This is a genomic window from Rhodopirellula sp. MGV (genome assembly GCF_002251265.1).
Lineage (GTDB): Bacteria > Planctomycetota > Planctomycetia > Pirellulales > Pirellulaceae > Stieleria > Stieleria baltica_A.
Window position 1 is genome coordinate 115,343 of record NZ_NPDI01000020.1, and the last position, 88,141, is coordinate 203,483.

General features: G+C 56.1%; 68 protein-coding genes, 1 tRNA gene and 1 pseudogene (1 of these 70 only partly in view). 39 read left to right on the forward strand and 31 right to left on the reverse strand.

The genetic code is table 11. From position 1 onward, the window contains the following. Positions 1–7,908, reverse strand: partial view of a tandem-95 repeat protein gene (locus CGZ80_RS06560; protein ID WP_094412570.1) — the 5' portion only. Its footprint begins 16,179 nt before the window's first position; only the first 7,908 of its 24,087 coding nucleotides appear in the window; it begins with the start codon at positions 7,906–7,908; its stop codon lies beyond the left edge, outside the window. Positions 7,909–8,657: 749 nt separating this feature from the next. Next, positions 8,658–9,365 carry a class I SAM-dependent methyltransferase gene (locus CGZ80_RS06565; RefSeq protein WP_094412572.1) on the reverse strand — a complete coding sequence of 236 codons (708 nt, stop codon included), beginning with the start codon at positions 9,363–9,365 and terminating at the stop codon, positions 8,658–8,660. A gap of 436 nt (positions 9,366–9,801) precedes the next feature. Between CGZ80_RS06565 and CGZ80_RS06570 the strand changes: the two genes are divergently transcribed. From CGZ80_RS06570 to CGZ80_RS06595, 6 genes are all read left to right on the forward strand, one after another. Continuing rightward, on the forward strand, positions 9,802–11,370 hold the full coding sequence (locus tag CGZ80_RS06570; protein WP_158222586.1) for a GumC family protein: 1,569 nt from the start codon (positions 9,802–9,804) through the stop codon (positions 11,368–11,370). Between the two features lie 159 nt (positions 11,371–11,529). Continuing rightward, positions 11,530–12,834 carry a sugar transferase gene (locus CGZ80_RS06575; RefSeq protein ID WP_233148266.1) on the forward strand — a complete coding sequence of 435 codons (1,305 nt, stop codon included), beginning with the start codon at positions 11,530–11,532 and terminating at the stop codon, positions 12,832–12,834. Beyond that, positions 12,834–14,105, forward strand: a complete 1,272-nt coding sequence (locus tag CGZ80_RS06580) for a glycosyltransferase family 4 protein (protein WP_233148267.1) — start codon at positions 12,834–12,836, stop codon at positions 14,103–14,105. Before CGZ80_RS06575 ends, CGZ80_RS06580 begins: the two co-directional genes overlap by 1 nt. Beyond that, entirely contained in the window at positions 14,098–15,096 is a 999-nt protein-coding gene (locus CGZ80_RS06585; protein WP_094412726.1) for a polysaccharide deacetylase family protein, read from the forward strand. The genes CGZ80_RS06580 and CGZ80_RS06585 overlap by 8 nt, the downstream gene beginning before the upstream one ends. Continuing rightward, complete coding sequence (locus CGZ80_RS06590) at positions 15,093–15,899, forward strand: WecB/TagA/CpsF family glycosyltransferase (RefSeq protein ID WP_094412576.1); 807 nt, start codon at positions 15,093–15,095, stop codon at positions 15,897–15,899. The genes CGZ80_RS06585 and CGZ80_RS06590 overlap by 4 nt, the downstream gene beginning before the upstream one ends. A gap of 104 nt (positions 15,900–16,003) precedes the next feature. After that, entirely contained in the window at positions 16,004–16,870 is an 867-nt protein-coding gene (locus tag CGZ80_RS06595; protein ID WP_158222587.1) for a GGDEF domain-containing protein, read from the forward strand. A 23-nt stretch (positions 16,871–16,893) separates the two neighbouring features. On the opposite strand, the gene CGZ80_RS06600 is transcribed toward CGZ80_RS06595, so the two are convergent. The 4 genes from CGZ80_RS06600 to CGZ80_RS06615 all read right to left on the reverse strand — a co-directional run bounded on the left by CGZ80_RS06600 (position 16,894) and on the right by CGZ80_RS06615 (position 23,210). After that, on the reverse strand, positions 16,894–17,808 hold the full coding sequence (locus CGZ80_RS06600) for a lactate/malate dehydrogenase family protein (RefSeq protein WP_094412580.1): 915 nt from the start codon (positions 17,806–17,808) through the stop codon (positions 16,894–16,896). A gap of 70 nt (positions 17,809–17,878) precedes the next feature. Then, a complete protein-coding gene (locus CGZ80_RS06605) occupies positions 17,879–19,201 on the reverse strand; it encodes an amidohydrolase family protein (RefSeq protein ID WP_094412582.1) in 1,323 nt (440 codons plus the stop codon). After that, a complete protein-coding gene (locus CGZ80_RS06610; RefSeq protein ID WP_143543776.1) occupies positions 19,201–22,437 on the reverse strand; it encodes an amidohydrolase family protein in 3,237 nt (1,078 codons plus the stop codon). Before CGZ80_RS06610 ends, CGZ80_RS06605 begins: the two co-directional genes overlap by 1 nt. 227 nt (positions 22,438–22,664) lie before the next feature. After that, positions 22,665–23,210 carry a rhodanese-like domain-containing protein gene (locus CGZ80_RS06615; protein ID WP_198953640.1) on the reverse strand — a complete coding sequence of 182 codons (546 nt, stop codon included), beginning with the start codon at positions 23,208–23,210 and terminating at the stop codon, positions 22,665–22,667. Positions 23,211–23,477: 267 nt separating this feature from the next. Here CGZ80_RS06615 and CGZ80_RS06620 point away from each other — a divergent pair, with 267 nt between their 5' ends. From CGZ80_RS06620 to CGZ80_RS06630, 3 genes are all read left to right on the forward strand, one after another. After that, positions 23,478–23,939 carry a hypothetical protein gene (locus CGZ80_RS06620; protein WP_143543777.1) on the forward strand — a complete coding sequence of 154 codons (462 nt, stop codon included), beginning with the start codon at positions 23,478–23,480 and terminating at the stop codon, positions 23,937–23,939. Between the two features lie 230 nt (positions 23,940–24,169). Continuing rightward, positions 24,170–24,487: a hypothetical protein gene (locus tag CGZ80_RS06625; RefSeq protein WP_094412588.1), complete on the forward strand. Its 318-nt coding sequence runs from the start codon at positions 24,170–24,172 to the stop codon at positions 24,485–24,487. A 141-nt stretch (positions 24,488–24,628) separates the two neighbouring features. Then, entirely contained in the window at positions 24,629–25,978 is a 1,350-nt protein-coding gene (locus CGZ80_RS06630; protein WP_094412590.1) for a dihydroorotase, read from the forward strand. Positions 25,979–26,111: 133 nt separating this feature from the next. Here the strand turns inward: CGZ80_RS06630 and CGZ80_RS06635 are convergent, their stop codons facing one another. From CGZ80_RS06635 to rho, 6 genes are all read right to left on the reverse strand, one after another. Continuing rightward, positions 26,112–27,344, reverse strand: coding sequence for a DUF1559 domain-containing protein (locus tag CGZ80_RS06635; protein WP_094412592.1), 1,233 nt, complete (start codon positions 27,342–27,344; stop codon positions 26,112–26,114). Positions 27,345–27,425: 81 nt separating this feature from the next. Further along, complete coding sequence (locus CGZ80_RS27865) at positions 27,426–27,587, reverse strand: hypothetical protein (protein WP_158222589.1); 162 nt, start codon at positions 27,585–27,587, stop codon at positions 27,426–27,428. Positions 27,588–27,820: 233 nt separating this feature from the next. Next, positions 27,821–28,756 carry a LysR family transcriptional regulator gene (locus CGZ80_RS06645; protein ID WP_094412596.1) on the reverse strand — a complete coding sequence of 312 codons (936 nt, stop codon included), beginning with the start codon at positions 28,754–28,756 and terminating at the stop codon, positions 27,821–27,823. A 209-nt stretch (positions 28,757–28,965) separates the two neighbouring features. After that, positions 28,966–29,379 (reverse strand): thioredoxin, encoded by a 414-nt coding sequence (trxA, locus tag CGZ80_RS06650; protein WP_094412598.1) that lies wholly within the window; start codon positions 29,377–29,379, stop codon positions 28,966–28,968. 30 nt (positions 29,380–29,409) lie between these two features. Further along, positions 29,410–29,492: transfer RNA gene (locus CGZ80_RS06655), tRNA-Ser, on the reverse strand. A 108-nt stretch (positions 29,493–29,600) separates the two neighbouring features. Further along, a complete protein-coding gene (gene rho / locus CGZ80_RS06660) occupies positions 29,601–30,884 on the reverse strand; it encodes a transcription termination factor Rho (protein WP_094412600.1) in 1,284 nt (427 codons plus the stop codon). A 435-nt stretch (positions 30,885–31,319) separates the two neighbouring features. On the opposite strand from rho, the gene CGZ80_RS06665 reads away from it, so the two are divergent. Together CGZ80_RS06665 and CGZ80_RS06670 are read left to right on the forward strand one after the other, a co-directional pair. Continuing rightward, a complete protein-coding gene (locus CGZ80_RS06665) occupies positions 31,320–31,730 on the forward strand; it encodes a hypothetical protein (protein ID WP_094412602.1) in 411 nt (136 codons plus the stop codon). Between the two features lie 126 nt (positions 31,731–31,856). Further along, the gene (locus CGZ80_RS06670) at positions 31,857–33,065 is read left to right on the forward strand and encodes a thioredoxin family protein (protein ID WP_233148268.1); all 1,209 of its coding nucleotides are present in this window, start codon (positions 31,857–31,859) and stop codon (positions 33,063–33,065) included. Between the two features lie 82 nt (positions 33,066–33,147). On the opposite strand, the gene CGZ80_RS06675 is transcribed toward CGZ80_RS06670, so the two are convergent. Further along, complete coding sequence (locus CGZ80_RS06675; RefSeq protein ID WP_094412606.1) at positions 33,148–33,411, reverse strand: hypothetical protein; 264 nt, start codon at positions 33,409–33,411, stop codon at positions 33,148–33,150. Between the two features lie 28 nt (positions 33,412–33,439). Continuing rightward, positions 33,440–34,093 carry a HEAT repeat domain-containing protein gene (locus tag CGZ80_RS06680; RefSeq protein ID WP_143543778.1) on the reverse strand — a complete coding sequence of 218 codons (654 nt, stop codon included), beginning with the start codon at positions 34,091–34,093 and terminating at the stop codon, positions 33,440–33,442. A 428-nt stretch (positions 34,094–34,521) separates the two neighbouring features. On the opposite strand from CGZ80_RS06680, the gene CGZ80_RS06685 reads away from it, so the two are divergent. Then, entirely contained in the window at positions 34,522–35,685 is a 1,164-nt protein-coding gene (locus CGZ80_RS06685) for a hypothetical protein (RefSeq protein WP_143543779.1), read from the forward strand. A gap of 82 nt (positions 35,686–35,767) precedes the next feature. Then, positions 35,768–36,607 (forward strand): MBL fold metallo-hydrolase, encoded by an 840-nt coding sequence (locus tag CGZ80_RS06690; protein WP_094412612.1) that lies wholly within the window; start codon positions 35,768–35,770, stop codon positions 36,605–36,607. Here CGZ80_RS06690 and CGZ80_RS06695 read toward each other — a convergent pair. From CGZ80_RS06695 to CGZ80_RS06705, 3 genes are read right to left on the reverse strand one after another with little or no spacing between them, the layout of a single operon-like run. Beyond that, positions 36,596–37,300 carry a prolipoprotein diacylglyceryl transferase gene (locus CGZ80_RS06695; RefSeq protein WP_094412614.1) on the reverse strand — a complete coding sequence of 235 codons (705 nt, stop codon included), beginning with the start codon at positions 37,298–37,300 and terminating at the stop codon, positions 36,596–36,598. The two genes, CGZ80_RS06690 and CGZ80_RS06695, sit on opposite strands and share 12 nt — an antisense overlap. Before the next feature lie 3 nt (positions 37,301–37,303). Continuing rightward, entirely contained in the window at positions 37,304–38,791 is a 1,488-nt protein-coding gene (locus CGZ80_RS06700; protein WP_233148269.1) for a radical SAM protein, read from the reverse strand. Beyond that, positions 38,788–39,309, reverse strand: a complete 522-nt coding sequence (locus CGZ80_RS06705; protein ID WP_094412616.1) for a hypothetical protein — start codon at positions 39,307–39,309, stop codon at positions 38,788–38,790. The genes CGZ80_RS06700 and CGZ80_RS06705 overlap by 4 nt, the downstream gene beginning before the upstream one ends. 236 nt (positions 39,310–39,545) lie before the next feature. On the opposite strand from CGZ80_RS06705, the gene CGZ80_RS06710 reads away from it, so the two are divergent. Then, positions 39,546–40,388 (forward strand): hypothetical protein, encoded by an 843-nt coding sequence (locus tag CGZ80_RS06710; protein ID WP_094412618.1) that lies wholly within the window; start codon positions 39,546–39,548, stop codon positions 40,386–40,388. 1 nt (position 40,389) lies between these two features. Here the strand turns inward: CGZ80_RS06710 and CGZ80_RS06715 are convergent, their stop codons facing one another. Then, positions 40,390–41,229 (reverse strand): hypothetical protein, encoded by an 840-nt coding sequence (locus CGZ80_RS06715; RefSeq protein ID WP_094412620.1) that lies wholly within the window; start codon positions 41,227–41,229, stop codon positions 40,390–40,392. Positions 41,230–41,499: 270 nt separating this feature from the next. On the opposite strand from CGZ80_RS06715, the gene CGZ80_RS06720 reads away from it, so the two are divergent. The 4 genes from CGZ80_RS06720 to rplL all read left to right on the forward strand — a co-directional run bounded on the left by CGZ80_RS06720 (position 41,500) and on the right by rplL (position 43,971). Beyond that, the gene (locus tag CGZ80_RS06720) at positions 41,500–41,973 is read left to right on the forward strand and encodes a CinA family protein (RefSeq protein ID WP_094412622.1); all 474 of its coding nucleotides are present in this window, start codon (positions 41,500–41,502) and stop codon (positions 41,971–41,973) included. A 269-nt stretch (positions 41,974–42,242) separates the two neighbouring features. After that, a complete protein-coding gene (gene rplA, locus CGZ80_RS06725) occupies positions 42,243–42,920 on the forward strand; it encodes a 50S ribosomal protein L1 (RefSeq protein WP_094412624.1) in 678 nt (225 codons plus the stop codon). A 41-nt stretch (positions 42,921–42,961) separates the two neighbouring features. After that, positions 42,962–43,492, forward strand: a complete 531-nt coding sequence (rplJ, locus tag CGZ80_RS06730) for a 50S ribosomal protein L10 (RefSeq protein WP_094412626.1) — start codon at positions 42,962–42,964, stop codon at positions 43,490–43,492. Positions 43,493–43,557: 65 nt separating this feature from the next. After that, positions 43,558–43,971 carry a 50S ribosomal protein L7/L12 gene (gene rplL, locus CGZ80_RS06735; protein ID WP_094412628.1) on the forward strand — a complete coding sequence of 138 codons (414 nt, stop codon included), beginning with the start codon at positions 43,558–43,560 and terminating at the stop codon, positions 43,969–43,971. A 166-nt stretch (positions 43,972–44,137) separates the two neighbouring features. Here rplL and CGZ80_RS06740 read toward each other — a convergent pair whose 3' ends face one another. After that, entirely contained in the window at positions 44,138–44,995 is an 858-nt protein-coding gene (locus tag CGZ80_RS06740; RefSeq protein WP_094412630.1) for a metallophosphoesterase family protein, read from the reverse strand. 264 nt (positions 44,996–45,259) lie between these two features. Further along, positions 45,260–46,426, reverse strand: coding sequence for a methionine adenosyltransferase (gene metK / locus CGZ80_RS06750; protein ID WP_198953641.1), 1,167 nt, complete (start codon positions 46,424–46,426; stop codon positions 45,260–45,262). A 342-nt stretch (positions 46,427–46,768) separates the two neighbouring features. Between metK and CGZ80_RS06755 the strand changes: the two genes are divergently transcribed. From CGZ80_RS06755 to CGZ80_RS06785, 7 genes are all read left to right on the forward strand, one after another. Further along, the gene (locus tag CGZ80_RS06755; RefSeq protein ID WP_094412635.1) at positions 46,769–47,782 is read left to right on the forward strand and encodes a VWA domain-containing protein; all 1,014 of its coding nucleotides are present in this window, start codon (positions 46,769–46,771) and stop codon (positions 47,780–47,782) included. A gap of 41 nt (positions 47,783–47,823) precedes the next feature. After that, a complete protein-coding gene (locus CGZ80_RS06760; RefSeq protein WP_143543781.1) occupies positions 47,824–48,813 on the forward strand; it encodes a hypothetical protein in 990 nt (329 codons plus the stop codon). 126 nt (positions 48,814–48,939) lie between these two features. Beyond that, a complete protein-coding gene (locus CGZ80_RS06765; protein ID WP_094412639.1) occupies positions 48,940–49,440 on the forward strand; it encodes a hypothetical protein in 501 nt (166 codons plus the stop codon). A 92-nt stretch (positions 49,441–49,532) separates the two neighbouring features. Further along, positions 49,533–50,129, forward strand: a complete 597-nt coding sequence (locus tag CGZ80_RS06770; RefSeq protein ID WP_233148270.1) for a hypothetical protein — start codon at positions 49,533–49,535, stop codon at positions 50,127–50,129. A 113-nt stretch (positions 50,130–50,242) separates the two neighbouring features. Next, complete coding sequence (locus CGZ80_RS06775) at positions 50,243–50,848, forward strand: hypothetical protein (protein WP_094412641.1); 606 nt, start codon at positions 50,243–50,245, stop codon at positions 50,846–50,848. A gap of 4 nt (positions 50,849–50,852) precedes the next feature. After that, positions 50,853–51,728 carry a RimK family alpha-L-glutamate ligase gene (locus CGZ80_RS06780; RefSeq protein ID WP_094412643.1) on the forward strand — a complete coding sequence of 292 codons (876 nt, stop codon included), beginning with the start codon at positions 50,853–50,855 and terminating at the stop codon, positions 51,726–51,728. Between the two features lie 101 nt (positions 51,729–51,829). Further along, a complete protein-coding gene (locus tag CGZ80_RS06785; protein WP_094412644.1) occupies positions 51,830–52,399 on the forward strand; it encodes a sigma-70 family RNA polymerase sigma factor in 570 nt (189 codons plus the stop codon). Positions 52,400–52,402: 3 nt separating this feature from the next. On the opposite strand, the gene CGZ80_RS06790 is transcribed toward CGZ80_RS06785, so the two are convergent. The 4 genes from CGZ80_RS06790 to CGZ80_RS06805 all read right to left on the reverse strand — a co-directional run bounded on the left by CGZ80_RS06790 (position 52,403) and on the right by CGZ80_RS06805 (position 58,189). After that, positions 52,403–54,580: a hypothetical protein gene (locus CGZ80_RS06790; protein WP_233148271.1), complete on the reverse strand. Its 2,178-nt coding sequence runs from the start codon at positions 54,578–54,580 to the stop codon at positions 52,403–52,405. Beyond that, positions 54,577–55,206, reverse strand: a complete 630-nt coding sequence (locus CGZ80_RS06795) for an RNA polymerase sigma factor (RefSeq protein WP_233148272.1) — start codon at positions 55,204–55,206, stop codon at positions 54,577–54,579. The genes CGZ80_RS06790 and CGZ80_RS06795 overlap by 4 nt, the downstream gene beginning before the upstream one ends. A gap of 67 nt (positions 55,207–55,273) precedes the next feature. Then, positions 55,274–56,548, reverse strand: a complete 1,275-nt coding sequence (locus CGZ80_RS06800) for a DUF1501 domain-containing protein (RefSeq protein WP_233148273.1) — start codon at positions 56,546–56,548, stop codon at positions 55,274–55,276. An 84-nt stretch (positions 56,549–56,632) separates the two neighbouring features. Next, the gene (locus CGZ80_RS06805) at positions 56,633–58,189 is read right to left on the reverse strand and encodes a DUF1549 domain-containing protein (protein WP_233148277.1); all 1,557 of its coding nucleotides are present in this window, start codon (positions 58,187–58,189) and stop codon (positions 56,633–56,635) included. 1,094 nt (positions 58,190–59,283) lie between these two features. On the opposite strand from CGZ80_RS06805, the gene CGZ80_RS06820 reads away from it, so the two are divergent. The 3 genes from CGZ80_RS06820 to rnc all read left to right on the forward strand — a co-directional run bounded on the left by CGZ80_RS06820 (position 59,284) and on the right by rnc (position 61,603). After that, complete coding sequence (locus CGZ80_RS06820) at positions 59,284–60,168, forward strand: hypothetical protein (RefSeq protein WP_094412652.1); 885 nt, start codon at positions 59,284–59,286, stop codon at positions 60,166–60,168. A gap of 443 nt (positions 60,169–60,611) precedes the next feature. Then, entirely contained in the window at positions 60,612–60,845 is a 234-nt protein-coding gene (locus tag CGZ80_RS06830) for a hypothetical protein (RefSeq protein WP_094412656.1), read from the forward strand. Beyond that, on the forward strand, positions 60,842–61,603 hold the full coding sequence (rnc, locus tag CGZ80_RS06835) for a ribonuclease III (protein WP_094412658.1): 762 nt from the start codon (positions 60,842–60,844) through the stop codon (positions 61,601–61,603). Before CGZ80_RS06830 ends, rnc begins: the two co-directional genes overlap by 4 nt. 142 nt (positions 61,604–61,745) lie before the next feature. On the opposite strand, the gene CGZ80_RS06840 is transcribed toward rnc, so the two are convergent. Then, positions 61,746–62,168 (reverse strand): acyl-CoA thioesterase, encoded by a 423-nt coding sequence (locus tag CGZ80_RS06840; RefSeq protein WP_094412660.1) that lies wholly within the window; start codon positions 62,166–62,168, stop codon positions 61,746–61,748. A gap of 143 nt (positions 62,169–62,311) precedes the next feature. Here CGZ80_RS06840 and CGZ80_RS06845 point away from each other — a divergent pair, with 143 nt between their 5' ends. Then, positions 62,312–63,319, forward strand: coding sequence for a 6-bladed beta-propeller (locus tag CGZ80_RS06845; RefSeq protein WP_094412662.1), 1,008 nt, complete (start codon positions 62,312–62,314; stop codon positions 63,317–63,319). A gap of 181 nt (positions 63,320–63,500) precedes the next feature. Continuing rightward, the gene (locus CGZ80_RS06850) at positions 63,501–63,965 is read left to right on the forward strand and encodes an acetolactate synthase (protein ID WP_198953643.1); all 465 of its coding nucleotides are present in this window, start codon (positions 63,501–63,503) and stop codon (positions 63,963–63,965) included. 123 nt (positions 63,966–64,088) lie between these two features. On the opposite strand, the gene csrA is transcribed toward CGZ80_RS06850, so the two are convergent. Next, positions 64,089–64,313 carry a carbon storage regulator CsrA gene (gene csrA, locus CGZ80_RS06855; RefSeq protein ID WP_094412666.1) on the reverse strand — a complete coding sequence of 75 codons (225 nt, stop codon included), beginning with the start codon at positions 64,311–64,313 and terminating at the stop codon, positions 64,089–64,091. Positions 64,314–64,941: 628 nt separating this feature from the next. Continuing rightward, positions 64,942–65,367 (reverse strand): annotated as a pseudogene (gene fliW, locus CGZ80_RS06865) (flagellar assembly protein FliW); the annotation flags it as partial. Between the two features lie 134 nt (positions 65,368–65,501). Between fliW and CGZ80_RS06870 the strand changes: the two are divergent. The 6 genes from CGZ80_RS06870 to CGZ80_RS06895 all read left to right on the forward strand — a co-directional run bounded on the left by CGZ80_RS06870 (position 65,502) and on the right by CGZ80_RS06895 (position 73,352). After that, positions 65,502–66,113, forward strand: a complete 612-nt coding sequence (locus tag CGZ80_RS06870; protein ID WP_233216091.1) for a TerB family tellurite resistance protein — start codon at positions 65,502–65,504, stop codon at positions 66,111–66,113. Next, positions 66,113–66,886 (forward strand): methyltransferase, encoded by a 774-nt coding sequence (locus CGZ80_RS06875; protein ID WP_158222590.1) that lies wholly within the window; start codon positions 66,113–66,115, stop codon positions 66,884–66,886. Before CGZ80_RS06870 ends, CGZ80_RS06875 begins: the two co-directional genes overlap by 1 nt. Before the next feature lie 197 nt (positions 66,887–67,083). After that, positions 67,084–67,425: a hypothetical protein gene (locus CGZ80_RS06880; RefSeq protein WP_094412676.1), complete on the forward strand. Its 342-nt coding sequence runs from the start codon at positions 67,084–67,086 to the stop codon at positions 67,423–67,425. Between the two features lie 241 nt (positions 67,426–67,666). Then, entirely contained in the window at positions 67,667–69,004 is a 1,338-nt protein-coding gene (locus tag CGZ80_RS06885; RefSeq protein WP_094412678.1) for an efflux RND transporter periplasmic adaptor subunit, read from the forward strand. A 5-nt stretch (positions 69,005–69,009) separates the two neighbouring features. Next, complete coding sequence (locus CGZ80_RS06890; protein ID WP_094412680.1) at positions 69,010–72,528, forward strand: efflux RND transporter permease subunit; 3,519 nt, start codon at positions 69,010–69,012, stop codon at positions 72,526–72,528. Then, positions 72,528–73,352 carry a putative RNA methyltransferase gene (locus CGZ80_RS06895; protein WP_094412682.1) on the forward strand — a complete coding sequence of 275 codons (825 nt, stop codon included), beginning with the start codon at positions 72,528–72,530 and terminating at the stop codon, positions 73,350–73,352. The genes CGZ80_RS06890 and CGZ80_RS06895 overlap by 1 nt, the downstream gene beginning before the upstream one ends. Positions 73,353–73,459: 107 nt before the next feature. On the opposite strand, the gene CGZ80_RS06900 is transcribed toward CGZ80_RS06895, so the two are convergent. From CGZ80_RS06900 to CGZ80_RS06910, 4 genes are all read right to left on the reverse strand, one after another. Beyond that, entirely contained in the window at positions 73,460–74,632 is a 1,173-nt protein-coding gene (locus tag CGZ80_RS06900) for a DUF1559 domain-containing protein (RefSeq protein WP_094412684.1), read from the reverse strand. Between the two features lie 470 nt (positions 74,633–75,102). After that, the gene (locus CGZ80_RS27870) at positions 75,103–75,273 is read right to left on the reverse strand and encodes a hypothetical protein (protein WP_158222591.1); all 171 of its coding nucleotides are present in this window, start codon (positions 75,271–75,273) and stop codon (positions 75,103–75,105) included. Between the two features lie 186 nt (positions 75,274–75,459). Continuing rightward, the gene (locus CGZ80_RS06905; RefSeq protein ID WP_158222592.1) at positions 75,460–78,435 is read right to left on the reverse strand and encodes an FG-GAP-like repeat-containing protein; all 2,976 of its coding nucleotides are present in this window, start codon (positions 78,433–78,435) and stop codon (positions 75,460–75,462) included. Between the two features lie 142 nt (positions 78,436–78,577). Then, positions 78,578–79,756, reverse strand: a complete 1,179-nt coding sequence (locus CGZ80_RS06910) for a xylose operon transcription regulator XylR (protein WP_094412688.1) — start codon at positions 79,754–79,756, stop codon at positions 78,578–78,580. A gap of 299 nt (positions 79,757–80,055) precedes the next feature. Between CGZ80_RS06910 and CGZ80_RS06915 the strand changes: the two genes are divergently transcribed. The 3 genes from CGZ80_RS06915 to CGZ80_RS06925 all read left to right on the forward strand — a co-directional run bounded on the left by CGZ80_RS06915 (position 80,056) and on the right by CGZ80_RS06925 (position 87,748). Continuing rightward, positions 80,056–81,195 (forward strand): Gfo/Idh/MocA family protein, encoded by a 1,140-nt coding sequence (locus CGZ80_RS06915; protein ID WP_094412690.1) that lies wholly within the window; start codon positions 80,056–80,058, stop codon positions 81,193–81,195. A gap of 101 nt (positions 81,196–81,296) precedes the next feature. Next, positions 81,297–85,670 carry a PVC-type heme-binding CxxCH protein gene (locus tag CGZ80_RS06920; protein ID WP_094412692.1) on the forward strand — a complete coding sequence of 1,458 codons (4,374 nt, stop codon included), beginning with the start codon at positions 81,297–81,299 and terminating at the stop codon, positions 85,668–85,670. Positions 85,671–86,983: 1,313 nt separating this feature from the next. Beyond that, on the forward strand, positions 86,984–87,748 hold the full coding sequence (locus CGZ80_RS06925) for a hypothetical protein (RefSeq protein WP_143543782.1): 765 nt from the start codon (positions 86,984–86,986) through the stop codon (positions 87,746–87,748). The last annotated feature ends 393 nt before the right edge of the window (positions 87,749–88,141 follow it).

An 88,141-nucleotide genomic window follows, 5' to 3' on the forward strand; every position in this document is an offset into this window, starting at 1 on the left:
CTCGGGGATGTTCGCAGGCCCCGTCGTCAGACTCGAAAACCGCAGCGGGTTTCCTCCTGCTGTGGTGAATGTGTTGACCAGCGTGCCAACGATATCTCGGGCCGGCAGGTAAGGGAGATTTGGCGGCTGCGCCAATTCGGCAGCGCCGAAACTGATCAAATGGCCTTGGTCACTCACCGCGTAAAACGTGTTTCCAAGTTGCGTCAAACCGGTCACGTTCCAATCGGGATAATCGGACGGCTGTGCGAACCGAGAAAATGCGTTGCGACCGTCGGCACCTTCAAAGGTTAGACGTGCGATTTCACGGCGATCGGTCCCCGCACCCTCCGTCGCATCGTTTCCGCCACGTGTTGTATTGTTGGCATCAATGATATCCCCGGTGGCCGGATCAAGTCGGTAGATGAAGTTTTTGGCTGGTCGCCACTGCATCCCAATGGCGTTGCCATTGTTTGGGTTTCCAGGCAATGGGTCGTCATAAAAAACGTCTCGGAACGCGCTATTTCCGCCGCCTCGGCTGGCAACGCCATACAGATTTGGTGTGTCACCAGCGGTAAAGGTCAGGGCGTTGAATTCCAAGCCGCTGAAGCCTGCCGCATTTGCGGTGATGCCAATGTTGCCATTGTTTACTTCGCCATGCGATGTGGTGTAGTTGGTCTGGCCAATCTGGACGATTGTATTCGTCGCAAGGTCATACGAATAGAAAAGACCATCGACCCCATCGCCATCCGCTGATCCGCTCAGCCCAGGTTCATTGACGGAGATACCAACCAACAGTCCGGTGTCGCTGACGTCGATCGCACCGAGTGTCTCTGTTGCCGAATTGATTAATGCTTCGGCATCACCAATTTGCGCGTTGTGAACCGTCACGCCCGGTTGAGCACCGCCACCGGTGTTCAAGCTGAAGTGTGACGAAACGAAGAGATTCAAATCCCCAAGGGTGAATGGGACACGGTTTTCTTCGCCTTGAATGATGGCGTTGTCTGACGAGCCGATTTCAAAGTTTTGTGATGCAAAGCGTGTCGTGCTATCGACTGGGTACAACCGAATGTTTTGGTTGCTACTGCCTGGGTTGTAGTACTGGTCCAGATCCGTCGGGGCTTCCATGTTCGTCGTGACGACCAGGTCGTATTGGCCCAGCGGAAGTTCGACGGTTCCCAAAAAGGCGTCTTTGAATCCGGCCGACCCGCGACTGAGATCATCTTGGTCAACGCCCTGATTGGGGCCCGATTGATCCGAGGAAATGTTCGAGTCATTCGCCACCATGTACAGCGTTGGCGGGCCAGCATCTTGGTGTTGGTAGATGTACAAGGCCGTGTTCGGGCGACCAACGACATCGGCGTAGTCGATATCAAACGTGACCGCGATGGTTCGGCCATCATTGTCCGTCACACCGGCGATTTGCTGGATCGAATCACGCTCGACGGTAAACGTGAACATGTTCTGCCGATCGGTATCGGTCAAGTTTCCGCTCAAGCTGATTGACGCACGTTCGGTGTTGCCGAGGTTGCCAAGATCAACCACTTGCCCCGGAACCGCCGAACCTTCGCCGACCAACGGCGAGTGCAACGGAACACCGCTTGCCGTGATCCCAGTCGTCGCATAGCGGATGTCCGCGTAACGAACCGTTGAGCCGCCAAATTCTTGAAGCTCTTTCAAGCGAACTTGCGACTGGTAAACACCAGTCGAACCGTTCTTGCCGCTGATGCGGATGTAGTATTCTTGTTCGACGCCGTTCACACCCGGCAATTGGATCCGCAGACCTGCATCGAGCGGATTAAGCGTGTAGAGGTCTTTCGAATTGCCATCCGGGTTTCCGAACGTGTTGTCGAGCGCGAACGACGACTGTTCCATCGGCAGTGCGACCACACCGGGCGCCACAAACTCGATCGCGTCCGCTTGGCTTTCGGCAAACGAATTATCACTCGACGCGACGACGTTGCCCAAGCCATCGATGATGTCGATTCGGCTGTCCAGCGAAGACTCGGTTTGATCGATGTCAACCCAAACGGTCGTACCCGCGACGCCTCGGAACGAATACGTATCGATGTCCCCGGCGCTAGCGATATTGCCATGGATGGTCATCCCCAATCGCAAATTCTCATCCGCCGATTTCTCGTTGGCGGCCAATTCGCCGATCGCTTGAGCGCTCGCTTCGGTACCGTTGACGTCGCCATCGCCGCCGATTTCGCCTTCGCGTTCGATGACGGTTTCAACGTTGCGGTCGTGGCTGAATTCCAACAACTGGATACCATCCCAGTTGCCGGGGCTGCCGGTCGATGGCCCATTGCCATTGGTATCGACCAAGGGATTGCCAAGCGGATCCAAACCTGCGCCAACACTGTCGTCAGCCAAACTGGTCAAGACGACTGGGAATCCAGGGCTTCCGATGACGTGCACGATGCCACCGATTCGATCGTTGATGTCCAGCGGGCGACCGTCTGCGATCAAGCCGCTGCCGTTGGTGAACTTCACAACCAAGCTTTCATCCACTCGGCTTTGAAGTCGTAGCCCGCCGTAGGTATGCAAATCGGGCACAACGATGTCGCCGCTAACGACATGCACGATGTCGGTGTCATCAAATGCGACCGCAGTGGTCAGAATTTCGGCACGGATGCGCATTCCCGCGATACCACTTGAATCGATCAAGTTGCCGTGGACGACTGGGCCCAGGTTATTCGACGGAGCATCGGCAACATCGATGCGTCCGGTTTGCCGGCCGTAGTCGTCGAGCGGACGGTCCTTCAACGAATTACTGTTGATGCTGATCGCGGCGTTGTTGGCGCCAAAGTTATTGACGAAGGTGTTGTCGACAATGATCGGCTGAGCACCGACGACATGAATAATCGACTGGTCATTGGGGCCACGTCCCACACGCGTTGGCGAGTTACCACCGACGCCGCTGGCGTTTGATTCGAACCTTGTGTTGGAGATCCGGCCATCCGCTTGCAACAAACCTATCGCATTGAATCCGGCGCTCGTACCACCGACGCTGGACAGACCGCCGGCGTGCGCAATCACGGCTTGGTCGATACTCACGCGGCTGTAGGGGTTGGCAAAAATACCGGCCCAGTCGCCAGCGTTCCCCGTAGATTCGCCGTTGTTGGTCGTGTCAAAGGTTCCGCTACCGCCGTATCGATCGTCGCTTCGGCTGGTAAAGACAACCGGTCGCCCCTCGTCACCTTCGGCAATCAGGTTCGCACCAAAGCCAAGCTCGATGCGGACCCCGTCGCTTTTAACCGTCAATCCCGGATCGATGATCAATCGTGAATCCGGCCGTGCCCGAATACTGTTGCCAAACAGCGGCACCGGGTTGACGTTATCGGCAACCAGGCCGGTATCCGAAAAGACAGTCGTGCTGCGATTCAGATCGGCGATCAGTTGTAGCGGTCCGCCATTGAATGAACGGTATAGACGGCGAGAAACGAAGTCCCCGGTCGCGATCGGCAAGTCGACCAGCCGAACCGACTGGTTGTTCGCGACCAAAGTCGGATTGGTGGGATTGGTCGATGGCGTTTCAAAGCCGAACCGGTCAACAAAACTGACTGCGTAGGAGTAGTTGCCGCTGGTAAACGTCGAAGATGCGTCGGCGGTCACGTTCACTTGCGTCAGCGTCAAATCATCCGGACGCGTCATCTGTGGCGTGCCACCGGCGTTGCCTTCGATCTGCAAGTTGTCGCCCAGGACGTGCACGACTTCTTTGTCATCGAAGCGGGCCGGAACGTTTAGCTTTTCTTGCACACCGCCCGCTTTCGTATCGATTCGAACCAGGACACCGTTGATCGAGTTGTTGATCAGGGTGTTGCCGTAGATCACCGGCCCGACGCGGTCGTAATCCGGAACGAAAGCTTCGTCACGTTGGTAGCGTACCGAAGTGAATTTGGTTTCCTCGAAACTGGCCGGGTCAGCTGAGATCGCCGCGTCCGCATTCATCGTGATGCGGTTGTTGATCAAGGTCGGGCGGGCGTCATCCAAACGGATGGGCGCGATCGGATTGATCTGGCCGTTGATCAGGACGCCACCACCGCCGTAGCGAATGTCGGCGCCACCGACATAGTTCAGGAAGATGCCTTCTCGCTCAAGCTCACGCCGCCCCTCGGCACGGTCGGTTTCATTGCGGAAATCGATCCCGCCCCAGTCCCCCGCCGCCGGTGCGACCAACAATGGGTTTCGTTGCAAACCCGCGCCCGGATCGTTGAAGCTTGTAAAGAACACCGGCAAGTGCGGCACGCCTAGAACTTGCAACGCACCATCGCTGGCGTCGACACCGGAATTACCGCTTCCGATGGCGATTCGGCTGCCATGCATTTTAAATACAGCCCCCGCGTCGATCATCACCGTGACACCACGTGGGACGATCAAGTCACGGCCGTCATCAAGCGTTTGGTTTAACGCGCCGACCCGACCGATTTCATACGCCAAGTTGTCATCATTGGCGATGTAGTTGTCGTTGGGCAAACCGATGTTTCCGTCGTCGCCCTTGTTGCCGACGATCCGCACGATGTCACCGGGTTGTGCCGCGGCGAGTGCCGTGTCGACTTCGCGGAACGGGTTCGCTTCGGATCCATCACCGGCGTTCGGGTTGGCAGCGTTGACGAACAGTGTGCCATCGGTGTCCGCCGTTCGGAACCAGAAATCAAAGGTGCCGCCAGCGATACCGTCTGCATCGCCATCGATCGGCGTTCCCGCGGCATCAAGGATCGAATTCGCGGCGGCCTTCGTAAAGTTGACCATCAACTCATACGCACCCTGGCTGGTACCACCACTGCCTGTGCCTGCGTTGTTGGGATCAAAATCTTCGTTGCCCTTAGCCGTGACACCGATGAAGTAGATCTCGCCGTCCTTGACGTTCCACTGTAACCCCGAATCGGAACCTGTCAGGTCATCGTTGGCTGACACCTCAACTGGTCCGTTGACCGTTTGCTTGTAAAGCGAAAGGTGAGTGTCGAGCAAGCTTCCGCCGGTACGTCGCTCGGCAAACGTCTCGACCTTTAGCACGCCGTCATTGGGCGCGTCGAAGCGGTACAGGTCAACGTCTTTGTTATCGGGGCGATAGAGGTACTGGCCATGCACGATGTCATGGTCACCGGCGAACCGCCATTCGCCAGCGTTCCCGTAATACTCGCCTTCGGAACCCATCACCGTTCCCGGCGGCAAGTCATAGGTGTGGCCAAGGCCGATGGAGTGACCGATCTCGTGTAGGGCGACGTTAAAGAACCCGCCGCCGTAAACGTTGTCCCAGGTCTCGGCGCTATCCATCACGACCAAACCGGCACCGCCAAGTCCCGCGACGCCACCGGGACCGCTCACACCGCCGGCACCGGCTAAGTCGCCGACGACGACTTTCGTTCCCGCGTTCTCTGTCTCGACAAAGTCAATCCCGAGTTGCTCGCCCCACAGATCATAGATCTCGCGCACGCGTTGCATTTGCGCTGGGTTGATCGTCGTGAAGAGCGGGTTGCCGAAGGAGTCGACACCAAACGGTTCATTCAGCGAAAAGTTGTACGCCCTTGTTTCGATGCCGCCAGCACCGTCCGACCCGCCCAAATGCGCCTCGTCCAAAACGTCGCGACCGCCTGGTTCCAGATTCGCACCGGGGTAGTCGAATGGCAAACCGCCGTCTTGGATCGTTTGTGAAATCATCAACGTCGACGCGGTGCCCAAACTTGGCAACGTGTACGCCAAATCGAACGTCGACCCCGGGTCGGCGACAGAGAATGGCTGCACTTGAGGCTGCGTCGTTGATGTCGCGACCGGTTCACTCGCACCAACCTTCAATCGGAACGCACCGCTGCCAGGAAGGTCATCCAGGTCTTGGGCGAATTCCAACACCACGCGGTTGACTTTGACCGTGACATCGGTGGTCGACGTGGGGTTTTGTGGATTCGGAACCGCTACCGTCTCGGTCGCTTCGATGCGAACCGCTGACGGGATGTATCGCGAGTCGTCTCGATTGGAAACCGAATCTTCCGTACGGATCAGTTGATAGAACGCCGGGTTCTTCAGCGACTCGGTGCCGCCACCGGCGAACAAGTCATCGTCATCGAAATAAACGTGAATGATATTTCGATTGCTGGACTGGTCGACCGTGCCATCGTCTCTAACGGTCACGGGCTGCGGTACGACTGCCAAGACCTTGGCGCCAAGTTCCAATTCAAAATCAACGGTATCGCGATCCGTTCCGTTGACGTAGGGCTCAAACGCATCGCCGTTCAAATCGCGGAGCGCCGAAACGCCCAAGTTGGGCAGGTCGCGACCAAAAACTTCGACGCGATAGCGACTGTCGGCAAGTGGTTCGGAGAAACGAATCTTGACGATCCGCTCTGACTCTCCAAACCCAACCCATCCAGGTGTGATCACGACGTCATCAAGCGTACCTGGGACATCGTCATTGCCCGCACCGCTAACACGGATGCCTTGCATCAGCGTGTCAGGGTCAATCGCGGCGTCACCACTGAAGCGGAGTGTCAGCTCAGTCGGCGAGACGTTTAGAACGTTGTAACCATCGCGACTGAAGATGTCTTCTGAGTTCGGGTTGACGCTGACGAGACGCAAGTCGCCATCGTTGCGCGCAAAATCAAAGCTTCGTCCGACTTGCAAGTTCAGGTCGTACAGCTGCGCTGACGAGCCACCGGCGCCATAGACTTCGACGAAGTACACCCCTGGTTCGGCCAGGTCAAGTTCGCTGTTGCTCTCGTTCAGGCCCACGCCGTTCGCATTGACGTCCAGTAGTACCGCACCGGTATCGGATTTAATTCGGTAACCCAAGTCGACTTGAGTTCGGCGATTGACTTGCGTGGCTGTTCCGCCTTGCGGACCGGCTTGGTAGCTGGTTCCCGCCGGTGTGAGGTCAACCGAGATGCCAGTACCGGTGGAGACTTCGAATCGGTAAACGTCGATGTCAGATGTCGCATCGTCGATTGAAACGTCATCAATGAAGACGGATTCGTTTCGTAGCAGACCGAGGTCATGAGCTTCGGGAAGCGAATCGTTACTTTCATACGCATCGCCATAGAGGATGTTTCCATTCCAAACATCGTCTTCTTGTGGGCCGTAGAAATTGAAGCTGATGATTGGTTCCATCAGTTTGGTTTGGTTGATCGGTTCGACATGCGCGATTCCGATGCCGTGGCCAACTTCGTGAGCCAAGACGTTGACCAAGCCACGGTTTTCGCCCGAAGGTCCGTTGGAGTTCAACAGGAACCAGGCGTCGGCGGTGTCAATCACCATGTCGCCGTCCGAACCAACAGTCCCACCGCTATTGGGGTAGTAGTTGAACGCGAGCGTGTTGTAGTCGCCGTCGATAAAGGTACCGCCGATCCGCATGTCAGCGCGCACGCCCGCGACGCCTGCCGTGTTCGCATCCGAAGACGCTACTGGCGCCCCGTCGTCGTTTGATTCATAGACGAAATTCAGGCCGGTCTTCTCGGACCACAGATCATAGATCCGCTCGAAGATTGGAAACCAAGGCTTGCTTTCAATGACCGGGTTTCCGCCGCCGCCATAGATGCCATCCATGAAGGCAACCAGATCGCTGGATCCAAGGTTTCCGGTGCCGCCATCGTTGATCGGCGTGCCGTCGTTGACGATCCCCCAGGTCAAGGTCATCCCGTCGCCTTGATTCGGCGAGGCATCGATCGCCCCGGTACGCCAGCGCGAACCAGCCAGTATCGGGTCTGCCCCGCCGTTGTTTCCCTGGCCTGTTGATTGATGGTGCTCCCACTGTTCGATGACTTCATCCGGAGTACCGGGTGCGAAAACCGCGTGTGCCAATTCGGCGGCAAGTAGCTCGCGTTTTTCAAGCGTCTCTAGGTGAACACTCTTCCGCGAGGGACGCGACGCAACCTTGCGTTTTGCCGGGGTCGAATGAGTGACGTTACGCGAACGGCGGGGGAACGATCGATGAATCATTTATCAGACTTTCAGATTGGAATTTCGCGTGTTTCGCTCAAATCTTTTGAGGGATTCCAGTCACACGCAGATGGGAAAGAATGAAGTCAAAAAGCGGTCAAGAAAAGTTGCTGACCCTTCACCATAAACACAGGCGGAAGGGAATTTCAATCGCCATTAATGCGGCTAAATCAGCAAATATAAGTCGCTAGTCTAAGTTCGAGCTTTGCGAATAGCCACAAACAATTGGTGATTCGCTCGAAGTTTGTCCAGGTCCGCAATCAGAGGAGCCCTTTCGGTCAATCCCCGGGACGTGGGGAGCGGGTGGTCTCTCAAACTGGCTAAGACAAACGGAATAGGCGGAACATTCGGAACCGCTTGCCGGTGGGGATGTTTGTTGTTTGGCGCAAAAATTGCAGTAATTCCGTTTGTCTCGTTTTTTACCGAGTGAGACATCCAAACGGGCTAACCGAAAAGAGGTGTGCCGATCGCCGTGGCGGTAGGTGTACGGCGTAGCTCCGACAGGTCGCCGCAAGATGCTCTCTCGCAGTGCGCCAGAGGCTAAAACCAAGCTGTTGGGTGGTTCGCGGCAAATCATCGCAATCGCCCCGCGGTGGGAGTGCGGGCGTTCGATTTTCGCCGTCAAAGAGTGCCGTCGCGGGCGCCCTGTGCAACAGCAGCCCGCTTTGGTTTGGTCCGCTTTCCGGTGGGATGAGTTGCCGCGCGATTTTAGATGGCGGCACTGCGATTGCGCGGTAAACCGGAGGTTGCTAGGCAGGCTTGGTCCAGTGCATCGTCCAGTGGCGATCGCTGGTCATCGAGATCTCCGCGTTGTCGAGGCCGCAGGTTTCAGCGATTGCGGCGATCTCGTCAATGGTCAGTGCCGCGTGCAGCGACTGGCGAAGTAGCTGTTGTGCAAACGGCGTCTCGGTGGAGGCGTGCAGTTGCACCAGTTCCTCCACCCGACTTTCTGTCAGTGGACGCGCGAGATCGCGAATGAACAGTCTTCCTCCACGAGCAAGCACGTGTTTTGCGCAGCGAAGCACCTCGGTCGGATCTGGGACGTGGTGCACCAGCGTATTGGAGATGACGGTGTCGGTCGAGTTTGCTTCAAAGTGGTCGAGTGCTTTGCAGTCGGCGTGTTCCAGGAAGACGCGTCCCTGTACGCCTCCCAGTTCCACTTCAAGACGGGCGACGTCCAGCATTTCGATCGCGATGTCAACGCCCATCACTTGGACGTCGGACAGGCGTTGGCAGAGCAGCACTGGGATTTCGCCCGTGCCACATCCAAGGTCCATCACCTTGGTGCCGACCGGTCCGCTGGCGATCAAGTCATCAACGAAGGCGTTGTTGACGGTCGCATGGTCCATCTTCAGGTACTCGCGCGCTTCGTCCTCGCTGTCCATCGCTTCGGGTTCAAGGGTGCGTGGGAGAGGGTGTGGGGGTTCGCCGTTGGGAGTGTGGGCGGTTGGGGGCATGGCTTTAATTCATAAGAGTTAGTGTTTGGCAAGGAAGCCTAGTCGTCTTTGCCTGAGCTTTGGGGGGCGGAAGGTGACATAGGTGTTAAAATCGTCTCAACTATTACCACATTCTGTCATTCGTTAACTACAAATAGTGAACACGATTCGCCGACTGGAACCGTTCGCTTTGATGACTAGTCTTGGGCGCGAGGACGGGTCAGAACAATCCGACGGTTTGTACGCCCAGAGGGTGAAGACAATTGTCGGATTCGCAAAAGTTTTGCCCGCATTTGGCAAAACACAATTCTTTCAATAGCGACGCACTAGGAACATGAATTCAAATGTTGTCGATCCAAATGAAGGCCGCAATGGTCGTCATGTTGGCCAGCGCAACGGTAGTCGAATTCGGGCGGCGGCTTCTCCAGTGCGCGATCGCGAAAGCGGGTGGACTGTCATGACGCCAGCGGATCTTTTGTGCTCGGCGCGAAAGCACTGGTTCTCTGTCATCGTTGTTGCTTTCGTCGTGACGGCGATGTCGTGCGCGGCGTTGCTTGTTCTACCGAACCGCTACGGCAGCGAGGGCATGTTGTATGTCCGATTAGGTCGTGCAGCAGTTACCGTTGACCCCACCGCCCAGAACGCGGGTGGCGCAGTTTCGATTCAAGAAACGCGTTCTGCCGAAGTGCTCAGTGTTGCCGAGATGATTACCAGTCGCGAGATTGCCGAGCGGGCGGTCAAGGACGTGGGAGCGGAGGAAATCTTGCAGCCTCGGTCTTGGATCGATCGGGCAAAGCAATCTTTGGCTGATCTGTTTGCCCGACCGTCCGAGTTTCAAAGCGAACAATACGCCAATCAACTTCGCCATGAAGAAGCGGTCGAACGCGTGCGTAGTTGGCTGAAGGTCAATGTTCCCAAAAACGGCTACACAATCGCCATCGACTGTGCCGGCCCCGACCCCTTCTTGGTTCAACAGATCACTCAGTCGATCCTCGATCAGTACAAGAGCTATCACGTCGAGGCACACCGAAGCGACGGATCATTGCAATTTTTTGAGGGTCAAGTAGCCGAAAGCCGCGAGGTCGCGACGACAGCTCGCGAGTCCTTGCAGCAGGCTCGCAGCGAAGCCGGTTGGACGAGTATCGAATCTGCCGAAACAACACTTCGCGAACGTATCGTCGCGATTCAGGTTTCGTTAGATGCAACACTAAGCGACTTGGCCGAGGCGCAGCAGCGACGTGATTCACTTGGTACACAGTTGGCTGGCACGGAGGAGTGGATTCCCATGGAAGTCACCCGTGGTGTAGCGAACGCGGCTAGCGATTCGATGAAGACGCAACTGTTTGACCAGCAAGTCGTCGAGAGTGAGCAGCTCGCAACGATCAAGCCTGACCACCCACGTTATCGATTGTTGCAACAGAAAATGTCGCGTAGCCAAGACATCGTCGATGACCAGTCGATCGATCGAGAGCTTCGCCGCGAAGCATTGAATCCGCTTTGGCAGCAGATCCAATCCGAGCTCGCACTGGCAACTGCCAAGGCCGACGGACTGAAACAGAAAAGCGAATCGTTGAATGGACGATTGGAGCTAGCGAAGAACGATTTGCTAACGCTCAACAAAGACGCCGTTCGCATTGCTCGCTTGAAGTGGGAAGCAGACATTGCCGAAGAGTCGTTGCTACGACATGCGAGAAGCCTCGAAGAGGCACGCATCATCAATGAACTCGATCAAAACAAGCTGTCCGATGTGACGATCATTCAGGACGCTTCGTTGAATCTCAAGAAGACGGGCCCACCACGAAGTTTGCTGGCAGTTGTCGGTGCCTGTCTTGGGGCGGCTCTCGGGCTGTTTCAAGCGATGCTTCGCCATCCGCTGGCCAGCGATTCGGACGCTCGTGTGCACGAGGTCGTCGAACGAAAGGCGGTGGAGGATTCGTGGAATCGGATTCACGCGGGCCACGGCGAGGATGCCCCCGAAGCAAACGGCCAAGTGGCTGATTCGGCAACGCCGGTATTGCCACGTTAACTCATGCAAGTTGCATGCGTTGTCTGGCGATCGAACATGACAAAACAACTGGACGAAGAAACGAACGCTGCTGAGCGGCATGCGTTCGCTGAAAAAGGGAGACCTCGACACCGCCAACGACTGCCGTTGTCGAGGAATTAGAGAGCATTGGATTGCCCTGTGATTGGCAAGTTATTAACCCGACTATCGATCTCCGCGAGAGTTCGCGATGGCAACTCGTTTCTGCTGACGCAGACGGAGTTCAATCGTGAAGTCACGCGTGAGCGTATTCGCGCCGTTCGGCGGGCGATTCCGTTTTGTGTTATCAGGATTCAGCTGAATGGACGGGAACAACTGCGACGCCGTCGCCGTCTGCTGATCCAGCTTCTGCATCGCCATCTGCGACTGACCGATCACAAGGCTGATTTTGGCGGAACACGTTTTGCCGTTCTGTTGGTGGATACTCCGGAAATGGGTGGCCGTGCGGCACTCGACCGAATCGAGGATCTCTGCGAAGTTCAAGGCCTCAACGCAAGTCTGACGCTCGAGGTGTATGATCCAGAAGGCTTCGATTCCGATGATCCCTCTGCGGCGTCTTCTGCGGATGGACGGCGAGCTGCTGACCGTAGTGTCGAGACCGAAGAAACGAATTGGACTCGGTTTGATTATCCCACACAGTCGCTCAGCCAAGCATCGCTCGATCAGGCGTCGAGTGTCGCTGTCGTGACTGATGTCAGTTCAACGGCGGCGATGCCTCGTTCATTTACGAAACGCACGTCGCTTACTTCTCCAACGCAGACAGCCACAGACAGACAGCCTTTGGTGCGGACGAGCGGTTCGGTGCCGGATTGGTATGCGGCAGACATCTTACGAGGGCCGTCGCCGGTGCGGCGGTTTGCAAAGCGATTGGTTGATATCGTCGGCGCTGCGGTTGGCTTGATTGTATTTGCCCCGGTGTTGTTGCTTTGTGCGGTCGCGATCAAGGTCACCAGTGTTGGACCTGTGTTCTTTTGCCAGGTGCGTGAAGGCCGTGGCGGTGTGCCATTTGTTATTTTTAAGCTCCGTACGATGACCGTGGATGCAGAGATTCGTCAAAGCGAATTGATTGCTTCGAGTCATCGCGACGGACCCGCATTCAAGATCAAGTACGATCCGCGCGTCACGCTGGTTGGGCAGTTTCTGCGTAAGACATGCCTGGACGAATTGCCTCAATTGATCAACGTGCTTCGCGGCGAGATGTCGTTGGTCGGTCCACGTCCGTTGCCCTGGAAAGAAAGCCGGGCATGCAGCGGGTGGCACCGAAGACGACTCGATGTCAAGCCTGGCATGACCTGCCACTGGCAAGTCAATAAGGCCGCCGCACCAACATTTGATGACTGGATGCGGCTGGATCTTCAGTACGTCGACCACGCCACCACATGGCAGGACTTGCAACTGCTTGCCCGGACCACCGTCGTTCCCTTGATGGGCCGAGGGAGTGATTAGTGTCTTCGGAATCCGTGACACCGATGCCAAGTGCAGGGGCGAATGATCGTGTAACGCGGCATCATGCCCCGCTTCCGGCACGCGTCGTTTTCTTGACGCACTATATTCCGCTCTACCAAGTCCGGGTTCTGGAAGAAATCGCCCGAAGTGTTCGTGACTTTCATGTGCTGATCAGTACCCCAATCGAACCCAATCGGCATTTCAAGCCGGATTGGGGAACATTGGATGTCACGGTCCAGAAAACGTTGACTTTACGCCGGCGCTGGAAACATCCCGCTAGCGCAAAATCAGGCGACGCGATTGGCGGTTTTGTCGATCCGTTGTACGTCCACCTTCCCTATGACACCTCAGCCCAGCTTTCGCGGTTGCGGCCTGACGTGGTGATGTCGTTGGAATTGGGGGCACGCTCGCTAGGTGCGATCCGCTATTGCAAACGCAACGCGGATTGCAAAAGCATCTTGTGCACTTACATGAGCGAGCATACCGAACAAAACCGCGGTGCGCTGCGATCGAAGCTGCGGGGATATCTGGTTCGAAACGCTGACGCGATGACGTTCAATGGTCCCTCCTGCGAACGCTATCTGCACAGTGTCGGTGCCGATCCAAAAAAGCTCTATCGTTTGTCCTATGCGGCCGACGATCGCACCGCCTACCAAGGTTCTGTCAGTCGGCGTGAATCTGATGTGCGATCAAAATTGCTGTATGTGGGGCAGCTTAGCGATCGCAAAGGCGTGATGCCGATGCTTGATCAGCTTGCCGGATACTGTCAGCGGAATCCGACGCGACTGGTTGAGCTGCGATTGGCTGGCAGCGGGCCCAATCGCGAGCAAGTCGATTCGTTTTCTGCCCCTGACAACCTACGTGTTTGTTCCCTCGGGAATCTGTCCGCAGGAGAGCTGGCTGGCGAGATGTCCAGCGTTGGCGCGACGATCGCACCGACTCTGGCCGACGAATGGTTGCTCGTTGTCAACGAAGCGTTGCAAGCTGGCTTGCCCGTTATCGGCAGCGTCTATGCCCAGGCGACTACCACGCTGGTTCGGGACGGGGTGAACGGTTGGCAGTATGACCCTTGCCAAGTCGACCCTGAGAAAACACAGTCACTTTCCAACGCACTCGATCAATACTTTGAGCTGTCGGACACAGCGATGGCTGATATGCGATCACGTTGCCGACAGTCGATCGCCCATTGCACGCCAAGGTGGGCAGCGGCAGGGGCGATTCAAGCAATCGCGGACTTTGTCGAGCAATGCGGCGGGGGCCGAGATGTCTGAACCGCAAACACGGTCACGGCGACCGCTGGCCAGCCTGTCGATCGATGTCGACAACAAATGGGCTTACTTGCGTGCCGCCGGGCGTGAAAATTGGGAGTCGTGCGACAGTTATCTGCCGATGGCATTGCGGCGAGTGACCGATATTTTGGGTGAACTTCGTCTGCCACTGACGGCGTTTGTTGTCGGTCGTGATCTGGAAAGCGAGGAGGACGTCGAGGCGATCGATTCGCTGCGGCAACTTGGCGACTGCGAATTGGCGAACCATTCGCTGAACCATCTGCCTTGGATGCACACAATGGATCCGGCAGAGATCGAATGCGAAATTGTTACGACGCACGACCGCTTGTTGTCCGCCTTGGATGCCGAAGCGGTCGGGTTCCGAGGGCCAGGATTTTCTTGCCCGCCCGAAGTCTTGGACGTTTTGTTGCGTCATGGGTACCGCTATGACGCATCCATCTTTCCGACTTCGATCGCGCCTATCGCACGGGCTGTTTTCTTGGCCCGGGCGAAGCTGAAAGGGGAGCAAAAAGAGAAGGCGAAAAAGCTCTATGGCGGTTTTGCTTCGATGCGAAATCCCAATCGACCTTTTGTCCGTTCGGTCGCTAGCGAATCGATCTGGGAAATTCCTGTCACAGTGATGCCTTGGTTGCGAACGCCGATTCACTTCAGCTACTTCACATTTCTGGCAAGCTTTTCGACAGCTGTTGCGAAATCGTATTTGCGAACGGCATTCCGACTGTGTCGTTCGACGGGAACGCCGCCGTCGCTTCTGTTGCATCCACCCGACTTTATGGGACGCGAAGATGATCAGGACATGGCGTATTTCCCAGGGATGAAAACCGCACGCGCCGACAAACTGGAGCTGGTCCGGTGGGCGCTCGCCTTGTATGCAGAAACCTTTGAGGTTTGCACGATGCGAAACCAGATCGAACGCTTGGATGAATCTTCAGCCAACCCATCGCCACACTTTTCGAATCGACGCGAACGATGATTGACCAGGGGAAACGCAACATACTTGGCATCGGTGTCAACGCGATTGACTATCAAGCCGCAGTCGCCAACGTCATTGAGGCTGCAAAGCAGCGACGCCCGTTTACGGTGACTGCATTGGCGGTTCATGGCGTGATGACTGGCGTCGGCGATAACGAACACCGACATCGGTTAAGCGACTTTGATTTGGTCTGCCCCGACGGACAGCCCGTCCGATGGGCGCTGAACTGGTTGCATCGATGTGAGCTATCCGATCGCGTCTATGGTCCGGAGCTGACGCTGCGATTATGCGCTGCCGCCGCTGACGAAGGCGTTTCCGTGTTTCTGTTCGGGGCAACGGACGAAATGCTGAATCGTTTTGCAGAGACACTGCAACGCAAGTTCCCCGGTCTGAAGATTGCCGGGATGAAAGCCAGCCAATTCCGGACGTTGTCCGAGTCGGAAACCGACGCTTTGGCGGACGAAATCAATTCCAGCGGCGCGGGGATTTGCTTTGTCGGACTCGGTTGCCCAAGACAAGAAGTCTTCGCCTTTGAGATGAAGGATAAGATTCAAATGCCGCAAATCGCGGTGGGTGCGGCCTTTGCCTTTCATGCCGGTTTGCTCTCACAGGCTCCTCCCTGGATGCAACGGCGTGGCTTGGAATGGCTGTATCGGCTGGTTTGCGAGCCACGACGTTTGTGGAAACGCTACCTGACAACCAACCCAGCCTTCGTTTGTCATCTGGGGTTACAAAAGCTTGGGATCCTGCATCGAATGCAAGAACGCGGTGTTCAGCCAAGCCAAAGCGTTCGCTACGGATAGTGCCCCCACCATGGCATCGAAACAAGATTGCCGACAAAATGTCATCGCGGGGCGCGGTGGCCGCCCCAAAATCGTGTCGCAGTAGGCAATTGAGATCCCGCTTGATGAATGACGAGTCTGATTTGGCAACACCACGTCGCGCCTGCCTGGTACAGATTTACCCGGCTGATGTGGTCGACGGAATGATGCTGATTCGGGACGAAGCGTTGTTGATCGGCAGTGACGACTGCTGTGATTTGGTGCTGCAAGACCCGAGCGTTTCTCCACAGCATGCGAGGATCCGTCGCGTCGAAAGCGGATTTGAAATCGAGGATCTCTCCAGCGACAGTGGGACCTTTGTTGCTGACCAGTCAGTGCAACGTCATCGCTTGATTTCCGGCGACACCATTCGCCTGGGGATGTATTTGTTTAAATACCTTTCCGCCGGAAGTGTCGAATCAAAGTATCACGAGACACTGTATTCTGCGCTGACCCGCGATGCTTTGACCGGCGCGATGAATCAACGGTACCTTCTGGAGACTCTCGATCGGTCGATCGCGGCGGCCCGTCGGCAAGGCGTCCCGCTTTCGGTGGTGATGATCGATATCGATGACTTTAAAGGCATCAATGATCAATACGGCCACTTGGTGGGTGACGCGGTGCTGCGTGAATTCGGGCAACGGTTGATCGAAACCTGCCGCCCGGACGACCTCGTTGCCCGCTACGGTGGTGAGGAGTTTAGCTTGTTACTTGTCGGCACCGACGCGAGTGATGCGTTGGCGTTAACCCAGCAATGTTGGGAAGCAATTCGCAGGGATCCATTCCGTTCGAATCATGATCCGATTCCGGTTACCGCGAGCTTTGGGGTTGCCTGTTTACAACCGGACGCGGAAGAAACCGGCAACGCATTGTTGCGCCGCGCTGACGAACGGATGTACGACGCCAAGCGAGCGGGCCGCGATCAAGTCATGGGCCCTGTCGATGTCAAATAACTTCACCGCCTAGCAGGCCAGTATTAGGTCAGCCCGACTTGTCGGATCGTTTGCCGTACCGCATCAGCCGAGGCAAGAAACAATTGCTGTTCATCGTCGCTTAGCGGTGGATGCAGAATCCGTGTTACGCCTTCTCGGCCGATCACCGTTGGCAACGACAGGCAAACGTCGTTGACCCCACAGAACCCATCGACCAAAACGCTTAAGGGCATCGTGTGCCGCAGGTCGTAGGCGATCGAATCAAGAATCATGACGGTCGCCATCGCAACGCCATAGTTGGTGAAGCCTTTTAGCTGGGCCACCTTGTATCCCATGCCGACGGTTCGTTGGAAAATCTGTTCGGTGACATCATCACTGAAGAATCGCTCGCCTCCGGTCATGGCGACCGACTTCGCAGCGAATTGCGTGTCGCCGTGTTCGCCAAGGATATACGCCCGAATGTCGTCCGAATGGATTTGAAGTTTTTCGGATAACATCGCGCGATAGCGAACACTGTCGAGCAGCGTTCCCGTGCCGATCACACGCTCTGGCGGAAATCCAGACAGTTTGATCGCCGCATAGGTCAGCATGTCGACGGGGTTCGTCACAATGATCAAGATGGCATTGGGACTGGCTTTGGCGAGTCCCGGAAGCCACTCTCCGAGCAACTTGTAGTTATCCGCCGCGAGTTCGGTTCGCGTCTTCAGTGTCGCGCCGCCATAGGGAATCGATGCGGTAAAGACGATGACGTCGGATTCCTCGGATTCTTCGATGTCACCAGAGCGAATCTGCATGTTGGTGTTGCGAAGGGCGCTGGCGTGCAGCAGGTCCAAGGCATCGCCTTCTGCCTTGTCCGGGGTCCGGTTGATCAGCAACAGTTCCTTGGCAATTGGATTCATGACGCATGCGAAGGCGATTGCCGATCCCACGCGTCCTGTTCCAACGATCGTGATTTTCATCCTTGCTTGATACTTCCTAAAATCTTTCGAGGGAGCTCTTGCGGAGCGAGATAAGTTGCGTGACTTCGCATCAAGGCGTGGGCAGTTTGCCCTGGCGGCGATACTTGATGCGGTACTTCTCGGCCAATGTTTTATGTTTACTGCCCAAGTCGACTTCGGCACCCGCAACGAACGCGCGAGTGACGTTGGATTCGGTTTGCAAAATATCGCCGTTGCTAACGAACAAGGTCGCGTCTTTGCCGGGCGTGATGGAACCGACGCGGTCCGCAATCCCCATGATCTCACAGGGGGAAAGTGTGATTGCGCGAACCGCCTCATCGGCCGGCAAACCGTAGGCCACCGCGACTGCCGCGTGATAAGGCAGGTTTCCGGCTGCGGATCCGCCACCGGGGCTGCCAGATCCGGGGCCGCCAATCGCGAACGTCACGCCGGCTTCGTACAACCGCAGGGGCAGTGTGTACGGAGCGTCATAGGCATCGTCACGGCGGGCGGGAAGACGGTAAGTGCTATGGATGATCACCGGCACCGAACAGCGTTTCAGCATTTCAGCGCATTGTGGCGCGTCGTACCCACCGTAGATGATCGGTCGAATATTCTGCCCAACGCAAAAAGCAACCGCGGCTTCGATTTCACGACGATCATCGGCATCAACGATCATCGGGCATTTGCCTTCGATGACCTTGATCAGTGATTCCAAGCGAAGGTCCGTCGGCGTGGTTTCTGGCGACGCAGTTCGAGCGGCCGCATAGCGTCTAGCTTCATCCAGTCGGTCGGCAAGTTGTTGCAATCGTTCGTCGCGTTGCTTTGCGCGGTCGCCGTCGTTGCGGTTACCCGAGTCAAAGGCTCGCCAGGAAACAACCAGACCTGTATCGGCAGCCAGCAACATGTCTTGGTTGGTCCAGCCATCGAGTTGGATCACCGAGCTTTGGCCACGGATTTCGCCACGACGCGGTGCGATCGAAGCGAGCAGCACTCCGTTGGAGCGGGCCACCGGAATCAACTCGCTGTCCGGATTGACTGCGACATGCGGATTCAAGTTTCCGTTTTCGCTGCCGACTTCGTCGGTGTCGATCGTCGATCGCGTACTGCCGATCTCGCTCAAGCCCAGGTTTGACATCGACTCCATCAGCCCGGGATAGACGTGCTGGCCTTCGATTGAAATCGATTCGCAGTTTTCCGGCAGTTCGACATCGCTGCCGACAGCCGTGATTTTTCCATCGGCAAACACAACGATCCCGTTCTCAATCGTCTCGCCGTCGATGGTGTGAACGGTGCCGTCGACCAAAGCGATCGGGTGGGATTGCGGGGCGCCGGGGATTTGGTCATGGGCGGCGGCGGACAGACTCGCGAACATCATCGCGACTGCCGCAACGTTTGAAAGAACCGTTTTCATTAGAATGCCTCCGCGTGATCGCTTTCGTGTTGGTGCTCGGCATGGTCGTGATCGTGGTCATGACCGTGGCAGAATTCGTCGAATCGCAACCAGCGATCTTCTTCTTCAACTTCGTGTTCTTCGCCAGCGTCTGTTTCGGTGTCACCAGCCAAGATGTAATTGATCAGCGACGTTTTCCAGCTTTGGTCGCGTTCGCGTAGCTGCTGATCTTTTTGCAGCGAGAACATCTCGCGGCCATCGACCCATGTCTGTTCACAGCGGGACAGCGTCGAAAGTGGCGGTCCGCTCCAAACGACAAGGTCCGCGTCTTTGCCCGTTTCGATCGAGCCGACGCGATTGTCGATTCGCAATTGTTTCGCCGGGTTCAGCGTGACAAACTTTAACGCTTCTTCCGCTGACACGCCGCCGTACTTCATCGCCTTGGCGGCTTCAGTGTTTAGGTGACGGGCGAGTTCCTGGTCGTCGCTATTGAAAGACACGACCAAGCCGATGTCATGCATGATCGCACCGTTGTCCGGGATCGCGTCATAGACTTCGAACTTGTACGCCCACCAATCAGAAAACGAGGACGCCATCGCACCATGTTCCAGCATGCGATCGGCAACTTTGTAGCCTTCAAGGATGTGTTGCAGCGAACCAATCGTGATCTCGAATTCATCGAGCAAATCCAGCAACGTGATGATTTCGTCTTGGCGATAGCTATGGCAGTGGATCCAGCGTTCGCCGCGAAGGATCTCGGCGATCGCTTCGAGCTCCAGGTCGAAACGCGGCGGCAACGCATCACGTTTGCCTTCGCGGTAACGCTGCTGCGCGTCCATGTATTCCTTTGCCGCCAAGAATCGATCCTTCATGATTTCGGGAACGCCCATGCGGCTGCCGGGATAGCGTGTCGAGCGGTCGCCGCCGTTGCTGCGTTTGACGTTTTCACCCAACGCAAACTTGATCCCCGCTGGTGCCGATTCGAACTTCATCGCTTCCATCGAATCGCCCCAGCGAAGTTTGATGACCTGGTTCTGGCCACCGATCGGGTTTGCCGATCCGTGCAGGATATTTGAACTCGTTAAGCCGCCGGCGAGTTGGCGATAGATACTGATATCGGTGTTGTCGATGAAGTCGCTGATGCGGACCTCGGCGGTGATCGCTTGCCCTGCTTCGTTGATTCCGCCATCCGTTCCCATGTGCGAGTGGCAATCGATCAGTCCAGGACTGATGTGTTTGCCGCTGGCATCAACGACCTGGCAATCCTGTGGTGCGTTCAGTTCTTGCCCGATCGTTTGGATCTTGCCATCGACGACCAGAACGTCAGCCGATTCCAGAACGCCTTCTGGGCCACAGGTCCACACGGTCGCGCCGCGGAACAGAACGGACTTCGGTGAAGCCACCGCCGATTCGACGCCGTATCCTCCGAGCGGATAGTTGATCGCGATTTCCTTTAGCGAATGAAACGTTGGTGCTTTGTCCGCTTCTTTTTCGCTCTTTTCCTTCTCGTCAGCTTGATCGTCTTCTGGTTCGGAACGTTCCCATGTCGGATGAAGTTGTGTGCCGTCGGGCAATCGCAAGCTGGCAAACAGTGATGGGGCTTCGTCGCCCGGCTTCTGTGCAGTGACAATCGTCAATCGAGTCGGACCCTTGGGCAATCGTTCGTCAGCCTTTGAGAGGTCCGCCCAAGCGGTGATTCGATCCGTAGCGTGCGTCAAGCCTTTGAGGTCGACGCGTTTCGGTTCCGGCGTTTTGTCCGCTGATTCGTCCTTCGCGTCAGTCTCTTCGTTTTCTGATTCATCACTGTCCGATTCATCCGATTCTGGTTGTGACTCTGGCAGGTCGACTTGGATGAATTTGCCTGTCCATTTCTTTTTGTCTTGGACAAGTTCCATGATCAGCGGCACATCTTGGTCAGCGACAGAGAGGGTCGCCTCCCATTTGCCCGCCAATGCTTCGGCTTTTGTTTCTGGAGCATGCTCGTACCGGTTGCCGTTGACCCACGTTTCCAGCAGTTTGGATTGCTTGGCGAAGAGATCGCCATCGAAGATCAATAGGTTGGCTGCAAATCCGGGTTGGATCTGTCCGACAACGTGATCGATCGCAAGCAGTGACGCTGGCGTTGTCGTCATCGCGGCGAGGGCGTCATCGGGGGCGAGTCCACGTTCAACCGCTTTGCGAACGTTTTCAAGATAGGACTTGGCGTTGTCCAGCCCGTCGGTTGTCAAACAAATCGTGACGCCTGCGTCTGCGAGGCGTTTTGGGTTTTCGGGAGCAAAGTGCCAGTGCATCAACTCACGAAGTTCGACGTCATCGGCTGCTGCTTCGCTGGTCACATCAGGTGGCTTGGGGAAATCGACAGGGATCAGCAACGGCAATCCATACTTGGCGATCGCATCCGCATCGCGGTATTCACGTCCGCTGCCATGCAAGATCGCTTGCAGAGAAAACTCGCGAGCGATGGAGCCAGCTCGGATCGCCATACGTTCGTTTTGTGCGTCCAAGATAAAGACGCCTTCGGTGAGACTCTTGGCCAAGCACGCCAAATCATCGTTCCGAACCGGAGGCGACAGTTTTGGGTTTGCTTCCCATGCCTTTTGGGCGCTGACATACCAATTCGCATCGTGCAAGGTCTGTCGCAGCAACGCGACCGCTCCCATCGGCGAATTCGGATAGCCGTCGCGGCGACGATCACGCGGGATCGTCAACTGTGCGTGTTGTGCGACGTCTTCTTTCAGCAAGCTGCCGCCGTTGTCTCGGTCAAGCGTTACGACGCAGCTGGAACCTTTGATGATGCCGCCACGCGGGGCGACCATCCGAACCGCAATTCCTTGTTTGCGAAAGGCGTCTGATTGCGAGACACTGCTTGCCGCCGCGACAGCAGACCGACGTGGCAAGATGTAGCCGTTCCAATGTTTGACGCCATCGTCGGGGATTTCGTCGACGTCGATTTCACTGTAAGCGTCGATGAATGCAGGGTAGATCATTTTGCCGCTGCAGTCGATAACGAGGGCACCCGCCGGCGGCGTCAAATCCTTGCCGACCGCTATGATCGATTGGCCATCGACCAAGATCGAAGTTTCAGTTGCGACGCTGCCCGGCCGCCGAACGACCGTCGCGTTTTGAAGCAGCGTGATTTGCACCGGGTTGGTGCGTAGCCCGACCGTCGGACGGGCCTCTCGAGTCGTTTGGGCCTGAGTGGTCGGTGTGAAAACACACACGATCAAACATCCCAGTAAACAGCCAAAGCGTCGCATTGAATCCTCGCGGCAGTCGAAACGGCGATAGTCGTCAGTCAACCAGCCGCCAGGATAGTCAATGCAGAAACGGGATGTGGCGTCTCAATTGCAAAGGTCGACCAAGCGCCGAACGCTTGGCGATTGCGTGAATGCCTGCTCCGATGGCAAGCCTTTTTTGCGAGGATCAGCGATCGCACTAACGCCGTCGGTGCGGCTGATCACAGAAGTATTCCCCGCCCGGCTAGCTAGTCCGTAATCGCTTCGTAGCGACTTGGGATTTTGTAGCGGTCGCTAAAGACATGGACGCGGTTCGTCGCTTTGCCTTCCGGGGTGACCACCGGCAGCTCCGCACCGCACCAGCCCAGGATGCTGCCTTTAAAGTTCTTGACGTCGAAGCCTTCGTCGCGAAGTTGCGACGCATATCGACTGCTGCGGCCGCCACTCAAGCAATAAACGATGACCGTTTTATCTTTGTACTTCTGAGACTCTTTCTCAAACTGCGCTTTGGTAATCGCGCCGGGAATCATCGAGACATCGATCTCTTTATCTGATCGGACGTCGACCAGCACAAATGGCGATTTGACCGATTGGTTCTCCTCCTTGGCCTTGTCCTCGAGCGTCTTTTGCCGGTCCAGCTTGGCTTTCAAGTCTTTGACGTCAATCGTTTCGACAGGATTGAGTGCGGAGAACAACGATCCCAGTTGAGCGGAGGCCGTGGGGAGCGTCGCGAATGTCAAAATGCCAAATGTCATCATCGCGACGGAGGTGGAAAGCCAGCGGCGTGGTTTCATCGTTCAGTTCCTGTTGATGGGGATGCATTGAGTGGTGCAACAGTGCAGGGTAAGTGTCAGACGCAATGTTGAAAAGCGAAGAACTTCCGCCAATCGCCGCCGGCAATAGGCCAACGGAACCGCGTTCGGTGGCTGCAAAAATGGCATAACGAAGGTTTGGTACAATGTAGCATGGCAAGCTTTCGACTCCGGACAATCGCTATTTTTGTTCCGCTTTGCGTGGCGGCCATTTGCGCATTTTGGTCTGCACAATTGCGAAATCGACAAATGACCATTCGCAATGTCTTTGATCGCGCAGTGGAAGCAGACACATTGCTTCCCGTGGCCGAGGCGGAAGAATTGTTGCCAGAATGGGAAGTGAGGAAAATGTTGGAGCGGGCCGCTGGGGGCGGATCCATTATTTTCGACGGAGAGTCGAGGGTGGCGCAAATCCAGCCAGAGATGTTCCGATACGGTGACCGTTCTTTGGACGGTCTTACGTTGCATACGGTCGGCGATGGAAAGGGCTCGATGACGTTTCAGTTGCCGATCGGGACTCGAATCAAGTCAATCGCTTTTCTCGAAGACGCGTTGGAGGTCACGGTCTTTGGTGAACTGGATTTCCATGGCGACGTGCTGTCAATTCCAGAGCAGGCGCCGGAAGTCTATCAGCTGACTTGGCTCAAAGGGGATCCGCCACCGTACAATACACTGGACAAAGCCATTGAAACGCGAATGCGTAAAAAGTGAGTTGGTTTGAAGAGGTCAATCGCCTTTCTCACTGATTGCTGATCACGCAGTCGACCTGGTAATCCTCAAATGATTGAGTGAGATTTCATCAGTTGGCACCGAAGCTGCACTGCCTCGGTTGTCTTTAGCGAATAATGGACCGAGTCAGGTGTTTCCGGTGAATCGATTGGGAGTGGCTGGCGGTTTTCTCGTTCAGGTCCCGACTCAATCCCCCCACAAAAGAGAGAGCAATGAAACGTTTACTAATGGTCATGGCGGTTCTCGCAACCTTCGCTGTCGCCTCGGAAGCACACGCGCAATACGTCACCCTACGAGCGCCAACTGCAGTCGTTCCAATAGCCGGCCCCGTGGTCACGCCGGTTTACACGTATCCAACATACGGATACTCGTACCCGAGGTATGCCGTTCCCCCAGTGGTTGTGAACCGTCCCGTGGTCACGACGCCTGTCGTGACACGACCCTACGGTTTCTATTCAAACTACGGTGGCTATGAAGTTCGCGTGCCCGGACGCCCCGTCGCAAATACGTTGCGTGCTTTGATCCGCTAGTTCTTGACGCAACAGAGCGACTTGTGCCGCGGAGTTGCTCCCGTACTTCGCGTTGGTCAGCTTTGCCGTTAGGCTAAGTCGAGAAGTTGATTCGGCGGAATCAGTTTCTCGATTTGGTTCTAACACAAGCAGGCTGGCCGTATGTCACGCACACTTTTCCGAAATGCATCCATCGTTCTTCCAAACTCTGTAGTCCAGGGGTCTCTGGTCGTCGAGGATGGCAAGATTGTTGACGTGAACGCTGGTGATCATGCCTCCGCCGATAGTGTCGTGGAGTGTGATGGATTGCATCTCATGCCGGGTGTGATTGACGACCAAGTTCACTTTCGTGATCCAGGGCTGACGCATAAGGAAGATTTGGCAACGGCAAGCCGAGCCTGCGCCGCGGGCGGTGTGACTTCCTTCTTGGAAATGCCGAACACGAAACCGCCAGCCGTCACCGCCGAAGGCGTCCGCGCAAAGGAGCGAATCGCATCGAAAAAGTCTTTGGTCAACTACGGGTTCTATATCGGTGCGACCCCGGATAATGTCGACGAGTTGAACACGGTCAAAGACGTTCCTGGTATCAAAATCTTTATCGGCAGCAGCACCGGGAATCTACTTGTTGATGAACAGGAGGCCCTCGAGCGAATCTTTGCCGAGACGACGCTTCCTATCTGTGCCCACTGCGAAGACGAGACGACGGTTCGTGCAAATGCCGAGCGACTGGCTGGGACGACGAACATTGCAGATCACTCAAACATTCGTGATGAGAACGCTGCGATCAACGCCACGCGGCGTGCGACCGAGCTCTCTCGCCGCTACAAGCACCGGTTCCACGTCTTGCACGTTTCCACGGCAGCAGAGGTTCCATTGGTCGCTGACGGGGCGCCCTACATCACCAGTGAAGTTTGTTTGCATCACTTGTTTTTCAACGTGGATGACTACGCGCGTTTGGGTTCGCGGATCCAGATGAACCCGTCAATCAAAACAGCCGCCGATAACAAGGGGCTTTACCAAGCATTGCTCGACGGAAGCATTCAGGTCATTGCGACCGATCATGCACCACACACGCTCGAGGAAAAGTCGCAGCCCTACCCGCAAAGTCCATCTGGCCTGCCCGCTGTTGAGAATTCGCTTGCGCTGATGTTGAACGAAGTCAGTGCCGGCCGCTGCGAAATCACTCAAGTTGCATCTTGGATGTGCGACGCGCCCGCGCGTGTTTGGGGGATGGTTGGGAAGGGCCGGATCGAACCAGGGTACGACGCAGACCTAGTGCTCGTGAACTTAGCGGAGTCACGGACGATTCGCGACGCGGAGCAGCATACGAAGGCGAAGTGGAGCCCATGGGATCAAGTCACGCTACAAGGATGGCCGGTGGCAACGTATATTGGCGGGCATCCCGTTTTCCAAGCGTCAAAGGGGTTTGATGAGTCGTTTCGTGGGCAAAAACTGCGTTTCGATCATTCACGTGGTGGCTACTGGGCGACGCCGGAGGGTATCGGAAGCTAACGCCGCCAGCGGCAATGAATTGATCGCGGGAATGCAAGTTCCGCAGAAAACGAAAGGCAACGAGGGACCGTGGGATTCGGTCGCCCCGTTGCCTTTTCTGCTTGTGGTTCCAGCTTTGTAAGTACTCGCTGGGCTATTGCCCGATGTCTTCGTCGATGGTTTCTGACATTGCACGTGTTCCCAGCGCGCCCCAAAGACCATAAGGGCTTGGGAATCCGACTGAGTTTTGATTCGCGTTGTTGCGGAAATACGGCACGGGGGCGCGAGAGTTTCCGGCTTCGACGGAGTCTGACATGAAGACAACAGCACCGTCTCCCATCATGATATGTGCCCCGCCTTGGTGCCGGCTGCTTGGTGGCATTGCTCCCATGCCACCGTGGTTTGCAATGAGACAAAGTTCACTGTTCGGCGGGAGGATCGTCGCGATCGTGCTGTAGAGCGGGCGTTGGTCGGCCCAGCGGAAGCCTCGCATCGTAGCGATCCCTGTGTAATCGACTCCGGTGTTCGCCCAGAATTTCGGACGCTCGGGATCGATTTGGTTGTTGTCGTAGCACCAGCGAGGGTTGCCAAGCAAATTGTCTCGCCCGTTGGCGCGTGACCCTGTCGTTGTGATCTGGCGATCACCGAGGTCAGTATTCATTTCCCCGCCCATAATCGTGTTCGAGAGGCCGTCGAGGACGTCGCGGAATCGGCTGCTCTTACTTGGGACGAACATTCCACGGCATGACCCACGGACTTGGTTCATGCGAAGGACCGCATCGCCATAGTGCCATCGACCACCGCCAAGCCAGTTTTGTCCGTACTGCGTGCGAAACATGCTGTCACCATAGCTGCATCCATAATTGGTTCGTCCCAGTGCGGGTAGGCCGCGTCCGGGGTCGCTGGGACAGCGGAATGTTGGCACATCGACGTTCCATGCGCGAAAGTCAACGGTGTAGGGGGCCGGTCCGAAAGCAGGCCAATAGCGACCGTTCTTGTCGACATGGGCATTGGAAACTTCATCCCAGATCGCTTGCTGTTCGACGTATGGGGTGATGCCAACCAGGAAGCTCAGTAGGTTGCGGCTGTTCGCAACGGCGGGTGGTGAAGTCGGTCCCGTGACCGCGTTAGTGCAGCAATCATCGTTGTCGAACTGAGTCGGGCCGGTACCGTTTATCGGCATTTGTTTGAATGCCGAATGGTAATTGTGAATTGCCAAGCCGATCTGTTTTAGGTTGTTGCTGCAGCTCATTCGGCGGGCCGCTTCGCGAGCAGCCTGAACGGCAGGGAGAAGTAGTCCGACTAAGATTCCGATGATCGCGATCACGACCAATAATTCGACGAGTGTAAAACCTTGCAACGTTTTCCGGCGACTAGATCTATCCATGGAAAGGTCTCATTGGTTGCGAAAAGAGGTACGTTGAAGCCAACGCAAAAAAGAACATCAACACTGCTTGACCAGTGCTGCTCACTCGCTTTCGGTATCCGCTTCGTCCATTTCCTCCTCGGCGCCGTAAACCGCCTTTTTGTATTCTTCAATCTCTGCCTCGGTGCGAGGTGCGACGGTCGCTTCGTCGTCGGAGCATCCGCCTGTGATCGACAAGGTCATCAACATCGAAAATAAAAGCATGAATTGAAATCCGCGCATGCGTCATACCAATGATGCGAGTTGCAAAAATGAATGGGCATTGCATCTGCGCAGGGGCAAGCGTGTCGCACGATGCGAAACGCATCAGAGCAATGCAAGCAGCCATTGTTGGCGATTCAGCGTGCACACAACAACTTTTGCAACGCGAATTGTTCCTAACTCAGTTTTAGGCAAGGCCTAAACGCTCGTGGCAGCGGCGCAGCGCTGGAACGCGTTTAGTTGATCGCGCTTGAGACAATGAACTCACGAAACGCGATTTGGTGTTCGGCTTCGTAGCGATGGTTGCGACGGACAACCACAATCGATTCCGCACCGAACAAGCGTGACGCGTCACGGAATTCGAGCGTGTGTTCATTCGTTTGATCAGGAAGGGCCGAAAAGGTTTTGCTAAGCGGAACGATCGTGACACCAAATCCACTGCGAACAAATTGCAGTAGAACGTCTTTGGAACTCGTTTCACAAACCACGCGTAGCTTGTCGAGTAGCTTGGCGGATTCGAAGACCTCGTCGACTCTCGTTCGCGTGTTGGTTGAGTTGCTCGAATGTATCAGTGGGTGACGCGCGATCGACTTCACTGTCAAACGTTTGAGCTTCGTCAGTGGATGGTCCGGAGGACAGACGAGTTGAAATGGAAACGACGTCACGTGGTCAGCGATCAAGCCGGCGGGAAGTTTGTCGCCGAGCATGCCGAACACCGCGAGATCGACTTGTCCTTCACGCACCAGTCGCAACGCTTCGGCCGAGGAGACGTCCACTAGCTTGAGCTCGACATCAGGAAAAGCTTGGCTGTAATGCAGAATCGGTGACGGCAATTCGTGCAGCAGTAAACTGACCGGCGCCGCAATTGAAAGCTGGCGAGGTTGTGCTTGCGTCTCTTCGCCGAACTGCTCCAAAATTGAATCGAAGCCGTGGACAATTGGTTCGGCGAGCGATGCCAAGCGTTGTCCGTGTTCGGTCAGTCTGACCGAGCGACCTTCGGATTCAATGAGTGCGACTCCGAATTCGTCTTCCAATGCGCGGACTTGTTGCCAAACCGATGGTGTCGCGAGTTCGAGAGCTTTTGCTGCGGCGGTGAAGCTGTTGCCGTGGGCAAGTTTGACGATCGCTCGAAACTGGGTCAGCCGGACTTGCTTGTAGTATCGTCGCTTCATTCGCGATTCGCATTTCGGCGAGAGACGGTGTGCGGTCAGTACTCACCATCTTAATCAACACGCAAACCGCCCGTGGGGAGGTCACACCCCGACGAATTGTCCGGCGGTTGATGTTCTAGCACTCTGCAGTGAATCGCAAGGCGATTGTCTTCCAGGGGCGACTATGCGCCGTCTTCGACGACTGTCTGGCGGATACTGTCCGGCGGTTGTTACTGCCCGGAAGTTTTCTCGAGGGCCATCTGGACTTGGTCTGCTTCGTGAAGTCCGACAAGTTGTCCAACCATCTTGCCGTCTTTGAAGATTGCCAGTGTTGGGAGCGCGCGAATGTTGTAGTCGTAAGCGAGGTTTTGATTCAGGTCGATGTCGACTTTGACAAAGTCGAAGCCGTTGCCAATTTTGGCAGCAACTTCATCGATAATCGGTGCCTGCTCTTTGCATGGTCCGCACCAGGTCGCCCAGAAATCAACGAGCACGATGTCTTTGGAATCCAGGACGACTGACTGAAAATCGCTTTCGCTAATTTCGCGAACGTGGCTTGTTGAGGTGCTTCCACCGCAGCCAGCAATTAAGAAAATCGATGTGAGGAACAGCCAGACGAACTTTGTCAAAGCTTGTGGTCTCATCGCACCGGTTTGTCGTGAGAGTAGAGAGAGCGGATGGCACGGGACTCGAACCCGCAGCCCCTTACGGGGTACTTCAGTTCCAGTGAAGCTGCTCACCAATTCGCTTACCATCCGAATCGTCTGCAGATTGTATCGTGATGCGGACGCCGGTGACTAGGCGTCAGTTCACTAGGACTGACGTCAAATGTCCAAATTCGGGTCCGCACGAAACGGCACAATCGCTACAGCGTCGTTTTGGCTCCGCTGATCAGCTTGATGAATTCATCGTTGCTGGGGAATCGAGCCAACTGTTTGGTCAGTTGCTCCATCGCGTCGCAAGGGTGCATCGTCGAGAGCGTGCGGCGCAGCATGGTGACTGCTTCGTAAGTCTCTTCGTCGTGCAGCAGTTCTTCGCGGCGGGTGCCCGACTGGCTGATGTCGATCGCCGGCCAGACGCGTCGATCGGCCAAGCGGCGATCGAGGACCAGTTCCATATTCCCGGTTCCTTTGAACTCCTGGAAGATGGCTTCGTCCATACGGCTGTTGGTGTCGATCAGCGCGGTGCCGACGATTGTCAACGAGCCGCCTTCTTGGAAGGCGCGAGCGGTGGCGAACAGCTTCTTGGGAATGTCCATCGCTTTGATGTCCAGACCGCCAGACATGGTCGCACCGCCTCGGCCGCTGCGTCCAACCCATTTGTTGAAAGCGCGGGCAAGTCGAGTGATCGAGTCGAGCATCAGGAAGACGTCTTGGCCCATTTCGGCCAGGCGGCGTGCGCGGTCGACAACGAGCTGGCTAAGTCGGACGTGGCTTTCGACGTCCATGTCCAAGCTGCTGGCGACGACTTCACCACCGACAACGTTGCGTCGCATGTCGGTGACTTCTTCGGGGCGTTCGTCAATCAGCAGGACAATCAGTTTGAGGTCCGGGTGATTGGTCGAGATGCCGCTGGCGATGTCTTGCAGCATCACCGTTTTACCGCTTCGTGGCGGCGCGACGATCAGTGCCCGTTGGCCTTTTCCGAGGGGAGCAAGCAGATCGATCACGCGATTGGTGATCGGGCGTTGTCCGTGCTCGAGGGTCAGCCATTCTTCGGGGTTGATCGGTGTCAGCGTTTCGAAGCTTTTGACATCCGGATAGGACTCCGGCGGAATGCCATCGACATCCAGGATTTCCCGGACGCGAGGGCCTTGCTGACGTTTGGCCTGTTGCATCATGGCGTGGATATACACGCCTTGTCGGAGGCCGAAGCGATCGATCATCGTTCCTGGAACGAATGGGTCGCTACGCTCGCGGGAGTAGTTGTTATCGCGGCTGCGAAGGAACCCGTAGCCATTGGGGTGGAGTTCGAGAATGCCTTCGCATTCTTCCATTGGCGCATCGCTTGGGATATCCGCTGGCTCTCGATCGGCTTGGCCGTTTCCGCCGCCTCGACGTCGTCGCCGTGAACGCGGTTTGTTATTTCCGCCAGCGGATTGACCGTTGGGGTTCGGGCCGCGTCGCGTGGACCGTTTCTTTTTCGCCATGTTTCGTCCAGAAAACGTCGACGCGATTGGGGCTAAGCCAAGTCACTTCGAAATGAATCGGAGCGACAGGTCGACGCTGAAAAAATAGAATCCGCAGATGGAAACGTGAAAGGACCCTGTCGGGAAGCTGCGGACGTCGTTCCGCGACGGGTCGATCCCAAAAAAATTGTCGTAACCAGCGACAGGTGCGCAAGGTTACCGTGGATTGAATCGAATGAGATTCTCGCACAACCGAACAGATTGCCGGTTTGCGGGGCGGCCCCAAACTGTGTGGCGTGCCGCTAAATCCGCGAGCTAAGTTGCCATTTCCTGTGGCTAGGTGGTTTTTGATTTACCTTGGCATCGCACGCTCGGTGATTTGAACGTACCTGCCTCTTCCTTACTTTTCCGTGCTCCTCAACGATCGCAACGCAAACTGCTACGGTTGAGTCGAGATTGGAAAAACCTGAGCCCAAAATCAATTCCGTCGCGGACGATCAATGCCACAAACTTGCCGGTTTGCGATCGGGGGTCTCGTGCAGCGATAAATTTTCGGAATTTGCTATTTTGATATCAGAACCTCACCACAGAAAAAAATCAATCCCGTTGGGACTGTCTGTGGGAGAGTTTCGCCAGGTGTCAATCCCGGCAACCAACAAATCCAATCTCAGAAACGTCGAGGAGCGACGAAGTGAATTGTGTTTGGTGCCGCCTTACACGTTTGTCGGAAGCACCAACGAAGCTATGACGAAATATACCCGCCAGCAGCAGCATGTCAAGACGATCCTTGAGAACCGGGCTCCGCAGGGGGGAGAGTGGCAGTTCACTCTGGCGTTAAAGTCCGCCTATTCTGTACTTTCCGTTTAAGCGGCAACTCAGGAATTGCCGATCAGATTTGACAACGCGTCGCTAGGAATCGGCGGCTGGTCTCATAAATCTACCTAAGGACGGACACAGGAACGCAGGATGCGATACGCCGCGCTTTCATTTGTAATGCTCGCAACAACTCTGGTTGGCTCTAGCCCCTGTAGCGCGCAAATCGCTTGGGAAGGCAAGCTCCGCGATGCCCACGACAAAGCGAAACAGCAGAACAAGTTGATGCTGTTGCACTTCTACACGGACAACTGCATTTACTGCGACCGCCTCGAAGCAGGCGCGTTTCAGGATCCGACCGTTGCCGCAGCGATCAACGAAAACTTCGTCCCCGTAAAAGTTCACGGCGGGAAAAATCCCAAACTGGCGACGCTGTTCAAAGTCTCGAAATACCCAACCGACGTGATCGTCACGACCGAAGGCAAAGCACTGTCGCACTCGGTCAGTCCCCAACAATCCAATCGCTACGTGTCGATGTTGGCGACCACCTACGCAGGTTATGCGCAAAACGCCACGATGGTCGCTTCCGCGGCACCGCATTCAGCCGCGACACCGCAGCCAGCAGTTCAGTCACAAGTTGCCCAGCAGCAGGTTGCACAGCAGCCAGCGGCCCAGCAAGTTGCAGCACAGCAGCCAGCGGCCCAGCAGCTTGCCGCGCAAAAGCTGGCTGCAGAGCAAGCCGCGAAAGTCGCTTCGGCACCTGTCGCGCAGCCAAGTGAACCCGCTGCCACGGCGATGGGAATGCCCGCTTCGCAAATGGGCTTGCCGACCGGGGACTTGCCAGTTCAAGTCGCCACCTCGCAGCCACAAGCAAATCAATTCATGTTGCCACCAGCTGACGGAGTTGCCGCCGCAAAACGCGCCGCATCGGAAGGTGTCCCCGCAGCGATGGCTGCTGCTCGACTAGAGCAACCGGCGATCAAGCCAGCGGCTGAAGTCGCCAAGAAGCCAGAGTTGGCGATGGACGGGTGCTGTGCGGTAACAATTGTTGACAAGGGGGCATGGGTCGAAGGCAAACCCGAGTTGGGTGTCGTTCACCTGGGCAAGCTGTACTTGTTTGCCGACAAGGCCGCGATGCAGTCCTTCTTGGTTGACCCGATGTCGTACACGCCAATGCTGAACGAAATCGATGTCGTCAAGTTCTTCGAAGAAAAGAAAATCGTCAAAGGCAATCGCGAGTGGGGCGTCATCGACCCAATCAACAATCGCATGTACTTCTTCGAGAATGAAGAGTCGATGAAGCAGTTCAACGGTAATTTCACCACCTACATCAAAGCCGCCGTACAGGTGATGGACCACGCGGTAAAGGTCTCCAACCCCGGCGTCTAGTTGCCGGGGCTACCCGCCGTGATCACCCCATGACGCAGTCGTCTTGACCGGCTGCGTTAGTGAGCAGTGCTACTGACCAGTCTTACTGAGCAGCGTCGGCCGGAGTTGACGAAGGCTGGGCAAAGCCTGGCCGAATGCCGCGGGCGATCGATACGCCGGCGGACAGCGAGATCAACGCGATCGAAATCCAAACCGCTCGTGCGGCGGTCATGCCGTATCGATCGACGACCATCGCTATCGTTCGCAGCCGATAGGGTTCACGCCAAGGGCCGACGGCGACCGCAAAAGCCGACGCGGAGCCGAGCATCGCAACGCTAGAAACGAAGAGGTCGTTGTAGTTGATCATCGCGAACGGATGGTTGGTCGCAAGCTTTTTAGACGTCGCTGCGACGCATGTGGCGGCGCAAGGAGCGAAGCTGGACTCGGGCGCTTTCGTGGTCTGGCAAGATGTCCAGGCATCGTTCGAGTGATCGAACCGCTTGATGGTAATTGCCGGCAACCATTTGGCAACGCGCGAGTGCTTGCCAAGCGCCATAGTGATACCGGCAGCGCCACAGGCACGCGGTGTAGGCCTGCGCCGCTTTGGTGTGATCGTCGAGGCCCTGCCAGCAGCACGCGAGTTGGAAATGCGCTTCGGCATACATCGGTGCTTGGCCGGCCAGGATCATAGCCGGTGCTAGCGCCGCAGCGTACTCGCCGCCATCGGTCAAGTGCATGACCTTGAGCAGTTGTTGGTGATGCGTCGGCGATGCGTCGCGAAGCAGCAGTCCACGGAACGAATCATCGGCGACCAGTCGTACGCCGCGGTCGGCATCGCAAAGCGATTTGCCGAGAGCTTCGATCGAGCGAGTGTTGCCGAGCAAGCCTAATGCCATTGCGGCGGCACGGCGCAGTTCCACATCGCCTTGCGAGAGCAGACGGGCTAGCGTCGCTGGCGAGTAATGTTCATTGACTTCGGCAGCGTACTGAGGGGCATCGGAAGTGGTGAGCAATCGGCGATAGGCCGTGGCCAATCGGGGCGTTCGCACTAAAGGGGAAGTCACAATGGCGTCCGTCGAGTTGAGGAGCAATCCAGGTGCAAGTCGCGTGTTATACTAGGCGTGCCGGTTATGCGGGCAACCGAACGCGAGAAGATTTTCTGTATCTTCGGTGGAGCCAACGCTCCGGCTATGATTGCGTCATGCAGTGTTTGCGAGTGCGAGGTCGCGGTGTGTGTCTTGCTTCACGATTTCGGTGAATCCTTGACACTGCCCGGCGCTGGACTCGCTGCGAAGTTCCTTCGGTGCAGGTCTTCGGAGTCTAGTTGTAAGCGTGTCCGTTCACAACAACCCGGGACGCTTTCCGTGGCGAGCCAATTGTTGGTAGCCGGACATCGCGACTGTGCCACGTTTGCCGGATGGATGTGGGAGATTTCCGTGCATGCCACCCGATAGATCCCTTTGTATTGACGGACGCGATGATTATCAAAAAGTTCTTGTCGCATCTGCTCGCTGCGAACGCCCTGATTTTGTGCATGTTCGTCGCTGAAGTGTCCGGCGAATGCTTGGATCAGCGAAGCGAGTTCGTTTTGCGGTTACAAGAACCACTTAGTGGGCGAATTGATGGGCAATCACTTCGCATCGCCATCGACCTAGTCGCGGAGATCCCCAATCAGCCACACCGGCATCTGAATGTCTGGGTTGATCGCAAGGTTGACCCAGATGCTCCAGTTTCACCTGGTGAGCTCGGCCCGACTCGCTATCAATCGCTGGTCAAGATCGCCGAGGCGTCTGGTTGTGTTGTCTTTCCGGTGGACAACTGTTTGTTGTTTGGTCGGCCGGCTTGGGTTGCCGAAATGGCGGATAAATTGTTGTCCCAATCGGCGAGAATTAATCGCCAAAACGAATCAAATAATTCGTCACGACACCTGATCGATGTCGAGTGGCCTGATCTGACAACGCCAAAAGAAGCGGCGGATTTGATCCTGACGCAGATCCCGTTTTCGGCACCCAAGTCGCTCGTCAGCCAGGTTCGGGTGCAGATGCGAGGAGGCGACTTGCCGCACGATCTATGGCCGGCTTGCCGGTTGCAATCGGTGTCGCCTGTCACCGCAATTGCATTGGTTTATGGACAGTTTGCCAAGTTTCGCACGAACGCTGACGCACAATCGGCGTTCTCCGCTTGCTATCGATTTGCAGGATTGAAAGCGAAGCTCGAGCCGTTGGTGACATCCGACCCCACGATTAACGTTCGGGCGGAGCGTGACGGTACCGTGGTAACCGCGACGCTTGGTGTTCATCAAGAACTATGCGCCGCCGTTCTAGCGATCGAGCCCCGTGAGAAGATTGCGAATGCGGGGGCGAGCGAGCCCGATCCGCTGAAACGGTTGCAGGCCGACAAACGCACGTTTTCGTTGACCGTTGCCGATCAGAAGGCTGGCGCGGTGTTGGCCAAACTGTTTTCAACTGGCGGCGTCGAGTTTAAGTTCGACGCTTCGGCGAACCCGTCGCTGTCCAAGTTGGTCTCCTTCGAAGCCAAAGACCAGACGCTTTGGCAATTGGTCCACTTGATCGCAGAGAAGTCTTCGTTGAAGATCCGGGCTCACGAACAAGTCCTGCTCGTTACGCCTGAAGGAAACTGATTCGGCAGGATCGCCGAGTCGTTCAGCGTCTCTACGCACCACCCGGCTGTGACTTCCGCATGCCGATTCCCCACAAAGCAACATGGTTGAAAACGTACCTCTGATCTCTCATCACCATGACGGTCTGACGATCGAGGGTTATTCACGCGCCGCCGTTCAAACGTGCTGGCGGGTCAATGAGTTAAAGCTTCTGTTTGATGTCGGTGCCCAGCCCTGGGATTTTATGGGCACACCTACACTGTTCATCACGCACGCGCATCTCGATCACATCGCCGCGCTGCCGTCATACGTGTCTCGGCGCCGGATGATGAAGATGGAACCGCCGGTCGTTTACTTGCCTGACTCGGCGGTCGACGAAGCTTGGGGCATGCTGCAGTGCTTTCGTCGCCTTGACCGTGGCCCGATGCCATGCGAGTTGGTCGGACTGATGCCGGGAGACCAAATCGAATGTGGCCGCGAATACTTGGTCGAGGCCGTGCCAACGCGTCACACGATTACTTCACTTGGTTTCATCGTCTATCAGCGTCGACACAAGTTGAAAAGTGAGTTCACGCATTTGTCGGGCCCAGAAATCCGCGACTTGAAATTGGCCGGGACAGAAATCAGCACCGAGATTCGTGTGCCGGTGCTTGGCTATACCGGTGACACGTCACCACCAGGGCTCGACAACAATCCCGAGTTCTATCAGTGCAAAACGCTGATCACCGAAATGACGTTTGTCGCGCCGGAACACCGCAAGGAAAAAATCCATAAACACGGTCACATGCACGTCGACGACTATCGTAGCCGAAAGGACCGCTTCGAAAACGAACTGGTGATCGCCGGCCACTTGAGCACGCGGTACCACGATCGTCAGGTGAAGACGATGGTCGAACGGGCCTTGCCAGGCATGCTGGATGGTCGCATGAAGTTATGGATTTGATCGTCGCCAGATCAGCAGCACGCTAAATGCGATCGCAAACACCGCCGCGCTGACTTGGTAAAACGTCAGCCCGGCGATCGCGATCGGTTCTTCACGCCAGTATTCGCTCACGAAGCGAAATGCGCAGTACGTGATCAGGTAAATCAGCATCCATTGCTGTTTGATCCAGCCCTGCCCAATGCCGTAAAACGCGATCGCCGCGAATGAAAGGTGGAAGATCGACTCATAGAGCGGCGCGGGGTGACGCAGGATCGCGGCGTTGCCGGATTCATCGGATCGGATGCCCCACATGCCGTTGGTCGGAATTCCATAGCAACAGCCATTGCACAGGCATCCGAATCGGCCGATCCCAATCGCCAGTGCGACCGGGATAACAAAGCGATCGCCCGTTCGCTCGCGAACGTACAGCGACCACTTGGCGACTTCGACACCGGCGTAGCCACCAACCAGTCCCCACAGCACTGTCTTGCCGTCGCTGGTCCAAAGGCCAAGCCATCCGCCGTCGGCGCTGATCCCAAATGCGAACGGAAGTTTCGCTGCGAAGGTCGCACCAATGATTCCGCCAACAGCGATGCCCCATCGTTGTTCGTTGGTAAGCGACGTGGTGCCACCACCGTAACGCCGGTAGGCAATGCCGGCGGTCACCGTTCCCAGCACCATGAACGCTGCGTATCCGAATCGACCCCAGTCCATCGTCTAGCCTTCGCTTGGCTGGTGCTTAACGGCGGTCGCGAGTGGCGGCAGTTGTAAGTGCCCTGGCCGGTACAGTGTGTTGTAGGCGCAGAACGGGACGACGTGGCCGCTGGGCAAAACGTGGTGCGTGCAGCACTTCATCAATTGGCGGACGTCGAAGTTATACGCATCCAGGAAGCTGGTGATCGTGACGCGAAACAGATCACGCGCGGTTGCCGATTCGGTCAGTACGCGGGCGAAGAACTTATCGAGGACCGGATCTGTCGGTTTGGTGGACGGATTCGCCGTCGAGTTTCCAATCGCGCCAAGCTGGACCACATCACCGCAATCGCAATCACTGCCGCAGTGACTCGCGCGCGATAGAAAAATTTCGATCAGTTCCTTGGCTCGCTTGGGCGTAAAACTGATCCCGCCGGCAATCAAGTCCAGGTTTTCGGTCAAGGGTGCGGCATCGGACAGTGGCACAATTCGATCGCCTTCGCGGGCGGCCAACATAATCTGGTGGCAGTTCGGGTGTGCACACGGCAAAGGCGCAAAGTCGCTGGGGCAAAGCATGCCCGATGATGCGTCCGCAAGTCCCCGGATCACGTCTGGGAACGTCACGCGGTTTTCGAGGTCTTCGGCAGCAAGGTGCCTTCCGCTATAGGTCGCCGGTTGCAGGCTTAGTCCCGTGACGTTGGGTCGCGAAAGGGCTTCTTGAAGCAGCGTTTCGTAGAATCGTTCGGGCAACGGCGCAACCAGTGTTGCGACCAGGGTGACGTTCAGTCCCGCGTCCTGTAGTCGATCGAGGGCGCGGCGTTTTTGGTCGATCAGATCTTCGCCGCGAAGTCGGATCGTGGTGGCTGAATCTCCGCCGTCGAACTGTAGATAGATCTCCAGCCGATCGCGATGTTTCGCGAGGCGTTCGACGAGGCCCGCATCTTTGGCAAACCGCACGCCGTTGGTATTGACCATGACATAGTCGATCGGTCGGGCGAGTGCTTCGTCGACCACTGTTTCGAAATCGGGGTGCAACGTCGGTTCGCCACCCGAGAGTTGGCAAACTTCCGGCCGGCCTTCGCATTCGACCAAGCGATCAAGGCTTTTGATGATATCAGAAAGATCATGGTCTTTGCCGTGCGGATCGCTGCCGGCGAAACACATCGGGCAGGTGAGATTGCAACGATCGGTCAGTTCGACCAAGCCGATGCAAGTGTGTTGTTCGTGTTCTTCGCAAAGGCCGCAGTCATGCGGGCATCCTTTGCCGCTTTCGGTGCTGCGTACCATAGGCAGCACCGAAGCGGTGTGTCCTTCGCCGCGATCCCACCAGTCGACATCACTGCAAACGAAGTCTTCGCGGACGCCGTGTTCAGGGCATCGTTTGCGAAAGTAAACGCGTTTGCCGCGAACGATGATTTTCGCCGAGATGACTTCCATGCAGTCCGGGCAAAGCGAATCGGTTGTTCCCAGCATCACGTGCGATGCGCGTGGCCGTCGATCGAGATGGTTCATGTTTTTGGCTGGCTCGGTTGGTTCTCGACCGGCTCACCGTGGCGGCGATCCTGGCTTCTTGCGATCCCGCGAACCGTTAACGCAAAGATCATCAGGACGACGAGATTGGCGACCACACTACCAAAGCCAAGTCCCGCAATGTCCATGTTTGCGACTGCTAATGCGGGGATGGCAATGGTGGCGCAGACGGTGGCGTAGAGGGCAAAGAATGGAACTGCCAGCAAAGTTCCCAGCAATGCTCGGGCGATTTTCCGTGCGGGGGTTCCTGGCAAGATGGCCGAGATCAGGGCACAGGTTCCTGCCCAAATGACGACGAATAACAGGATGAAGCCTTCACCGACTCTGTCGGCAGCACTAAGGGAGCCGAGCATTAGAACGCTGCTGGCGATCGCGATCGTGATGATCGTTTTCCAGCGACCCGGGAAATCCAGTTGGTTGGGCGGAACCGGTGTCATTGCAGGCCCCGTATCGCTCGCCGACACTTGATATGGATTGGGAGGCTTTTCGGGTGTCGTCATGCCTGTCCTCACTTCCATTCACGCCAATTCGGCAAACCCAATTCATCGCAACGCGGTTGTTAACATACCATGTCGCTGAAATTCCGCAGTGACGCTAGTCTGTGTTCTTGCGGAAAGGGAACGCTGCTGGCCAAAACTTCGCTTCGGTTGTTACGCTAGTTGTTATGCCAAGACCATCGAATTCTCGCCCGGTGCGACGCGGGCCTACGACCCACAAGATCCCAACACGTCCCCCCATGTTGGATCGTGACGAGTACGTGGAGCAGGCTCACCTGTTCGAGTTGCTCTATGAACAAGCTGGCACGCGTTCGCCGATCCAGGATTTGCTGGAACAACTGCGGCACGAAGTGTTGGCGACAACGCGATTGCCGATGGCGATGGAGTATTTATTAACTGAGGTTCGGCATTCTGGATTGCTCGGACCCGCCATGCACCAGTTGTCGCATTACTTCACGCCGTTCCAAACGTTCTTGATTGACCAGAGCGAGTTGGACACGGGGCGATTCTTGATGCACACCGCATTCAAGGTAATGCAATCTGAAGTCGAGTATCGCGTCAAAGGTGCTTCGCAGGCAGGCTTGTTTTTCTACCAGTTTGAGGTGCTCTGCCGAAACCGATTGAGCTACGACCTGGGACTGACCGCGATGAGCGGCGACCCGCTTTACGATGACACCTGGAGCCAGTGGATCTTAAAGCTTCGCGCAGAAGTCGGCTTGATCGATTTCGCGGACCTTGTCTTTCTGGCCAGCGAAGACTATCGCAACCGTTTGAAGGCAGCGAAGAAAGCGGAGGAGGCACCTGTCACGATTTTGTTTGGTGAAAAAGAGGGGCGAATTGCCTTTGCCAATCGCCGCAAGGACCCGCTGTACCTGTTTAGTGCCTTGCAGCGTCATCTCGGTTATCCGCAGGTGCCTCGGCCAAAACCGCTGGACGAAAACAACGAGTTGATTCCGCAAATGGCGCGTCGTCTAGAACGTCTTGAAGCACGCATCCAGTTGATGGAAGAGGAACGCCGCCAGTCGCTGGACATCACCAAGTTCTACGAACAGAACAAGCACCGTTTGAGGTTTCCCGATTAGGTCACGGTCGCGCTGGTGAAAGTGATGCGGCGACCGCATAAGGGTTAATCGAGTTTGTTGGGCTTGTTTGAGCGCGGCGAGCGTAGTCCGGGTCTGACAGTTCGTATTCGGAACCGGTCGCAATCTGGTTAATGCGTTCGGCCAGTTGTTCCGCGTCCACGCGACGTTTTTTGGCGGACAGTCTTCCCCATCCGCAATCACGCAACGAAATCGGGAACTCGTCGGTGCCTTGTTCGGTGCGAACGAACACGTGCACGTAGTGAAGTTTGTGAAAGCATCCGGCCGGCCGAATCGTTTCAATCGTGGTACCCAGGATTGAAGCGGCAGGGAAGCTATAGCGTGCTCGATCGCCTTCCATCGTGATCCCGTCGGCATGGATGCGGATCAACGCGATATCCGAAGCCGTTTCGAGTTTTGGGAACAGTGTCGCCTGCATTGCTTCCCGCCGAACGTATTCGCACATTGGGGCCGAATCGATCCAGAACTTCATCGAGTGATCGGGAGACGACTGGAAGCGTTTCCGACAACGATTGCGCAGTCTTTGGTCCAGCCATTGGTTCATCGGCCATTCGGGAAAGCGCGTGGCCCAAATCGCAATGGAGCACACGGTGACTCCGACCGAAGTGCCCAGGACAATCAGGAAGCTGCGAACACTCAGCGAGCCCCAAACATTGACTGCAATGAACAGCGGTGCAAGTGAACCGACAAAGCCCAACGCCGTCGGCACGATTACTAAAAACACGTTGCTGATCAACGTGAATTGCAGCGAGAGAGCGCGTGATCCACGCTCATTCAGCGTCGTGATCGTGGCGAGATGCTTGGGGTCGGTTGCGTGTTCCATCGTGGTCTTAGAAGATGCGCGGAACGCCAGCCAGTTGTCTTTGCGACAGAGCCGTGGACGGACGTGGGGTAGCACGATTCGGCGACCTCTACGATAGCAGGCGCCGGCCGGAAAACATCAACTTTATTTGCCGAAGTTCCCTCAAGTCACAGCCCGGGTGGTTCGGGTTAAGCGGCGTCAGGGAAGTTTGATTTGGCGTGTTTCGTCGAATGAAGGCGAGCGTAACTTGGAACCAAAAATGGAACGAATGAAGCGGAAAGGAACAGTGCGATGGATTTAGACACACTTGCCGAACACCTTGCGAAACGTTTGTCCGAGCGGGGAGAACGGTTGGCGCTGGCGGAGAGCTGCACGGGCGGTTTGATCGCCGCGACGTTGGCAACCATTCCGGGGATTTCAGCTAATCTGGCGGGATCGATGGTGGTGTACCAAAACGCGACCAAGCAGTCGTGGTTAGGTGTCGCCGAAGACACTTTGGCGGAGCACACCGCGGTCAGTCCGCCGGTCGCGCACCAGATGGTGACGGGCGTTTTGCAGCGGACGCCACACGCGGAACTCGCCGCCGCGGTGACCGGGCACTTAGGGCCGGATGCGCCTGAAGGGTTTGACGGCGTGGTGTTCATTGCCGTTTGCCGCAGGGGCGACACCCCGCGGATCACGCAGGTCGACTTGGCAAAGCCCAAGCGTGTTGCCCGTCAGCGGGAGGCGGCGATGCGGGTGTTGGAATTGTTGTTGGACTTGTAATTTTCGATCACCTTGGCGACCCAGTTGAACCGATCAGGGAAGTTCGACAGGCTGTCTCAGGGTTCAAGCTGTCCACGACCCCGTACGCAAAATGCAAAAAAAGGCAAATTGGCGTTGACGGTAAGAGTGTGTGGACGCATATTCTTCGCTCCCCGGCAGGCCAGCTGTTGTGTTTGCTCGGGAAGTGGGAGAATTTGCCGCCGAGGCGTTTCCTCGGGCCCGGTGATTTTGCTAAAACCACCCGACCTTTTAACAAGGCTCGTGACCATATGGGTAAGAAATCAAAGCGGTATCGCGCCGCGCTCGCTAAACAACCATCCGCACTGTTGCCTCTTGACGAAGCCGTCAAGACGCTGAAGACGTATGACTCGACCAAGTTTGATCAAACGGTCGAAGTTCACATGCGTCTGGGTGTCGATCCTAACCAGGCCGATCAGATCGTCCGTGGTTCGCTGGTACTTCCGCACGGGATCGGCAAGCAACAACGCGTCGTCGTCTTTGCTAAAGGCGATGCAGCAAAAGCTGCAGAAGAGGCTGGTGCTGACGAAGTCGGCCAAGAAGACCTCGCCAAGAAAATCAAAGACGGCTGGACAGATTTTGATGTCTGTATCGCTGCTCCTGACATGATGGGACTGGTAGGTCCTCTCGGACGCGTCCTCGGCCCCCGTGGCTTGATGCCCAGCCCACGTGCTGGCACCGTCACCCCGGACGTCGCAAAGGTCGTCTCGGAGTACAAAGCTGGTAAAGTCGAATTCCGAAATGACAAGGGCGGCAACGTCCACGCAATGGTCGGCAAGATGAGCTTCGACGATTCGAAGTTGGTCGACAACATCAATGCGTTCATTCAGTTTGTCGACAGCCTGAAGCCTCAGAACGTCAAAGGCACCTACCTTAAAGGTGTGGCGATCTGTGGAACAATGAGTCCCAGTGTTCGTGTGACTTGTTAGTCGATCTGTCTCCGCCTTCCTTGTATCCGTGAATCGATTCGATGAGTAAGTACGTCAAAGACCTCGTGACCCGCGACATCAAGCGGCGATTGGATGGCGTCGAAGACGCCGTCCTGGTCAGCTGCGTGGGGATGGACGCGAACACGACGAACGAACTACGCGGTGAGTTGGCCGAAAAGAACATCACGATGTTCGTCGTGAAAAAGGCTCTCGCCCGCCGTGCTGCCGAGGGAACTAACCTGGCACCCGCCTTTGAAGGCGCAAACGGCTCCATCGCGGTCTGCTTCGGCGGCGAAGACTTTGTCTCGCTCGTCAAAGAAGTCGTCCGCCTGGACAAAGACGAAACAAAGTACGCCAAGTTCGCTGCCGAAGGCGGCGTGATGGATGGCGAACGTTTGGATGCCGACGGGGTCAAAGCCGTTAGCAAATGGCCTAGCCGTGAAGAACAAATTGCGACCCTTGTTGGCCAAATCCTTGGCCCAGGAGCGACGTTGTCTGCCGCCATGCTGGGTCCTGGAAAGATGCTCAACAGCCAGCTGAAAAAGATCAGCGAAGGCGAAGGCGACGAGTAGTTCGCCAATACCGAACCCTAACGTTTACCTACAACCGATTATTCGTTTAACAAGGGAAACCTGTCATGAGTGAAGAAGGTGCAGCTGTTGCTGAATACAGCGACGATACCAAATCGATGGGCGACAAGATCGCCGAACTGACCCTGAAACAAGCCAAAGAACTGAGCGACTACCTGAAAGACGTTCACGGCATCGAGCCAGCTGCTGGCGGAGCCGTCGTCATGCAAGGTGGTGGCGGTGGCGAAGCTGCTGCTGCAGAAGTCGAAAAGACTGACTTTGATGTCGTCTTGACCGGCTTCGGCGACAAGAAGCTGAACGTCGTCAAGGTCGTCAAGAACCTGACCGGCGCTTCGCTGATGGAAGCCAAGAAGATGGTCGAAGGCGTTCCTGCGACCCTCAAAGAAGGCGCTCCAAAGGAAGAAGCTGAGAAAATCAAAGCCGAGATCGAAGAAGCAGGCGGTTCGGTCGAACTCAAGTAGTTCGCCTTACCCCTCCGCTCGATCGCTCGAATTCCCGATCGGTTGTACATTCAAAGACCCCGCGTGGCGACGTTGCCAAGTGGGGTTTTTGTTTGCGCGCTTAAGATGATTTTTCGGCGGCCAGTTCCTGGACCGTTTAAACGTGTCGCTGGCGCGAAGCGGGCAGTTAGATACTGATGACGCGTTCTAGCTTCGGCTCGGCGTATGTCGCACTCGCCGTGTAAACGGTCAGGTTGTCACTGATACTTGCAACACCGCAGCTATGGGTGTGGCCGCAGTACACGCGAACGACAATCTCGGGATGCTCATTCGCATAGTTGCGCAGCACATTGCCAATGTGCCCGCAGACAAAAAACGGTGCCCAGGCGTCATCCGTCGTTTGGCCGTTGTACCAGCATGCTTCACGAAACGGCGGGACGTGTGTGGCAACGTGGACGGTGCGTGCTGTCTGCGGTAGGGAATCGAGTTTGGATTTCAGTCGCAACGCGGAATCTTTTCCAAGCTGCTCGAGCTTGCCCCTCCAGTGTGTCGGGTCAACTTTGTAGAAGTCCTCGATCAGTGCGAAATCGTTGAGCCGCACCGGGGAATTGTCGTAATCGCCAACCGTGGCGTCACCCCATCCGTCATCGCCTGTTAAGAACGAATTGGGGCTGAGTTCAACCGGCGCGCTGTCGGTCAGGTAGATCAGGTTGGGCTGATTCCGCGTCATCGAAGTCACAATCCGCCGAGTCGCTGCAACCGATGAGCCGTAGAAATCGTGATTGCCGAGGATGAAGTAGATCGGCAGGCTGAACGTTTCTGCGATGCGGCTGAGTTGAAAGTAGACGTCTTCTGCTTCGGAGAGGTCGCCGGTGATCATGAGGCCGGACAATTCCGGTTCGCCGTGCATTTCGATCCATCGATCCCATGCCGACAGGTTGGCATGATTTAGGTGGATGTCGGAGGACCAAGCCAATCGTGCTGACGTAGCGGGATCGCTGGTGTGGCGATGTTGCTCGGTCAATTTGGTTGGCGGATGCGGCATGGAATGGACGGTTTGGCCGCGATGCCTTCCGGGTGGCTCGCAGCGGTGGCAAAAGAAGAGATTCGGTTGGGCGTGTCGCTTTCCGAGGTCTGTGGTCCAAGGTTATACGAAGATTTGCCTTGGAGCGACAAGCAAGCGGCTGATGTGGCAGCTGGTAAATTCTGCCAATATGAAACTAGCCGGCGACGTCCGTTGGTTGGACGTCACCGGCTAGCGGTGGTTTTTCGGGGCCGGTTTCAGCCCCGTTGCTGATTTCGAGCTCGATTACTTGGCAGCAGCGGCAAGGGCGTCGGCCTTGTCGGTCGCTTCCCAGGTGAACGTGTCTCCTTCGCGTCCGAAGTGTCCGCCAGAGGTCGTGGCTTTGAACACAGGGCGGCGAAGTTTCAGGTGCTCGATGATTCCGGCTGGCGAGAGCGGGAAGTGTTCGCGAACCAGTGCGCAGAGCTTTTCGTCGGCGACGGTTCCAGTGCCTTCGGTGTCAACGTGGACGCTGACGGGTTCGCTGACGCCGATTGCGTACGCCAATTGGACTTCGCAGCGTTCGGCCAGGCCGGCAGCAACGATGTTCTTGGCAACGTATCGCGCCATGTAAGCCGCGCTGCGGTCAACTTTTGTTGGATCCTTGCCGCTGAATGCACCACCACCATGGCGGCCCCAACCGCCGTAGGTGTCCACGATGATCTTGCGGCCGGTCAGGCCGCAGTCGCCGTGGGGGCCACCGACGACAAACTTGCCGGTGGGGTTGATGTGGTATTTGATGTCGCCCTTGTCCAGTTCGGCTGGCAACGAAGGTTTGATGACTTCGTCGATGATGAACTTTTTGATGTCTTCGTTGCTGACATCTGGGTCGTGCTGTGCGCTGACCACGACGGTGTCGATACGAACGGGCTTGTTGCCAACGTACTCGACGGTGACTTGGCTCTTGTTGTCGGGGCGCAACCACGAAACTTCTTTGTTGAAGCGAGCTTCGGTGATGCGGTTGATGATGCGGTGCGACAACGCGATCGGCAGCGGCATCAATTCGGGGGTGTCTTTGCAGGCGTAGCCGAACATCAGGCCTTGGTCGCCAGCGCCGATGTCTTTTCCGCTGTCGCTATCGGAGTTCACACCTTGAGCGATGTCGGGGCTCTGCGTGTCCAGGGTGACCATCACGGCGCAGGTGTCGCCGCAGATGCCCATGTGGTCGTCGGTGTAGCCGACTTCATTGATGGTTTGGCGAACGATATCAGCGTAGTTGACTTTCGCTTCGGTCGAGATTTCGCCGGCGATGATCGCGACGCCGGTGGTCACCATCGTTTCGCAGGCGACACGGCTCATCGGATCTTGCTCGAAAAGTGCATCGAGGATCGCGTCTGAAATCCGATCAGCGAGCTTATCAGGGTGCCCCATGCTCACTGATTCGCTTGTAAACAGGAAACGAGCTTCGCTCACAATGTTACTCCGGTTGAGGCGGGCGAAACGCAGGTTCCCCCCGCGATGGCGGTGAGGGCTGTCGGGGCGGTGCGGCGGTTGTGAACCGAAGCGTAACCTTGCCCGTGCATTTTTCGCTGCCCGTGGTTGACGTTACAATGGGACAATCGAACGGGATAACCTAGTTTCAACGACGAATATTGAGAACCACATCAGGACCGGCTTGGCACGGATTTCTTGCCGATTTCTCATTCTTCGAGGTCTGTTAACCGGGGAACCGGTCTGTCTGCTCGGGATGTAGCTCAATTCGTGAAGCGATCAACAAACCTAACCGATTCTGCCAAGCCGCCGTCGAAAACTGTGATGCCGCCGCAACCACCAGGAAACGCCGAATTGACGTCGGTTCCAGAGGTGCGGACCAAGCAAGCACCGCCATTGTTGTTTTCTTTGGTGCTGCACCTGATTGTACTGGCCGCCATCGTTTTGTCGCTTCGCGCGGCACCTCGCGGTACGGGTGAAACCAACGATCGGGCGATTGGTTTGGCGATGGTTCATCGTTTGCCTGACAGGGATGCCTACGAAGAGGTTCAGCCACAATCCGACCAGACCACGGACCAGACGACCGCCGACGCGTCCGCGGCCTCTGCGGCTGCCGCACCTCCTGCCGATCTTTCACCGCCGATCGACTTGGCAGGTGTTTTGTCAGCGATGGAGTCGACTCCCGCACCGGTAAGCGGTTCCGGGGTTGCTGGCGACACGACACTGCAAGGCGATTCGGTCGGCCAGGGAACCGGTGGCCAACCGGTCGGACCAATGGGTGCGGAAACGACTGCCCGATTGTTTGGTGTTTCAGGCACTGGCTCGCGATTTGTGTACGTGTTCGATCGCAGCGATAGCATGAATGGCTACGGGGGACGCCCACTTCGTCGTGCAAAAGAAGAACTGATTAAAAGCTTGCAGTCGTTGTCGGAGTACCAACAGTTCCAGATCATTTTCTACAACGAGAATGTCAAGCCGTTTCAGCCTGCCGGGATGGCGCTGACGTTGGTAGAAGGAACCGAATCCAATTTGAAACGGGCGGAGCGATACGTCGAATCGATCCGAGCCTTTGGTGGTACCAAGCACAAAGGCGCGTTGTTGATGGCACTGCGGATGTCGCCCGATGTGATCTTCTTTTTGACCGATGCTAACATGCCTCGATTGTCGCATTTGGAATTGCAAATGATCGCCGATCGGGCACAACGAAACGGAACGACGATCCATACCATCGAGTTCGGCAGTCAGCCTGCATCGTCGCCAGGGACGTTCCTGAAGGAGCTAGCCGCAATGAACGATGGCGAGTATCAATACGTTGACGTCAATCGCTTGCAGCCCTAGCAAGTGACCTCGGGAAATCTTCGCCACCAACGGCAGCGTTCATGTCTTTGTCTCGTCAATGCGATCGATGGTTACCTCCGGCAACCACAGCGGGATTGGTGATGGCCGTCGCGTTGGTGATCGGTTCGCCACAGCTTTGTGCTCAAGACGTGCCTGAATCGCGCAGCGGCGTACGGTTGATTCTCGGACCGACCGAACGCGCAGTTAACAATGGCGATCCGACGCAATGGTACCCTCACGCATTGTTGGAACTGACCGGCCAGTTGCAGACGCTTGACCAAGATCAGGTGTCAATCATCACCGCAGGTCAGTCCGTGCCTGAGCGATACGCGGCCGCTCGGTTGGTTTCGGCGGAGTTGCTGCAGGTTCCCGATGATCAACAGCGTGCAATCCAATCGTTTCGTGATGGCGAGATGACAAAAGCGCTGACGGAGCTGGTGAATGTTGTCAGCTCACCAGACCCTCAATCGCGGCCTGCGGTATGGCGACAGCAGTGGTTGTCGATGTTGGCTTCGCAAGCGGCGATGCGAAGTGGGCGAGGCGAGATCGCACTTGAGTTGGTCAAGCAACTCGACAAGCGACCGCTACCGATGTTTGTCATTGCATTGGTACCAGTCGATTGGACGGGCGTTGCCGGCGACAATTTGTTCGAGCCTGCCGCCGCGATGGCTTCGTCGGAATCGTTGCTTGTCAAACTGGTCGCGGCAAGCTGGCTGATTCGGTCACCGAAGTATCGTGCTGCAGCCGAGGCGGCGCTGACGAGACTTGCTGCACAGCAAGATCGCCCCGTGGTCGCAAAGCTTGCCGCCCATTTGGCTTGGCGATCGAAATCGCCGACCGAAACGAAGGACACGTTTTCTCGTGAGAGATCCGTGGTTGATCAACTTCCGCTGGCATTGCAGACCGGGCCACTTTTGTCGCTTCTGGATGTAGCCCGGCGGACAAGTCAGCCTGATGAAGTGAAAGAATTGGAGCTCGCACTGCGCTATGCGGCCCCGACATGGCACCCGGATTTGCCGAAAAATCCGTGACAGCAGTGGCCTAGGAAACTTTTTCTAGAATCGGTTAAGGGGTGCGGGCGAGAGTCTCGCAGGTGTGTGTGAAAGGCAGCGACGTGTAAGTCGAACGCCGAAACTCACACACACTGGAAAACTCTCATGAAACGCATCTTCAAAACCATCCTGGCAATGTTGGTTGTCGCATCCGCGTCCGCCGTACTTGCCTCTTCTGCATCGGCCCAGTCGGCCGGATCTTGGGTTGACGTCAGCCGTGGACGCGTCGGGGCGGGGGCCAACGCGAACGGCCTGTTCAAATTTGGCAAAAGCCGCAGTAGCAGCCGCAACGGCGTGGATTTCGGACACGGATTTGCGGTCGGTGCGGGCCCAGGCGGGATTGCATTGAGCAACACCGTCGGCGTTGGCGGTGGTCCTTTGGGAGCAGCCCACAACGTCCAGTTGAACGTCGGTCGTGGCGGGGCGCACATCAGCCACGGCGGTGTGGTCAGTCAAGGTGGAAACCGACGCGTCATCAGCGGCGGGCAAACCGGCACGCTTCCAGGCGGCCGCGTGTTTGGCCAAAGCACCTCGACCGGCTTCGGCAATCGCACCCGTGCGTACTCCAAAAGCCGCACCCGAAACTTCATCCCCTTCCGTCGCTAAACCGTCCTCTCGGAAAAAAGGTGTCAGGTACCTTTTTTGCTCTGAACCGAAAAAGGTACCTGACACCTTTTTCATGGGTTGGAGATTGAACGATGAAAATGATTACAAAAATGGCTGTCGCGATTGCTTTGTTCGCTGGGTTTGTTGTTGCGGGAAGCGCAGAAGCACAGGTCACCGCGTCTAGTTTTTCGAGCGGCGGGACGGCGGTCTCAAGTGCCTACGGTCGTGGACGCACTCGGTTGCATGCCGGGGCGGTGGCAACACACGGCGGATACGCTCGATCGACAATGACGGGTGACGGTCGCAATGGTGGTTTTGCCAGTGGACGCAGTGCCGCGATCTCGCATGGTGGCGTCGCGATCAGCAACGGAAACTCATCGGCAAACGGCTGGGCCGCACGATCGCATTCGACCTCCGTCGCACGCACCGTCAACGGTTTTTCTCGCAGCGACAGCAACGCCATCGCAAATGGGAATTGGGCCAACGCACGAGCAAACGCCCAGTCGCGAACATGGGGGACGTATGGTCGGTCCTCGGCCGAAGCGGTCGACAACCGTGGCAACTCCGGCGGCTACTATCCCTCAGGCTTGACCACCGGTGCACCAAGCGGAGGAATCGTATCTAGCATGTTCCAGCGTTCGACACCGGGGAAAACGATCTTCCGAGGCCGCGTGTCCCGCAGACGCTAACAAAAACAAACGTTTTTTCCGAACGCATCGAATTCAAATTGGATGCGTTCGGTTCTTTTGCTGTAGTAATTAATGGACGATCGAACTTTCGAACACGACGAGTAGCTCTCAACATGCCGACTTCAGAAAACCAAACGCTTCAACAACTCGTTGAAGACCTAAAAAGCGGAAAGCTTGCGAGACGTGATTTTTTGCGCCGCGTTGTACTTTCCGGCGCGACGTCGGCGGCAGCCTATGCGTTGCTCAATCAAACAGAAGCGTCTGCCGACCCGCCGCGAATGACCACGATGGCGATTGGCGAGGAAGGTTCTCCAGCGAATCCGGCACCGCCGCAGCTGGACCCGCCAACCTTCGACCCACCAAACGTCGATCCACCGGTGCGATCGCCAGGCGGGCAGCAAGGGATTCCTTCCCAGCGTCCTCAGACGCCGACAACCGAGCGTATTGGCGAAGAATCCAAAATGACCACAATGGCAATCGGAGAAGAAAGCCGCCCTCCAAAGACGACAACACCGACCACCATGGCGGTTGGCGAAGAGGCAACCAACCCGAATCCTCCCAAGGTGACCACCAAGGCGATCGGTGAGGAATCAAAGCCCGCTAAACAAGTACCAATGACAACGCTTGCGGTTGGCGAAGAGGGGCGAGGGTGGGGAAAGCCAAGCATGCCTGAGCGGCGGCTGTTGCCACGGCTTTGGAACGGATTTCGTCGGTGGTAACGCGATGGATGTGAAAGAGTGTCGGTTGCTGATCATCGGTGGTGAGTCGGATCCAAATACCTGCCGTGTCGTCGATCAAGCACACCTGCGTGGGATCGACTACGTGTTTTGGGATTCGGATCACAGCGAATCGCGATTGATGGCTTGGGATTTCCAACGCCCGGTCATCGACCTCGGCAACCAAGCGTTACGCCCCTCCGCGATCTATCTAAGGCAAAACGTTTTCGGATCGGATTCGAGGCAAAGTCATGCGGTGTTTGACCTCGGTGAGTCGTTCGCGTTGGCGTGGCCCGAAATCAAAATGTTGAATCGTCGCACAGCAGGCGACGCGAACAACAAGTCCCGCAATTTGCGAATCGCTCGACAATGCGGGATGGCAATTCCTGAAACGATCGTGATCGGCGACTCAAGTCCTTTGGCGTCGCATCCCGATCCGGATTCGACAATCGTGAAGCCGCTTGCCGGTGGAGACCATGCCTACGCAATCGACCGGTTTCTCCAGGAATCGCCATACGATGCTCCGCTATTCGTTCAGCAGCGATTGGCTGGTGAAAACATTCGTGTGTTTTCAATCGGCGGTGAGCTGTTTGCATTTCATCTGAGAACGGATGCGGTTGACTATCGAACCGACGGATCCGTGTCGGTTCATGCGATCGACGTGCCCGGCGAAATCGCCACACAAACAACGCAATTGGTCCGAGAGCTAGGATTCGATTATTGCGCGCTCGACTTTCGTTGTCGGCACGAATTCGAACAGCCCGTGTTCCTGGAAGTCAATTCCTTCCCAATGTTCGTCGCCTTTGATGATGCCTGTGGCAATCGGCTCGTCGATGCGGTGTTGGAATTCTTGGTTGGCGAAATCGAAGGCCAAGGCGGCTAGATCGTCAGTGCAGCACTCCGGAGCATCGTTTATGCTCGTGCACTCACGAATGTCGCCTCGCGCGATTCGACTGCAAAGTTATCCGAACCGGAGTTCTTACGATGAATCAACCTCCGCATGACGTTTCGATCTTGTTGCGTGAGTTGAGCAGTGGCAACGAATCGGTCAAAGAGCAGTTGTTTCAGCAATTGCAATCGGAGCTTCGGCAGATGGCTTCGGCGTTAATGCGGCGTGAGCGTGCGGACCATACGCTACAAGCGACCGCGCTCGTGAACGAAGCTTGCATGCGATTGCTCGATTCGGATGCGATCGGCAATGCAACCGATCGGCGATATTTCTTTGCCTCTGCCAACCGTGCGATGCGGCAAATTCTGATCGACCACGCCCGCAAGAGAAATGCGGTCAAGCGCGGCGGGGATTACGAACGTGGATCGCTGGATATCGTTTTGGACAACTTCGAAACGAGCAACGGTTGCGCGTTCGAAGATCTCAATGCATCGTTGGATGCACTCGAGAAAGAGTCGCCGCGTCAGCGTGAAGTTGTCGAGCTGCGGTTTTTCTCGGGGCTGTCGATTCCCGAGACGGCCGAGGTGTTAGGCGTTAGCGAAGGAACCGTCGAACGCGACTGGCGTTTGGCAAGAGCAAAACTTTACCAGTTGCTCAAGGACTGATCGTTAACGGAGGATCCACCAGATCCGGCTCAGTGCCGCGGCTTCGGTGCCATTTTCGCGAAGTTGCTTGGCGACTTCGTTGATCCGTTCAGGTGTTTGTGATCCGCCAGCGAGGTAGACCAAGTGTTCGACTTTTTGGTCAAAGTCATCGATGGAGTGGATCCAGGAAACCGGCATTTCGGAATCGTCACCTGGGTAATCGATGCTGATACGGTCGCTTCGTGAGAGCGACGGTTTGCGGTTTGCCGAAACGTCTCGCGAGGTAGGGCTAATCAACAGCGGTTGAGCAAGCAATGTTCCGTCGTCGAGCAACCGTCCGCCACTGTGTTGCATCGCGACTTCGATGCGGTCACCGCGTGATGACGGAGGCGAATCGACTGCAGCCGCATAGGCCGTCACGAGATCAAGTGCACGGCTACGGACGTCGTTACTGGTGGTCAGGATTGTTTCCGATTGAAGCTCTTGCGGGACGCTTCGGGTCGCCATCGGCGAACTGATAATCAGCGACAGCGTGCGTGCAAGGTCGAACCCGCTTGCTCGCAAGTCATCGGCGAGTGCCCGGTGAAGCTCATTGAGCGAATCATCGATCGGTGGTGCGAACGCGTCGACAGGTGACGGTTGCAATGGGCGACCGTGGACCAGCTTCCAAAGCGAATCCACCAAGCTTGATGAAAGTTGTTGGCTTCCTCGCAGCGTTTGCGTCCAGGCTTGGAAGTCGTCAATTGCGACTTGTCCGGTCAGGTGCTCACTTGCGTTGGGTGTGGCCAGTCGTTGACGTCCATCGATCAATTCGAAAAACGTAGGTACCGGATGGCTTTCGTCTCTCACGGTCCAGCGATCGTTATCGCGATGCACGTAACTGCGGACCATGGCAACGAACGACCAATAATCGTCTTGCGTCCCATTGCGTCCAATCATCGAATCGTGGCAGCGGACGCAGCGAAGGTCGGCGTTCATCGATAGGCTTGCCAGGCGACGCGCGATGCCTTCGGAGCCGTTGCGTCCGATCGTTTGATACCAAGCGCCGGAATGTTCGCTTTTGCCTGAAATCAAACTGACAAGTGTCGTATCAATCGGGCGATCCCCCGAAAAACCTTGCGACAGTTCCTGGATCAAAGCTTGGTTTTCATCGGTGTCGACCGCGGCAACACCCCAGTCGGCCGATAGAGCAAGCCAACGTTTGGCAATCTGTTGGGTGTGGTTTGGACTCGCCAATTCGAGTCGCATTTGCTGCGGATCCGAGAATGCCTCCTCGGATAGTTTGACACCAAGTTGTCGTTCGATACGGGCGATCAAGTCTTGGTTGGGGGCACGCTGAGTCGGCTGAACGCCGATTGATTTCCAATATTCGCGTGCGATCGATTCGGTCGTTGTGGCGATCCGTTCGATGTGACCGACAACGACATTTTCGGTCGAGGCGATCGTGTTGCTGCTGCTCGGAGGTTCAGCGTCGGCAACCGCGGAAGGGCCGGGCGACGGTTCAGGATCCAGCCGGATGCCTTTGAGTGGTCGATCGTCTGGTTTGGGATCGAGTGAAGGTGATTGTTGTTGCGGAGACGCCACCGCAACGTTCTCTTCTGGGACCGGCTTGGTAATCGCGGCGAGTGGCGCCGATGTATTTTGAGTTGGGTTCGGTGGCTTTGTTGCCGAAGGGCCAAGGAAGACGACGCCAGCCACGCAAGCCGAGATCGCGACGATCGCGGAAAGTGTTTTGATCAGCGACAACCGCTCGCGTCTAGCGCGGGTGACCGGAGTGGTGACCAACGGTTGCTTCAGCTGAGACAGGATGGCCGCGGTCAGGTCTGGCGGGCAGCTGCGTTTGCCAGGATCGACGGAGATAAATTCTTTCAGCAATGAATCGACGACCAAGTCGGATTCGTCGGCAACTTCGCCTTGGGCATGGTCCTTGTCAGGTGTCACCGTGACGGACGATCCGCTGTGAACTGGGGGTGCCAAAGGGCGACCGTCCACATCCAGTCGTCGTCGGCCATTTGCGGGTTTCGGCAACGGCGGTTGACGGTTCGAGCTATCGGCGGCGAGTCGTTCCAGAATTGCGGCGGACAGATCTGGTGGTTCGCGTCGTCGGCTGGGATCACCCGAGATAAATTCGACCAACAATGCGTCGATCATCGGATCGGCATCATCGGGATTCGGTAGGGTGTTGTTTGAAGTCGCCATCATTCGTCCAGCAATTGCAATTTTTCTTCGACGCAAAGCCTCAGTTGTTGTTTGGCTCGCTGCATTAAATTTCGCGCCCCGTGATCGGTGATCCCGAGAGCTTCACCAATTTCAACGCGACTGGAACTGGAGTCGAATCGCATTCGCAAGGCGATTTGTGCCCGTTCGGTCAATCGTTGAAAGCATTCTTGGAGGGCTTCAACGGCGGCGTCGCCGGAGAGGTCTTTGCCGGCCCAGCGGTCCCAGGTTTCGTCCAGCAACTCGGGCTCGGCGATCGTTTGCACACGCCCCAATTTTCGGTGGCGGGAAACGAGCAGGTTGTATGCGGTGCGCCGTAAATAACCTGCGGTTGCCCCGTCATTGTGTTGAACAAAGTCGTCTCGGCGAAGGACTCGCAAAAACGTCTCCTGCGTCAAATCGTCCGCAGTCGCTTCATCGCAGCCGAGCATGCGAAGGTAGCGCCACACGCCACGTTGGTGGCGGCGGACGAGTTCGCCGGCTTGCAACTGATTGCCTTGCAATGAACCTTCCTTGACGGATTGCGACTGCCTCGATGCGGTCGACATCACCCTGGCACCCTCCTCATCGGAGTTGGGTGTTGAGCGTTTGGGATCGTTTGACTGAGTCATCGAGAACGTCTTCGGCCCAGTCGAGTTCGGCGACAGGTCGCCCAAGCTGACTTTATCCACCGGGCGTTTAGGCCACCAGTTCGGTAATCACTTTTCCTCCGTTAGCGATTTTCATCGGACGGCGGTTTTTGCTCATAAAGGTGGTGTCCAAAGAGATACCCAGTCCTTCGCAAACCGTCGCCATCAGGTCTTCGCTGCGGAACGGTTCTGATTCTACCTCAGTTCCGTCGCTGTTTGTTTCGCCGACGCCCAGACCGCCTTTGATTCCGGCCCCGCCGACAACGCACGACCAAGCTCGCGCCCAGTGGTCGCGTCCGGCGTTTTGGTTGATATTTGGGGTACGGCCAAACTCACCCATCCAGATGATCGCGGTGTCTCGCAGCAGTCCGCGTTGTTCGAGGTCTTCGACGAGTGCACTCATTGCCCGGTCAAGCTGCGGCAATTTGTTGTTCGACAGCGTTTGGTGGACGTTGTTGTGCAAATCCCAGCCGCCGAGGTCGACTTCGACAAACGGCACACCGGCTTCGACGAGGCGTCGGGCTAGCAAGCAACCTTGGCCGAAACCGTCGTTCCCGTAGCGTTCTTTGGTTTTCTCGTCTTCTTTCTCGACCCGGAAGGCTTCCATTTGGCTGCTGGTGAGCAGGTCAAACGTTTTCTTTAGGACTTTGCCGTGTTCAGTTGCCGGGGTGTCATTGGTGCGATTGGCGAATCCGGCTTCGATTTCTTGCAGGGCTAACATGCGACGACGAAGGCGGCTGTCGTCCAGGTTCATGTTCAGGTTGCGAATTCGTCCGTTGCTGGTCACGGCAAACGGTGACCATGCCATGCCAAGGAATCCAGGGCCGCTGCTGGCACCGCCGATGGTGACGAAAGGTGGGATTTCTAGTTGCGGACGTTGGGCCATCAATTCGTGCGCCACGACCGAACCATAGCCGGGGTGCTCGATGTTGGGGTTGGGGACAAACCCGGTGTGCATGTAGTAGCGGCCGCGATTGTGGTCGGCTTCGCGAGTCGACATGCTGCGAACGATCGACAGGTTGTGCATTTGCTTTGCGACCATGGGCATGTGCTCGCAAATTTGCACGTCGCCAGTGGTCGAGATCGGACGGAATGGCCCCCCGGTTGGTGCGCCGGGTTTGAGGTCCCAGATGTCGATCGTCGGAGGCCCGCCACCCATCCAGAGCATGATGGCTGACTTGTGATTCTTTCGCATCTCGTCTGCGTTGGCCTGGATCGCGTTACCCAGGGTCATGGCAGCGGAAAAGGCGGCGGAACTTCCGGCCATGTGGTTCATGAAGTGCCGGCGGGTCATGCCGTTTGGCGTTTTCCAGTTCGAAATCATCGCGAGTGGCCTATCGAAAGAAAAGTTATGGTTCGGTATTAGATGAACGTCTGAGATCTTGAATTGAACCCAGGCAGTTGTTGATCAGTGCTGCATGATGAATTCGTTGCTGTTCAGAATTGCCCACCAGAGGTCCTGCATCATTTCGGCTTCATCACCGCCGTTGGCGCGGTACAAATCGCCTGCCAATTTGGTTTCACGTTTGGTGGGGCGGCGGGCAAGTCCGGCGAGGTACAGCCGGTTCAAGCGGTCGGTGGCGGTTTTCCCGCTGGTTCCGATTTCGGCCAAGAAGCTGCCCGGTTTGGTTTGCGTCGCGTTCTTGGTCAAGTCGCCGTTGAACAGCATCAGTGCTTGTGGGATCGAACCGTCAAACGTAGTCGCCTCGTCGCCTTCGTCGGTTCCGAAGGTGACAACGAACTGACGCATCCATTCGCGTCGCTTTTGTTCTTGTTGTTCGTAGGTGCCTTCGGCGTTACCGCCCGACAGTGTGAGCAGCGACTGGTACAGTTGTTCGGCGCTGATTTGACGCAAGTAGAAACGCGAAAACTTTGGCGTTTCGCCGACCGATGGGTCATCGATCGTGTTGTTGCTGCCAAGCGTGGAAGCCAGCGAATACGGCTTGCTGAGCGTCATCCAAGTAATCAGTTCTTTGATGTTGTAGCTGGACTTGCGGAATGCAGCGCCGAGTTCTTCAAGCAGTACCGGGTGTGACGGGTTGGTGTGTGGACCCATGTCGTCAATTGGCCGTGTGAAGCCGTGTCCAAAGAACATCGACCAGTGGCGATTGACGGCCATTAAATCCAACGCTTCGCTATTTAGCATCAAGTGGCCAAGTTCGACGCGTCGGTTGACGTCTTCGACAAATCCGCTGCGGCCGATTTCGGTGCCATCGGTAAACACCGGATAGGCGACACGCGTCAGTCCGTTTCGCATTTCGTAGAACACCAATGCGTCGCGAGGGTCACCCGCTTCACCGGCAAAGTCCTCGCTGACCAATTCAGCGAATTCGATATCGCGAGTCCCGTCAACGAAACGACGTAGGGCACGCGTTTGGCGGAAGAACGAATTGAACTCCCAGAACTTTTGTTGCTTCCAATCGTTAAACGGGTGGTTATGGCACTGGGTGCATTGGACTTGCTGGCCCAGGAAAATCCGTGACACGCTACTGGCTGCCAAAACCGCTTTTTCTTCGTTGACTTTGTCGACTAAGAAATTCACAGCACCGTTGAAGCCTTCGGTACCGGGTTTGGTGGTGCCTTCGGCGGTGACCAGTTCAAAGACCATGCGGTCGTACGGTTTGTTCTCGGCGAAGCTATCCCGCAGGTACTTCATCATGCCGTCGCGGTTGGTCAGGTCTCCCCGATCCATCCCGCCACTGCGGCCGATCAAAAGATTGGCCCAAACGGTCGCCCAGTGATTGGAGTATTCTTCGGTGTAACGGTCGTCATAAAGCAGGCGTTCGACCAGCTTGGCATGTCGCTCCGATTTTCGGTCCGCCATAAAGGCCTGCATTTCTTCGATCGTTGGGATACGACCAATGATGTCCAAGTAAGCGCGGCGACACCAAATCAATTCGTCGGCTTCTTTGGCAGGACTGATCTCGTAATCCGTCCAGCCCTGTTCGACGTAGTAATTGATCATCTCAATTGGCGAACGCGATTGAGTGGTCTCGGCAGTCGTCGACTCGAGCACGGTATCGGGCGTCGGATCGGCAGCATCGGAAGTGGTGACGCCAAGGTTGCAGAACGCGACGAGATTGACGAACGCCAGTGCGGCGGCGTTGTGTCGAGTAAGGAAGCGAGAGATTGCCATCGAGACGTTTCCAAGTTCCAGAGAAGGATCGATCAAGGCGACGCCAGTGTGATGGCGCTTCAGAATGCCTATTTCTCGAACGATAAGTGGGCCGGATGGTACCTGACCGAATACCGGGATTGTCTATCAATCTTAATGCGCGAGATCTTTCACGCACGTCATATCCTTCGCAATCCGACCAAGCGGATGCACAAGCCTGATCACGCGTGGGCAGTGGTTCCGGTCATCGAGGTCGTGAGGTCTGTCAAACGCCGCAAAATGACGCTCCGGACGACGTTCTGGTGAATCGAATCCCCTCTGTTGATACCGGCCCGTGCCGCCCAGCAACCACGTCAAGTCGCCACCTCTCGCGCCTGACCAACGGTGTCACGCGAATCGCCGAATCTGAGCCCAGGCAAGTGGCTTTTAAACACGAGGTTCAAAAATGGTTCAAGCAACAGATTCGCTGGGAAAGACAGGTTGGTTGATTTCACGAATGCGTCCAAGGACGGAGTGGCAGTCGTCGGAGCAGTCAGCTTCGATCATCGAGTACCTTCAGATTGCGACTGGACAGTGGGGGCCAGCCGAAATCGCGACATGGTTTCCAACTGAGTCGTCGGCAAACGTCTATCGAGAAGATTTCCAGGTGAGGAGTTCGTTTCGCCTGTTGTCTGTCTTCCTCTGCATGGATGTCGGGCAGTCGAGTTCATCCGTTGGCAGTGGGCGGGGGATTTTTGAACAGGTTGCAATCCCCCGTTTTGGTTGTCCGGGTAAGTTTGTGGCAGGTTTTCCCGCAAAATGACCGGTCTGCTGCCATTCTGAACTTGCACATCACACTCGTTTAACCGTTTCTTAATGGAGTGCCGGAGATTGGCATCAATGATGCATCACGGCACCGTCGCTTGGCTTTGTGATTTTGAACTGGCAGCGGAAACGGGTATGTAATGGATCTTTGGGTGGCAATCGCGTTTATCGCTGCGGTTTCTGGACTGGCATTTATCGCCGGGTGGAAGCTTTCGCTGTCGGTCTATCGCACCCGCCCGCTGTTGTTGATCGAATGCATTCTTCTGTTGCTGGTCTTCGCATTCGGTCTCGCGAATCGTCTTTTTTGGGCTAGCGCCATTCCTAATCCGGCGGCAATGTGCTGGTCGAATTGGCTGCCAGTGTTTCTGTGTTTCGCAGCCGGGTTAGCGACTCATGTCTGTGCGTTGCGGCCAAGTTGGCGAGGCGTCACCGCGCTTGCGATGCTGTCTTTGGCGGTAGCGTTTTTATTGCAGCCCGTCATGCGTCCCAATCTGTATCCGATCTCAATCGCCGAAGAAGCTGATTGGGATCACAACGTTTGTTTGCAAAGCGATGGAGCTAGTTGTGGCCCCGCCGCTGCGGCAACGCTTTTGCGTCACCACTCGATGCTTGACCGAGCGAAACGACAGCTCGGATGGGAGGGCCGATCATCAGAAGCAATGATGGCGAACCTCTGTTTGACATCCAGCCAGGGGACATCCTCACTCGGTTTGGTGAGGGGGTTACGATTGGCGATCGATGGAAGTCGGTACAACGTTTCGGTTGCCAGTGACAATCCGACGACTTGGAACGCGTCGGGGCAGTTGCCAAATTTGGCGGTTGTTTGTTTTCGGGGTGGCGAGCGAAATGACCCGGTTCGACGTTTGTTAGGAACCGATGGCGAAGCTCATGCCGTGATGGTGCTTGGCCGAACGCCACAGGGACTTTGGAAAATTGGCGATCCCGCAGTGGGGTGGCGGCTGTATACCGACGAGTACTTCCGTCGCATCTTTACCGGTGAAGCGATCTATCTCGCGAAACGCTAGTCGCACACCAAATTGATGCGGTGATTGCCGCTGAATTTTGGTTCAGCGAGCTCGATTGGAGTGCAGTGTGATCACCCCAATTTGAAAAGATTGCTCTACCGCGCAGACGGGGGACCTGTTAGTTTATCTTTACCGCGTCGCATACCGGCGGGCGGGTCGGGAAACGTTAGAAACGCCACCCCGATCGCCGGCGTGTGACATGACCTGAATCAACTTCGGGGCGGCTGCCGGGGATCGATCCTCTCTCACCAGATGCTTCCCTGGCGGTCAACGTACGAAGCCGATCGATTCAGTCCCTGTCAATCTTTTCGTTGCCATTTCGTCATTGCAGATCATCCGTCGGTTATCGAACCGTTCGGACGCACCCTGACGCTCCGTTCAACGACAACGTTCGACGCGTGTGATTTGAGCTTTCGTTCGTTTCCACGTGTATTCTGATAACGTTGTCTGATTCTCAATTCGACGATTTAAAATCGGCTGGCGATGCTTCGTCTGCACGCCCAAATTCCGCAGCGGCGAATGACGCCGCCGCGAACCAAGCCGATCGGTCCGCATCGATGCATTCCGATGATGTTACCCCCGCGGCAAAGGCTTCCGCCGCAGCGGCTCAGACTGCCAAGCGGCGTTCCGGTAGCGAATTGGCCTCTGCGATTGATAGCGATGGTGAACCAAGCTGACGCCCAATTTGCGGCAGCTGGACAGTGATTCAGAGCATGGTGACAAGATCTTACGATGTCAGGAATTGATCGACTATCAATTCAAGGACATCGAACTGCTTCGGAATGCACTCACTCATGCTTCGGGCGCATCGCATCGTTTAGCGAGCAACGAACGATTGGAGTTTCTCGGTGATGCCGTTCTCGGTTTTGTCGTCTGTTCCTGGTTGTACGACGAATACCCCGACTACAACGAAGGCGATTTGACAAAGATCAAGTCAGCCGTTGTCAGCAGGCGAACATGTGGCAAGGTTGCTTGTCAAATCGGTTTGGACGAATGCCTGATCGTCGGACGCGGTGTAACGCGAAATCGAAGCTATCCGCGGTCACTCGTTAGCGACGTGTTTGAATCGATCGTCGCCGCGTTGTATTTGGACGGTGGTCATCAAGTGGTGCGCGAGAGGTTGGTGCGGTGGTTGCGGCCTGAGGTCGAAGCTGCGGTGCAAAGCCAAGGCGCGACGAACTACAAGTCGACGTTACAGCAACGCGCCCAGCGCGATATCGCATGCACGCCGCAATACCGTTTGAAACGCGAGATGGGCCCTGATCATCGCAAGTCGTTCTTGATCAGCGCGGTAATTGACGGCGAAGAATTCACGGCAGCTTGGGGCAGCAACAAAAAGGAAGCGGAGCAGAAGGCCGCCGCTAACGCGCTCGCCGAAATGAGCGGCGAAGCGATCCCGTTTCCCTTGACCGAAGACTTCACCGTTGGCGAATAAGCAGGCTTAGCATCCCGTTGAATTTCGAACGCCGCCTTCCATGCTTCGAAAGTAGCGTTCTCTTCCGTTGCAGTTGCTGAGCAGAAGGCGACAGAGGGACAGAACGAATTTGAAAATCAACAGGCCGCTCACTTGCACGCGGTTAGGCGTCCTGCTTCGCGATCAAGTCACTAAGGGCTAGGAACTCGGCGGGCAGTTTCTTAGGGCGTCCTTCGGGGTCAACGCAGGCGATCGTCGATTCCGCTTCGGCAAGCACTAATTCGCCGCGCGAGACTTTGTAGTGGTGTTTGATTCGTACTTTGCGGATCTCTGTCGTTTCAACAACGACTTGCAAAAGGTCATCGAAATCAGCCGGGGCAAAGTAGCGGACGTTCATTTCGGTGACGACCAGCAAACGTCCGGAGTCCTCGATGTCCTTGTAAGGCATGCCGCCGGCGCGCAACATTTCCACGCGAGCGTCTTCGAAGTAGTTCAAGTAGTTCGAATGGTGGACCCGTCGCTGCCCATCGGTCTGATGGTATCCCACACGAAGCTCGTGGGTGTACTTTAAAAGGGCGTTGCTCATCGCTTGGTCAGTCTGTTGTGAATGATCGAATGCGGCACAGCATAAAGGCGATGTGAAAGATCGTCACCACGTTTGACCGCGAGTGGCTACAATTGGCGTCGAGGACGCTTGTCCGCCATAACTACCTACCATTTTTGTGATTGATGATGTCGAAGTCTGTTGTGTTGTCGTGCTTGCTGTTGGTGCTTTCCGGTGTCCCCGTCGCCGCGGTGGAACCCGTTCGTATGGGTGCCGGCGAGATGACATTCGAAACCGTCCCCGGGTGGGGGCTGCGTCCCGATGGGAATTCGGCGACCGGCGCGACTCATGGTGGAGTGGTGATCGATCGTGAGGGCAATATTTATTTCAGCGCTCACGCGGGTGTGTTTGTCTTTTCACCAGAAGGCAAAGTAATCCATTCGTACCTCGGCGGTGACTACACCAATTTGCACGACATCGAAATCCGTGAGGAAGATGGCGAGGAATACATCTATGGCGCTCGAAACAACGACGCCGAAGGCATCAAATTCCGCATCAAGGGCGGCGAAGTCGTTCTGCGTTTGCGATTCCCAGAAGAGTCAGGCCTGGGGCTAAAACGCATGAGCCCCACCGCGATCACCGTCGCGGCCAACGGTGACATTTACCTGTCCGACGGTTACGCGAGCAACTACATCTTTGTGTACGACAAAAACGGCAAGTACCTGCGTCACTTCGGCAAAAAAGGCAACGGCACGCAGGAGTTCAACACCGCCCACGGGATGACAATCGATACCCGCTATGAACCCAACCGCTTGTTGATCTGCGACCGAAATCACCAACCCAAAGGTCGGTTGGTGCACTACGACTTGGAAGGAAACTTCATCGAGGAAGTGATCACCGGTTTGGGAATGCCGTGCTCATTGTCGATCAACGGAGATTTCGTATCGGTGCCCGACCTGCACGGCCGTTTGGTGATCTTGGACAAGACCAATACGATTATTTCCGTGTTGGGAAACAATCCAGATCGTCAAAACGGACCGAACTTCAACATCCCCCAATCTGAATGGTTAGAAGGCGTTTTCAGCGGAACGCACGGCTCGTTCTGGGATAAAGAGGGTAATCTGTACGTACAGGACTGGAATGTATCGGGGCGTGTTCGAAAGTTGGTACGCGTACCACTACAACCGAATTGACCTCCGCAAAGTAAAACACGTAAACTTTTCGGTTTCAGCAGCGGGTCGATTGGCAAGACAGTTGGTGTGGGCAATTGAAGTCTTCTTAGCCAACGGTGTCAGATAACCCACGGAGTGCCGAAGAGACGAGGCCGAGATGGAATCAGATCAGGGAAGCGGATCGGGAACCAAATTTGAAACGATGCGGGGACGTAATTTTCCCGCACTTCGTCAGTTCACGATCTTTTTAGAAAACCGCGTTGGCCAGCTATTAGAAGTCGTGCGTCGATTCGAAGGCACCGGCATACGAATCTGTGCACTATCGATTAACGATGCCGCCGAGTGTGCGTTCGTCCGATTTTTGGTGAGCGATGCAGATCGTGGACGCGAGATCCTCGAACGCAGCGGATTGGCGCTGATCGAAACGGACTTGATCGGCGTCCAGTTGCCCGAAGGGCCGCAGCCGTTACTGCGCGTCTGTACGGCGCTGCTTCAGGCCGAGTTGAACATTATCCAGACCTACCCATTGATCATTCGTCCTCACGGCAAACCTGCCGTCGCGATCATGGTCGAGAACATCGAGGTGGCGATGGAGACCTTGAACGAAAAAGGGTTCACGATCATCACCGAGGGGGATCTGGACGATAACCCCACGATGGATCAATAGCGGCAGACGCTGGCTGGCGTTCTGCCCTGACGATCAAGCCTCACCCTATCTTACAGGGTATCAGCTTTCGAATCGACTGCATGGCGACCGAGACTGTGATGTTCGGTCGCCTGGCAGGGCGGGCTATTCGCGCGGCGGTTTGACGTCTTTCGTCGCAGCCGAACTGGTTTGCGAAGCACGACGGTTCTCGCGTTGGATCGCGTCGTAAACTTCTTGACGGTGCACTGGGATGGATTGTGGCGCCTCGATACCCAAGCGCACTTTGTCGCCACGGATATCAACGATCGTGACAACAACGTCGTCGCCAATCATGATGCTTTCATCGCGGTGTCGGGATAGGACCAGCATGTTGGCCTCGACATCATTGAATACAAGAGGTAACGGATTTAGCTATATACGGTGCTGCGGGTCGACTGTAGGAGGATTCACCGGAGGTAAATCACAGTCATCCGCAAAGGTACGACGAGTGGCCAGCACTGAAGTGGCCCGTCGCCTGGGGTGTTCATCGTCGCAAGTGACACTGAATTTGATATCGTTTGCCAGAAGTCGGCAGATACCGGTCGTGACGGTCGCTCCCTCCAACCCGGTTGATTCGAAGTTCGTGCTTCAAACGCCACCATGCGTCGGTTTGTTGCGGCACAAGCGGACCAACCCATGTAATGCGACCGCGTTGGCGATCACAGCACATCACGTCCCCCAAATCGAATTCGCCAGTCGAACTTCAATCGGTAACGCTGGCGTTTCGCCTATCCCAATGAAGTCGGACAGAATCGCGGGTTTGTCACGAGTGACAGAGTCGCGTGGGGCGACTGGTCGCCGACAAATCCACTGTCGTTTAGGCAGCGGATTTCTTTGTTGAGGCGAACAGGCCAGCCGCGTTCTTGGTGAATGCCGGCACTGGGTTTCCGGTCGCAACAATCGCCGCGTCGGTTTGCTTGGCGGCAGCTCGCGGTGCAACGAGTTCACGGACCACGTTTGACGCACCGGCAAACGAGTTGACCGGCTGTTGCAGTGGGTATTCGTTGTCGGTGATGATCTGGCAACCCAAGCGTCGGCTTAGATTCAAGACGATCGGCGACCGCAGGTTCGTGGTCAGCTTGCCAGAGTGTCCTGAAATGGTGGTCAGGACGTATGTTTCCGAGCCCGGTTTAAGATGTAAGCTGGTCAGCTCACGGCGTGAAACTTGAATCCGATAGTCGGGGAAGAACGCCCGGGGACTAATCAAGGGAAGCGCACGGTCACCACGGGAGGCACTTTGCAGCCAAGCGACTGCTTCGTTTTCCAGATCGGGCAACAGTGCCCAGTCTCGCAGGGATTCCATGCCGATCAGGCCAGCGGGAAACAGGAACAATTGATCTTGATCCAGCGAGATCGTTCCAAATCGTTGTGTTTCGATTCGCATCGCGTAGGCTCGGACGCTTCAGATGTTTTTGGATAGGTTTACAATATCGTTATCGGCGGACGTATCGCACGAATCGACAAAATCGGTAAAGAAGGACCAAGATCCAGAGTGCCCCTATGATTCTGATCGGAACGATGAATCTCACGCGGACACGCGACTCGGGGCAGTTCTATTGCCCGGGGTGCCGATCCAATCAAGAGTTCCGGCTCCGCGCCAGGAGGCCATTCTTGACGTTGTATTTCATTCCTGTCGTTCCGATCGGCGGAGCTGAGTTGTTTGTTGTCTGCAGCAACTGCCGCGAAAAATGGGACCCGACGGTCTTGCAGGTTGACCCCAAGGGGAGCGAACAGGTTCAGCGGGATCAGTTTTGCGATGAAGCTCTAAAGAGCGCGATCTTGGTTGTGCTCCATGACGGATTTATCAGCGAAACGGAAATCGATGCGTTGATTCGGATCGGCAATCATCTGCTGGGTCAACCGATCGATCGTGAAGTCCTCGGCGAGATGTGTTCGATCGCCGAACAAAACCAAATCCGCGCATCGAATTACGTGACAACCGTTGCCAAGCGTTGGTCACCCGATCAAAAACGCGAAGCACTCCAGGCAATGTTCTTGGCGGCAACCGCCGAAGGCACGCTGGATGATTCGCAAATCAAGTTGCTTACCGCAATGAAGCAAACGTTGGAATTGGATGACCGAACGTACCAGGCCGCCATCGATGAGGCTTTGCAATGGGAACATGTGTAGTGCGACGAACCGCGTTACTGATTTTGCTGGTGAGCGTCGTTGTCAGTGGCGGGTGCACCAACAATCGAACCGACCTGGACTACTCGTACAACATCGAGCAACGGATTCCGAATGATGGCGATCTGCCGGGGGACATGATTCAGTTTGAGCAGGTGTTCTGGGAGCCGAGTGATTCGGCGTCGCTCCGCAAGTTGATTCGAGAAGACTCCATTGCCCAAGGCAGGCGGGTCTTAGAGATCGGAACCGGAACCGGGGTGATCGCGCTTACCTGTGCCGAACACGGCGCCAAGCAAGTGATCGCGACGGACATTAACCCGGCCGCAGTTGCCAACGCACGTTACAACGCGGCCAACTTAGACTTGGAGCAAAACCTGGAAATCCGCCAAGTTGACGAAGCTACGCCGGGCGCGTTTTCCGTTTTGCAAGGTGAGCCACGATTTGATTTGATCATTTCAAATCCGCCTTGGGAGGACGGCGACATTAAACGTCCATTGGACTACGCATTCTACGATCCAGGTTTCGAATTGATGGATTCGATTCTTGACGGCCTGCCAAACCATCTGAGCCCCGGTGGTCGTTGCTTGCTGACATACGGTCATGTCCCGGCGATCGAACGGTTGCAAGCGGAGGCCACACGCCGTGGCTTGCAATGCAAGGTGCTCGATGACCGAGATCTCAAAGCGTTGCCGAAAGATTTCTTACCTGGCATGTTGGTCGAGTTGCGATTGGGGCGTGATCTAATCCCCAACGATGCCGCAAGTCGCGACGAGTGACCCTCAATTTCAACAGCGTGGTCCTGGACCACAAAAATGCTTGCGGCGCCGAGTTTCGCCCTATTACCATGAACATCGTTGGGAACGCGACCGTGTCGAGTGAACAACGCGAATGCTTGACGTGAGTCCTGCATCGAAGTGAAGCTGGTTCTACCTTGTCTTTTTTGTAAACCAACTGATGTGAGTCGGAATCGCCTATGATCCACTACACTTGTGATCGCTGCAAACGCACGATCGATCCGGAAACGGAACTGCGATACGTTGTCGAGATCGACATTCGTGCCGCCTGTTGCCAAGACCCCAGTCAATCGTTTCATCAAGAAAGCGATGAAGACGAGGTGGATCATTTGGCCGAACTGCATGATCAGTTGCAGCGGGAATTGAATCCCGATTTCGATGCGCCGCACAGTTGTGCTGATGACGAGGAGTTCGTTGACACAACCGAACGGTTTGATCTCTGTCCGCAGTGTCATGAGATCTTTGCCAGCAATCCACTCGGGCGTGATGTTCCCGTCGGTCTCGGCTTCAGCAACAACTGAATCGGAGCCGCGCGTCGATACGATCGGAGTTGTCGAATGCTCCCAGTAAGCTTTTCGAACCCACGAAAAGTCTTGCATTCTTGATGGCGAAGCGGGGTGGCGAGATAGGATGGCGATTGAAAGCCAACTATGCTTAAACGTCCGCGAAGGCTCCCCCGCCACACAAGCGTTTCGCTTCCCCGCCAGTCTCCCCACCTCCAACGGCTACACGTGTGGCACGGCCGTTGTCTAGATTTGCCCAATGACCGCCCGCCAGTTTACCTGCCGGTCTGTGCTGCTCGTCTTTGTTAGCAGTCTGCTTTGCTGCCCTGTCGGCACCGCACTTTCCCAAGAGCCGGCCGCCGAGCGTCCCCTAAAGCCGGTGACCGCAAGCGAACTTCGAACCGGCCTCTCAAAGTCCTCCTATCAGCTGTTGGGGACGATCACGCCCAATCGCCGCTCGACCTTGGGCTATGCCGTTGCCGGCCGAATGAAATCGCTTAACGCCCGTCGCGGTGATCGCGTCCAATCCGGTGAAGCGATTTCACAGTTGCAGACCGATGTGATCAAGCTCGAGATCGCTGCCGCCGAAGCGGAATTACAACTTGCCCGGCAGCAACTCGCCGAGTTGGAATCCGGTTCTCGAAAGGAAGACATCGCGGAAGGGAAAGCGCGAATGGATGCCGCTCGCGCGGTCGCTCGCAAATCCGCCGGCCAACTCGTTCGTATGCAGCGGCTTGTCCAATCACAAGCGGCGTCGGCAGACGAGCTCGACGTCGCGATCGCCGAAGCCGATTCATCCAAAGAGTTGCTCGCGGCAGCCAGCATTGCGTACGACCGCTTAGTCGCCGGCCCACGAAAAGAGCAAATCGCCCAAGCCAAAGCACGTGTCGATTTGCAGACCAAGCAAGTCGAACTGCTTCAAGACCGTCTAACCAAACACACCTTAAAAGCACCGTTCGATGGATATGTCATCAACGAGTTTACCGACGCCGGTGCTTGGGTCAGCTCAGGTGACCCGGTTCTTGAGATGATCGAACTGGACACGGTCAAGATTGAAGTGGCCGTGCCTGCATCGCAGATTGTGAATGTTCAAACCGGGCAATCGATCCGCGTGCAAAGCGATGATCGCAAGGATGCTTTGATCGTTGGCAAAGTCGAACGCATTGTTCCTGCCGCTGACTCGCGTGCGCGAACGTTCCCAATGTTGGTCAAAGTAAACAATCAATTGGTCGGCGACACACCGATGTTGTTGAGTGGGATGGTCATACGGGTGTTCCTTCCAGCGGGGACTGCATCCGAATCAATGTTTGTACCGACCGATTCCATCGTTCTCGAAAGTGGTGGGCAATCGGTATTTGTCATTGATGTGGAAGGCGATGCCGATGCCGACAGGGCTGCCGGCGCTGGCCGGGACGGTGTATCCGAGGATGGAACGGTAGTCGGTACTGTTCGCAAAGTCCCTGTCGAGTTAGGCGTCGCTGACGGCGAGTGGATCGCGGTGCGTGGACGTCTACAAAATGTCCGCTGGGTTGTTACGCGCGGCAACGAAGGCTTGATCGAAGGCGACAAGGTGGAGGCGGCCGCTTCCCGCGGCTGAGACCGATGTTTGAATCGCTGATCCGGAATCCGGTCAAGGTCTATGTCGGGGCCATCTTGGCGGCGCTATTCGGAACGTTGTCTCTGGGGCTGATTCCAAAGCAATTGGTCCCCGAAGTCGAAAACCCGGTGTTGACGATCCAGACGTCATGGCCGGGGGCGAGCCCACAAGAAATCGAACGCGAAATCATCATTGAACAAGAGGAGCAACTTCAGGGCGTCGAAGGCCTCGTCAAAATGTCGTCCAATTGCAGCGTCTCGCGAGCCGAACTGACACTGGAATTTGAACTGGGGACCAACATCGACGATGCGTTGGCTCGTGTGAACACGCGATTGCAGCAGGTGCGTGAATACCCGCTCGACGCTGGCGAGCCGGTGATCGAAGCGTCAAACGTTTCCGATCGACCAATTGCCCGGTTTGCACTCACGCCTCGTCCTCCCACGGCCCAGCAAATCGCCGCGTTTCAATCCGAGCATCCGGATCTCGCCGAAATGCTTGAACCATCGCGGTTGGCAAGCAACTCGGCGCTGCGAGTGTTTCGCTTGAACCAATGTATGGAGCAAAACCTGGAACAGTTCCCTTCGCTGCAATCGCTGCAGCCGCCGCCGATTGATTTGGAACAGCTTCGCAAGTTTTCCGAAGACTTTGTCGAACCTCGCTTGGAACGTGTTGCCGGTGTGTCCAATGCGGAAACCAACGGCGGACGTGAAGAAGAGCTTCAAGTGATCGTCGATCCGGCAAAACTGGCCGCCAGCCAGATCACGATCGGTCAGATTCGTGACGCGCTCAATCGCCAGAACAGCGATACGACGGCGGGCGATATCTTTCAAGGCAAACGCACTTGGGTGATTCGGACTTTGGGGCAATTTCGTGATCCCAAGCAGGTCGAACGCCAATTACTAGTCAGTGAAGGCAACACGCGGGTCTATGTTGGCGATGTCGCCGAGGTCAAGCTTGGCTACAAAGATCGCGACAGTATCTCGCGTCGCTATGGGACCGAAAGCATCGGCGTCAGCGTGAGTCGCGTCACGGGCGCAAACGTCTTGCAGGTGATGCAGGGCCTGCGCCGGGCCGAGCGAGAATTGAATGAAGGTTTCCTGAAACGCGAAAACCTCGAGCTGTTTCAGTACTACGACGAAACCGAGTACATCGAATCGGCAATCGAGTTGGTCATCCGCAACATGCTGATCGGTAGTGCGGTCACGATCATTGTGTTGATGTTGTTCTTGCACTTTGGCCACGAGACGTTGTTGGCGGGGACCGCGATCGGTGCCACTGCGCTAGCATCGGTCTATGTGTCACCATGGTTTTATGTCGCCACGGTGTTGCTGATTCTGTTTGCCGGTTACCGCTACGCCCGCGGGGCGCTCGTCGCGGCGATCGCAATTCCGATCAGTATTTGCGGGGCGTTCCTTTGCATGACGATGCTGGGGCGTTCTTTGAACGTGATTTCGCTGGCCGGTATGGCATTCGCCGTGGGCATGTTGGTCGACAACGCGGTCGTTGTGCTTGAAAACGTCATTCGTCGTCGGCAATTGGGCGAATCCGCATTTCGCGCGTCCTCACGCGGCGTCGGCGAAGTCGCTGGTGCAATCGTTGCCTCGACGTTAACCACCATCGCGGTGTTCTTGCCGGTCATCTTTGTCGAAGCGACGGCGGGGCAATTGTTTCGCGACATCGCGCTTGCAATCAGTTGTGGCATCGCGTTTTCGATGTTGGTTTCGTTTACCGTAATTCCAACTGCGGCATCGCGTCTGTTCAGTCAACGCAAAGGTCAATCAGAGCCGGTCGTTCCAGCACCGCGAAAGCCCTGGTGGATCGAGCGGATGATTTTGGGAGCTTCGTCAGGTTTGGTGTCGAGTGTTGTGAATTTCAACAGCTGGATCTTGAAAGCTCGCTTCCGATCCGTTGCAGTCGTCGTCGTGATGACCGGCGTCTCTATATTGCTTAGCTACCTGCTCTGGCCGAAAGTCGAGTACCTGCCCACAGGGAACCGGAACTTCGTCTTTGCACGGTTCTCAGTCCCGCCGGGATACAATTTGGACGAGTTGTCTGACATCGGTGCGATTGTCGAAGACCGCTTGCGCCCGTACTGGGATATCGATGAAGGCCAAGGTCCCAGCAACGGCAGCGACGCGCCGGTCGTCGATTATTACTTCTGCGGGATTCGCGAACGAAGTTTGTTCATGGGGTTTCGAGCCCGAAATGAAAGCCGCGCCGCCGAGTTGATCCCGTTGATACTTGATGCCGGAAAAGGGTTGCCTGGAATCCGCGTGATGGCGAGCCAATCCAGTCTGTTCGGCCGCGGGATGACGGGGGGACGTACAATCGATATTGAAATCTCCGGCCCCGAACTCGAACGGATGGCGGAAATCGCCGGGCGTGTATTGGATGATGTCGATCGCTTGATGCCAGGTGCTCAAGCGTCGGCTCAGCCGAGTTTGGAACTGGCCAGCCCCGAAATCCATCTGCGCCCGAAACTGCTCGCGACTTCGGAAATGGGAATCGACACCACCAATCTTGGTTACGTGGTCGATGCATTGGTTGACGGCGCCTACGCGGGCGACTACTTCGTTGGCGGCGACAAGATCGACATGACGATCAAATCAAACACCGACGCCGCGAAGGACCCGCAATCGTTGATGTCGCTTCCGTTGGCCACTCAAGAAGGCGAGATCGTGCCTTTGCTTGCGGTCGCAGACATGAAATATGGTAGCGGACCGGAGCAAATTCAGCGTCGGGAACGGCTCCGGGCAATCACAATCCAGGTAAGCCCGCCGGACGACATGCCGCTCGAAGCAGCGATGGACATGGTCAACAACCAAATCGTCAACCCACTGGTCGACGAGGGAGTGATCGGAAACGAATACTTTGTTGCACTGTCCGGGACGGCCGATAAGTTGCGTCAGGCCTGGGACGCCCTGCAATTTAACTTTCTGCTCGCGCTGTTGATCACTTACCTGTTGATGGCGGCGCTGTTCGAATCGTGGCTGTATCCCTTCGTCGTGATTTTTAGCGTGCCACTCGGTGCGGTCGGAGGGATCGTGGGATTGTGGCTGTTGAATTTTTTCGTCAATCAGTCCTTGGACGTTTTGACGATGTTGGGATTCATCATTCTAATCGGGACAGTGGTTAACAACGCGATCCTGATCGTTCACCAGTCCTTGGTCCATATGCGAGAAGAACATCTCGCACCGATCGATGCGGTGCCGTTGAGCGTGAAAACGCGAATTCGTCCGATTTGTATCACGACGCTAACCACCGTGTTGGGTTTGTTGCCGTTGGTGCTATTTCCCGGTGCGGGCAGCGAGCTTTACCGTGGATTGGGCGTCGTTTTCCTAGGCGGCATGGTCATTTCCACTCTGTTCACTTTGATTTTGGTTCCGGTCGTGTTTGTGTTGATGATGGATCTGCGTCGTGCTTTGAAGTGGTCGCCAGAGTGGGAGCTTGGTCCAGCTCTGGCAAAGGATCCCGCGATGGTCGATGAATCGGCTGCTACGCCCTCGTTGCAATCGGCAAGCTGATGTTCCCGTTACGTTGTTCGGTTCGTGGATGCCAGGGTTCCTTAGAGCGTCAGGACCGATCGCTGCGCTGTCCGGCGGGCCATACGTTTGATCTCGCCCGCGAAGGTTACTTTAATCTCACGCAGCCTCAGGATCGCCGCAGCAAGAATCCTGGCGATAGCGATACGGCCGTCCTGGCCCGTCAACGTTGGGTCCAGCGAGGGCACATGCAAGGCCTGGTCGAAGCGATCAAGGCGATCCTTGCCGAGACGTCGCTCGCAATGGCAGCGGCGCCAACGATTGATCTCGGTTGTGGCGAAGGCAGTTTCGGCAAAGCGATTTTTGCCGACGCGCCAGAACAGTTCTGTGGTTTCGATTTATCGAAGCGTGCGGTCCGATTGGCAGCCCGTCACTGGCCAGAAGCGAATTGGGTTTTGGCCAACGCCGATCGAGTTCTGCCGCTCGCAGATCAATCTGTTTGCCGAGTTATTTCGCTGTTTGGGCGACGACCAGCCGGCGAAATTGTTCGCGTCCTCGAAGATGGCGGTCTCTGTTTAATCGCTGTCCCTGGTCAAGACGACTTAATCGAATTGCGTGAGCAGGTTCAATTATCTGGGCACCGTCGCAGTCGCACCGAAGCGATCATTGGCGAGCTAACCGATGCTGGGCTTCAATTGGTCGAGCATCGCTGCTGGACGCACGCAGAGCGTCTGGACAAGGATGCGATCGAAGACGCACTGGCGATGACGTATCGAGCTGTTCGGAACTCGCAGAACGCTCGGCTCGCAGAGGTTGATGCGATGATGGTAACGCTACACGCGGACCTCTTGTTGCTGCGCAAGTAACGCCGCATGAATCGGCGATCCCAAATCGCATTAAAAAACCCTCTTGCCGAAGCAAGAGGGTTTCGATTTTTGGTCGTGCCGTTGGCGATCAAATCGCCCTTGGCGGATTACTCTTCCAAGGATGCTGTTTCTTTCGAAGCACGCGTTCCCAATGCTCCCCACAATCCATAGGGACTCTTGCGGGTCTTCGCGCCACCGGTCGGCCAGTTCGGAGTGTTGGCACTTAGGTTTCCGGTGTCGATTGACTCAGTGATGAACGTCACCGCACCGTCACCCATCAGCACGTGTGCGCCACCAGGGTGCCGACTGCCGACGGTAAACATCCCGTCTGAACCGTCACCCGACCACGCACAGCTGACTTTGTTTGGTCCCATGATCGTTGTGATACTGGTCATCACTGGACGACCATCGGTCCAACGCATCCCTTTGTTTTGTGAAACCGACCAGTTGTTTACGTTCGTGCCTTCCAGGTGGAAGTTCGGTTCTTGCGGGTCGATTGTGTCTTCGCAAGCAATTGGGGTGATAAAGAAGTCGGCATTCGAACCACGGTTAACGACGGTCGCGCGAACTTCAAGTTGGTTGTTGTCAACGACGATTTCGCCGCAAGCGATCGTGTTGCTCAAACCGTCCAGCATGTCGCGGAATTTGGTCACCCGGCGTGTTTCGAAGAAGCCACGGTTGTGGCAGTTTCGTCGTGCCGGTGCACACCAACCCAGCTCTTCGCCACGCTCACCGCGACAGGAGTGGTTGTTACTAGCGACGCCGTCACCAAGGCTTGCCGCATAGTTGGTGAAGCCTTCAAAGTTGGCCGGTGGTTGGGTCGGATCACTTGGGCAGCGATACGTGCTGATCTGCGTCACCCAAGGCGTGTAGCTTCGGTCCCATGGTACCGGTCCCATCGCCGCAAACGGTGGTACCCGATCGCTGCCGTCATGGTTTACGGCACGTGGGCTGGAAATCATGTCCCACAAGCCCTGCTGCTCGATAAACGATGTCAGCGGCACCAAGAAGCAAAGCAGGTGTCGGTTTCCGTTATTCGCATTGCTGCTGCCGGAAACGAACGTACCACCACTTTGAACCGGCAACTGTTTGTATGCCGAGTGGTAGTTGTGCAGTCCTAACCCGATCTGTTTGAAGTTGTTGCTGCAGCTCATGCGGCGAGCGGCTTCTCGAGCGGCTTGTACCGCTGGGAGTAGAAGTCCGACCAGGATTCCAATGATCGCAATCACAACCAGCAATTCCACCAGGGTAAAACCCTGTCGAACGCGCGTCGTTTTCATAGAGAGAGATCCCGCGAAAAGAATGGATGAATGCGTGACGCTGACGGGTAGCAAGGCGGAATAGCGTCACGTAAGCAATGTGATGATGTTTATTTCGCCAAAATGCGTCTTTAGCCCGACACCACCAAGTGTGGGCGTATGGGGCTGATCGGACAATGGAATATTGCGCAGAATTGATGCAAAATTTCTAAAAAGGGGCCTGCCTTGCCCTCTGACGGGGAGGTCTTTGTGCCGAATCGGACGGGGATTGTGAAAGTCCCCGGTCGGCGCGTCCCGAATGGAAGAAAACTTGTGCGACAAGCTTGTGTTGAGTGCCGAACCTAGCGGCGATCGCGAACGGGCTTCGCGGCAAAAAAATGGGCGTTAACGCACTAATGTCGTTAACGCCTGTGCAGTTAATCGTTGATCTATTGATCGCTTATGCGTTCCATCTCTGAAGCTTCGACTTCCTTGAAGACGGCAAGTCTGCCTTACTGGCTCTGCATGTCCGAAGCGTTTTGCTCTGCCATCGATTCCATTTGCTCATCGGTGTGGACAACGCTGTTGTCGACGCCGGTGGAAGTTGCTTTGGGTTCGTTACCGCATCCGGCGAAGGAAGCGACCGACAGCATAACAAGACCCAAGCCGATGAAACGTTTCATGTGATTCCCCGTAAAGGAAGTAAGAGATGGAGCGAACAAATCTAAAACTGTGTTGGTGAAAATCAAGCCCCAGTCAATGCCTCGCAAGAAGGCTTTTCATCGTGGGAAGTGAACGCGCTGACACACTTTGCCGGTTATTCGCAATGGAGACTTCGATCTTGATTCAAAAATCGAATCAGCGAAAAATCATTCCGTGCTGCAATCCAATTCGACGTTCTGGATCCACAGGTATTGCTGTCCCGGTCGCAAGCCGTCTTTGCGTTCGGTCTGACCGTCGGGCCAACGAACGGTCGCCACAATACCATCTTTACCAAGCTCGGTGGCGCGACCTGAACATGCAAATCGAAGAATCGTCTCATTGCTGCACTGATAACCGTTTCCCGCGAGTCGGTGTTTGACCACAGTCCACGCGTCTTGTTGCAGCGTAACGATTGCACCAACTGCATCGCGGTGGCAATGTGTTCCGACCAATCGGATTTCGATGACTTCGTTGGCTTGTTCGGATTGGTTGATCAACAATGAAACCGGGTCAAGCAAATTGGCAACCAATGCGTCGGTTCGACCGTCGCGATTGAAGTCAGCCAACACCATCGCTCGCCCCAATCGCTGCTCGGTAAACGCGCTGCCGACGGAGTCTGCGGCAACGAGCTCGAAGCGTTTCGTATCGGTTTGCCGAAACAGCTGCAGTGGCATCCGATAGAGTTGCCCCGTGTGCGTGAAGTCATCGACATGACCATTGGCAACCAACAATTCCATCATGCCATCGCTATCCGCGTCAACCCACTGCGTACCATAACCCAACGTACGAATCGTCGGTTCGGATAAACCAAGTGCACCCGTTTGATCCGACCATAGTCCCGGGTGGACTTGCATGTATGCGGTGTTGTAGTCGTCGCTAAAATGCGTCACATAGAAGTCGAGGTCGCCATCGCGATCGGCATCATCGGCGGCAATGCCCATCGATGCTTGTGACAGGCTTCGCGCGTTGAATGCAAGCCCGCGGGCGGCACCTTGTTCATGAAATCGTGTCGACGAATCGTTGTTTGCCGGGTCGTTGTTTGCCGCATCGTTGCTTTGTCCAGACCAGAAATGGTTGGCTGTCATGTCGTTGGACACGTAAATATCCAGGCCCGTTTCACCGTCGAGTTGTCCCACCACCAATCCCAAGCCGCGTCCTGGATCGGTAGCGTCAAGCCATTCGATAGATTTGTCGTCGTATCCACCGCTGGCTCGTCCGGCGAAGACGCGATCGTTTTGTGCGGGAAAGACCAGCGGGCCACAAGACCGATGTTGTGGGAGTTCATCTGGAAAGCACTTTCGTGTGATCACATCATCGCCACTGACGTATTGCACCGCGAACAGATCGGCGATCGCATCCAGATTCAAATCGGCGATCGCGACGGATGTTGTCCATTCGCGATCGCCACCTGCGTTCCAGGATTCCGTTGCGTCTTCGAACGTACCGTCGCCACAGTTGATCAGAAGTCGATTGAGGCCAAACACGCCGACATAGATGTCTGCGAATCCGTCGCTATTGACGTCGCCTACCGCAACGCCCTGCGAGTAACAGTGATCGACGCACCATGCGATCTCGGTTTTATTTTGAAAGTTTCCGTCAACGTTTCGGTAGAGCTGATTGGACGACGAGTCCGTTTGCAGCGGATGGCCGTCACAATTGGTTAAGTAAACGTCCGGCCAACCGTCCAAGTCGTAATCGATCGTCGCCGCGCCGCCCGCGCCGGATTGGTAGATCCACATTCCGGCATCACCGTTCGCGGGAGCTGCGATCTTGCAAGCGTGATTTAGTCCCCGCTGTGCTGCTTCATCTTGAAATCGAATCGGCAGTTTTGATTCAGTCACGACAACGTTTGTTGGCGACGGGGTGTTGTTGCCTTGAGGAGTGTCCCAAGCAGGCTGGGGAAGTTCAGACACATCGATCTTGTTTGCGACAAGCGTTTCCGGTTGTTGCCATGGGGTTTTCGAAGTCAGTTGTGCACGAATCTGTGTGAAAACCTGTTTGGCATCTGCATCGGGATCCTGCGTCATCAAGACGGCCGACTTGGCCCAGTTGGCTGCCTCCCAGACGCGTCCCAGTTTTTGCATCGAGAGGGCGATTTGTGTTGCCGCACGTTGCGAATGTTTTCGCCAGTACAATAACGAGTCGATGTGGTCACGCATCGCAGTAACCGCTTGTGCCCGGGCCGATGCCAGCGCAGCTTCGTTGGGGTGTCCGACCTGTCCCAGCGTACTTGCCAAACGGTTCAATGCTTCGCCATCGTTTTCGTCCAAACGAACTGCATTCCAGTACGCATGGGCAGCCTGGTCGATTCTGGATTCACGTTGGGACCATAGGCCAAGTGCGACCCAGTATTGTGGTTGCTGTTTGACCTCATCGGTCACCGTCTCAAGCCATTCGGTAATCCGTGCCTTCGCATCAGAGGTGGCGGTTTCGACAATGGCGCGGCCGTAGTATGCCGAACCTTCTGGGAACTCCGGGTGACGTTCCCAGACCTCACGCAGCGTCCCAATCGCTTCGGCCCAGCGGTTGTCGTAGCATGCTTGCCGGGCGACTGCATACGCGGGCCGTCGGTCGTCCGGATGGTGCTCGAGAGCATAGTTGCAGATAGCTTCATCGGTTTGCGGGCGCGACAACTCGGACAAGATGATCAGTTCTTCCACGCCCGCCTGATTCCGCTGCACCAAATAGCGCAAGTGTTCCGCCGCACGACGTTCAAGCCCCAGGGCCGCTTGCAGCCCGGCCAAGTCACGTCGTGTCGCAGCACTGGTCGGATCGAGCACAACCATTTGCTCCAAGATTTCGACCGACCGATAAGGCTGGCCGAGTTGCATCCACTGTCGTCCGATCTTATCGAGCAGTTCGATCGAAGGTTGTGTCCGCAGTTCCGTTGCCGACCGGTATCGTTCGATCGCGGTCGACGGCTGTTGCAACGCGACGGCCACGTCGCCGGCAAGTTCGGCGAGCTCGGCGTCATCGGGGAACTCGATCAACGCCGTGCGAAGTTGCTCCTCGGCTTGTCCGAATCGTCCGCCGCGCGCGTAGGCGACGATTTGTTGACGGCGCTGCGTTGCGGTCGCGGGAGCCCTGCCAGGCGTATTGCCAATCGTTGGAGTTTCGTTGTTTTGCGTTTGGGCCGTGCCCACGTCGGGGGCGACCTTTGAGGGGCCGCATCCGAAAGTCGGCAAGACAATACAAATGGCAGCCAGCACGATTGCGTGGCTGAGGCGATTGCGGCGAGTCCTGCGCATGAATTTTGGCGAGTGACTTGGCGAGAGATTAGTGGGTTCAGTTTTCCTGGGACACACGTCGGCGTTCCTTGCGAAACGCACCCGGTGGCTGGCCCACGGCCCGGCGAAACGCGACCGACATGTACTCCTGGTTTTGGAAACCTGTTTGTCGAGCAATCTGTGAGAGCGACAAATCAGTATTCGCCAGCAAGTACTGAATCTGATCGATGCGACGCCGCAAAATTTCTTGGTGCGGTGTGCGACCGAGGATTTCACGAAATCGACTTTCCAGCATCCGCCGCGAAATCGGAATGCGTTCGAGCAGGTCTTGGACGTTGATCGGTTCGCAGTAATGGTCGCGGATGAAGCGGACTGCCTCCGCAACATCTTTGTCGCTGATCGCGACGATGTCGGTGGACTGTCGTGACACGATGCCTTTCGGCGGCAGCAAACGCATGCTGGGATGATTGCCACATTGTCGGCGTGGCTTGTTCATCATCGCGTCAAGCGTTGCCGCGGCAACACGTCCCGCCTGTTCGGCATCCGGGGCGATGCTGGTCAGTGGCGGCGTGCACAAATCGCAAAGCAGTTCGTCATTGTCCACGCCCAGCACGGCGACTTCCAAAGGCACCTTCAAATCACATTCACGGCAAGCATCGAGCACCTCTTGTGCCTTGATGTCGTACGTCGCAAAGATGCCAATCGGCTTGGGCAGTTGATGTAACCATTTGACCAAGCGTCGACGCTCAGCCCCCGGGGCGCGGCGACTTTGACGTTGGTCAACAAACGTGCTGCACGGGAATCCGTCTTCCTCGACCCGTTTTAAGAAAGCCTTTTCGCGATTGGTTGACCACACGAATCTCGCGTCCCCGCAAAAGCCAAACGTTTCGAAACCGCGTTCTCGCAAGTGTGTGTACGCCAGGCCGGCGATGGCTTCGTCATCGGTTTCGACACAAGGAATCTCGGGAATGTGCCGGGCTGCGCTGACATCGACCACAGGAATTTTTAGGTCCTGAACCACTTGCGCCGTCGCTTGGTTTTCGATTCGGGCGATGACGCCATGCCCGTTCCAGTCTTGCAGCCACGATGGGGGCAAGCTGCCGCGTTCTTGTTCGGTCAAAAAGATCGACCACTGTTCATGCTCGTGAACATAGGACGCGATCCCACGCAAAACCCCACGTGCGTAAGCATTCGAAGTTTCGATCAGCAGTGCAACAGATTTTCTTTTCTTTGCCATCGTGATCCTCGCCATCTTGGGGTTGAAGGAACCAACAGCTGTTCTCAGCGAGTCGCGGCTCCTCGCGTCAACCGCCTACTGTAGTACATCTACCGAAGGGGTGTGCAAAATCGACCTGCGGATTATCGGTGAAGTTAAAAAGCGCATCAACTATGCGCGTATTCACATTTAGGGGATTTGGTTAGCAGCTATACTTTTTTTGCGGCACGGCGGGGCATCTCTGCGTCTGCACGCTCGATCGCGCCATCCTACCCAATCTCTCCTAAATTTCCCCTCCACTCGGATCGCTCAGGAATCACATGACAGACGAACGTAAAGTCAAAATGGCAATGGTCGGACTCGGATTTGGTTCCGAGTTCATCCCGATTTACAAAGCACACCCCAATGCCGAAGTCGTCGCGGCGTGCCGTCGTAACGAAGTCGAAATGAACAAGATTGCGGATCAGTTCGAGATCCCCAAACGCTACACACATTTCGAAGATGTCCTCAGCGACCCCGAAGTCGAGTGCGTCCATATCAACAGCCCCATCGGCGACCACGCCTGGATGTCGCTCAAGGCTCTCGACGCCGGCAAGCACGTCATGTGCACCGTGCCCATGGCTACCACGATCGACGAGTGCCGACAAATCGTCGAGAAGGTCGAAGAGACGGGCTTGAAATACATGATGGCCGAGACGGTCGTCTACAGCCGCGAGTTCTTGTACATCAAGCAGCTCTTCCAGTCCGGCGAGCTCGGTGACATCCAACACCTCGCCGCCTCGCACCCACAGGACATGGACGGCTGGCCTGAGTACTGGAAAGACATGATCCCGATGCACTACGCGACCCACGTCGTCAGCCCCTGCTTGGGATTGGTCGACGGGTTGGCCGAATATGTCAGCTGCTTTGGATCCGGCCAAGTTCGTGATGAGATCGCTCAGCGTAGCGGCAACAAATTCGCTGTCGAATCGTGTCACATCAAGATCGCCGACACGGATCTGACCGCACACGTTTGGCGTGCCCTCTATGACGTCGCACGTCAGTATCGTGAAAGCTTCGATGTCTATGGCACCAAGAAAAGCTTCGAGTGGACGCTGATCGAAAACGAGCCCCACGTGATGCACGTTGCCAAACGCCCCGAACACGAGATCGCCGAAAAGATCGAAGTGCCTGACTTCGCCAACCTGTTGCCTGAACCGATCCAACGCTTCACCCAGCCACAGGAAATCCATGACTCCGAACACCTGTCCTTTATCCAAGGCGGCGGACATGGCGGGTCGCACCCACACCTCGTGCATGAATTTGTCAGCGCGATCCTGGAAGACCGTCAGCCGAAACCGGACGCAATCACCAGTGCCAACTGGACCTGTGTCGGAATTTGTGCTCACGAGTCCGCGATGAAGGGCGGCCAGATCGTCGAATTACCTGAATTTACCCGTCGACCGGCACAGACCGTCTGATCGGACACGCCAAATTAGCTCGCCATTTGAAACCGGCATAGAATGAATTGCGAGTTCCCACCTGCCTACCTTCTTTCGAAACTCACCGCCACGTTTGCGACATGAAACATTTCCTGTTCACAAGAGTTCTCCTGCTGGCCGCCATGTGCGGCTTGCCCCTGACGGGCAACGCGGACGAACTCAACGCGCTCTTTTTGGGTGACCAAGGTCATCACCAGCCGGCCCGCCGTTTTTACGAATTGGCGCCCGCCTTCGAGTCGCGCGGCATTCATCTCGAATACACCGAAGATGTCTCCAAGCTGACCGAAGACAATCTCAAACAGTACGACGCGCTCGTTCTGTATGCCAATATCGACAACATCGATCGGAAATACGCCGACGGGCTGATGGCCTATGTCAAGCACGGCGGTGGCTTCGTGCCACTTCACTGTGCGTCGTTCTGCTTCCGCAACCAAGCCGACTTGGTCGCCCTGATGGGTGCCCAGTTCCAGTCGCACCAAACCGGTGTCTTTCGCACCGAACCGGCCGATGTGGAACACCCGATCATGAAGGGCTACGGCGGTTTCGAAAGCTGGGACGAAACCTACGTGCATCACCTGCACAACGAAAAGAACCGCACCGTCCTGGAATATCGCAAAACCGATTCCGGCCAAGAACCTTGGACCTGGGTGCGAACCGAAGGCGACGGGCGAGTGTTCTACACCGCTTGGGGCCACGACGGACGCACTTGGTCCGACCCCGGTTTCCAAAACTTGGTCGAACGTGGCTTGCGCTGGGCAGCCGGTGATGATCCCGCCGAAGCGGGCACGTTCATGTCCGACCGTGACTACACCGTTCCCGAGATGACCAAGATCACGGGCAGTGACAAGGACTTCGAATTCGTCGACGTCGGCAACAAAATCCCCAACTACACGCCTTCGAAGCAATGGGGAACGCAGGGCAAACCGCTCAGCCAAATGCAAATGCCTTTGTCGCCCGAAAAATCGATGAAGCACTTCGTCGTCCCCGAAGGCTTTCATGTCGAACTGTTCGTCAGCGAACCGGAATTGCAAGGCAAGCCGATCTTCATGACCTGGGACGAAGCCGGACGGTTGTGGGTCTGCGAAACCTATGACTACCCCAACGAACTGGCCCCCGGAAACAAAGGCCGGGACAAAATCCGCATCTGCGAAGACACCGATGGTGACTACAAAGCGGATAAGTTCACCGTCTTTGCCGAAGGCCTCAGTATCCCGACTGCGCTGACGTTCACCGCACAAGGCGTCTTGGTCCAAAACGGCAACGAAACCTTGCTGTTGACCGACACCGATGGCGACGACGTCTCCGACAAAAGCGAAGTCGTGATCACCGGCTGGGAACTGGGCGACACCCACGGCGGTGTCAGTAACTTCCAATACGGCTTGGACAACTGGGTCTGGGCGATGCAGGGTTACAACAACTCGCGTCCCGTCGCCCGCGGCAAAGAACAAGGCCGCTTCCGCATGGGATTCTTCCGTATGCGTCCCGATGCCACCGAAGTCGAATTCATTCGCTCGACCAACAACAACACCTGGGGCTTGGGCATCAGCGAAGAAGGGTTGATCTTCGGATCGACCGCCAACGGTAACCCCAGCATCTACATGCCGGTTGCAAACCGTTACTACGAATCCGTTCGCGGCTGGGCGCCTTCGTTGACCTTGTCTTCGATCGCCGACACAAACGACTTTGAACCGATCACCGACAAAGTCCGCCAAGTCGACCACCACGGGGGCTACACCGCCGGTGCCGGGCACGCGCTCTACACCGCCCGCGAATACCCACAGCAGTACTGGAACCGTACCGCATTCGTTGCCGGGCCAACCGGTCACTTGGTCGGTACCTTCGTCCTGCAACCCGACGGTTCGGATTTCCATTCGACCAGCCCATGGAACCTGATCGCCAGTGACGATGAGTGGTCCGCTCCGATCATGGCCGAAGTCGGTCCCGACGGGAACGTTTGGGTTGTCGATTGGTACAACTACATCGTCCAGCACAACCCGACACCACAAGGTTTTGACACCGGTCGCGGTAACGCTTACGAAACCGACCTGCGTGACAAGAAACACGGACGCGTTTACCGAATCGTTCCTGACGACAAATCGTATGCACCTGCATCCGATTTGCGAAAACTGAGCGACGTGGAACTGGTCGCGGTTCTGAAGGACCCAACGATGTTGGTTCGCAAGCACGCCCAGCGTTTGTTGGTCCAGCATGGCAGCCGCGACGCGGCGGTCATCGCTGCCTTGGTCGACTTGGTAAAGGACCAAAGCACGGACGAGATCGGCCTCAACGCCGCCGCGATCCACGCGATGTGGACCTTGCACGGTTTGGGTGCCCTCGACGGATCCAACGCAAACGCGACCGCAGCGGTTGTCGCGGCGCTGCGTCACCCGTCCGCCGGTGTACGCCGCAACGCGATCGAAGTGCTGCCCAAGAACGAGCAGAACTTCCAAGCGATCGCGGACTCGATGATCTATGACGACATCGACCCGATCGTACGCTTGGCAGCGCTGTTGGCGATCGCCGATGGCGAATCCGATCAAGCTGCCGGGGCCGCTGTCCTGCATGCTTTGGCTGACCCGCGAAACCTGATCGACCGTTGGATTCCCGACGCGATGACCAGTGCCGCCGCTGCCCAAGCGGACGGCTTTTTGTCGGGGCTCGGATCGTTGCAGCTCAGCAGCGATCGCCGCTACCGTGACAACCAGCTGGAACTGATCGCAATCGTCGCGGATCACTTTGTCCGTGGCGATGATGCCGGCCAGGCTCCCGCGATTCTGGCCAGCTTGTCGAATGCCGATTCGGACGTTTTGCAAGCCGTCGTGACCGGGATGAATCGTGGCTGGCGAAATGACAGCGAAGTGACGTTGACCGCCGACGTCGAAGCGAAATTGGAAACCGTTTTCACCAAAGCCGACACGTCGACTCGCGGACAAATGGTCCGCTTGGTTGAACGTTGGGGCAGCGAACGGTTGGCCAAATTTGGTGACGAAGTTGCGGACAAACTGTTGGAAAAAGTCGTCGACGAATCGTTGTCGACGCAACAGCGACTGGGCGCCGCTAAAGAGCTCGTCGATTTTCGTCCCAACAGCGATGACGTTGTCGAAGACCTGTTCGAACTGATCACGCCACAAACGGCTCCCGATGTCGCTGCTGGCGTCTTGGCAGCCGTTTCGCAAAGTCGCGCCGAAGCGGCTTCGGAGATCATCGTCGAAGAACTCGCCGCGATGACGCCTTCGCTTAAGGCTGTCGCCATTCGTGGCTTGCTGTCGCGTCCGACCTCGACCGTGGCACTCCTCGATGCGGTCGAAGACGGCAAGCTGCCGTTGACCGATTTGGCTCTCGACCAACAGCAAGCTTTGGCTTCGCACCCCGATCGCCAGATTCGTGAACGTGCGGCAAAAGTTCTCGCCCAGGGCGGCGCACTGCCAAGTGCTGACCGACAAAAGGTGCTTGACGAGTACGCCGTAGCGGCCGAGCACAAAGGCGACGCCGTGGCCGGAAAGCAGCTGTTTACCAAAAACTGCGCCCAGTGCCACAAGCACAGCGGCGAAGGCAACGCGGTCGGTCCCGACTTGACCGGCATGGCCGTTCACCCCAAAGAAGAACTGTTGGTTCACATCTTGGACCCAAGCCGCAGCGTTGAAGGCAACTTCCGCGCTTACAGTGTCTTGACGGTGGATGGGGTGATCATCAGCGGGATGCTGGCATCGGAATCCAAAACCGCGATCGAACTGTTCGATACGCAAGGCAAGCCACAGACGGTCTTGCGTAGCGACATCGAAAAGCTTGTCGCGTCGCGAAACTCGATCATGCCTGAAGGCTTCGAGAAAACGTTGTCGGTCGAGCAGATGACGGACTTGTTGGAATTCCTGACCAAGCGTGGCCAGTTCACGCCGTTGGATTTGCACAAAGTCGCAACCGTCGCGAGTGACAAGTCGATGTTCGTCAATCCGAACGCCTGGGAAGAACGCATGGTCTTCCGTGATTGGTCGCCGAAGACATTTGAAGGTGTTCCGTTCGTGTTGATCGATCCGGAAAACCAATCCGTTCCCAACGTGGTTGTGCTGTATGGTTCGAGTGGCCAGATCGCTCGCAAGTATCCCAAGAGTGTTTCGTTGCCAGTCAGCGGACCGGTGAAAAGCATTCACATGTTAAGTGGTGTTGCCGGCTGGGCTTACCCATATGGTCAAGCTGAGCGGCCGGCACTTGTCGTGCGTTTGCACTACGCAGACGGTCAAACCGAAGACCACACTTTGGTAAACGGCCAGCACTTCGCGGACTATATCCGCCGGGTTGATGTGCCCAAATCGAAGTTCGCGTACAGCACAGGCGGAGGTCAAATCCGGTACCTGTCGGTCATGCCAAAGCGTTCGGAGCCATTGTCTTCGATTGAACTGCGAGACGGCAGTCCCGAAATCGCCCCCGTGGTGATGGCGATCACTGTCGAGCAGTAACTCGAACTCTGGCGCACAGCACCGCGTTTGAACCTAAAACGGCTTTCGTCCCACAAGGCGAAGGCCGTTTTTTTTGCGCCGCAAGCCAATGTCGCCTTTCGCTCCACCTCCCACCTCGTGACAAGGCTCCCGCCTTGTCACGCACTGCACCGCAGGCTCCCGCCTGCCCATCCACAACCGCCCTTCCAGCCACCTCACTCAATAAACCAATGTCGCCTTTCGCTCCGCCGAAAGTAGCGCCCTCCACTGCTGGTTTTGTGCGGCCGAGGCCAGCTTTGGAAGACATCAAATCTCAAAACCAACTGCCTGCCGAGCCAGCCGTCAAGCCTGGACTCCGAACACTAAAACACGAATCTTTTGACCGTCATCAAAATGCGTGGTTGGGATTATTCTCGCATCAACGACGGATATTCCCTACGATATCCGCCTACGAAGTACCCATACTTAATAGTTCGCCGAATTTTACACATCGGAATCTTGCTTGAACCCTAATCCGTACGAGCCGTCCGAATCCGAAGTGACTTCAAATCGTCACTGGCTCAAACTAAATAGATTTGCACGAGGTGCGCGCGACGCACTGATATTCTCAAGCTTCCTGCTTGCGTTCTTGATCCCAATGCTCCGCCACTATTACGATTCGTTCCTGTCGGTGGCAATCGATACGTTGTGGATACCCGTGGTATGGATGCTTGCTGCAGGTACCGTCGCGGAGATAAAGAATCGGAGAGATGTGACTGATCCGTCGAAGCGGTCATGGGTGTCTCCCAACGATTACGTATCCGGTGGCGGGCTCGGCGAACCAATCGATCGCTTTAGGTCAGAAGTCAAGAGGATAGGCGGCAAGCGAGCCGATTCAAACTCAAACATCGCACGGCCAAGAAGTGTCGATCGAAGCGTTGGTCGGAGTTCTACCGCTACCTGGACCGCTTTCCGCTTGTTCAGCCGACGCGTTTGACGGACTTGATCGCGATGTCGAGGGCCAATTCGATGGGAGGCTGAGCCGAGTGTTGGCTGGGAGCCGGATGCGTTAACAGCGCACGTCCGGTTCTGAGAGGGGCCGAGGGTCAATGCGGCATGGTAACAATCTTGTGACACCACAATCGGGAAACCGGTGGCAAACAGTGAACACAAACCGTAACCTAAACCAAAGAGACCTCGGTCTACTCGCCGGGAGAACGGGTGCCGTGCTTAATGGTCTGCTTGCGAGTCTTTCGTCCGTTCCCCGTGAATTCTACCGTTATCCCGCATAAACCGTGACTGAACATTCTAAATCTTCACTAATCGTTGGCGCTGTTCAGCAAGCATGGTCTCCTGTGATTCGAGCGCTCCAGCCCGATTTCGATTTTCCGATCGACGGCGACGGTGCAAACTCTTTCTTTGCACGCTTGGTGTACCTACTTCGCTGGTGGCACTCGTCCCCGGACAACGAACTCACGCGTACAAATCGGAAACAACATCTCGAATACCTGCATCACCTGAAATCGCGAATTGCTCAAGAACTATCCGACGCACAAAACGCCGGCGAACTCGCAGTTCGTCCACAATACTACGACGTAATTGACCGTTTTGTGGTACCAGACCGAAACAAGAATGCCAGCTTTATGTTGGTCAATACAAATTGGGACACGGTGGCAGACGAGGCCACACGTTCTCACTTGAATAAGACTCATGATGGTGAGGTGTATTCACTTCACATACATGGTTCTGTTGATGACCACCGCTTGCTTTACCTGCCATCCGAATTGACAAAGGAACCCTATCGGACCCCCGACGAGGATCAGAGAATAGGTGGGATTCACGGTTCAATCATGCGTGGACTTGAAGGTGCAAGTCGCGTCGTGATCTATGGCCTGTCGCTTTCGCCACTCGACGCCGAACTGCTGCAGACACTCGCTGCGGGATTCTCAAACGACAATCTTGAAGAGGTTCACGTTGTTGTTCCCGACCACGAACTGGTTGCGGGACGCGTCAGATTGCTTCTTGATCCACGAAAAGCGGTAAAACTCATTGGCCACGACATTAATGATCTCAGCAAAGAGACCGTGTATTTCCCCGCGGAAGTCACGGGAAACCAGTAAGGATTTGACTTCGCGAGCTTGCGAGTCGAAGCTCAAGTCTTCTGTTCAAGAAGCCCTTTGATCTTCTTTGGGCCGTCGCTTCAGGCTTGGGATTCGCTTCTCTTGGCTGTTGCTTTCCGATCCCTTTTTGCCGTCTCGATTAGCTTGCTGTGGGGCGAGATTGGGGACGACTTCATCGCCGATCGCGTCACGTAGGCGATCGACTTGCCCAGCGTGCTTGTTGTTTGGCGGTTTAGATGCGTTTGACTGGTGTGTGCGCGCACCGGTTCTGTTCGCCTCCCCGATGACGTTTGCTTTTTCACGGTCGTGGGCATTTTATCGATCAACCGTTGCCCTTTTTGAAGTCGATTTGCGGTGGTCCGCGTGGCAGCAGCATCGGATCGAAGGTGATTG

Bases quoted from the DNA above. Each gene is read 5' to 3' on its own strand.
- CGZ80_RS06840 (WP_094412660.1), bottom strand. From the start codon at position 62,168: ATGAGCAACGCCCTTTTAAAGTACACCCACGAGCTTCGTGTGGGATAC.
- CGZ80_RS06760 (WP_143543781.1), top strand. From the start codon at position 47,824: ATGTCTTTGTCTCGTCAATGCGATCGATGGTTACCTCCGGCAACCACA.
- CGZ80_RS06570 (WP_158222586.1), top strand. From the start codon at position 9,802: ATGACGCCAGCGGATCTTTTGTGCTCGGCGCGAAAGCACTGGTTCTCT.
- csrA (WP_094412666.1), bottom strand. From the start codon at position 64,313: ATGCTGGTCCTATCCCGACACCGCGATGAAAGCATCATGATTGGCGAC.
- CGZ80_RS06910 (WP_094412688.1), bottom strand. From the start codon at position 79,756: ATGGCAAAGAAAAGAAAATCTGTTGCACTGCTGATCGAAACTTCGAAT.
- CGZ80_RS06585 (WP_094412726.1), top strand. From the start codon at position 14,098: ATGTCTGAACCGCAAACACGGTCACGGCGACCGCTGGCCAGCCTGTCG.
- CGZ80_RS06755 (WP_094412635.1), top strand. From the start codon at position 46,769: ATGCCGCCGCAACCACCAGGAAACGCCGAATTGACGTCGGTTCCAGAG.
- CGZ80_RS06700 (WP_233148269.1), bottom strand. From the start codon at position 38,791: ATGAACCATCTCGATCGACGGCCACGCGCATCGCACGTGATGCTGGGA.
- CGZ80_RS06565 (WP_094412572.1), bottom strand. From the start codon at position 9,365: ATGCCCCCAACCGCCCACACTCCCAACGGCGAACCCCCACACCCTCTC.
- CGZ80_RS06765 (WP_094412639.1), top strand. From the start codon at position 48,940: ATGAAACGCATCTTCAAAACCATCCTGGCAATGTTGGTTGTCGCATCC.
- CGZ80_RS06915 (WP_094412690.1), top strand. From the start codon at position 80,056: ATGACAGACGAACGTAAAGTCAAAATGGCAATGGTCGGACTCGGATTT.
- CGZ80_RS06670 (WP_233148268.1), top strand. From the start codon at position 31,857: ATGCTCGCAACAACTCTGGTTGGCTCTAGCCCCTGTAGCGCGCAAATC.
- rplA (WP_094412624.1), top strand. From the start codon at position 42,243: ATGGGTAAGAAATCAAAGCGGTATCGCGCCGCGCTCGCTAAACAACCA.
- CGZ80_RS06850 (WP_198953643.1), top strand. From the start codon at position 63,501: ATGCGGGGACGTAATTTTCCCGCACTTCGTCAGTTCACGATCTTTTTA.
- CGZ80_RS06890 (WP_094412680.1), top strand. From the start codon at position 69,010: ATGTTTGAATCGCTGATCCGGAATCCGGTCAAGGTCTATGTCGGGGCC.
- CGZ80_RS27865 (WP_158222589.1), bottom strand. From the start codon at position 27,587: ATGCTTTTATTTTCGATGTTGATGACCTTGTCGATCACAGGCGGATGC.
- CGZ80_RS06800 (WP_233148273.1), bottom strand. From the start codon at position 56,548: ATGATTTCGAACTGGAAAACGCCAAACGGCATGACCCGCCGGCACTTC.
- CGZ80_RS06630 (WP_094412590.1), top strand. From the start codon at position 24,629: ATGTCACGCACACTTTTCCGAAATGCATCCATCGTTCTTCCAAACTCT.
- CGZ80_RS06695 (WP_094412614.1), bottom strand. From the start codon at position 37,300: ATGGACTGGGGTCGATTCGGATACGCAGCGTTCATGGTGCTGGGAACG.
- CGZ80_RS06685 (WP_143543779.1), top strand. From the start codon at position 34,522: ATGATTATCAAAAAGTTCTTGTCGCATCTGCTCGCTGCGAACGCCCTG.
- trxA (WP_094412598.1), bottom strand. From the start codon at position 29,379: ATGAGACCACAAGCTTTGACAAAGTTCGTCTGGCTGTTCCTCACATCG.
- CGZ80_RS06590 (WP_094412576.1), top strand. From the start codon at position 15,093: ATGATTGACCAGGGGAAACGCAACATACTTGGCATCGGTGTCAACGCG.
- CGZ80_RS06845 (WP_094412662.1), top strand. From the start codon at position 62,312: ATGATGTCGAAGTCTGTTGTGTTGTCGTGCTTGCTGTTGGTGCTTTCC.
- rho (WP_094412600.1), bottom strand. From the start codon at position 30,884: ATGGCGAAAAAGAAACGGTCCACGCGACGCGGCCCGAACCCCAACGGT.
- CGZ80_RS06770 (WP_233148270.1), top strand. From the start codon at position 49,533: ATGAAAATGATTACAAAAATGGCTGTCGCGATTGCTTTGTTCGCTGGG.
- CGZ80_RS06600 (WP_094412580.1), bottom strand. From the start codon at position 17,808: ATGAAAATCACGATCGTTGGAACAGGACGCGTGGGATCGGCAATCGCC.
- CGZ80_RS06625 (WP_094412588.1), top strand. From the start codon at position 24,170: ATGAAACGTTTACTAATGGTCATGGCGGTTCTCGCAACCTTCGCTGTC.
- CGZ80_RS06620 (WP_143543777.1), top strand. From the start codon at position 23,478: ATGACCATTCGCAATGTCTTTGATCGCGCAGTGGAAGCAGACACATTG.
- CGZ80_RS06705 (WP_094412616.1), bottom strand. From the start codon at position 39,309: ATGACGACACCCGAAAAGCCTCCCAATCCATATCAAGTGTCGGCGAGC.
- rplL (WP_094412628.1), top strand. From the start codon at position 43,558: ATGAGTGAAGAAGGTGCAGCTGTTGCTGAATACAGCGACGATACCAAA.
- CGZ80_RS06820 (WP_094412652.1), top strand. From the start codon at position 59,284: ATGGATCTTTGGGTGGCAATCGCGTTTATCGCTGCGGTTTCTGGACTG.
- CGZ80_RS06715 (WP_094412620.1), bottom strand. From the start codon at position 41,229: ATGGAACACGCAACCGACCCCAAGCATCTCGCCACGATCACGACGCTG.
- rplJ (WP_094412626.1), top strand. From the start codon at position 42,962: ATGAGTAAGTACGTCAAAGACCTCGTGACCCGCGACATCAAGCGGCGA.
- CGZ80_RS06805 (WP_233148277.1), bottom strand. From the start codon at position 58,189: ATGATCAATTACTACGTCGAACAGGGCTGGACGGATTACGAGATCAGT.
- CGZ80_RS06645 (WP_094412596.1), bottom strand. From the start codon at position 28,756: ATGAAGCGACGATACTACAAGCAAGTCCGGCTGACCCAGTTTCGAGCG.
- CGZ80_RS06615 (WP_198953640.1), bottom strand. From the start codon at position 23,210: ATGAAACCACGCCGCTGGCTTTCCACCTCCGTCGCGATGATGACATTT.
- CGZ80_RS06720 (WP_094412622.1), top strand. From the start codon at position 41,500: ATGGATTTAGACACACTTGCCGAACACCTTGCGAAACGTTTGTCCGAG.
- CGZ80_RS06885 (WP_094412678.1), top strand. From the start codon at position 67,667: ATGACCGCCCGCCAGTTTACCTGCCGGTCTGTGCTGCTCGTCTTTGTT.
- CGZ80_RS06785 (WP_094412644.1), top strand. From the start codon at position 51,830: ATGAATCAACCTCCGCATGACGTTTCGATCTTGTTGCGTGAGTTGAGC.
- CGZ80_RS06790 (WP_233148271.1), bottom strand. From the start codon at position 54,580: ATGATGGCGACTTCAAACAACACCCTACCGAATCCCGATGATGCCGAT.
- CGZ80_RS06710 (WP_094412618.1), top strand. From the start codon at position 39,546: ATGTTGGATCGTGACGAGTACGTGGAGCAGGCTCACCTGTTCGAGTTG.
- CGZ80_RS06740 (WP_094412630.1), bottom strand. From the start codon at position 44,995: ATGCCGCATCCGCCAACCAAATTGACCGAGCAACATCGCCACACCAGC.
- CGZ80_RS06605 (WP_094412582.1), bottom strand. From the start codon at position 19,201: ATGAAAACGGTTCTTTCAAACGTTGCGGCAGTCGCGATGATGTTCGCG.
- CGZ80_RS06780 (WP_094412643.1), top strand. From the start codon at position 50,853: ATGGATGTGAAAGAGTGTCGGTTGCTGATCATCGGTGGTGAGTCGGAT.
- CGZ80_RS27870 (WP_158222591.1), bottom strand. From the start codon at position 75,273: ATGAAACGTTTCATCGGCTTGGGTCTTGTTATGCTGTCGGTCGCTTCC.
- CGZ80_RS06595 (WP_158222587.1), top strand. From the start codon at position 16,004: ATGAATGACGAGTCTGATTTGGCAACACCACGTCGCGCCTGCCTGGTA.
- CGZ80_RS06690 (WP_094412612.1), top strand. From the start codon at position 35,768: ATGGTTGAAAACGTACCTCTGATCTCTCATCACCATGACGGTCTGACG.
- CGZ80_RS06610 (WP_143543776.1), bottom strand. From the start codon at position 22,437: ATGCGACGCTTTGGCTGTTTACTGGGATGTTTGATCGTGTGTGTTTTC.
- CGZ80_RS06675 (WP_094412606.1), bottom strand. From the start codon at position 33,411: ATGATCAACTACAACGACCTCTTCGTTTCTAGCGTTGCGATGCTCGGC.
- CGZ80_RS06895 (WP_094412682.1), top strand. From the start codon at position 72,528: ATGTTCCCGTTACGTTGTTCGGTTCGTGGATGCCAGGGTTCCTTAGAG.
- CGZ80_RS06775 (WP_094412641.1), top strand. From the start codon at position 50,243: ATGCCGACTTCAGAAAACCAAACGCTTCAACAACTCGTTGAAGACCTA.
- CGZ80_RS06635 (WP_094412592.1), bottom strand. From the start codon at position 27,344: ATGGATAGATCTAGTCGCCGGAAAACGTTGCAAGGTTTTACACTCGTC.
- CGZ80_RS06920 (WP_094412692.1), top strand. From the start codon at position 81,297: ATGAAACATTTCCTGTTCACAAGAGTTCTCCTGCTGGCCGCCATGTGC.
- CGZ80_RS06900 (WP_094412684.1), bottom strand. From the start codon at position 74,632: ATGAAAACGACGCGCGTTCGACAGGGTTTTACCCTGGTGGAATTGCTG.
- CGZ80_RS06870 (WP_233216091.1), top strand. From the start codon at position 65,502: ATGAATCTCACGCGGACACGCGACTCGGGGCAGTTCTATTGCCCGGGG.
- CGZ80_RS06795 (WP_233148272.1), bottom strand. From the start codon at position 55,206: ATGACTCAGTCAAACGATCCCAAACGCTCAACACCCAACTCCGATGAG.
- CGZ80_RS06880 (WP_094412676.1), top strand. From the start codon at position 67,084: ATGATCCACTACACTTGTGATCGCTGCAAACGCACGATCGATCCGGAA.